Source organism: Streptomyces nidicola, assembly GCF_050106155.1.
In the GTDB taxonomy this organism is placed as follows: Bacteria; Actinomycetota; Actinomycetes; order Streptomycetales; family Streptomycetaceae; genus Streptomyces.
In genome coordinates this window covers 6185438-6297789 of the sequence record NZ_JBNBPI010000001.1, presented here as the reverse complement: position 1 = coordinate 6297789, position 112352 = coordinate 6185438, and the positions used below count along the sequence as shown (strand labels likewise).

General features: G+C 70.5%; 103 protein-coding genes, 4 tRNA genes and 2 pseudogenes (2 of these 109 running past the window's edge). 62 read left to right on the top strand and 47 right to left on the bottom strand.

What is annotated here, in order from left to right:
• Positions 1-1001: the 5' end (the start) of a bifunctional glycosyltransferase 87/phosphatase PAP2 family protein gene (locus tag ACOKM3_RS28425; protein WP_426903860.1), read on the bottom strand. Its footprint begins 1054 nt before the window's first position; only the first 1001 of its 2055 coding nucleotides appear in the window; the start codon lies at positions 999-1001; its stop codon lies off the left edge, out of view.
• Positions 1002-1359: 358 nt separating this feature from the next.
• Between ACOKM3_RS28425 and ACOKM3_RS28420 the strand changes: the two genes are divergently transcribed.
• From ACOKM3_RS28420 to ACOKM3_RS28405, 4 genes and pseudogenes are all read left to right on the top strand, one after another.
• The gene (locus tag ACOKM3_RS28420; protein ID WP_426903859.1) at positions 1360-2745 is read left to right on the top strand and encodes an MFS transporter; all 1386 of its coding nucleotides are present in this window, start codon (positions 1360-1362) and stop codon (positions 2743-2745) included.
• Between the two features lie 125 nt (positions 2746-2870).
• Positions 2871-3095 (top strand): annotated as a pseudogene (locus ACOKM3_RS28415) (methyltransferase); the annotation flags it as partial.
• Positions 3096-3279: 184 nt separating this feature from the next.
• A complete protein-coding gene (locus ACOKM3_RS28410; RefSeq protein ID WP_426903858.1) occupies positions 3280-4503 on the top strand; it encodes an RNA-guided endonuclease InsQ/TnpB family protein in 1224 nt (407 codons plus the stop codon).
• Between the two features lie 61 nt (positions 4504-4564).
• Positions 4565-4790: pseudogene (locus ACOKM3_RS28405) on the top strand (O-methyltransferase); the annotation flags it as partial.
• Here ACOKM3_RS28405 and ACOKM3_RS28400 read toward each other — a convergent pair.
• Positions 4775-5182: a hypothetical protein gene (locus ACOKM3_RS28400; protein ID WP_426903857.1), complete on the bottom strand. Its 408-nt coding sequence runs from the start codon at positions 5180-5182 to the stop codon at positions 4775-4777. The pseudogene ACOKM3_RS28405 and the gene ACOKM3_RS28400 overlap by 16 nt on opposite strands.
• A gap of 85 nt (positions 5183-5267) precedes the next feature.
• Here ACOKM3_RS28400 and ACOKM3_RS28395 point away from each other — a divergent pair, with 85 nt between their 5' ends.
• Together ACOKM3_RS28395 and ACOKM3_RS28390 are read left to right on the top strand one after the other, a co-directional pair.
• The gene (locus tag ACOKM3_RS28395) at positions 5268-5693 is read left to right on the top strand and encodes a DnaJ family domain-containing protein (protein ID WP_426903856.1); all 426 of its coding nucleotides are present in this window, start codon (positions 5268-5270) and stop codon (positions 5691-5693) included.
• A 25-nt stretch (positions 5694-5718) separates the two neighbouring features.
• Positions 5719-6036 carry an antibiotic biosynthesis monooxygenase family protein gene (locus ACOKM3_RS28390; RefSeq protein WP_426903855.1) on the top strand — a complete coding sequence of 106 codons (318 nt, stop codon included), beginning with the start codon at positions 5719-5721 and terminating at the stop codon, positions 6034-6036.
• A gap of 496 nt (positions 6037-6532) precedes the next feature.
• Here ACOKM3_RS28390 and ACOKM3_RS28385 read toward each other — a convergent pair whose 3' ends face one another.
• Both ACOKM3_RS28385 and ACOKM3_RS28380 read right to left on the bottom strand, forming a co-directional pair.
• Positions 6533-7123, bottom strand: a complete 591-nt coding sequence (locus tag ACOKM3_RS28385) for a hypothetical protein (protein ID WP_426903854.1) — start codon at positions 7121-7123, stop codon at positions 6533-6535.
• Positions 7124-7128: 5 nt separating this feature from the next.
• The gene (locus ACOKM3_RS28380; RefSeq protein WP_426903853.1) at positions 7129-7782 is read right to left on the bottom strand and encodes a hypothetical protein; all 654 of its coding nucleotides are present in this window, start codon (positions 7780-7782) and stop codon (positions 7129-7131) included.
• Between the two features lie 126 nt (positions 7783-7908).
• Here ACOKM3_RS28380 and ACOKM3_RS28375 point away from each other — a divergent pair, with 126 nt between their 5' ends.
• Entirely contained in the window at positions 7909-8463 is a 555-nt protein-coding gene (locus tag ACOKM3_RS28375; RefSeq protein WP_426903852.1) for a GNAT family N-acetyltransferase, read from the top strand.
• Here the strand turns inward: ACOKM3_RS28375 and ACOKM3_RS28370 are convergent.
• Positions 8390-10462, bottom strand: a complete 2073-nt coding sequence (locus ACOKM3_RS28370) for a DHA2 family efflux MFS transporter permease subunit (protein WP_426903851.1) — start codon at positions 10460-10462, stop codon at positions 8390-8392. The genes ACOKM3_RS28375 and ACOKM3_RS28370 overlap by 74 nt on opposite strands.
• A gap of 253 nt (positions 10463-10715) precedes the next feature.
• On the opposite strand from ACOKM3_RS28370, the gene ACOKM3_RS28365 reads away from it, so the two are divergent.
• Positions 10716-11552, top strand: coding sequence for a peptidoglycan-binding domain-containing protein (locus tag ACOKM3_RS28365; RefSeq protein WP_426903850.1), 837 nt, complete (start codon positions 10716-10718; stop codon positions 11550-11552).
• Positions 11553-11656: 104 nt separating this feature from the next.
• Here ACOKM3_RS28365 and ACOKM3_RS28360 read toward each other — a convergent pair whose 3' ends face one another.
• The gene (locus ACOKM3_RS28360; protein WP_426903849.1) at positions 11657-12340 is read right to left on the bottom strand and encodes an HAD-IA family hydrolase; all 684 of its coding nucleotides are present in this window, start codon (positions 12338-12340) and stop codon (positions 11657-11659) included.
• Between the two features lie 151 nt (positions 12341-12491).
• Complete coding sequence (locus ACOKM3_RS28355) at positions 12492-13238, bottom strand: DUF4142 domain-containing protein (protein ID WP_426903848.1); 747 nt, start codon at positions 13236-13238, stop codon at positions 12492-12494.
• A gap of 285 nt (positions 13239-13523) precedes the next feature.
• Between ACOKM3_RS28355 and ACOKM3_RS28350 the strand changes: the two genes are divergently transcribed.
• From ACOKM3_RS28350 to ACOKM3_RS28335, 4 genes are all read left to right on the top strand, one after another.
• Entirely contained in the window at positions 13524-14168 is a 645-nt protein-coding gene (locus ACOKM3_RS28350; protein ID WP_426906917.1) for an HNH endonuclease family protein, read from the top strand.
• A gap of 137 nt (positions 14169-14305) precedes the next feature.
• Entirely contained in the window at positions 14306-15943 is a 1638-nt protein-coding gene (locus ACOKM3_RS28345) for an alkaline phosphatase D family protein (RefSeq protein WP_426903847.1), read from the top strand.
• A gap of 359 nt (positions 15944-16302) precedes the next feature.
• Complete coding sequence (locus tag ACOKM3_RS28340; protein ID WP_426903846.1) at positions 16303-18285, top strand: FAD/NAD(P)-binding protein; 1983 nt, start codon at positions 16303-16305, stop codon at positions 18283-18285.
• A gap of 96 nt (positions 18286-18381) precedes the next feature.
• Positions 18382-18831 (top strand): DoxX family protein, encoded by a 450-nt coding sequence (locus tag ACOKM3_RS28335; protein ID WP_426903845.1) that lies wholly within the window; start codon positions 18382-18384, stop codon positions 18829-18831.
• An 87-nt stretch (positions 18832-18918) separates the two neighbouring features.
• Here the strand turns inward: ACOKM3_RS28335 and ACOKM3_RS28330 are convergent, their stop codons facing one another.
• A complete protein-coding gene (locus tag ACOKM3_RS28330; protein WP_426903844.1) occupies positions 18919-19452 on the bottom strand; it encodes a superoxide dismutase family protein in 534 nt (177 codons plus the stop codon).
• Between the two features lie 240 nt (positions 19453-19692).
• Here ACOKM3_RS28330 and ACOKM3_RS28325 point away from each other — a divergent pair, with 240 nt between their 5' ends.
• Positions 19693-20325, top strand: a complete 633-nt coding sequence (locus ACOKM3_RS28325) for a DedA family protein (RefSeq protein WP_426903843.1) — start codon at positions 19693-19695, stop codon at positions 20323-20325.
• 22 nt (positions 20326-20347) lie between these two features.
• Here the strand turns inward: ACOKM3_RS28325 and ACOKM3_RS28320 are convergent, their stop codons facing one another.
• Entirely contained in the window at positions 20348-20599 is a 252-nt protein-coding gene (locus tag ACOKM3_RS28320; RefSeq protein WP_426903842.1) for a DUF2277 domain-containing protein, read from the bottom strand.
• A gap of 146 nt (positions 20600-20745) precedes the next feature.
• Here ACOKM3_RS28320 and ACOKM3_RS28315 point away from each other — a divergent pair, with 146 nt between their 5' ends.
• A complete protein-coding gene (locus tag ACOKM3_RS28315; RefSeq protein ID WP_426903841.1) occupies positions 20746-21144 on the top strand; it encodes a hypothetical protein in 399 nt (132 codons plus the stop codon).
• 34 nt (positions 21145-21178) lie between these two features.
• Here the strand turns inward: ACOKM3_RS28315 and ACOKM3_RS28310 are convergent.
• A tRNA-Val gene (locus tag ACOKM3_RS28310) sits at positions 21179-21250 on the bottom strand.
• A 214-nt stretch (positions 21251-21464) separates the two neighbouring features.
• Between ACOKM3_RS28310 and ACOKM3_RS28305 the strand changes: the two genes are divergently transcribed.
• The 4 genes from ACOKM3_RS28305 (at position 21465) to ACOKM3_RS28290 (ending at position 24575) form a co-directional block, all read left to right on the top strand.
• Positions 21465-22244, top strand: a complete 780-nt coding sequence (locus tag ACOKM3_RS28305; protein ID WP_426903840.1) for a DUF4097 family beta strand repeat-containing protein — start codon at positions 21465-21467, stop codon at positions 22242-22244.
• A 99-nt stretch (positions 22245-22343) separates the two neighbouring features.
• Positions 22344-23729, top strand: a complete 1386-nt coding sequence (locus tag ACOKM3_RS28300) for a hypothetical protein (RefSeq protein ID WP_426903839.1) — start codon at positions 22344-22346, stop codon at positions 23727-23729.
• Between the two features lie 100 nt (positions 23730-23829).
• Positions 23830-24348, top strand: coding sequence for a DUF4383 domain-containing protein (locus ACOKM3_RS28295; protein WP_426903838.1), 519 nt, complete (start codon positions 23830-23832; stop codon positions 24346-24348).
• A gap of 14 nt (positions 24349-24362) precedes the next feature.
• A complete protein-coding gene (locus tag ACOKM3_RS28290; protein ID WP_426903837.1) occupies positions 24363-24575 on the top strand; it encodes an FmdB family zinc ribbon protein in 213 nt (70 codons plus the stop codon).
• Positions 24576-25105: 530 nt separating this feature from the next.
• Here ACOKM3_RS28290 and ACOKM3_RS28285 read toward each other — a convergent pair.
• The 3 genes from ACOKM3_RS28285 to ACOKM3_RS28275 form a co-directional block, all read right to left on the bottom strand.
• Entirely contained in the window at positions 25106-25912 is an 807-nt protein-coding gene (locus ACOKM3_RS28285; RefSeq protein ID WP_426903836.1) for an HAD family hydrolase, read from the bottom strand.
• A complete protein-coding gene (locus ACOKM3_RS28280) occupies positions 25909-28305 on the bottom strand; it encodes a phosphoribosyltransferase (protein WP_426906916.1) in 2397 nt (798 codons plus the stop codon). The genes ACOKM3_RS28285 and ACOKM3_RS28280 overlap by 4 nt, the downstream gene beginning before the upstream one ends.
• An 83-nt stretch (positions 28306-28388) precedes the next feature.
• Positions 28389-29561, bottom strand: a complete 1173-nt coding sequence (locus tag ACOKM3_RS28275) for an HpcH/HpaI aldolase/citrate lyase family protein (protein ID WP_426903835.1) — start codon at positions 29559-29561, stop codon at positions 28389-28391.
• A gap of 220 nt (positions 29562-29781) precedes the next feature.
• On the opposite strand from ACOKM3_RS28275, the gene ACOKM3_RS28270 reads away from it, so the two are divergent.
• Complete coding sequence (locus ACOKM3_RS28270; protein WP_426903834.1) at positions 29782-30639, top strand: TerD family protein; 858 nt, start codon at positions 29782-29784, stop codon at positions 30637-30639.
• On the opposite strand, the gene ACOKM3_RS28265 is transcribed toward ACOKM3_RS28270, so the two are convergent.
• From ACOKM3_RS28265 to ACOKM3_RS28240, 6 genes are all read right to left on the bottom strand, one after another.
• Positions 30626-31369, bottom strand: coding sequence for a TerD family protein (locus tag ACOKM3_RS28265; RefSeq protein WP_426903833.1), 744 nt, complete (start codon positions 31367-31369; stop codon positions 30626-30628). The two genes, ACOKM3_RS28270 and ACOKM3_RS28265, sit on opposite strands and share 14 nt — an antisense overlap.
• A gap of 113 nt (positions 31370-31482) precedes the next feature.
• The gene (locus ACOKM3_RS28260; protein ID WP_426903832.1) at positions 31483-32628 is read right to left on the bottom strand and encodes a DUF475 domain-containing protein; all 1146 of its coding nucleotides are present in this window, start codon (positions 32626-32628) and stop codon (positions 31483-31485) included.
• Positions 32629-32709: 81 nt separating this feature from the next.
• Positions 32710-33285, bottom strand: coding sequence for a TerD family protein (locus ACOKM3_RS28255; protein ID WP_403855435.1), 576 nt, complete (start codon positions 33283-33285; stop codon positions 32710-32712).
• 104 nt (positions 33286-33389) lie between these two features.
• Positions 33390-33965: a TerD family protein gene (locus ACOKM3_RS28250; RefSeq protein ID WP_399233230.1), complete on the bottom strand. Its 576-nt coding sequence runs from the start codon at positions 33963-33965 to the stop codon at positions 33390-33392.
• Between the two features lie 132 nt (positions 33966-34097).
• Positions 34098-34556, bottom strand: a complete 459-nt coding sequence (locus ACOKM3_RS28245; protein WP_426903831.1) for a peroxiredoxin — start codon at positions 34554-34556, stop codon at positions 34098-34100.
• A gap of 171 nt (positions 34557-34727) precedes the next feature.
• Entirely contained in the window at positions 34728-35159 is a 432-nt protein-coding gene (locus ACOKM3_RS28240) for a DUF3052 domain-containing protein (protein ID WP_266720038.1), read from the bottom strand.
• A 443-nt stretch (positions 35160-35602) separates the two neighbouring features.
• Between ACOKM3_RS28240 and aceE the strand changes: the two genes are divergently transcribed.
• A complete protein-coding gene (gene aceE, locus ACOKM3_RS28235; RefSeq protein WP_426903830.1) occupies positions 35603-38350 on the top strand; it encodes a pyruvate dehydrogenase (acetyl-transferring), homodimeric type in 2748 nt (915 codons plus the stop codon).
• A gap of 127 nt (positions 38351-38477) precedes the next feature.
• Here aceE and ACOKM3_RS28230 read toward each other — a convergent pair whose 3' ends face one another.
• The 3 genes from ACOKM3_RS28230 to ACOKM3_RS28220 all read right to left on the bottom strand — a co-directional run bounded on the left by ACOKM3_RS28230 (position 38478) and on the right by ACOKM3_RS28220 (position 41094).
• Positions 38478-38789, bottom strand: coding sequence for a small hydrophobic protein (locus ACOKM3_RS28230; RefSeq protein ID WP_426903829.1), 312 nt, complete (start codon positions 38787-38789; stop codon positions 38478-38480).
• A gap of 102 nt (positions 38790-38891) precedes the next feature.
• Positions 38892-39266: a peptidase inhibitor family I36 protein gene (locus tag ACOKM3_RS28225; protein WP_426903828.1), complete on the bottom strand. Its 375-nt coding sequence runs from the start codon at positions 39264-39266 to the stop codon at positions 38892-38894.
• A 217-nt stretch (positions 39267-39483) separates the two neighbouring features.
• Positions 39484-41094, bottom strand: a complete 1611-nt coding sequence (locus tag ACOKM3_RS28220) for an MFS transporter (RefSeq protein WP_426903827.1) — start codon at positions 41092-41094, stop codon at positions 39484-39486.
• A 110-nt stretch (positions 41095-41204) separates the two neighbouring features.
• Here ACOKM3_RS28220 and ACOKM3_RS28215 point away from each other — a divergent pair, with 110 nt between their 5' ends.
• The 7 genes from ACOKM3_RS28215 (at position 41205) to ACOKM3_RS28185 (ending at position 48790) form a co-directional block, all read left to right on the top strand.
• The gene (locus tag ACOKM3_RS28215) at positions 41205-41846 is read left to right on the top strand and encodes a TetR/AcrR family transcriptional regulator (RefSeq protein WP_426903826.1); all 642 of its coding nucleotides are present in this window, start codon (positions 41205-41207) and stop codon (positions 41844-41846) included.
• A 116-nt stretch (positions 41847-41962) separates the two neighbouring features.
• Complete coding sequence (locus ACOKM3_RS28210) at positions 41963-43174, top strand: alpha/beta hydrolase (protein ID WP_426903825.1); 1212 nt, start codon at positions 41963-41965, stop codon at positions 43172-43174.
• 76 nt (positions 43175-43250) lie between these two features.
• Positions 43251-44129: a DUF4429 domain-containing protein gene (locus ACOKM3_RS28205; protein ID WP_426903824.1), complete on the top strand. Its 879-nt coding sequence runs from the start codon at positions 43251-43253 to the stop codon at positions 44127-44129.
• Between the two features lie 81 nt (positions 44130-44210).
• Complete coding sequence (locus ACOKM3_RS28200) at positions 44211-45587, top strand: sensor histidine kinase (RefSeq protein WP_426903823.1); 1377 nt, start codon at positions 44211-44213, stop codon at positions 45585-45587.
• A 15-nt stretch (positions 45588-45602) separates the two neighbouring features.
• Complete coding sequence (locus tag ACOKM3_RS28195) at positions 45603-46280, top strand: response regulator (RefSeq protein WP_426903822.1); 678 nt, start codon at positions 45603-45605, stop codon at positions 46278-46280.
• A gap of 153 nt (positions 46281-46433) precedes the next feature.
• A complete protein-coding gene (locus tag ACOKM3_RS28190; protein ID WP_426903821.1) occupies positions 46434-47564 on the top strand; it encodes an alpha/beta hydrolase in 1131 nt (376 codons plus the stop codon).
• Positions 47561-48790 (top strand): acyltransferase family protein, encoded by a 1230-nt coding sequence (locus ACOKM3_RS28185; RefSeq protein ID WP_426903820.1) that lies wholly within the window; start codon positions 47561-47563, stop codon positions 48788-48790. Before ACOKM3_RS28190 ends, ACOKM3_RS28185 begins: the two co-directional genes overlap by 4 nt.
• Before the next feature lie 42 nt (positions 48791-48832).
• On the opposite strand, the gene ACOKM3_RS28180 is transcribed toward ACOKM3_RS28185, so the two are convergent.
• Positions 48833-49879 (bottom strand): aldo/keto reductase, encoded by a 1047-nt coding sequence (locus ACOKM3_RS28180; protein ID WP_426903819.1) that lies wholly within the window; start codon positions 49877-49879, stop codon positions 48833-48835.
• 5 nt (positions 49880-49884) lie between these two features.
• Entirely contained in the window at positions 49885-50358 is a 474-nt protein-coding gene (locus tag ACOKM3_RS28175; RefSeq protein WP_426903818.1) for a MerR family transcriptional regulator, read from the bottom strand.
• A 111-nt stretch (positions 50359-50469) separates the two neighbouring features.
• Here ACOKM3_RS28175 and ACOKM3_RS28170 point away from each other — a divergent pair, with 111 nt between their 5' ends.
• Together ACOKM3_RS28170 and ACOKM3_RS28165 are read left to right on the top strand one after the other, a co-directional pair.
• Positions 50470-50937, top strand: a complete 468-nt coding sequence (locus tag ACOKM3_RS28170; RefSeq protein ID WP_426903817.1) for a GNAT family N-acetyltransferase — start codon at positions 50470-50472, stop codon at positions 50935-50937.
• Between the two features lie 30 nt (positions 50938-50967).
• Positions 50968-51777, top strand: coding sequence for a serine hydrolase domain-containing protein (locus tag ACOKM3_RS28165; RefSeq protein ID WP_426903816.1), 810 nt, complete (start codon positions 50968-50970; stop codon positions 51775-51777).
• Positions 51778-51804: 27 nt separating this feature from the next.
• On the opposite strand, the gene ACOKM3_RS28160 is transcribed toward ACOKM3_RS28165, so the two are convergent.
• A complete protein-coding gene (locus ACOKM3_RS28160) occupies positions 51805-52470 on the bottom strand; it encodes a pirin family protein (protein WP_426903815.1) in 666 nt (221 codons plus the stop codon).
• Between the two features lie 85 nt (positions 52471-52555).
• Here ACOKM3_RS28160 and ACOKM3_RS28155 point away from each other — a divergent pair, with 85 nt between their 5' ends.
• The 5 genes from ACOKM3_RS28155 to ACOKM3_RS28135 all read left to right on the top strand — a co-directional run bounded on the left by ACOKM3_RS28155 (position 52556) and on the right by ACOKM3_RS28135 (position 57533).
• Positions 52556-53785 carry a PucR family transcriptional regulator gene (locus ACOKM3_RS28155; RefSeq protein ID WP_426903814.1) on the top strand — a complete coding sequence of 410 codons (1230 nt, stop codon included), beginning with the start codon at positions 52556-52558 and terminating at the stop codon, positions 53783-53785.
• Between the two features lie 89 nt (positions 53786-53874).
• Positions 53875-54801, top strand: coding sequence for an ACP S-malonyltransferase (locus ACOKM3_RS28150; protein ID WP_426903813.1), 927 nt, complete (start codon positions 53875-53877; stop codon positions 54799-54801).
• Positions 54802-54819: 18 nt separating this feature from the next.
• Positions 54820-55851: a ketoacyl-ACP synthase III gene (locus tag ACOKM3_RS28145; protein ID WP_426903812.1), complete on the top strand. Its 1032-nt coding sequence runs from the start codon at positions 54820-54822 to the stop codon at positions 55849-55851.
• Positions 55852-55924: 73 nt separating this feature from the next.
• Positions 55925-56173 (top strand): acyl carrier protein, encoded by a 249-nt coding sequence (locus tag ACOKM3_RS28140; protein ID WP_266720003.1) that lies wholly within the window; start codon positions 55925-55927, stop codon positions 56171-56173.
• Positions 56174-56261: 88 nt separating this feature from the next.
• Positions 56262-57533, top strand: coding sequence for a beta-ketoacyl-[acyl-carrier-protein] synthase family protein (locus ACOKM3_RS28135; RefSeq protein WP_426903811.1), 1272 nt, complete (start codon positions 56262-56264; stop codon positions 57531-57533).
• A 235-nt stretch (positions 57534-57768) separates the two neighbouring features.
• Here ACOKM3_RS28135 and ACOKM3_RS28130 read toward each other — a convergent pair whose 3' ends face one another.
• Positions 57769-58263 carry a DUF3145 domain-containing protein gene (locus ACOKM3_RS28130; RefSeq protein ID WP_426903810.1) on the bottom strand — a complete coding sequence of 165 codons (495 nt, stop codon included), beginning with the start codon at positions 58261-58263 and terminating at the stop codon, positions 57769-57771.
• Positions 58264-58614: 351 nt separating this feature from the next.
• On the opposite strand from ACOKM3_RS28130, the gene ACOKM3_RS28125 reads away from it, so the two are divergent.
• Together ACOKM3_RS28125 and ACOKM3_RS28120 are read left to right on the top strand one after the other, a co-directional pair.
• Complete coding sequence (locus tag ACOKM3_RS28125; protein ID WP_426903809.1) at positions 58615-59538, top strand: SGNH/GDSL hydrolase family protein; 924 nt, start codon at positions 58615-58617, stop codon at positions 59536-59538.
• Between the two features lie 46 nt (positions 59539-59584).
• Positions 59585-60583 (top strand): aldose epimerase family protein, encoded by a 999-nt coding sequence (locus ACOKM3_RS28120; RefSeq protein ID WP_426903808.1) that lies wholly within the window; start codon positions 59585-59587, stop codon positions 60581-60583.
• Positions 60584-60646: 63 nt separating this feature from the next.
• Here ACOKM3_RS28120 and ACOKM3_RS28115 read toward each other — a convergent pair whose 3' ends face one another.
• Positions 60647-63106 carry a beta-glucosidase family protein gene (locus tag ACOKM3_RS28115; protein WP_426903807.1) on the bottom strand — a complete coding sequence of 820 codons (2460 nt, stop codon included), beginning with the start codon at positions 63104-63106 and terminating at the stop codon, positions 60647-60649.
• Between the two features lie 129 nt (positions 63107-63235).
• Here ACOKM3_RS28115 and ACOKM3_RS28110 point away from each other — a divergent pair, with 129 nt between their 5' ends.
• The gene (locus ACOKM3_RS28110; protein ID WP_426903806.1) at positions 63236-63802 is read left to right on the top strand and encodes a TetR/AcrR family transcriptional regulator; all 567 of its coding nucleotides are present in this window, start codon (positions 63236-63238) and stop codon (positions 63800-63802) included.
• A 26-nt stretch (positions 63803-63828) separates the two neighbouring features.
• On the opposite strand, the gene ACOKM3_RS28105 is transcribed toward ACOKM3_RS28110, so the two are convergent.
• The 3 genes from ACOKM3_RS28105 to ACOKM3_RS28095 all read right to left on the bottom strand — a co-directional run bounded on the left by ACOKM3_RS28105 (position 63829) and on the right by ACOKM3_RS28095 (position 66261).
• Positions 63829-64689 carry an EI24 domain-containing protein gene (locus ACOKM3_RS28105; protein WP_426903805.1) on the bottom strand — a complete coding sequence of 287 codons (861 nt, stop codon included), beginning with the start codon at positions 64687-64689 and terminating at the stop codon, positions 63829-63831.
• Positions 64690-64723: 34 nt separating this feature from the next.
• On the bottom strand, positions 64724-65146 hold the full coding sequence (locus tag ACOKM3_RS28100; protein ID WP_385756791.1) for an organic hydroperoxide resistance protein: 423 nt from the start codon (positions 65144-65146) through the stop codon (positions 64724-64726).
• 83 nt (positions 65147-65229) lie between these two features.
• Entirely contained in the window at positions 65230-66261 is a 1032-nt protein-coding gene (locus tag ACOKM3_RS28095) for an NADP-dependent oxidoreductase (RefSeq protein WP_426903804.1), read from the bottom strand.
• Between the two features lie 125 nt (positions 66262-66386).
• Here ACOKM3_RS28095 and ACOKM3_RS28090 point away from each other — a divergent pair, with 125 nt between their 5' ends.
• Positions 66387-66836, top strand: coding sequence for a MarR family winged helix-turn-helix transcriptional regulator (locus ACOKM3_RS28090; protein ID WP_426903803.1), 450 nt, complete (start codon positions 66387-66389; stop codon positions 66834-66836).
• A 33-nt stretch (positions 66837-66869) separates the two neighbouring features.
• On the opposite strand, the gene ACOKM3_RS28085 is transcribed toward ACOKM3_RS28090, so the two are convergent.
• Positions 66870-67529: an SCO2400 family protein gene (locus ACOKM3_RS28085; RefSeq protein WP_426903802.1), complete on the bottom strand. Its 660-nt coding sequence runs from the start codon at positions 67527-67529 to the stop codon at positions 66870-66872.
• Positions 67530-67732: 203 nt separating this feature from the next.
• Between ACOKM3_RS28085 and ACOKM3_RS28080 the strand changes: the two genes are divergently transcribed.
• From ACOKM3_RS28080 to ACOKM3_RS28050, 7 genes are all read left to right on the top strand, one after another.
• The gene (locus tag ACOKM3_RS28080) at positions 67733-68890 is read left to right on the top strand and encodes a mandelate racemase/muconate lactonizing enzyme family protein (RefSeq protein ID WP_426903801.1); all 1158 of its coding nucleotides are present in this window, start codon (positions 67733-67735) and stop codon (positions 68888-68890) included.
• The gene (locus tag ACOKM3_RS28075) at positions 68887-69894 is read left to right on the top strand and encodes a zinc-dependent alcohol dehydrogenase (protein ID WP_426903800.1); all 1008 of its coding nucleotides are present in this window, start codon (positions 68887-68889) and stop codon (positions 69892-69894) included. Before ACOKM3_RS28080 ends, ACOKM3_RS28075 begins: the two co-directional genes overlap by 4 nt.
• Positions 69895-70081: 187 nt before the next feature.
• Entirely contained in the window at positions 70082-71038 is a 957-nt protein-coding gene (locus ACOKM3_RS28070) for a hypothetical protein (RefSeq protein WP_426903799.1), read from the top strand.
• Positions 71039-71174: 136 nt separating this feature from the next.
• Positions 71175-72293, top strand: coding sequence for a multiple monosaccharide ABC transporter substrate-binding protein (gene chvE, locus ACOKM3_RS28065; RefSeq protein ID WP_426903798.1), 1119 nt, complete (start codon positions 71175-71177; stop codon positions 72291-72293).
• A 46-nt stretch (positions 72294-72339) separates the two neighbouring features.
• The gene (gene mmsA / locus ACOKM3_RS28060) at positions 72340-73902 is read left to right on the top strand and encodes a multiple monosaccharide ABC transporter ATP-binding protein (protein ID WP_426903797.1); all 1563 of its coding nucleotides are present in this window, start codon (positions 72340-72342) and stop codon (positions 73900-73902) included.
• On the top strand, positions 73899-75146 hold the full coding sequence (gene mmsB, locus ACOKM3_RS28055) for a multiple monosaccharide ABC transporter permease (RefSeq protein WP_426903796.1): 1248 nt from the start codon (positions 73899-73901) through the stop codon (positions 75144-75146). The genes mmsA and mmsB overlap by 4 nt, the downstream gene beginning before the upstream one ends.
• 36 nt (positions 75147-75182) lie before the next feature.
• Entirely contained in the window at positions 75183-76355 is a 1173-nt protein-coding gene (locus ACOKM3_RS28050; RefSeq protein WP_426903795.1) for an aldose epimerase family protein, read from the top strand.
• Positions 76356-76418: 63 nt separating this feature from the next.
• On the opposite strand, the gene ACOKM3_RS28045 is transcribed toward ACOKM3_RS28050, so the two are convergent.
• Complete coding sequence (locus ACOKM3_RS28045; protein ID WP_426903794.1) at positions 76419-77444, bottom strand: arabinan endo-1,5-alpha-L-arabinosidase; 1026 nt, start codon at positions 77442-77444, stop codon at positions 76419-76421.
• 162 nt (positions 77445-77606) lie between these two features.
• Between ACOKM3_RS28045 and ACOKM3_RS28040 the strand changes: the two genes are divergently transcribed.
• Positions 77607-78827 (top strand): pyridoxal phosphate-dependent aminotransferase, encoded by a 1221-nt coding sequence (locus ACOKM3_RS28040; protein ID WP_426903793.1) that lies wholly within the window; start codon positions 77607-77609, stop codon positions 78825-78827.
• Between the two features lie 9 nt (positions 78828-78836).
• On the opposite strand, the gene ACOKM3_RS28035 is transcribed toward ACOKM3_RS28040, so the two are convergent.
• The gene (locus ACOKM3_RS28035) at positions 78837-79301 is read right to left on the bottom strand and encodes an RrF2 family transcriptional regulator (protein ID WP_426903792.1); all 465 of its coding nucleotides are present in this window, start codon (positions 79299-79301) and stop codon (positions 78837-78839) included.
• Positions 79302-79434: 133 nt separating this feature from the next.
• Between ACOKM3_RS28035 and ACOKM3_RS28030 the strand changes: the two genes are divergently transcribed.
• A complete protein-coding gene (locus ACOKM3_RS28030; protein WP_426903791.1) occupies positions 79435-80379 on the top strand; it encodes a sulfite exporter TauE/SafE family protein in 945 nt (314 codons plus the stop codon).
• A 20-nt stretch (positions 80380-80399) separates the two neighbouring features.
• On the opposite strand, the gene arfA is transcribed toward ACOKM3_RS28030, so the two are convergent.
• From arfA to ACOKM3_RS27985, 9 genes are all read right to left on the bottom strand, one after another.
• Entirely contained in the window at positions 80400-81905 is a 1506-nt protein-coding gene (gene arfA / locus ACOKM3_RS28025) for an arabinosylfuranosidase ArfA (protein ID WP_426903790.1), read from the bottom strand.
• Between the two features lie 45 nt (positions 81906-81950).
• On the bottom strand, positions 81951-82919 hold the full coding sequence (locus ACOKM3_RS28020; RefSeq protein WP_426903789.1) for an arabinan endo-1,5-alpha-L-arabinosidase: 969 nt from the start codon (positions 82917-82919) through the stop codon (positions 81951-81953).
• A complete protein-coding gene (locus ACOKM3_RS28015) occupies positions 82916-83779 on the bottom strand; it encodes a carbohydrate ABC transporter permease (protein ID WP_426903788.1) in 864 nt (287 codons plus the stop codon). Before ACOKM3_RS28015 ends, ACOKM3_RS28020 begins: the two co-directional genes overlap by 4 nt.
• The gene (locus ACOKM3_RS28010) at positions 83776-84717 is read right to left on the bottom strand and encodes a carbohydrate ABC transporter permease (protein WP_426903787.1); all 942 of its coding nucleotides are present in this window, start codon (positions 84715-84717) and stop codon (positions 83776-83778) included. Before ACOKM3_RS28010 ends, ACOKM3_RS28015 begins: the two co-directional genes overlap by 4 nt.
• Positions 84714-86063: an extracellular solute-binding protein gene (locus tag ACOKM3_RS28005; RefSeq protein WP_426903786.1), complete on the bottom strand. Its 1350-nt coding sequence runs from the start codon at positions 86061-86063 to the stop codon at positions 84714-84716. The genes ACOKM3_RS28010 and ACOKM3_RS28005 overlap by 4 nt, the downstream gene beginning before the upstream one ends.
• Before the next feature lie 178 nt (positions 86064-86241).
• Positions 86242-87090 (bottom strand): SMP-30/gluconolactonase/LRE family protein, encoded by an 849-nt coding sequence (locus ACOKM3_RS28000; protein WP_426903785.1) that lies wholly within the window; start codon positions 87088-87090, stop codon positions 86242-86244.
• Entirely contained in the window at positions 87087-87863 is a 777-nt protein-coding gene (locus ACOKM3_RS27995) for an IclR family transcriptional regulator (RefSeq protein WP_426903784.1), read from the bottom strand. Before ACOKM3_RS27995 ends, ACOKM3_RS28000 begins: the two co-directional genes overlap by 4 nt.
• A gap of 134 nt (positions 87864-87997) precedes the next feature.
• Positions 87998-89227 carry a helix-turn-helix domain-containing protein gene (locus tag ACOKM3_RS27990; protein ID WP_426903783.1) on the bottom strand — a complete coding sequence of 410 codons (1230 nt, stop codon included), beginning with the start codon at positions 89225-89227 and terminating at the stop codon, positions 87998-88000.
• Between the two features lie 4 nt (positions 89228-89231).
• A complete protein-coding gene (locus tag ACOKM3_RS27985) occupies positions 89232-89384 on the bottom strand; it encodes a hypothetical protein (protein WP_422407177.1) in 153 nt (50 codons plus the stop codon).
• Between the two features lie 220 nt (positions 89385-89604).
• On the opposite strand from ACOKM3_RS27985, the gene ACOKM3_RS27980 reads away from it, so the two are divergent.
• The 11 genes from ACOKM3_RS27980 (at position 89605) to ACOKM3_RS27930 (ending at position 103075) form a co-directional block, all read left to right on the top strand.
• Positions 89605-90615, top strand: coding sequence for a PorA family protein (locus tag ACOKM3_RS27980; protein ID WP_426903782.1), 1011 nt, complete (start codon positions 89605-89607; stop codon positions 90613-90615).
• 181 nt (positions 90616-90796) lie between these two features.
• Positions 90797-91951, top strand: coding sequence for a glycosyltransferase family 4 protein (locus ACOKM3_RS27975; protein WP_426903781.1), 1155 nt, complete (start codon positions 90797-90799; stop codon positions 91949-91951).
• A complete protein-coding gene (locus ACOKM3_RS27970; protein WP_426903780.1) occupies positions 91948-92703 on the top strand; it encodes a class I SAM-dependent methyltransferase in 756 nt (251 codons plus the stop codon). The genes ACOKM3_RS27975 and ACOKM3_RS27970 overlap by 4 nt, the downstream gene beginning before the upstream one ends.
• On the top strand, positions 92700-96995 hold the full coding sequence (locus ACOKM3_RS27965) for an alpha-(1->3)-arabinofuranosyltransferase (RefSeq protein WP_426903779.1): 4296 nt from the start codon (positions 92700-92702) through the stop codon (positions 96993-96995). The genes ACOKM3_RS27970 and ACOKM3_RS27965 overlap by 4 nt, the downstream gene beginning before the upstream one ends.
• Positions 96992-98290, top strand: a complete 1299-nt coding sequence (locus ACOKM3_RS27960) for a condensation protein (protein ID WP_426903778.1) — start codon at positions 96992-96994, stop codon at positions 98288-98290. Before ACOKM3_RS27965 ends, ACOKM3_RS27960 begins: the two co-directional genes overlap by 4 nt.
• Positions 98287-99033, top strand: coding sequence for a class I SAM-dependent methyltransferase (locus ACOKM3_RS27955; protein ID WP_426903777.1), 747 nt, complete (start codon positions 98287-98289; stop codon positions 99031-99033). The genes ACOKM3_RS27960 and ACOKM3_RS27955 overlap by 4 nt, the downstream gene beginning before the upstream one ends.
• A gap of 6 nt (positions 99034-99039) precedes the next feature.
• The gene (locus ACOKM3_RS27950) at positions 99040-99954 is read left to right on the top strand and encodes a DMT family transporter (RefSeq protein WP_426903776.1); all 915 of its coding nucleotides are present in this window, start codon (positions 99040-99042) and stop codon (positions 99952-99954) included.
• On the top strand, positions 99944-100186 hold the full coding sequence (locus ACOKM3_RS27945; protein WP_426903775.1) for a Trm112 family protein: 243 nt from the start codon (positions 99944-99946) through the stop codon (positions 100184-100186). The genes ACOKM3_RS27950 and ACOKM3_RS27945 overlap by 11 nt, the downstream gene beginning before the upstream one ends.
• A complete protein-coding gene (locus ACOKM3_RS27940; protein WP_426903774.1) occupies positions 100183-101016 on the top strand; it encodes an FkbM family methyltransferase in 834 nt (277 codons plus the stop codon). The genes ACOKM3_RS27945 and ACOKM3_RS27940 overlap by 4 nt, the downstream gene beginning before the upstream one ends.
• Positions 100997-101578, top strand: coding sequence for a hypothetical protein (locus tag ACOKM3_RS27935; protein ID WP_426903773.1), 582 nt, complete (start codon positions 100997-100999; stop codon positions 101576-101578). Before ACOKM3_RS27940 ends, ACOKM3_RS27935 begins: the two co-directional genes overlap by 20 nt.
• Positions 101579-102037: 459 nt before the next feature.
• On the top strand, positions 102038-103075 hold the full coding sequence (locus ACOKM3_RS27930) for a rod shape-determining protein (protein WP_426903772.1): 1038 nt from the start codon (positions 102038-102040) through the stop codon (positions 103073-103075).
• 129 nt (positions 103076-103204) lie between these two features.
• Here ACOKM3_RS27930 and ACOKM3_RS27925 read toward each other — a convergent pair.
• The 3 genes from ACOKM3_RS27925 to ACOKM3_RS27915 form a co-directional block, all read right to left on the bottom strand.
• A tRNA-Ile gene (locus ACOKM3_RS27925) sits at positions 103205-103278 on the bottom strand.
• A gap of 177 nt (positions 103279-103455) precedes the next feature.
• Positions 103456-103528: transfer RNA gene (locus ACOKM3_RS27920), tRNA-Asn, on the bottom strand.
• 5 nt (positions 103529-103533) lie between these two features.
• Positions 103534-103606, bottom strand: a tRNA-Asn gene (locus ACOKM3_RS27915).
• A 180-nt stretch (positions 103607-103786) separates the two neighbouring features.
• On the opposite strand from ACOKM3_RS27915, the gene ACOKM3_RS27910 reads away from it, so the two are divergent.
• From ACOKM3_RS27910 to ACOKM3_RS27895, 4 genes are all read left to right on the top strand, one after another.
• Entirely contained in the window at positions 103787-104098 is a 312-nt protein-coding gene (locus ACOKM3_RS27910) for a YtxH domain-containing protein (RefSeq protein ID WP_426903771.1), read from the top strand.
• A 67-nt stretch (positions 104099-104165) separates the two neighbouring features.
• Positions 104166-105596 (top strand): xylulokinase, encoded by a 1431-nt coding sequence (locus ACOKM3_RS27905; protein ID WP_426903770.1) that lies wholly within the window; start codon positions 104166-104168, stop codon positions 105594-105596.
• Positions 105597-105770: 174 nt separating this feature from the next.
• Positions 105771-107510: an ABC transporter ATP-binding protein gene (locus ACOKM3_RS27900; RefSeq protein ID WP_426903769.1), complete on the top strand. Its 1740-nt coding sequence runs from the start codon at positions 105771-105773 to the stop codon at positions 107508-107510.
• Entirely contained in the window at positions 107510-109435 is a 1926-nt protein-coding gene (locus tag ACOKM3_RS27895; protein WP_426903768.1) for an ABC transporter ATP-binding protein, read from the top strand. The genes ACOKM3_RS27900 and ACOKM3_RS27895 overlap by 1 nt, the downstream gene beginning before the upstream one ends.
• 76 nt (positions 109436-109511) lie before the next feature.
• Here the strand turns inward: ACOKM3_RS27895 and ACOKM3_RS27890 are convergent, their stop codons facing one another.
• On the bottom strand, positions 109512-110798 hold the full coding sequence (locus tag ACOKM3_RS27890; protein WP_426903767.1) for an RNA polymerase sigma factor: 1287 nt from the start codon (positions 110796-110798) through the stop codon (positions 109512-109514).
• A gap of 153 nt (positions 110799-110951) precedes the next feature.
• Positions 110952-112352, bottom strand: partial view of a DNA primase gene (dnaG, locus tag ACOKM3_RS27885; RefSeq protein ID WP_426903766.1) — the 3' portion only. Its footprint extends 507 nt past the window's final position; only the last 1401 of its 1908 coding nucleotides appear in the window; its start codon lies beyond the right edge, outside the window — the gene reads right to left on this strand; it ends in the stop codon at positions 110952-110954.

Genomic DNA, 112352 nt, shown 5'->3' with positions numbered 1-112352 from the left:
TTGGCCCCCACCCGGCCGACGACGGCGAGCAGCACCCACAGGAGCTGGTGCTGCCAGGTCGTCGGGGACACGGCGACCGCGACGCAGCCGGTGACCGCGACGGCGAGCAGCAGCTGCCCGTCGCGCGCGTACGTGATGGAGCGGCGCAGACCGAGCGCGGCCACGGCGGCGCCGAGGGCCAGGAAGAGGGCGATCTCCAGCGGCCCCTGGAGCCCCAGGCGCAGCAGCATGCCGTGCAGTGACTGGTTGGCGGTCGCGGCCGGATCGGTGGCGAGACCGGTGCCCGCCAGGTGATGCACCCAGTACGTCCATGAGTCCTGCGGCATCGCGAGCCAGGCGATGCCGGTGCCCGCGGCGAAGGCGGCGCCCGTCGCGGCGGCGGCCCGCCTGCGCCCGGTGAACCACAGCAGCGGCGCGAACAGCAGCACGGTCGGCTGGAGCGCGGCGGCGACGCCGATCAGGACTCCGGACGCCGTCTGGCCGCGCACCGCGAAGCAGCCGAGCAGCACGAGCAGGACCGGCAGGATGCTGGTCTGGCCGAGCGTGAACGCGTTGCGCACCGGCAGCGACAGCATGAGCAGACTGATCGCGACGGGCGCCGCGAAGAGCGCCGTACGCCGGGACACGGGCGGCGGCAGGGCGCGCGCGGCGACCACGCCGAGCGCGACGACAAGGGCCAGCGAGCCGAACGTCCAGCCCCAGCCGAGCGCCTGCTCGGCCGCGCGCGCGAGCGGCTTGAGGACCAGCCCCGCGAACGGTGGACCGGTGAACCGGTCGGGCGCGTCGTACAGCGAGCCGCTGACGTGCAGCACCCCATCGGGTCCGATCCAGGTCTCCAGATCGGTGAGGCGCTCACCCGGAGGAGCGCTCAGCACCGCGACAAGTTGACGCGCGCCCAGTACGGCCGCGATCAGCCACAGGCCGGCGCGCAGCACGCCGAGCCGCCCCGTCACCGGATCCGTGGATCCCGGCGCCGCCCCTCCATGCTCCGCGTTCGCCACGCCTTTCGGACCTCCCGCTCAACTCGACCGGTTCACCGACATTCACCGCACATCCAGATAAGACGCAGGCAACTGCTCGTTCGCCTGTCTGTCCACCGGGATTTGACGGTTAGGCAGTGTCTTCGGCCACTTTGTCCCGGCCTTCACACGTGCGGTTCCGCGACATAGATCACAAGAATTTGCATCAGCACCGTGCGAAGGCTTTGACGTTTCCCCAGGCCGGAGGGGGTTTCCTCACGGAGGGAAGTTAACCGAACACTACCCGTTGCGGGCGCGGGCGCCCCTATGGTCGATGCGTCGGCCGTTCCGCGTGAACGGCCGTTGTTCATGTCCCCGACGAAAGGAAGGCGAAGGACCCGTGTCCAGCGCCACTTCCATCGCCCCCAGTACCGGCCGGTCCGCCGCCCCCGCGAAGGACCGCACCTCATCCGAGCCCACCACCACCGACCCCGCGCTGGTCAAGCGCGCGGTCAAGGCGGCAGCCCTCGGCAACGCGATGGAGTGGTTCGACTTCGGCGTCTACGGCTACCTGACCGCGACGCTCGGGCACGTCTTCTTCCCCGCGGCATCGAGCACGGCACAGGTCCTGTCCACGCTCGGCACCTTCGCCGCCGCCTTCCTCGTGCGCCCCATCGGCGGCGCCTTCTTCGGCCCGCTCGGCGACCGCATCGGCCGTCAGCGCGTCCTCGCCATCACCATGATCATGATGTCGGCGGGCACCTTCGCGATCGGCCTGATCCCGTCGCACGGCGCCATCGGCATCTGGGCCCCGGTGCTGCTGATCGTGGCCCGCATGGTGCAGGGCTTCTCGGCCGGTGGTGAGTACGGCGGTGCCTGCACGTTCATCGCCGAGTACGCGCCCGACAAGCGCCGCGGCTTCTTCGGCTCGTTCCTTGAGCTCGGCACGAACGCCGGTTACGTCGCCGGCGCCGCGCTCGCGACGGTGCTCACGACGACGATGGCCACCGACGACCTCTACAGCTGGGGCTGGCGCATCCCGTTCCTGGTCGCGGGCCCGATCGGCCTGGTCGGTCTCTACGTCCGGATGAAGCTCGAGGAGACCCCGGCGTTCAAGAAGCTGGCGGACGAGGCCGAGGCGAAGGAGAAGTCCCGCCCGAAGCCGAAGCTGAAGGAGATGTTCGTCGGCAACGCGAAGCCGATGTTCCTGTGCATCGCGCTGGTCCTGGTCTTCAACGTGACCGACTACATGCTGCTCTCCTACATGCCGACGTTCCTCAGCGAGGAGCTCAGCTACGACGCCACGCACGGCACGCTGATCCTGATCGGCGTGATGCTGCTGATGATGGCCGTGCAGCTTCCGATGGGTCTCGCCAACGACCGCTTCGGCCACCGCTGGGTGATCGGCATCGGCTGCGCCGGCTTCCTGGCGCTCTCCATTCCGGCGCTGCTGCTGATCCAGCAGGGCTCGACCTGGGCGATCGCGCTCGGCCTCGCCGCGCTCGGCCTGCTGCTCGTCTCCTTCACCTCGTCGATGCCGTCGACGCTGCCCGCGCTGTTCGACACGAAGGTCCGCTACGGCTCCCTGGCCGTCAGCTTCAACCTGTCCGTCTCGATCTTCGGTGGTACGACGCCGCTGGTCGTGGCCTCCCTCATCGCGGCCACGGGCAACCTGATGATCCCGGCGTACTACATGATGGCCGCGGCCGTCATCGGCGGTATCGCGGTGTGGCGCATGAAGGAGTCCGCGGGCAAGCCGCTGCCGGGCTCGCCGCCGGCGGTGTGACGCACACGTAGTTCTTCAACACGCGCAGTTCTTCGAGCGGGCGGGGCCGAAGCGATATTCACAGCTTCGGCCCCGCCCGCTTTTCCTTTCCCCGTGCCTACGCTCCCCTGCCTACGCTGACGGCCATGACGACTCACCCACACTCCGGTCCGCCCGAGTCCACGGCCGCCGTCGACGCCTACCTCGGCGACCTGCTCGCCCCCGCCGACGAGGCCCTGGCCGCGGCCCTCTCCGACAGCGAGGCGGCGGGCCTGCCCGGCATCAACGTCTCGGCCACCAACGGGAAACTGCTGCACCTGATCGCCCGGATCCAGGGCGCCCGCCGGATCCTGGAGATCGGCACGCTCGGCGTTACCGGGATTCATTCGCAGTGCATCGGGCTTCAGCCCGGTGGTGAAGCGAATCTGGTGACTGCGCTGCGGGGCGTCGCGGTGTCGTTTCGGCGGAGCCGGACAGCGCGGCCGCGGGCGAGGGTGATAGGGGGAACGGGTGTTCCCGGTTACGGAGGGTGTGGTCCGTTCGTACGATCCTCGCATGCAGCTTCGGTACGCCTTCCGGTTGTATCCGGAGCCTGGTCAACGCGCCTCGTTGGCGCGGGCGTTCGGGTGCGCCCGTGTCGTGTTCAACGATGCGGTGCGTGCCCGCGAGGACGCCCGCAGGGCCGGTCGGCCTTCCCCCACGGCCGGGGAGCTGTCCCGCTCTCTGATCACCGAGGCCAAACGGACGGGTGAGCGGTCCTGGCTGGGTGAGGTGTCCGCGGTCGTGCTCCAGCAGTCCCTGCGGGACGCCGAAGCCGCCTACCGCAACTTCTTCGCCTCCCTCAAAGGCGCCCGCAACGGCCCGCGACTTGGCCCGCCCCGCTTCAAGTCCCGCAAGGACGCCCGGCAGTCGGTCCGGTTCACTGCCAACGCCCGCTGGAACATCACCGACCGTGGCCGCCTGAACCTGCCGAAAATCGGCGCGGTGAAAGTGAAGTGGTCCCGCACCCTGCCCACCACCCCCACCTCGGTCACCGTCATCAAGGACGCGGCAGGCCGGTACTTCGCCTCCTTCGTCATCGACACCGACCCTGCCGCCGACCAGGCGCGGATGCCGGCAACCGACCGCACCATCGGCATCGATCTCGGACTCACCCACTTCGCCGTCCTGTCCGACGGCACGAAGATCGACTCCCCGCGCTTTTTGCGGCGCGCGGAGAAGAAGCTGAAGAAGGCCCAGCGGGAGCTGTCCCGCAAACAGAAGGGATCCAAAAACCGGGCCAAGGCCCGCCTCAAAGTCGCCCGCGCACACGCCCAGGTGACCGACGCACGCCGCGAGTTCCACCACCAGCTCTCCACGAAGCTGATCTCCGAGAACCAAGGGATCGCCGTGGAGGACCTGTCGGTGGCGGGACTGGCGCGCACCAGGCTGGCCAAATCCGTGCACGACGCCGGATGGTCAACCTTCGTCGGCATGCTGGCATACAAAGCGGCACGGTACGGCCGCACCCTGGTGAAGATCGGCCGCTTCGAGCCCACCTCCCAGACCTGCTCCACCTGCGGCGTCAAGGACGGCCCCAAACCCCTGAACGTCCGGGAATGGACGTGTACCGCCTGCGGGACGCTCCATGACCGGGACATCAACGCCGCGATCAACATCAAGACGGCCGCCGGACTGGCGGTATCGGCCTGCGGAGCGCCGGTAAGACCGGGAGCAGTCCCGGCACAGCGCACAGAAACAGGAAGCCACGGAATCCCGACCCAAGCCCGTGCCGCGTAGCGGCACAGCATTCGGTCGGGAAGGCCAGAATCCTCGGGCTTCAGCCCGAGGAGCAAGTCAACTGGAGTGGGCGCTGCGCATGACGCATCCGGGCAGCGTGATCGTCGTCGACAACGTGGTGCGCGGCGGCCGTGTGACGAACGCCGACTCCACGGAGGGCGACGTCGTCGGCACGCGCGCCGCGCTCCAACTCCTCGGCGGACCACCCGAAGTTGGACGCGACGGCGATCCAGACGGTGGGCTCGAAGGGGCACGACGGCTTCGCGCTGGCCTACGTGAGTTCGTGACAGAAGCCGATGTGCACGCTGCGCGGCCCGCTCCGGTCGGCCACGAGCACCTCACCGGAGGAGCCGCGCGGCAGCGCCAGCACCCCGCCGTACGCGACGGACTGTCCGAGCCCGTGTCCCTGCGGCCCGAACCGCACCCGTACCTCGGATGCGGGGTCGTCCTGCGAGCCGCGCAGCCAGAACAGGATCCAGTCGCCTTCCGGTCCGCACCGGAACTCCAGATGCACCCGCGACACGAACAGCCAGTCGTCCGGGGTCACGAGTCGGCACACGCTCGCGTCGCGGCCGACGCACAGCACGGATCCCGGCTCGCTCCGGGCCTCGGCCATGGCCATCGCGGCCGTCGCACCCTCGTCGCCACCGGCCATGGTGGCCATGGTCAGTTCGAGCACCGCGCTCCCCCCACCACCGTCGTTGCTTGGTCACCCGTTGTCTCGCAGCCTATGGCGCCACGATCCGCTCTGGGACACTTGCTTCATGACCGAACGCAAACCGCCCGGAGTCAGCTTCGAGTCATTCGTCGACAAGCAGATCCGTGACGCGGAACGACGCGGGGAGTTCTCCTCGCTGCCCGGAGCGGGCAAGCCGCTCGAATCCTCGGCCGACTCCACGTACGACGAGAACTGGTGGATCAAGGGGAAGCTGCGCCGCGAGGGCTTCTCCGTCCTGCCGCCCTCCCTCGCCCTGCGCAAGGAGGCCGAGGACACCCTCGCCGCGCTGCCGAAGGCCCCGTCGGAACGCGTCGTGCGCCGCACGATCACGGAACTCAACGACAAGATCCGCGACATGATGTTCAAACCGCCGCCCGGCCCGCCGCTCGGCCTGAAGCCGTACACGGCGGAGGAGATCGAGGAGCTCGTACGGGAGTGGCGAGAGGCGCGGCCGGGGCGCGAGTCGGCCTGAGAGGGCGCTGAGGCACGATGGACGCATGAGCGTAGTCAAGATCAACGTACTGACCGTTCCCGCCGAGCAGCGGGAAACCCTGGAGAAGCGCTTCGCGTCCCGCGCCGGTGCCGTGGAGAACTCCGACGGCTTCGAATGGTTCGAGCTTCTCCGCCCCATCGAGGGGACTGACGACTACCTGGTGTACACGCGGTGGCGTGACGAGGAGTCGTTCCAGGCCTGGATGGAGGGCCCGATGAAGTCGGCCCACCAGGGCGGCGCCGACCGCCCGAAGCCGGCGTCGAGCAGCGCCGCGGTGTGGTCCTTCGAGGTCGTCCAACAGGCCGCGCCCAAGTCGGCGTAACACCTCCGGCGTCCTGGGCTGACGGGGGCGGGGCTGCCCGGTGTCAGTGGTCCGGGCATGGCCCACTGCTCCGGCGGCGGCGCCGGGGGCTGGCCGCTGTATTGGCCGACGGCACCGGGGCTCCGGGGCCTCCCGTCGGCCACGCCGCCTCGGGCTCGCCCTGCGGATCCCTCGCTCGCTTCTCCCACGCCCACCTCCCACCGCCCGCCCCCTCCGGGGGCTCCCGCCCCGAAGGGGGCGGCCTTGACGGGAGCCGGGGCGGCCCGGCAGCGCCCGGGACCCGGCGCCCCGGAGGCCGGTCGGCCGACCGGGGCTCCTACCGAGAGGTGGGGCCGCCCTGTGGCCGGACTCATCTACCGGCTACCCCGGTCCCGGGCAACCGACCCGGGGCCGGGGCAGCCGGGCCGGGTGTCCCCCGGGCGACCGGGCCGGATGGTCCGTGCAACCGGGCCGCCGGCAGCTCCCGGGCGACCGGTCACCCCCGAGGCGCCACCCCTCAGAGGCTCAGCAGCCGCTCCGCCGTCTCCCGGTAATCCCGGAGGGCCTGCCGGAGTTGCTCCGTGTCGTCCGGGGAGCCCTGCCAGGACGTGCGCAGGGTGCGGCGATGGCCGGCGAGGGTTTCCGTGAGGCGGGCCGTCAGGTCCTCCAGGACGTGGTCGGCCTCCTCCACCGCGGCGCGCGGCTCGTCGACGAAGCCGGTGAGCGCGTGCCGCAGCCGGCCTTCGATTGCATCGCGCTCGCCCGCCGGAACGAGGCCGTAGCGCCGCCCGGCACGTGTCCCGCGCTCGGGGCCGGCCTGGCCACCCGCCACAGGTCCCGCCTCACGGCCCACCATGGGGTCCACCCCACGGCCCACCCGACGATCCACCGCCGGGTCCGCCTCACGCCCCACCGCGGGATCCACCCCACGGCCCACCCCGCGATCCACCGCCGGGTCCGCCTCACGCCCCACCATGGGGTCCACCTCGCGGCGCGCCCCACGGTCCGCCCCGCGATCCACCGCCGGGTCCGTCTCACGCCCCGCCGTCGGATCCACCGCGACCCCCTTGTCCACGCCGTCGGCCTGCGCGCGCTCGATGTCTGTCATGGGTCTCAACTCCCCTTCGCCAGGCGGCCCTTGAAGACGCCGTGGCGTTTGTTCGCGTGGTGGTGTGCGGGGCGGTCCGGGGTGTGGGTGCGGGACGTCGCACGGTCCGGGCCGACCAGTTCGTCGAAGAGCGGCCGCGCCTCGACCATCGCCTCGCGCAGCTCCTCCGTACCGGCCCTGCTCTCCTCCGCGCTGCCCGTGCGGGCGTGCGCCGCGCGGTGCACGCGCCGGTATCCGTGCACGTGCGGACCGTGGTGGACGGAGAGCGCGTCGAGTTGCTCGTCGTAGCGGCCGCCGTCCGGGAAGCCGCGCTCGTGCGCCAGGTCGGCGAGGAGCAGATCCGCCTCGGCGACGGCGACGTCCGGGGATTCGACGAAGCGTTCCTGGGCGTCGGCCCAGCGCGTCAGATACCGCTCACGCGCGGCGGGGTCCAGCGGCTGCTCGCGCAGCGCACCGTGGCGCCGCACACGCTCGGCCAACTCCCGCTCCGCGGCCTTGGTGTCGCCGTCGTGCCGCGCCACGGCCCGCTCGTACTCGGGCCCGAACCGGCGCCGAAGACCGCGCCCGCCTCGGGGTGCGGTGCGCGCGGCGAAGAAACCGGCCGCGACCACGATCACGACCCCCACCACGACCAGAGCGATGATCAAGCCTGTGGACATGACTGCCTTCCCTCAACTGTGGCTGTTCCACGCCGGGTTGCCCCCGCCGGCGCCCTGAAACAGATCGGTACCGGCCACGGCGTATCCCGGTTGCGCCCACCCACCCCACCGGCCTCACCATGTCCCATGAACACCACGTCCTGGACCGTCGCCCCGGAGCCGTACGACTCCCCCGCAGCGGCCGCGCTCTGGCGCGCGTACTACACGGAGGTGAGCGACCGGTGGTATCTGCTGCACGAGGGTCATGTGACGGATCCGGTCGAACTGGAGCGGGCGATCGTCTCCGAGTCGGGAAGTGAACTGGCGCCGCCGCGCGGGCAGTTGCTGCTCGCGCGGTTCGCGGGTGAGCCCGCGGGGACGGCGGGCGTACGAATGGTGGACGCGGTCACGGCCGAGCTCACGCGCGTCTACGTACGCGAGGACCTGCGCGGCAAGGGCGGCGCCGCCCTCCTGGTGGCCGCCGCCGAGGACGCGGCCCGTGCGCTCGGCGCCACCGCGATCCGCCTCGACACCCGCGACGACCTGGTGGAGGCGCGGTCCCTGTACGCGCGGCTCGGCTACGAGGAGACGGCGCCGCACAACGACGACGTCTACGCCGAGCACTGGTTCAGGAAGCCGCTGGCGCCGCCCCCGCGCTCGCGTGCGGCCGCTCCCCGTCCGAGCCGCACATCTCCATGTTGAGGTCGGCCACCAGCTGGACGAGGTCGCGGGGGCGGTCCGGGCCCCACCAGTCGCCGAGCAGCTCGGCGAGGGACTCCTCGCGGGCCCGCGCGAGCCGTTCGGCGACCACGCGGCCCTCGTCGGTGAGGATCAGGTCGGGGCCCTCGCGCACGGCGAGGCGGCGCTCCTCGACCTGACGGGCCGCGTCGAGGATCACCGGCAGCGGGATCGCCGTGTACTCGGCGAGCACGCCCGGCTCGGCCCACCCGTTGCGATGGGTGCGCAGCACCAGCCAACTGGCCGCGGGCAGCAGGTCGTAGCCGGCCTTGGCGGTGATCTTCTCGTACACCTCGCGGCGCCCCTCGCGGCTGCCGAGCGTCGACAGGGCGCGCACCGTCTCGTCGTACGAGGAGCGCTCGACGGGGTTGCTGGCGAGCGTCTCGGTGACGTCGGGCGCGGTGACCGAGCCGCGCAGCGGGTCCTCGTGCAGCAGCAGCGCGAGCGCGAAGGCGAGCAGCGTGACCGGGACCGCGTAGAGGAAGACGTCGGTGATGGACGTGGAGTAGGCGTGGATGACCGGCGCCTGGATGTCCGGCGGGAGGGAGGCGATGCCTCGCGGATCGGCGCCGAGGGAGTCCGGGGTGACGCCCGGCGGCAGCTGCCGTCCGGTGAGCGCGTCGCCGAGCCTGCTGCCGAGCTGGTTCGCGAAGATCGTGCCGAAGATCGCCACACCGAACGAGGCGCCGATGGAGCGGAAGAACGTGGCGCCCGATGTGGCCACGCCCAGATCCTCGTACGGGACGGCGTTCTGCACGATCAGGACCAGGACCTGCATGACGAGGCCGAGGCCCGCGCCGAAGACGAAGAAGTACAGGCTCATGATGCCGGTGGCCGTGTGCTCGTCCATGTTGTGCAGGAGCAGCAGCCCGATCAGGGTGATGGCCGTGCCGGCGACCGGGAACATCTTCCAGCGCCCGGTGCGGCTGACGACCTGCCCGGACACGGTGGTCGACAGCAGGATGCCGAAGACCATCGGGAGCATGTGCACGCCCGACATGGTCGGCGTGACGCCCTGCACGACCTGGAGGAACGTCGGCAGGTACGTCATCGCGCCGAACATCGCGAAGCCGATGACGAAGCTGATGATCGCGGAGAGGGTGAAGGTGCGGACCCGGAACAGTCGCATCGGCAGCACCGGCTCCGACGCCCGGAACTCCACGAACACGAAGGCCGCACCGAGTACGACGCCGAGCGCCGCGAGCCCGATGATCTGCGGCGAGCCCCAGGCCCACGTGGTGCCGCCGAGCGAGGCGACCAGGACGAGGCAGGTGGCGACGGAGGCGACGAGGAACGTGCCGAGGTAGTCGATACGGTGCTTGGTCGAGCGGACCGGGATGTGCAGCGCCGCGGCGATCACGAGGAGTGCGACGACGCCGATCGGCAGATTGACGTAGAAGACCCACCGCCAGCTCAGATGCTCCGTGAACAGTCCGCCGAGCAGCGGCCCGAGCACACTCGTCGCACCGAAGACGGCACCGAACAGCCCCTGGTACTTGCCGCGTTCGCGCGGCGAGACGATGTCACCGACGATCGCCATGGACAGCACCATCAGGCCACCGCCGCCGAGCCCTTGAAGCGCACGGAAGCCGATCAACTGCCCCATGTTCTGCGAGAGTCCGCACAGCGCGGACCCCACCAGGAAGATCAGGATGGCCAGTTGGAAGAGCTTCTTGCGCCCGTACTGGTCACCGAGCTTTCCCCACAGCGGGGTCGCCGCCGTCGCGGCGAGCATGTACGCGGTGACGACCCAGGACAGATGCTCCAGGCCGCCCAGATCGCTGACGATGGTCGGCAGGGCCGTCGAGACGATCGTCTGGTCGAGCGAGGCCAGCAGCATGCCGAGCAGCAGCGCGCCGATCGACACGAGGACGCCACCGGACTTGGCGTTCTCCTTGGGCGCGGCGGGAGCTCCGCGACCACTGTCTCCCGGCCCCACGCTGTCGATGTCCTGGCTGCTCATGGCCACCTCCGAAGCCGGCCCGGCACGGACGCGGCCGGGTGCTTGGTACTTCCCATCCTGGTAGGTGTGACCAGGTTTGGCCTGTTGAGTCATGCGGCGCTCGAAGTTTTACGCGGCGTCGTACGGTCACGGCGTGCACACGGGTGCTGACGAGGGTTTATGGGACCGGCGCTGCGGTCGGGGCCCACGGGTCTGCATAATGCGCTGAAGAGACCCGGCGGGGGGCCGGAGCGCTCGGAGGGGGTTCCCAGCGGTGAGCGAAGAACGTCGCACGTGTCCGGAGTGCGGGACCGAGGAAGGTCCCGACGGCGCGCCGTCCTGCGCCTGCGAGCCGGAAGCCTTCGCTCCGCTCCGCGTCCGCCCCTATGTCTCGCTCTCGGAGCCCTCGCAGCCGACCCCGCCGCGGGCCGCCGACCCGTACGCGTATCCGCCGCCGCCTCCGCACACCGCGGACGATGACACCGACGACGGCCCGGACCCGGACGAGTCGGCCAAACACGGCCGGATGCTGCTGCTCTCCGCGGTCACGGCCGTGCTGAGCGTGGCGACCCTGGTCACGGTGCTGATCACGTCCCCGGGCGACGACGACGCCTCGGCCTCGGACAACACGGCCGCGACGGCGACGGCGATGACACTCGCCCCGTCCCGTCCGGCGACCCCCACCAAACGCTCCGCGTCCCCGTCACCGACGGATCCCACATCCGCCCCGCCCTCCCCCTCACACACCCGGACGGTCACACCGTCCCCCACCCCGACCAGCAAGAAGCCCGAGTCGGACTCGAAGAAGCGCAGCAAGAGCCCGTCCCCCTCGACCTCCCGCACGACGTCGTCGTCGAGGCCGGCGGACACGGCAACCCTGCGCAAGGGGGACAGTGGCCGCGAGGTCGCCGAACTCCAGTGGCGCCTCAAGCAGTTGAACATCTACGTAGGCGAAATCACCGGCGACTTCGACAGCCCCACGGAGTCAGCGGTCGGCACCTACCAACTCTCCCGAGGCATCCAGGACGACAAGCGCGGCGAATACGGCCCACCAACACGAACAGCCTTGGAACGAGAAACCGGCGGCCAACGGGGGCCGGGACACGGGTAGCCAAAAGGGGCGCGGGGCTGTGTCTATTTGCGGCTGCCGCCGCGGGGCGCGCCCAGCCACGCTATGGCGCAATCCGAGGACTACGCCGCCACCTGTGGCCCAGGTCAGACGTCACCCACGTGCAGCGCAACCTCACCACGCCCAAGAACCTCAACCCGCACACCCGAAAGGTCCGGCACACAAACGGTCGCCCCGTGCCCCAGGGCCCTGGGCCCAACCCCCACAACCCGCATCCCCGCGGAGCACCCCGCCGCGATACCCGCCCCCGAGTCCTCGAAGACAACGCAATCGGCCGGATCGACCCCCAGCTCGGCCGCTCCCTTGAGGAACCCCTCGGGATCGGGCTTGCTGGCCCCCACGTTCTCCGCGGTCACCCGCACCGCCGGATACGCGAGCCCCGCCGCCCCCATCCGCGCCGTCGAGAGCGCGAGGTCGGCCGACGTGACGAGGGCGTGCGCGACGCCACCCGCGACGAGTGACTCGAGGAAGCGCGGAGCGCCCGGCACGGCGACGACGCCCTCCACGTCGGAGGTCTCCTCGGCGAGCATCCGCGCGTTGTCCGCGTAGTTCTCCTCCATCGGCCGCTCGGGGAGCAGCTCGGCCAGCGTGGCGTGTGCCTGGCGGCCGTGCGCGACGGAGAGGACGTACTCCGCGTCGAATCCGTGGGCGGCCGCCCAGCGGCGCCAGATCCGCTCGACGACGGCGTCGGAGTTGACGAGCGTGCCGTCCATGTCGAGGAGCAGTGCGCGCGCCTTCAGAACAGTGGGAACAGTGGGCGTGGCCGACATCGGCGGGCTCCAGACTGCGGAGGGCTACGGAGAGCTGCGGAGGCAGAAGGGAAACAAGGCGGCCCCGCCCGCTGGTCAGGGTTTAACGGGCGGGTGCCACTTTGTTTCTCCACGATACAAAAACTCCCCCGAAGATCGCCACCCGCCCCCCTCACCGCGTCGTCGGCGGCGACGACGGGAACGTCTTCGTATACGGATTCGGCAGCCCCGGCGGCGCGATCAGCGCGACCTGGGGCGCCCCGGGCTGCGGCACCGGCGGGGTCATCTGCGCCTTCGGGACCCGCGGCGGCCCGGTCTGCTCGGCGAGGGCCTGGTCCATGTTGACGAGGCCGGTCTTCTCCAGGACCTCCATATGGTCGCGCACGACGTCGTTGGCCTCGTTCGCGAGCCGCCGTATCTCGGCGTTCTGGGTGGTGGCCCGGATATTGCTGATGGCCGGGAAGATCTGCCCGTGCGTCACGCGCATGATGTTCGACGCCGTGGAGTCGAACTCCTTGCCGCGCTTGGACTCCACGGTCGCCACGAACTGCTGCTGCTGCGGCGTGGGTTGGTTGGGCAGGGTGATGCCCAGGTCCTGGGAGATCTTGCGGCAACTGGCGTCCAGCAGCGAGTGCCCGACGACGAGGTGCTGCCCGGCCGTCTTCATCTCCGGCGTCGTCCCCCGCTTCAACACCTCCTGACCCAGGGGGAATTCCCACAGCCCCGCCGACCTGACCTTGACCACGAAGTCCCGGTCGGCCTCGGTGAGCGGCCCCCAGCGGGTGCTGCCGACGACGCGCGCCTGCGTCGTGGTCGTGTTCTGCACACCGAGCATGGCCGGATAGGCCAGGGCCGAGACGGTCACGATCAACGCGCCGATCACGAAGAAGTTTCCGGCCGTGGAGCGCGAGAGTCGCATGGTGCCTCCAGTCACGAACGAGGGATACCGGAGAGTACGGACGCGGACCCCGGACCGATCAGCGCTCGGCGAAAAATCCCCTCGTTCTTTTTCGCGCCCGGCCGCCGCCAACTCCTGTTTTGCCGGGCCTACTTGTGATCGACCTCCGGGCCCGCCACCATATTGACGCGACCCTGCCACACGGGGCGCCCCCACAGCACCCGCGGCACACGGCACGGCAGACCCCACGTAACTCCACCCCACCTCAAGGGAGTTCACATGCACCCCACCTCGACCTCGCACCGCATACGCCCGGTCTACGCGCGTCGATCCTCGTTCGCCGCGGCCGCCACCGGCGTCACCGCCCTCGCCCTGCTGCTCGCCGCCCCGTCCGCCCAGGCCTCCCCTCCCACCCCCATCAGCGGCGCCACCGCCCGTACGTACCTCGGCGAGCTGACGGAGAAGGCGGAAGGTTCCTCCGACGGCTACAGCCGCGAGAAGTTCCCGCACTGGATCACCCAGTCCGGCGCGTGCAACACCCGCGAGGAGGTCCTCAAGCGCGACGGCAAGAACGTCCAGACGGACTCCAACTGCGCAGCCACCTCGGGCAGTTGGTACTCGGAGTACGACGGCGCGACCTGGACGGCATCCGGCGACGTGGACATCGACCACATCGTCCCGCTGTCCGAGGCGTGGAAGTCGGGCGCCAGCTCCTGGACCAACGACGCGCGCCAGGGCTTCGCCAACGACCTCACTCGGCCGCAGCTCATCGCGGTCACCGACAACGTCAACCAGTCCAAGGGCGACCAGGACCCGGCCGAGTGGATGCCCTCGCGCACCGCGTACACCTGCACGTATCTGCGGATGTGGGTCCAGGTGAAGCACTACTACAAGCTCAGCGTCGACCCGGCGGAGAAGTCCGCGATCCAGTCGGGACTCAGCGGCTGCTGAGGGCTCCGCCGAGGACTCTGCTGAGCGCTCCGCCGAGGCCCGTGGAAAACAGGGCCGCCGGAACCACCCCGCCCACCTCCGACGTTCCGTACCGTACGGGGCCGGAACGTCGGAGGACACGAGCGGGAGGCGATCACGTGGCGAGGCTGCGCCTTGGACCACTGCTGCGGTACGTGGACGAGGAGACGGCGACGGTCTGGGTCGAGGCGAGCCGACCCTGCGTCGCCGAGGTGCGCTGCGCGGACGGCGCGTCGGGCAGCGCACCCACGTTCCAGGTCGACGGGCACCACTACGCGCTCATCCCGGTCACCGGCCTCACCCCCGGCACCGAGACCACGTACGAGGTGACCCTCGACGGCGACCGGCCGGTCTGGCCACTGCCCGACTCCCCCTATCCCGCGAGCACCATCCGCACCCCGTCGTACGAGGCCGGGGGCCCCGTCCGCGTCACCTTCGGCTCCTGCCGCTGGGCGGCCCCGCCCGCCGACGAGCACGATCCGGTGGGCCCGGACGCCCTCGACACCCTGGCCGCCCGCATCGCCGCGGACCCGGACGGCGAGCGCCCGGACGTCCTCGTCCTGCTCGGCGACCAGGTCTACGCGGACGAGACCTCACCGGCGACGCAGGCGTGGCTGGCCCGCCGCCGCGACCTGTCGGAGCCACCGGGCACGGAGGTCGCGGACTACCAGGAGTACACCCACCTCTACTACGAGTCGTGGCTCGACCCGGAGGTCCGCTGGCTGCTCTCCACGGTCCCCAGCTGCATGATCTTCGACGATCACGACCTGATCGACGACTGGAACACCAGCGCCTCCTGGCTCGCGGACATGCGCGAGATCCCGTGGTGGCGCGAGCGCCTGCTGAGCGGCCTGATGTCGTACTGGGTGCACCAGCACATCGGCAATCTGTCACCGGCGGCGCTCGCCACCGACCCGGTCTACGCGGCCGTCCGGGCCACCCCCGACGGCACGGACGCGCTCCGCGAGTTCGCCGCCCGCGCCGACACGGACCCCGACTCGGTCCGCTGGAGCTACCGCCGCGACTTCGGCCGCGTACGGCTTCTCATGGTGGACACCCGGGCGGCCCGCGTCCTCGACGAACAACACCGGGCGATGCTCGCGCCCAGCGAAACAAAGTGGCTGCGCGAGCAGACCCTCGCGGACCACGGCACGTACGACCACCTCCTCATCGGCACGTCGCTGCCCTGGCTGCTCCCGCATCTCATCCACGACGCCGAGGGCTGGAACGCGGCGCTGTGCCGGGGCGAACGGGGGCCGCGCTGGGCGCGGTTCGGGGAGGACCTGCGACGCAGGGCGGACCTCGAACACTGGGCAGCGTTCCCCAAGTCCTTCGACGCCCTCGCCGACCTGATCGCCGAGGCCGGCTCGGGGCCCGCCGCGCCCGCGACGATCTCGGTCCTCTCCGGCGACGTCCACCACGCCTACGTCGCCGAACCGACCTGGCCCGCGACCACCGAGGCACCGAGCGCCCGCGTCCTCCAACTCACGTGCTCCCCGGTGCACAACTCCGTCCCCGCCTCGATACGCCTCGGCTTCCGCTTCGGCTGGAGCCGCTTCGGACGCGTCATCGGCCGCCGCTTCGCCCGCCACGCCCGCTCGGGCACCCCCCGCATCGCCTGGCGCCGCACCGGCGGCCCCTGGTTCGGCAACCAACTCATGACCCTGACCCTCCACTCCCGCACCGCCCACCTGACCCTCGACCAGGCGGACGCGGGCCGGGGCCTGGTCCGGGCGGACGAGCGAAGGCTGACGTAATCCAAGCCCCCGTGGCACTTGCGCATTGCGCCCACATCAAGCCCCTGTGGCGCCCACGCTGCGGGGCCCGGGCAAAATCAGCCCCGCCGGCGATTGAGGCGCGGGGTCCGGGGCGGAGCCCCGCGTCCGTAACGCCGGTCCGGCAAAATCAGCCCCGCCGGCGATTGAGGCGCGGGGCCCGGGGCAGAGCCCCGCGACGTAGGCACGGTGGGCCAGCACCGACGGACACCGGCCAACGGCCCCGCCCCAGGTGAGACGGACCACACCCCCACCGCCCCGCCCCACCCCCGGCAGGGAACCGGCATGATGAGGCGGTCCATCCGCTTCCCAGCAGCCCCACATGCCTCGGGAGTCCCACCTTGCCCGTCCCCCACCCCGAGCACCCCACGCACCCCGCGCCCCCCACCTTCGCCATCGCCATCGTCGGCGCGGGCCCCCGCGGCACCAGCGTCCTGGAACGCCTCACCGCATCGGCGGACGAGCTCCTCCCGCCCGGGACCCGGCTCACGGTCCACCTGATCGACCCGCACCCACCGGGCGCAGGCGCCGTCTGGCGCACGGACCAGGCCCCGGAACTCCTCATGAACACGGTCGCCTCGCAGGTCACCCTGTTCACCGACGACAGCGTCGACTGCTCGGGCCCGATCCGCCCGGGCCCGAGCCTGTACGAGTGGGCCCTGCGGCACGACGCGGCACTCGCCCCCGACGCGTACCCGACCCGCGCCCAGTACGGCCGCTACCTGCGCTGGGTGTTCGCCGAAACGGTGGCGTCCGCCCCGACATCGGTAGAGGTCGTCCCACACCCCACCCGCGCCGTCCGCCTCGACGACTCCCCCGGCACCGGCACCGAGGACGGCCTCCAGACCCTCACCCTCGCCGACGGCCACCACCTCACCGGCCTGCACTCGGTCGTCCTCACCCAGGGCCACCTGCCCACCGCCCCCGCCCCGGCCGAGCGCGACCTCACCGAGTACGCCCGCCGGCACGGCCTGCGCCACCTCCCGCCCGCCAACCCGGCCGAGCTCGACCTGACCCCCCTGGCCCCCGGCGAACCCGTCCTCCTGCGCGGCCTCGGCCTCAACTTCTTCGACCACATGGCCCTGTTGACGGAAGGCCGCGGCGGACGCCACATACGCACGGCGGACGGCGCCCTGCGCTATCTCCCCTCGGGCAACGAGCCCCGCCTGTACGCGGGTTCACGCCGCGGCATCCCGCACCAGGCACGCGGCGACAACGCCAAGGGCGCGTACGGCCGCCACCAACCCGCCGTACTCACCCCCGAGTTGATAACCGGATTCCGCAAACGGGCCGACTCCGGCGACGCCCCCGACTTCCTCGCCGACATATGGCCGCTGATCGCGAAGGAGGTCGAGACGATCTACTACGAGACGCTCCTCAGGGCCACCGAAGGCCACCCCGGCACCGACACCTCCTTCCGCGAACGCTTCCTCGCCACACCCCACCGCTCCCCCCAAGAGGCGGAAGTCCTCAGGGAGTTCGGGATTACCGAGGACCTCCAGTGGTCCTGGGACCGCGTCTCCCGCCCCGCCTCGGGCCGCACGTACACCTCTCCCGCCACATGGCGCGCCTGGCTTCTCGGCCATCTTCGCGAGGACGCCGCACACGCCGCGCTCGGCAACGTGGACGGGCCGGTGAAGGCCGCCCTCGACGTGCTGCGCGACCTGCGCAACGAACTGCGGCTCGTCGTCGACCACGGCGGCCTGACCGGCGCCTCGCGCCGCGATCACCTCGACCGCTGGTACACCCCGCTCAACGCGTTCCTGTCGATCGGGCCGCCCCGACGACGTATCGAGGAGCTGACCGCGCTGATCGAGGCCGGCGTGCTGACCGTCATAGGGCCACGCATGGAGGTGTCCATCCAGGGCGGCCACTTTGTCGCGCACTCCCCCGACGTGCCCGGTTCGACCGTGAGGGTCACCACACTCGTCGAGGCCCGACTGCCCGAGCCCGACCTCCGCAGGACCGCCGACGACCTGCTGATACGCCTCCTCAAGACCGGCGGCGCCCGGCCGCACACGGTCGACGGGCACGAGACCGGCGGCCTCGACGTCACGCCCCGCCCGTACCACCTGATCGACCGTCAAGGTCGGCCGCACACAAGGCGGTTCGCCTTCGGGGTGCCCACCGAGGGGGTGCACTGGGTGACCGCCGCGGGGGCCCGCCCGGGGGTCGACTCGGTCACCCTCTCCGACGCCGACGCGGTGGCCCGCGCGGCCCTGCGCAGGGCCGGAGCGGACCCCACGACGCCCGAAGCGGAGGCCGTACCGGAGGGCGATCATGGCCGGATGTTGAACTTGCAAGCACTAATTAGGTTCCCCTAATCTTTGGCGCCCCACACCGGTGGCGGCAGCGGCGACGAAGGCGCTTCTCGCGCCGGTGCTCTCGGTTACGTCCCCACCGACCGAAGGAGCCCCACCATGACTGGACGTCTCAACCGCGCCCAGCCCTACGCTCTCGGCCTCTTCCGCATCGTCATAGGCCTGCTCTTCGCCTGCCACGGCGCCGCTTCGCTCTTCGGCGTCCTCGGCGGGGCGATGGGCGGCGGCAGCGTCGAGACCGGCGCCTGGCCCGCCTGGTACGCGGCCGTGATCCAGCTCGTCGGCGGCGGCCTCGTGCTGCTCGGCCTCGGCACCCGCTTCGCCGCCTTCATCGCGTCGGGCTCGATGGCCTACGCGTACTTCAAGGTCCACCAGCCCGAGTCGCTGTGGCCGCTCCAGAACGGCGGCGAGGCCTCCGTGCTGTTCTGCTGGGCGATGCTGCTGCTCGTCTTCACCGGCTCCGGCGCGCTGGGCCTCGACCGCCTCTTCGCCGGACGCGGCGAGCGGGCCGAGGACGACGCGCCCGCCCGCGAGGCCGTCCCGGCCTGAGGTTCCGTACGCAACGGCGGCGGCCCGCCCTCCACGTGAACTCGTGAAGGGCGGGCCGCCGCCTTACGCGCACCTACCCGTACGGCCTCAGGAGACCGAGGTGAACGGCACCGAGAGGCACGCCACCCGGTCCCCCGACGCGCCCGGCTTGTCGTGGATCACGATGGAGCCCGCGCCGCCGTGCCGCAGCCCCCACGACTTGTGCACCTTCGCGCTGCCGTTGCCCTTCGCGTCGGCGGTGAAGTCGAGCCAGAGCTCGTTCTCCGCGGTCACCCGCTTCGGGTCCACCACGTTCTGGTAGTGCCCGCCCGCCGCCTCGGGGTCGGCGCCGCACGACTTCTGGTGCACGTGCGCGCCGTACTTGTGGCCCGGGACGAGCCCTCTCACCCGCATGCTCACCGTCATGCCGGTCGAGTCGGTCCCGTGCTGCGACACCTCGATCGACGACCCCGGCGGCACGAGGGCCTTGTCGTACGTGAGCGCCGAGGACGCGACGAACGCGTTGGGCGGCGAGAAGTGGCCCGCCATCCGCACCCAGTAACTCGTCGTCGCGCTCGCGGTGCCGGTGGTCACCGCGAGCGCGGCCGCCGCCAGGACACCTGTCACGATTTTCGCCTTCATTTCCGTTTCCTCCGATCACTTGGGGTCACCAGACCCGTCCTGTACCGACTTTTTGGTACGGGACGTGACCGACCCATCACGGCAGGAACACGCGGGAACGTGAGATCGGGAACAACTGTGCCCCTTTCGCCACTTCAGCCACTTCCGGGGCGTACGCTGTAGAGCTGTCATGTCAGCCGCTCCTGTCGGGAGGGAACGGCCGGAAAGCACCGGAACGGTCCGTACGGGAGTAGGCGAACAGTGCTGCAAGGTGTCCTGGGGTCACTGGCCGACAGCTCGTGGATCTACGCGATCGTGGCGCTCTCCGTCGTCTTCGACGTGTTCGTGCCCGTGCTGCCCAGTGGTTTCCTCGTGATCGCCGCCGCCACCGCGACCGCGGGCGGCGCGGCCGCCACCGGCGGCGTGCCGCACCCCAACCTCCCGGACCTGCTCGCCCTCACGCTCTGCGCCGCGACGGCCTCGGTCCTCGGCGACCTGGTCGCCTACCGGATCGCCTGGCGCGGCGGCGAACGCCTGGACCGCGCCCTCGCCCGCTCCCGCCGCCTGAGCACCGCGCAGGAACGTCTCGGCGGGGCGCTCGCGCGCTCCAGCGGCGGACTGCTCGTGATCATCGCCCGGTTCGCGCCCGCGGGCCGCTCGGTCGTCTCCTTCGCGGCCGGCACGGCGCACCGCCGGGTCCGCGAGTTCCTGCCGTGGTCGGCAGCCGCGGGCGTGGCCTGGGCCGCGTACAGCGTGGCGCTCGGTTACTTCGGCGCGCAGTGGCTCGGCGCGAGCTGGCTCTCCACCGTCGTCTCGGTCCTCGCCCTGGTGGGCGCGGGCGCGGTGGCGGCGTATGTGATGCGCAGGCCGGTACCGGCGGCTCAGGAGGCCTGAGCCGCTCCGCTCCGCCTTCGGCTCAAGAGGCCCGAGCCGCCTCCTCCGGCTTCTTCGCGTGCGCGGTCCCGCGCACCTCGAGGCCGTCGAGCAGTTCGGCGGTCGCGCGGGCGATGTCGTCCACCGCCCGTTCGAACACCTCGCGATTGTGCGCGGCCGGCGCCCGGAAGCCGGACACCTTCCGTACGTACTGGAGGGCGGCGGCCCTGATCTCGTCCCCGGTGGCCTCTTCGGGGAGCGCTGGCGGGCGAAGGGTCTTGATGCTGCGGCACATGCCTCCAGTCTGCCGCCGCGGAGCGCCCCGCACCCGGCGATCGTGCAACGGCCGGGCACCCGATCGACCACACGTTCGCGTGAACCACCCGATGAAGTACCCGAAGTTGCTCGCACCCTGAATTCGAACAGACGTACCATTGCCGGGTGGCAGCGACCGATGACTCCGACTTCGACTTTCCCGGCGACCTTCTCGCCGGCCAGGCAGAGCTGCATCAGATCAGGGCCGAGCTCCTGGCCCTGCTCAAGCGGCTCCCCTGGTCGGTCGAGCCCCATGACGCGGTCATAGACACGCAGGGCTGGCGCAAGATGGAGCGCGCGGCCTCGCCCGGCTGGAGCGAGGACGATCAGGCGGAGGTGGAGAAACTCCGCAGGCGCGAGCTGGAACTGGCCGTCTTCGTGACGTGCCATCGGTACTGGTCCGAGCTGACGGGCGGCGACGCGGTACGGGCCCGCGCACGCCTCAAGCACGTGCACGACGAGCCCGCGCGCGAAGACCCCGGGAACGGCCAAGGTTCCAGGAACGACGAAAGCCCCCGGGCTTGATCGCCTGAGGGCCTTCGTTCATCGCGCTTCACGGTGGGCGCGGACGGTTTCGAACCGCCGACATTCTGCTTGTAAGGCAGACGCTCTACCCCTGAGCTACGCGCCCGTGATCCCGGCGCGTGGCCAGGACGAATGGACAGACTACCTTGCCGGTGCCGGTGCTCCGCAATCCCGTGCCGGCCGCGACGCCTGCGGGGGTTAACCCCCCTCGGAATCCGGTGGCCGTCCACATCCCGGAGGCGGCCCTCACCCCCGTACGTTCATGAGTGCCGGCCACCTGGCCGGTGCCCCAACACCGGCTTCCACAGGGGGAGTTCACCATGTCCGTCCGCTCGCCTCGCACCGTCCGCGTCCTGGCCGCCGCCGGAGCCGCGGTCGCCGTCGCGACGATCGCGACCGCGTGCGGGGCCGACTCCTCCGACGACGAGAAGCCCCAGCACCGTTCCTTCGCCCTGCACAGCAGGACGCTCACGGTCGACTCGGACGACTCGAAGCTCGACCTGGTCCCCGGCGACGGCGACCAGGTGAAGGTCACCCGGTGGTTCCAGGGCTCCACCGTGGTCGGCTCCTCGCCGAAGGTGACGTGGAAATGGCAGTCCGACGAGGACCGGCTCACCCTGCGCCTGCACTGCAACGGCCTGATCGCCGACTGCTCGGTCCGGCACCGCGTCGAGGTGCCGCGCGGCATCGCCGTGGCGGTCCGCAACGACGACGGCAGCGTCCACGCCCGTGACTTCAGGAACGGGCTCGACATCACGACGAGCGACGGCTCGGTCCACGTCGAGAACGCCTCGGGCCCGCTGCGCCTGCACAGCAAGGACGGCTCCCTGCGCGCCTCCGGCATCGACGCCCGCCGGGTCACCGTCGACAGCGAGGACGGCAGCGCACGGATCGACCTGCGCACGGCCCCCGCCCGCGTCGAGGCGACCACCCAGGACGGCAGCCTGACCCTCGGGCTGCCCGGCTCCGCCACGTACGACGTCACCACCGACACGCAGGACGGCGCCGTCGATGTCTCCGTCCCGCGCGACACCCACAGTGACCACCGGGTCTCCGCCCGCACCCAGGACGGGAAAGTCACGGTCCGAACCGCGAACTAACCGGCCCGTGTATTCGTTCTCAACCGGTGGGAGAATGGACACCGGTTAAGAACCGTACGGGCAGCACAGGAGAGGTTTGTGACGGCGACGACGACATCCATGCGACAGCATCCGTCGTCCCCCGACCGTGATCCACGCCCTCGCGGGGACCGCCGCCGCTCCGGCCCGCTCCGGGACTTCGCCACCCTCACCCTCCTGCCCCTCCCCCTCCTCGCGGCCACGCTCACGGGCGCGTTCAACGCCGGGGGCACCCGGCGGTGGTTCGGGGGCCGCGCCGAGTCGCAGCGCGCGCAGGCGCAGGCAGCCAAGGACGATGCGGCCGCCGCCTTCTACGAGCTGGACACCGCCCAGCGCGACCTGCGGATCTCGATAGAGACGATCACCGCGGTCGACGACTCGCCGGCGGGCCGCCGCGCCGTCGACGACTTCGCGGCGCTCGGCCGCCGTATCGACGAGGTCAGCGGGCAGTACATCACCGCGGTCGACGCGCACGACCTGGACCGGGACGACCTGGAGGCGTCCGCCGCCTCCCGCGCCCATTCCCAACTGACGCAGGCGAAGCAGCAGTTGACGCAGGTCAAGCAGGATCTGGACCGCTTCGCGCAGGGCATCGGACCGCTGCTCGGCAAGGCGGAGACACAGCTCGCGCGGCTCGCCCCGTCCGTGGAGCGCGCCCGGCAGTCCCTGCTGGCGGCGACGACCGCGCTCGACTCCGTACGGCAGGCGGGCCTGAAGGCCGACGATCTGGCGGCCCGGCTCGCCGCGCTCGGCCCCGAGCTGACCAGGCTGAACCAGGGGGCGGGGCAGCACGGCGTACCGGAGACGCTGGAGCGGGCGGAGCGGGTCGCGCGGGATGCCGAGAGCGTACGGGCGGAGGCCGAGCGGCTGCCCGAGCGGGCGTCCGAGATCGACCGCAGGCTCGTCTCGCTGCGGACCCGCGCGCAGGCGCTCCAGACGCGGGCGGGGCAGGTCGAGCCGGTGCTCAGCGAGCTGCGGCGCCGGTTCACCGTCGCGTGCTGGCAGGACCTGCAGTCCGTGCCGGACACGGCCGCGGAGAACGTGCGGCAGGCCGAGTCCAAGCTCGCCGAGGCGCGTTCGGCCCGCGAGAGCCAGGACTGGCCGAACGCGACGGCGCTGCTGTCCACGGTGCGGGCGTTGCTGAACGCGACGGACGAGTCGGTGTCGGCGGCCTCCGACCGCCTGCAGCGGCTGAACGCGGTGGCGAAGGATCCGCGGGCGGAGATCGACCGCACCCGGTTCGCGATCCGGGACGCGCAGCGCCTCGCGATGGCGGGCCGCTCCACGCCGGACCCGCGGCACGCCCGTCCCCTCGACGAGTCCGTGGCCCGCCTGGACCGCGCCGTCGCGGGCCTCGAGGGCCGCCACCCCGACTACTGGCACTTCCTGACCGAGACGGAGGGCGTGCGGCGGACGGTGGCCCGTGTGGTCACGCAGATCCGGGAGGACCGGGGCGGCGGCGTCTGAGGTTGGCGTTCGCCGGGCGACGGGCGGACCCTTGAGGTACGTACATACGTCACGCGTACGTCAGGCGCACATGTGCCACGTGCCAGGAGGCGAGGCGATCATGTCCACGCACGTACTCCACCCCGGTCCCCGTGCCCGACGCCATGTCACGCTCGACGAGCATCTGCCGCTCGATCACCGGCTCAGCAAGGTGTACCGCACGGGAGCGGGCCTGATGGGGCTGGTTCTGCTGGCCTTCGGGATCCTCGGGCTCATCGACAAGATCGGCTTCTTCGACACCCGCGGGGACACCGTCGCGGGCCTCAGCACGAACGGCGCGCTGAGCGTCCTGTCCATCTGCGTCGGCCTGCTGCTCTTCGTCGGCATGGTGATCGGCGGCAACTTCGCGTCGACGCTCAACATGACGCTGGGCATCCTGTTCATCCTCAGCGGCTTCGTGAACCTGGCCCTGCTGGACACCGGCTTCAACTTCCTGGCGTTCCGCATCCAGAACGTGCTGTTCAGCTTTGTCGTCGGCGTGCTGCTGATGTGCTTCGGCATGTACGGCAGGGTCAGCGGAACGCTCCCCCACGACAACCCGTACTGGCAGGCCAGGCACACCCCAACTGACGGGGCCTGACCTACTCTTGGCGCATGCCACGCTACGAGTACCGGTGCCGCAGCTGCACCACGACATTCGAACTGTCCCGCCCAATGTCCGAGTCCGCGTCCCCGGCCCCCTGCCCGGAGGGCCACGCGGACACGGTCAAGCTCCTCTCGACGGTCTCGGTGGCCGGCACGGCTTCCGCCCCACCCGCCGGGGCGGGCGGGGGCGGCGGATGCTGCGGCGGCGGCTGCTGCGGCTGACCCCGCCTGCGGCCTGAAGTGGCGGCTGCTGCGGCTGACCCCGCCTGCGGCCTGAAAAGGCGATTGCTGCGGCTGACCCCGCCTGCGGCTTGAAAGGCTGGGGCGCTGCCCCATACCCCGCTCCTCAATCGCCGGAGGGGCTTAAATGCCACGGCACCGCCTGCCCCCGCTGCGGTCGCCGCCGCCCCGCCTCAGGCAATCCGCCACCAACCCGACTCCCCACCCGCCGCGGTCGACCGCACCCGCCCTGGGCAATCCGCTGCCCACCACGGCTCCCCACCCTGACGGTCGACGCCGCCCGCCTTGGGCAATCCGCCGCCAACCCCGACTCCCCACCCGCCGCGGTCGGCCGCACGCGCCTTGGGCAATCTGCCGCCTTGGGCGGCAGGGTGGGCAAGGCGGCACCCCGGTGCAGGCCGCGCATCACGAAAGCGCCCACCCCGGCACAGCTCAAAAACCCCGGTGCAGCACACCCATGACGACGGACGCCGACCCCGGCGCAGCCCCGCAAGCCCGGCGCCGCGCGCCCCTCACAGCGCCCCGAGGAACCCCCGCAACACCGCCTCCCCCGCAACAACCCCCCGCTCAGCCAGCACCGTCACCCCGGGCGACACCCAACCCACATCCGCCAGCTCACCGTGCCCAGGCCGCCACCCCCGATCCACCACGCGGAGCAAATCCGCGTCGAGCAATGAATCCCCCGCCCCCAACGTCAACCCCGCCCCAACCCTCCGCGCAACCTCCGCAACCGCCGCCCCCTTGGTCAACGGCTTCGGCACGGCATACACCTTCCGCCCCTGAAGCGACACACCCCACCCGACCCCGTCGGCCCACTCCCCGAGCTCCTTGACCCACCCCTCCGGCAGCGCCGCCCGGTCGACCACCAGGTACGCGAACAGCTCCTCCGCGACCCGCTCCTTCAGCAGCCACGCCGGATCCGCCGCGGCAACCATCCGCTCCCGCACCTCCCCGAGCGGCGCACACTCCGAGTCGAGCCGCTCCCCGACCGCCCGCCGCCACTCCGGGTCCGACACCCCGTCGACCAACAGGTGCCCACCGTTCGCACAGATCGCATACGCCGGCGCCGCCCCCGGCAACCGCACCCGCGCATACTGCTCCCGCGTCCGCGTGGTCGTGGGCACGAACACCGCCCGCCGCCCCAGCTCGACCAGCATCTCGGCGGCGTCCTCAGTGACGTACGACAAGGGTCTGCCCTCGTACACCTCGACGCACAGCAACCGCGGCGCCTCCGCATCGGGCATCGTCAGCCCGAGCGCCCCGGCGGAGTAGATGAGCGTACGGTCGAGGTCACTCGCGACGACAACGGGCGTGGTCACTTGGCCGCCACCGCCTTGCCGTCCGTCCCCGTCGCCCCGCGCGTGAACTTCGGATGGATCAACCCGACGCAGGTGTAAGGGAGTTCGCCGACCACCTCGACCGGAACCCCCCGCTGCTCCGCCAGCAACCGCACATGGTCGAGGTCCGCCCCCGCGTCCGCCCGCGCCAGGATCTTCCACGGCACCCGCCGCAACAGCACCCGCGTCGTCTCGCCGACCCCGGGCTTCACCAGGTTCACATCGTGGATCCCGTACTCCTCGCTGATCCGCTCGACGGCCGCCCACCCTTCCCAGGTGGGGGCCCGGTCCGCCCCCTGCAACTCCTTGACCTGCGCGTCGACCGCGTCGGCGACCTCCGCGAACCGCTCCTCCACCGCGTCGAGGAACCGCCCGGAGACATCCGAACCGGCCAGCTCGGAGTAGAACTTCGCCCCGTGGAAGTCGTCGGGCCCGACCAGGTCGGACCGCAGCACCGTCCGCGAGATCAGCCCGGACACCGTGGAGTTGAGGCAGGCCGAGGGTATGAGGAAGTCCTCCCGCGTCCCGTACGTCCGCACGCACGACCCCGGATCGGCGAGCACGGCGATCTCCGGGTCGAAGCCCTCGAACTCGGCGACCGCCGCCGCGAGTTCCCGCGTGATGGCACCCTTGCCGGTCCACCCGTCCACGAACACCACATCCGCCGGATCGTGGTGCGCGGCGAGCCAGCGCAGCGCGTTCGCGTCGATCCCCCGCCCGCGCACGATCGACACCGCGTAGTGCGGCAGCTCGAGCCCGTGCCGCCGCAGCGCCCAGCGCCGCATCAGCACCCCCACCGGCGTCCCCGCGCGCGCGAGCGACACAAGGACCGGCCGCGGCGAGCGCTCGGCGAGCACCGTCTCGGTGACCACGCCCACCGCGTGCGCTATTCGCCCCGCCGACGCATCCAGGGCGGCGTGGAACAACTCCTGGTACTGCGCGCTGGGTTGGTACTCGACGGGCAGCGACTCCGCGTAGTGCGCGCCCCCGCCCTGAATGGCCTCCTCGCGCTCCTCGGTCGGCGCCTCCAGCTGTACGTCCGACAGGTCCTGGAGCAGCCACCCCACCTCGTCCGGCGCGTACGAGGAGAACGCGGGACCGCGCAGCGGCTCGGGCAACGGCATGGAGGACCTTTCCTGGGGAACGTATGACGGCACCACGGCCACGACCACCCGCGACGCGTGCGCGGCGACCTGCTCCAACAGCCCGCCGGGGCCTTCGAGTTCGGCGGTGTCGCCCACCGAGTCGAGCACGACGACGACCGTGTCGAAGCCGCCCCCCGCGACGTTGTACGCGAACCGCTCCCCCGGCCCGTCGGCCGGCGCGTCGTGCGCCGGGAAGACGAGGCGGCTGCGGATCGCGTAGCCGGGGTCGTCGACGGCGAGGACGGGCGAACGGGTCGTGGTGGAGTACGCGACATCGGCGCCCGCCGCCTCCAGCTCGGTGGCGAGGCGCAGCGGCGCGTACATCAACTCCTCGTTGCCGAGGACGAGTACGCGTCCGTCGCCGAGGTGCGGCGCGAGGCGCGCGGCCATGTCTGGCAGTGCCGCTTCGAGGCGCTCCCGGTGCTCAGGGGTGAACCCGTGCCGTCCGCCGTCCGGCAGGCCCCGCGGCCAGCCGAGGTCGTCGAGGCGCACCAGCTCGGCGCGCTCCCGGCGGGGTGCGGGCAGCTGCCCGCCCTCGTGCGCGGCGACGAGCGCCTGCCCCTTCTCGAGCACCCCGTCCGGCAGCCGCACCGTGCCGCGCGCCGCGACCACCAGGTCGACGCGCGCCCCTATGTCGCGCGCGAACTCCTCGAGCCGCCCCTGGTCGCCCGGCGAGCGCATGTCGACGAGCGCGACGATGACGTAGTGCTCGCGCGCGTGCAGTTCGTGCAGCGCCCGGATGGTGTTCAGGACCGTGTTCCCCGTGGAGAACTCGTCGTCGACGAGGACCAGCGGGCCGTCCCCCGCGAGCAGGTGCGGGTCCTCGGGCAGCAGCAGGTGCGAGGTGGCGTGCGAGTGGGACTCCTCGAAGCCGCCCGCGCGGGGCACGCCCTCGACGGGCCTGCGCGTGGAGTGCAGATAGGTCGCGAGGGCCAGACCGTCGGCGACCGAGTGCCCGAGTCCCGTCGCCGTCTCGGCGTAGCCGAGGACGACCGCGCGCCGCGCCGCCTCGTCGCCCAGCAGTTCCCTTACCCGGACGCCGAGTTCACGCCCCGCGCCCCACACCACCGATGGACGCTGCGGAACGTGCTTGCCCAGCACGTTCGACACCAGGAGGTGTGCGCGCTTGGGGTTGCGCCGCAGCGCGAGCCCGAGGAGTCCGGGCAGCTCCCGGTCACCCGTCAGCTCGACCCCGAGCCGCTCGGCGACCCACTGCCCCGACCACACCACGTTCCCGCTGCCTCTCGCCTCACGCACCCCGAAATCACGCACCTCGAATTCACGCACCCCGAAAGCCCGACTCTCCTCGTCACTCATCCCGGCAACCCGGCCGTCAGCAGCTCCACGAACCCCACGTCCTCCCGCGCCACCCCGAACGCCTCCGCGCGCCGCAGCGTCCGCTCGGCCCACGCGCGGTGCGGCTTCACCTCGTTCATCTTGTTCGTGTACGAGGACCGGAGCACACCGCCACCGCCCCGCTCGGGCCGCAGTATGTCGCGGGCGTCGCTGTACTCCTCGTGGCTGACGACGGAGAGCGCGTGCACGGGCAGCACGTGTGTGGGGTGGATGCAGGTCTTGCCGAGCAGTCCGTTGGCCCGGTCCAGTTCGATCTCGCGCAGCAGCCCGTCGATGTCGTGCTGGATGAGCGCCTGCCGCAGGTCGTCGGCCCGCCCCTCCAGGAAGGGGCTGCGGCGCAGCTGCGGCTTGAACATCCGTTCCTGGTGGCGGAAGTACTCCCAGACGGGCCCGGTCACCGTGAACCCGGTGCCGTCCGCCCGGCCCAGCACATTGACCACGTCTCCGATGACGGAGGCCACGATCTGGACGTCGTACGCCGTCATGTCCGCAGGCCTGCGCAGCCCGTACGCCGAGCAGAAGTCGGTGACGCCGAGGCGCAGCGCGAGGACGCGGTCGCGGTACTTGTCGACGGTGCGGGCGATGCCGGCGAGGGTCTCGCCGCGGGTCTCCAGGTGCAGCAGGTCGGGCGACTCCAGGACCGGCATGGCGAAAAGCCGCCGTCCGGTGGCCGCCTCTGCGGCGGTGACGGCCTCCAGGAACGGGACGCCCCGCTCCTCGGTGAACTTGGGCAGCACGAATCCGGACAGCAGATCCACGGAGCTGCCGAGCCGCGCCACGAGATCGGTGATCTGCTCCGGGGCCCGTACCCGGATGAAGAGCAGGGGCGGCTCGGCCCCCTCGGCGGCCCGGCCCGCGAGCTCGGCGAACTGCCGCACCAGGTTCTCCTCGGCGTCCGGCACCTCACCGTCGTGTATCGAGTCCTCCAGGCACAGCACCATGGAGACGACGCCGCGTCCGGCCTGCTTGAGTACGTCGTCCGCGAGCCGGGGGCGGGTGGCCGGACTGTAGAGCGTCGCTCCGAGTGCCGCCGCGAGCATGCGGGGCGGGGAGCCCGCGGTGAAGTCCCGCGGCTCCTCGTGGAACAGGCGCTCCCGCACCTCAGGGGCGATGTGCCCGAAATGACGCATAAGACTCCCCCGTACTGCCGGTCCACCCGAAATGATGTGGCCGGTAATAGTACGTACAAGGGTGTGTCAAAGGTTCCCGCGCGTAATGAAGTTCTGGTAACTGGCGCATGTCGTGTGCTGTTTTCCGGCCTCGCGCGCGGCGGGCGATGCCTGCGCACAGAGATGTCGATCTTTGCACCCCGCGTTGTCCCGGCCAGGAGCGGGGAGGCAGGATGACCGCATGACGCACGCGATGCTCAAGGGGGCGAACGTCCCGTTCGACGCCACGGCGGTGCGCGCCGTGCTCCACTGGTCCTCGGGGCAGGGCGTGCCGGTCATCGACGCCTCTGCGCTGCTGCTCACCGCGGACGGACGGGTCCGCTCCGACGAGGACTTCGTCTTCTACAACCAGCCCCGCCACCCCTCGGGGAAGGTCTCGCGGCTCGGCCAGAAGCGCGTCGCCGACGGCATGACGGACACCGTCCAGGCGGACCTCTCGGGCGTTCCCGAGGAGATCACCCGGATCCTCGTGACGGCCTCCACGGACCCGGAGGGCACTCCGTTCGAGAACGTGCGGTCGCTGCGGCTGTCCCTCTACGACGCCGGGGCCGAGGGCGCCGAGCCGATCGCGTACTTCGACATCAAGCCAGAGACCGGCGCGGAGACCGCGCTGATCTGTGGCGAGCTGTACCGGCGCGGTGAAGGCTGGCGGCTGCGCGCGGTCGGCGAGGGGTACTCCGACGGCCTGGTGGGCCTCGCCACGGACTTCGGCATCTCGGTCGACGAGTCCGCCGAACCCGATGCCGCTGCCACTGCCACTGCCGCCGACGGGCCCGAACCCGTGCCCGGTCCCGCCGCATCCGCCCCGGCTCCCGAGCCCGCGCCGCCCCTCGCGGCTCCCGGCCCGATGCCGGAGGCGGCGCCGGTCCCGGCGACGTCGTTCCCGCTGCCGCCCCAGCAGCCGCCCGCGTACGGCTATCCGCCCGCGGCCGCCACCCAGCAGCAGGCGCCCGCGTACGGGTACCCGCAGCCGGTGTCGGCGTGGCCCGACCCGGCCTTCAAGCTGCCGCCGCAGGGGCCGCAGTTCATCGCCCAGTGACGGTCTTGTAGCCCCGGCCCCACTGCAGGCCCCACCCGTACAGCCGGTCGAGCTCGGCCTGGAACCCGTACACGAAGCGCACTTCGCGGCGCACGACGAAGTCGCCCTTCACGTTGTCGATGGAGACCACGGCGCACGAACGGGCCTGCGGTGCCCGCTCGTCGAGGCTGATCTCGATCCGGGGGCCGTTGCTCGGGTACAGCGTCACGTGGGCGTGCGTACGGTCGAACGCCGGCGTCTGGTCGTAGATGTAGACGAACAGCAGCAGGCGCTTGATGGAGTCGCGGTGATCGAGATTGACGTAGATCGTCTCACCGGACGCCGAGCCGAACCGGTCGTCACCGCTGAGCTTCACGTACGGCGCCTCGTTGAGCGCCCCGAAGAAACTGCCGAGCGGCTGTACGACACCCTTCGTGCCGTCCTTCAGCTCGTACAGGCAGCCGAGGTCGAGGTCCACATTGACCATCGACTGGGTATGGGCCTGCACCACATCGGGTTTGAACATGCTGAACGGATGCCGCAGCAGGCTGTTCCGCTTGGGACCGCCGATGTCCGAAGTCCGCATCCGCCACGACAGGTTGACCCGCAGGTTGCCGGTGGCCGCGCCCTGTTTGGAGAGCGAGACGACCGGATGTCGTTTGGTGAGTTCGATCGAGTTGGTCGCCGCGCTGCCCGAATCGAACTCGAACTGTGCGGAGTTCCCGCGCCATAGCCTGTCCCAGAAGGACATACCGCCCCCAAGTGCCGCCGTCCATGCCGACGGGGCGGCCGCTGAGGACTTGTCCTCGTACAACCGCCCCGCTCACAGCGTTCCAGGAATGCCCCCGGGGGCAAACCCGCGAGTCAGACTCCGGATGACACCTCGGCCTTGTCCGAACTCCCGGCCTCCCCGCCTTCGGCCGCGATCCGCTTGTTGCGCCGCACCGAGGACAGGAACGACCAGGCGATCAGCACGACACCGATCATGCCCGTGATGAGCTCGCTGATCTGGTACTGGATGGTGACCAGAAGGATCACGGCGAGCGCGCCGATCGCGTAGTGCGCGCCGTGCTCCAGATACACGTAGTCGTCCAGGGTGCCCTGGCGGACCAGGTAGACCGTGAGCGAACGGACGTACATGGCACCGATACCGAGGCCGAGGGCCATCATCACGATGTCGTTGGTGATGGCGAAGGCGCCGACCACGCCGTCGAAGGAGAAGGACGCGTCCAGGACCTCGAGGTAGAGGAACATGAAGAACGCGGCCTTGCCGGCCATCACGACCGCCGACTGCGGCTTGCCCTCGCGCTTGGCCTGCTCCTCGGCCTCGTGCTCACGCTCCTCCTCTTCCTCGAGACGGTGCTCGAAGAAGCCCGACAGACCGTTCACGACGAGGTACGTGATGAGGCCCGCGACACCCGCGAGCAGCACGGTGGCCTGCTTGTCCGCGTGGGCGCCGCCGTGCTGGTGCGCGTTGACCGCGACGGTCATGGAGGCGATGAGCAGCACGATCAGGGCGATGCAGACCGACAGCATGTCGACCTTGCCGAGCTTGGCGAGCGGGCGCTCCAGCCAGCCGAGCCACTTGATGTCGCGCTCCTCGAAGATGAAGTCGAGGAAGATCATGAACAGGAACATGCCACCGAAGGCGGCGATGGACGGGTGCGCGTCCGTGACCAACTGCTGGTAGCGGTCGGGCTGGTTGAACGCGAGGTCGACCGCCTCGACCGGGCCCAGCTTGGCGCTGATGGCGACGATCACGACAGGGAAGACCAGCCGCATACCGAAGACGGCGATGAGCACGCCGATCGTGAGGAAGATCTTCTGCCAGAAGGCGCTCATCTTCTTCAGGATTCCGGCGTTGACCACCGCGTTGTCGAAGGACAGCGAGATCTCCAGGATCGCGAGGATCAGGACGACCCCGAAGGCCTCCCATCCGTCGTAGAAGACCGCGGCGATCAAGCCGAGCACGGTGATCGCGAACGACCAGCCGAAGGTTTTCAGAACCACTGGCTACCCCATCATGTGTACGGGTTTCCCCGTGCTGGTTGTACGGGGCTCCCCCGCTCCGCGCACGGCTTTGAGAACGCTTTAGGAAACGTTGACCCCGAAGTCTAGAGCGATGCCCCGGAGCCCGGACGCGTACCCCTGGCCGACTGCCCGGAACTTCCACTCTCCTCCGTATCGGTACACCTCGCCAAAGATCATGGCAGTTTCGGTGGATGCGTCCTCAGAGAGGTCATAACGGGCGAGCTCCTGGCCGTCCGCCTGGTTCACGACGCGGATGAACGCGTTGCTGACCTGGCCGAAGGTCTGGCTGCGGTTGTCCGCGTCATGGATGGAGACCGGGAAAATGATCTTGTCGCAGCCGGCCGGGACCTTCGAGAGGTCGACCAGGACCGACTCGTCGTCGCCCTCGCCCTCACCGGTGAGGTTGTCTCCCGTGTGCTCGACCGAACCGTCGGGGCTCTTGAGCTGGTTGTAGAAGATGAACCACTCGTCACCCATGACGCGGCCACCGCTGCAGAGCAGGGCGCTCGCGTCGAGATCGAAGTCGGCTCCGGTGGTGGAGCGCGCGTCCCATCCGAGCCCGACCAGGATCTGTGTGAGGTTCGGTGCGGCCTTGGAGAGGGAGACATTGCCTCCCTTGGCGAGTGTGACGCCCATGATCGTGGTCCTCCCCGAGGTGTGGTGGTGCTGTGGTCGAGCGCGTCCGGCGCCGCACTGGAGGTGCGGCGCCGGACGGGATGAACGTGCTGCGGTGCTTCGGCTCAGACGTTGACGCCGAAGTCCTGCGCGATGCCGCGCAGACCCGACGCGTAGCCCTGGCCGACAGCGCGGAACTTCCACTCCGCCCCGTTGCGGTACAGCTCACCGAAGACCATCGCGGTCTCGGTGGAGGCGTCCTCGGAGAGGTCGTAACGGGCGATCTCGGTGCCGCCCGCCTGGTTCACGACGCGGATGAACGCGTTGCGCACCTGGCCGAAGGACTGCTGGCGGTTCTCGGCGTCGTAGATCGACACCGGGAACACGATCTTGTCGACATCGGCCGGAACCGAGGCGAGGTCGACCTTGACCTGCTCGTCGTCGCCCTCGCCCTCACCGGTGGTGTTGTCACCGGTGTGCTCGACCGATCCGTCCGCGCTCTTCAGGTTGTTGAAGAACACGAAGTCCTGGTCGTTGCGAACCTTGCCCTCGGCGTTCGTCAGGATGGCGCTGGCATCGAGGTCGAAGTCCGTACCGGTGGTGGTACGGACGTCCCACCCGAGGCCCACGACCACGGCCGTGAGGCCAGGGGCCTCCTTGCTCAGCGATACGTTGCCGCCCTTGCTGAGGCTGACTCCCACGAATCCTCCCTATGGTCTCTAGGGGCGGGGAGCCCCCGTAGTGCTCTGGTATCGGATCAACGTCTGGATCCTAGTGAGGGGTTCCCGCCCCGGCGAGGGATCCTGCACGGTGTCGTCCGTCGGTGGCTCGCTCTAGAGAGAGTCGATGGCCTTGACGTACTCGTTCAGGTCACGCGCGTCCGGCAGGCCGTTGACGACGGTCCAGCGGACGACGCCCTCCTTGTCGATGATGAACGTGCCGCGCACCGCGCAGCCCTTCTCCTCGTCGAAGACGCCGTACGCGCGCGAGGCCTCGCCGTGCGGCCAGAAGTCGCTCAGGAGCGGGTACTCCAGGCCCTCCTGCTCGGCGAAGACGCGCAGCGAGAACGGGGAGTCGTTCGATACGGCGAGCAGCTGCACGTCGTCGTTGACGAACTTCGGCAACTCGTCACGCAGCGCGCACAGTTCTCCGGTGCACACCCCGGTGAAGGCGAACGGGTAGAAGAGCAGCACCACGTTCTTCTCGCCCCGGTAGTCCGAGAGCTTCACGGTCTCACCGTGCTGGTTCTTGAGCTCGATCTCCGGAGCCTTGGTGCCGGCCTCGATCGCCATGGTGAAGCTTCCCTTCCGTGGGGCTGTTCGGGTGGCTTCAGCCTAGTTGGCCGCGTTCGGGCGCCGCCGCGCAGGTGGGTGCGGGGGCGTCCGGCCATGCGTGAGGGCCCCCGCGGGCGCTGTGGCGCACCTGCGGGGGCCCTCACGAGGTTTCTCGTTCCGCCGCGACTGCTATCGCTTCTTGGCGGCTGCCTTCGGTGTGGCCAGACGGCTTGCGGTCCAGTCCTTACCCGCGCTGACGCTCTTGCTCGCGGTCAGGCCCGCCGTGGTGGCGGCCTCGCCGATCTCACTGGCCTCGACGTAACCGTCGCGGCCGGTCTTCGGCGTCAGAAGCAGGATGGACCCGCCCTCCTCCATGTAAGCGATGGCGTCCACCAGCGCATCAGTAAGGTCCCCGTCGTCATCACGGAACCAGAGCACCACGGCGTCAGCCACGTCGTCGTAGTCCTCGTCGACGAGCTCGGAGCCGATGGCCGCCTCGATGGTCTCTCGGAGCTCCTGATCGACGTCGTCGTCGTAGCCGATCTCCTGGACCACCTGGTCGGTCTGGAAACCAAGCCTTACGGCAAGGTTCGTTTCCGCGTGGTCCGCGGTCGCGCTCACGGATTGCCTCCTGATCGTGTTTACGAAGTTGTCTACAGCCTCGCGTACGCGCGAAGCATTGGCCGTAGTCCACACGTGCGCGACGGATCGCGCAAGTACCCGGCCGTCAAGACCGCCGAAACGGTGACTTTCCAGGCCGTGTCACCGCAACTCCTGTCAAGGATCCCCGCTGGCCAGTGATGTATGCCACAGCGATCTGTCAGCTTTGCCCGTCACTGCCCGAGCACCGAGGGCGACGGGGGCCGATCACGCCTTCACTGAACACCTGAGCGAAATCGGCGTATCGTGACGGTTTGAGCGCGACGGCTGGTGGGACGCGGACCGGACCTCGAATTACCTCTCGGTAGAGATGACGATTCCGAATTCGAGGTACACGATGGACAACGGCGTACCCGGCGTACCCGACAGTGGAACAGTGGCATCACCGACAGTGAAGGAACAGCGTGGTTTCCGGATCCGATCGCAACCCGATCATCATTGGCGGTCTTCCCAGCCAGGTCCCGGACTTCGATCCCGAGGAGACCCAGGAGTGGCTCGACTCTCTTGACGCCGCAATCGACGAGCGCGGCCGCGAGCGGGCCCGGTACCTGATGCTCCGGCTGATCGAGCGGGCCCGCGAGAAGCGCGTGGCCGTGCCCGAGATGCGCAGCACGGACTACATCAACACGATCGCCACCAAGGACGAGCCGTTCTTCCCCGGCAACGAGGACATCGAGCGCAAGGTCCTGAACGCGACGCGGTGGAACGCGGCGGTGATGGTGTCCCGCGCGCAGCGGCCCGGCATCGGCGTGGGCGGTCACATCGCCACCTTCGCCTCCTCCGCGTCCCTGTACGACGTGGGCTTCAACCACTTCTTCCGCGGCAAGGACGAGGGCGACGGCGGTGACCAGGTCTTCTTCCAGGGCCACGCCTCTCCGGGCATCTACGCCCGTGCCTATCTGCTCGACCGGCTCAGCGAGGAGCAGCTCGACGGCTTCCGCCAGGAGAAGTCGAAGTCGCCCAACGGTCTTTCCTCGTACCCGCACCCGCGCCTCATGCCGGACTTCTGGGAGTTCCCCACCGTCTCCATGGGCCTCGGCCCGCTCGGCGCGATCTTCCAGGCCCGGATGAACCGCTACATGGAGGCCCGCGGCATCGCCGACACCTCCAAGTCGCAGGTGTGGGCCTTCCTCGGCGACGGCGAGATGGACGAGCCCGAGTCGCTGGGCCAGCTCTCCATCGCCGCCCGTGAGGGCCTCGACAACCTCACCTTCGTCGTCAACTGCAACCTGCAGCGCCTCGACGGGCCGGTGCGCGGCAACGGCAAGATCATCCAGGAGCTCGAGTCCCAGTTCCGCGGCGCCGGCTGGAACGTCATCAAGCTGGTCTGGGACCGCAGTTGGGACCCGCTGCTCGCGCGGGACCGGGACGGTGTCCTGGTCAACAGGCTCAACACGACGCCCGACGGCCAGTTCCAGACGTACGCCACGGAGACCGGCGACTACATCCGCGAACACTTCTTCGGCGACGACCACCGCCTGCGCGCGATGGTCGAGAACATGACCGACAAGGAGATCCAGCACCTGGGCCGCGGCGGTCACGACCACAAGAAGATCTTCGCCGCGTTCACGGCCGCCAGGGAGCACAAGGGGCAGCCGACGGTCATCCTGGCGCAGACGGTCAAGGGCTGGACCCTCGGCCCGAACTTCGAGGGCCGCAACGCCACGCACCAGATGAAGAAGCTGACGGTCGACGACCTCAAGGGCTTCCGCGACCGGCTGCACATCCCGATCACCGACGCGCAGCTGGAGGGCGGCGCCCCGCCGTACTACCACCCCGGCCGGGACTCCGAGGAGATCCAGTACATGCACGACCGCCGCAGGGCGCTGGACGGGTACGTCCCGACCCGCGTCGTGCGCGCGAAGCCCCTTCAGCTCCCGGACGACAAGGCGTACGCGGGCGTCAAGAAGGGCTCCGGGCAGCAGTCGATCGCCACCACGATGGCCTTCGTCCGGCTGCTCAAGGACCTGATGCGGGACAAGGAGATCGGCAAGCGCTTCGTGCTGATCGCCCCCGACGAGTACCGCACCTTCGGCATGGACTCCTTCTTCCCGAGCGCGAAGATCTACAACCCGCTCGGCCAGCAGTACGAGTCCGTCGACCGTGAACTCCTGCTCGCCTACAAGGAGTCGGCCACCGGCCAGATGCTGCACGACGGCATCTCGGAAGCGGGCTGCACGGCCTCGCTGATCGCCGCCGGATCCGCCTACGCGACCCACGGCGAGCCGCTGATCCCGGTCTATGTCTTCTACTCGATGTTCGGTTTCCAGCGCACCGGCGACCAGTTCTGGCAGATGGGCGACCAGCTGGCGCGCGGCTTCGTGCTCGGTGCGACCGCCGGCCGCACGACGCTGACCGGCGAGGGTCTCCAGCACGCGGACGGGCACTCGCAGCTGCTCGCTTCGACCAACCCCGCATGCGTCGCCTACGACCCGGCGTACGCCTACGAGATCGCGCACATCGTCAAGGACGGCCTGCGCCGGATGTACGGCCCGACCGCCGACGGCAAGCCGGGCGAGGACGTCTTCTACTACCTCACCGTCTACAACGAGCCGATCCAGCACCCCGCCGAACCGGCCGATGTCGACGTCGAGGGCATCCTCAAGGGCATCCACCGCATCAGCACCGGGACTTCGGGCTCGATCCCCGCCCAGATCCTGGCGTCGGGCGTCGGTGTCCCGTGGGCGATCGAGGCGCAGCAGATCCTCGCCCAGGACTGGAACGTACGGGCCGACGTCTGGTCCGCGACGTCGTGGAACGAACTGCGCCGCGAGGCGGTGGAAGTGGAGCGCCACAACCTGCTGCACCCGGAAGAGGAGCAGCGCACGCCCTACGTGACGCAGAAGCTGTCCGGCGCGCAGGGGCCGTTCATCGCGGTCTCCGACTGGATGCGCTCGGTCCCGGACCAGATCGCGCGCTGGGTGCCGGGCACGTACCAGTCGCTGGGTGCGGACGGTTTCGGTTTCGCGGACACCCGGGGCGCCGCGCGTCGCTTCTTCCACATCGACGCCCAATCGGTGGTGGTCGGGGTGCTCACGGAGCTGGCGCGCGAGGGCAAGGTCGACCGCTCGGTCCTGAAGCAGGCGATCGACCGCTACCAGCTGCTGGACGTCTCGGCCGCCGATCCCGGCGCGGCCGGAGGCGACGCCTGAGCGGTGCCTGCCTGAGCGGTGACTGACTGAGCAGTGCCCGACTGAGCGGTGCTTCGGCAAAGGGCGGCGAGAGCTTCGGCCTCGCCGCCCTCCGGCATCTACCGGGTCGTGCTCGGACGGGTCGTGCTCAGAACGCTCCTCCCGCGAGCGGTCCGGCCGCCGAGGCCAGCCAGACGATCGCGAGGAGAGTGTCGATCGCGCCGAGCACGACCGCGACGAGTGCCGGTACCGACTCCGTGCCGGTCCAGCGTCGGCCCATGGCCAGCCAGCCGCAGACGACGGCGACCGGTCCGAGCACGATCCGCAGGGTGAAGAAGCCGGCGATCGCGCAGATGAGGCCGATGATTCCGAGCGACGCGCGGTCCGGCCCGGTCCGTGACCATGCGCGGCCACGTGAGCGGGGGTGCTTGCGCGTGGTGTGTCCGAAGCCCGCCATCATCACTCCCTGAGTTCTTCCGGTTGTTCCGGACTCGGGCGATGCTTCGGGTACCCCACTTACCGCGGTCTATCGCGCGCGTACTCCACTGTCCCTGCCGGGCCCTTATTGCTCCCAGACCTTGAACGCCCGGACCCGGTAAGGGGATTCGGGCTCCCATGTCCCGCTGCCGGGGTACGTCTGGAACTCGCCGGTCTCCGCGCACACCGCGGATTGATAGGTGGTGACGGGACGGCCGGTCCGATTGGCGAGGGACGCCGCGCTGCTCCCCTCCGGCAGCGCGATGCAGCTCTCGATGTCGATATCGGCCAGTTCATAGGCGTGCCGTGACCCCTTGAACCCGCTCTTGCCCCACAGACACAGCTCCCCCGCCGAGCAGTCGCCCAAGGTCGGTGGCGCCGCCGCGGTGGCGAGGCCCGGAGTGAGCGCCACCGCGGCGAGCGCGGTAGCGGCGGCAGCCGTGGTCATGAATGTACGCATGTGCTTCAACCCCCGTGTCGTGTCGACCAGTTGCGTTCGCGACTGATCGTCTGCCAGACACTCTGGCCCGGAAGCTCTGGTTCCGGGAAGGGCTGCCGAGGGACGTCACCCTGATAAGCGAAAGCCCCCGGATCGTTCCCGGGGGCTTCCCTCGTACGAGCGGTTTCGCGCGGCTCAAGAGGGGTTTCGCGCGATCCGTCCGATGGCCGTCCGGCCGTCAGATGTGCGCCGCGCCCGCGCCCGCCTCCGCGTTCTCCCCGCGCTTGGTGAGCAGCGCGACGAGGATGGCGACGACGGCGACACCGGCGGCGACCAGGCAGGCCATGCTCATGCCCGAGATGAAGGTGTCCTGCGCGACGCCCGTGATCTTCTCGGCGAGCGCCGGCGGGGTGCCCGGGGGCACCGGCGCGACACCGACCTGGACCGCCTCCGACGCCTGGCCCAACTGGGCGTGCGTGAGCGGCGGGAGCCCGGCGCCCGTCCAGTTCCCGGCGAGATCGCTGTCGACCTTGGACGCCATGACGGCACCGAGCACGGCGGTGCCGAGGCTTCCGCCGATCTGCATCGCGGCCTGCTGAAGTCCGCCGGCCACGCCGGAGAGCTCCAACGGGGCGTTGCCCACGATGACTTCGGTCGCACCGACCATCACGGGCGCGAGGCCGAGACCCAGCAGGGCGAACCAGAGGGACATGACCCCGCTGCCCGTTCCCGGTTCCAGCGTGGACATCCCGTACATGGCGACGGCGGTGAGCGTCATGCCGCCGGCGAGCGGGACACGAGGACCGAACTTCGTGATCATCGCCCCCGCCAGCGGAGAGCCGACGATCATCATGCCGGTCAGCGGCAGCAGGTGCATTCCGCTCTCGACCGGGCTCATGCCGTGCACGTTCTGGAGGTAGAACGTCACGAAGAACAGTCCGCCCATGAACGCGATGGCCATCAGCACCATCAGCACCACACCGGCCGACAACGGCACGGACCGGAACAGGGCCAGCGGGATGAGCGGTTCGGCGACGCGGGTCTCCCAGAGCGCGAACACCACGAAGCACAGCACCGAACCGGCTATGAACGACCAGGTCATGCCGTCGCCCCAGCCCCAGGTCGGCGCCTTGATGAGCGCCCAGACCAGGCAGAACATCGCGCCGGACAGCAGCACGATGCCGAGGATGTCGAAGGACCGCGGCGCGTTCTCGGCGCGGTGGTCCAGGAGGATGAAAAGCCCCAGGGCGAGGGCGAGAACGCCGATGGGGACGTTGATGAAGAAGACCGACTGCCAGCTGACGTGCTCGACGAGCAGCCCGCCGACGATCGGCCCGCCGGCGGTCGAGGCGCCGATGACCATGCCCCAGATACCGATCGCCATGTTCAGCTTCTCGGCGGGGAACGTGGCGCGCAGCAGGCCGAGCGCGGCAGGCATGAGCAGCGCCCCGAACAGGCCCTGGAGCACGCGGAAGGTGATGACGAAGGCGATGCTGTCGGAGAGGCCGATGGCCCCCGACGCGGCGGCGAAGCCGACGACACCGATGAGGAACGTCTGCCGGTGACCGAATCGGTCACCGAGCTTGCCCGCGGTGATCAGCGCGACCGCGAGGGCGAGGAAGTAGCCGTTGGTGATCCACTGAACGTCGGCGAAGGTCGCGCCGAGGTCCTTCTTAATAGTCGGGTTGGCGATGGCGACGATGGTGCCGTCGAGGGCGACCATCATGACGCCGATCGCGACGGAGAAGAGTGTCAACCAGGGGTGACCGCGCAGCCCCTTGGCCGGTGCCGGGACGTGCTCGGGCTCCGGAACCCGATCCGCCTTGTCGACAGTGGTCTGACTAGTCATGTGTTCGAGGCTAATGACAGCCACTGACACTTGGCGAACCATTTCACAAGTCAGCGACTGTCACGTCGCTCACACTAGGGTGAGCTGCACAAACGGCGAGAAAGAGAACGATGACGGATCGAATCAACCTGCGTGAACTCAAGAAGCAACGCACACGAAACGCCTTGCTGCGCACCGCACTTGAGCTCTTCACGACCCAGGGGTTCGACCGGACGACGGTCGACGAGATCGCCGACGCCTGCGGGGTGTCCCAGCGCACCTTCTTCCGGTATTTCGCGAACAAGGAAGAGGTCGCCCTCGCGGTGCAGCAGACGGTGGAGGCCCGCTTCGTCGCCGCGCTGCGGGAACGCCCCTTGGGGGAAAGCCCGTTCGAGGCACTGCGGCGGACCGTACTCGGCACATGGGACGCGATGAGCCGCGTCGTGGAGGAGCTCATCCCCCTCGAACTCCACATGCGCACCTACCAGATGATCGAGTCGACCCCCTCCCTGCTCGCCGTTCACTTGCGCCGCTCCATCGAACTGGAAGAGGAACTCGCGCGCGTGGTCGCCGAACGCGAAGGCCTCGACGTGAACAGCGATCCACGGCCGCGCGTGGCCGTCGCCGCGTTCGGTGGCGTCATGCGGATGACCGGACGCCTGTGGGGCGCGGGAGAGGACGCGAGCCTCGAGTCGATCCGCGCACTCACCGAGTCGTACCTGGACCATTTGAGGCCTTCACTGGCCGGACAATGGCGCCGCGACCAGGGATGACACAGCGTGAGGCAACAACGCACCCGCGTCCGGTTTTACCCAAATACACCACGGGAAACGTGATCCGCCTCACCTCATTCACGGTGCCGCATGCGCTTCTCCTAGGGTGTCCCGCAGTGACTTCCTTCGATACCTCCCCCCAACTCAACGTCTGGCGCGCACTGCTTGCGCTGGTCGTCGTGTTCGTCATGCTGGCCACCACCGGCTGGACCGCGGTGCGTCATCAGCGAGGCGTCACATCTCCGCTCCAGACCGCGCTCACCTCTTGGGAGCACGGCCGGATAAACGGACATGCCCTGCCCGCGCACGACGGCTCCCCCCACCGCCTCGCGCATTTCTTCGGCTCGCTGAGCGCCCACCAGCGCGGCGAGCTCGCCGCCCGGTATCCGCTCGCGGTCGGCAATATGAACGGTGCACCTGTAGAGCTGCGTTATCGCGCCAACCGCATCGCGCTCGACCAGGCCCGCCAGGTCGAGCACAAGCGCATGTACGACAACCGGTTGTCGTCCGTCGGTCACGCCGACGCGAAGAAGCGCATGAACCGGTTCGCGTCCCTGGCGAAGCCCGATCGCAAGATCCTCTCCTTCGACCCCTTGGGCGCCGGCCGGGTCGCCGAGGTCTTCGGTGACCTCGACAAGGCCCAGCGGGTGTCCGTCGTGGTGCCGGGAGTCGACACGAACGTGCTCACCTTCGAGCGCACGTCCCGCCAGTACTCGGCGCCCGTGGGCATGGCGCGCTCCCTGTACGGCGCCGAGCGCAGCGCCAGTCCGCACACCCGCACCGCGGTCGTCGCGTGGGCCGACTACACCGCGCCGGCCGGCCTGGGCGTGGACGCCGCCACGGCGATGCGTGCCGAGGACGGAGCGGTGCGGCTCAACGCGATGCTGCGCGGTCTGCCGGGCCGGTCCTCCGTCGCCCTGTACTGCCACAGCTACGGCTCGGTGGTGTGCGGTGTCGCGGCGCACCACATGCCGGGGCGGGTCAGCGACATCGCGGTGGCGGGCAGTCCCGGTATGCGCGCCCAGACCGCGGCAGGTCTGGACACGCACGCGCGCGTGTGGGCCATGCGCGACAAGGACGACTGGATCCAGGACATTCCCTACATGGAGGTGGGCGGTCTCGGCCACGGAGCGGACCCCGTCTCCTCCGCGTTCGGCGCGCGCGTCCTCGCGGCCGGCGACTCCAAGGGCCACACCGGCTACTTCGTGCCGGGCACCGAGAGCCTCGCCAACTTCGCCGACATCGGCATCGGCGGGTACAGGACAGTGCACTGTGCCGGCGGAGGTCAGGGCTGTCTGGACGGTTTTTCCGGGAACGTCTCCGCCTGACGCGCGTAGAAAGTGCTGAAACAGCGGTCTGCCACGACAGGCGACGGAGACGCGCGCTCCGCCTACGATGAGCCACATGGGTGACGTACTGGCCGGATTTCATGCCGCCTGGGAGTTCGAGTCCGACTCCGTGCTCATCCGCTTCGAACGGGGGATCCGCACGCCGAAGCTCCTTCAGGCGCTGGGCGAACGCCGCATCCCTCTGGAAGCGGTCGCGGCGGTGTCCCTGACGCCCGGAAAACGCGGGACCGTCGTGCTGCACGCGGTGCCGCGGCCGGGCGCGGACCCCTTGATGGACGCTGCCGCGGGTCAGCTCAAGGAGGGGAGCGACCCGTACCGCCTCGTGCTGCCCGCCGAGCGGGAGACGCTCGGCGAGTACTACGCGGACGAGCTGCGGGCGAAGCTCTCCGACCACGAAGACGTGCGTCCGGAAAAGTATCTTGTGGCGCCTCCCGAGGCGCCCCGGCAGTTCAAGGCCTACGACGGGAAGGCCACCTTCGACGGGGACTCGGTGGCCTTCCGCTGGTTCTGGACCGGGGCCTCTTCCGCGAAGTGGAAAGCCGGGGACAAGACGTTCCCGATCTCGGACCTGAGCGGCGTCGAATGGCGCTCGCCCGAACTCTTCGAGGGCCATCTGCGCCTGCTGCCCCGGGACGCCGCCGCGGAACAGCCCGGTCAGGCGGACCAGGATCCGGCCGCTGTCGTCTTCGGCCTCGGCTACGGTCCGGTGCACGAGTCGCTGCCGTTCGCCGCCTCGGTACTGGCGGCCGTGCGTGCCTCCGGCCCGGCGCCGCCGCAGGGCGGGGCATTGTGTACCGAGTCGGCGGGGGCCGGAAGGCGCGACCCCGCGGACATCGCCGACCGCATCCGGCACCTGGGCGAGCTGCACCAGGCGGGTCTGGTGACCGACGCGGAGTTCACGTCGAAGAAGGCCGAGCTGCTCGCCGAGCTGTGACCTCATACCTGGGTAGGGGGTGCGGTTGAGCACTCCGGTATGACGGCACGACCGGTCCCGGGTGTCTACGCTGATCGGGCCATGAGCACCGCACCGCCATCTCCCGAGAAGACGCCCCGCCCACCGGACGAAGGTTCCGGCCGGACGGGTTCTCGGCGCACGACCGGAGCGGTGCATCGGCTGGGCGACCGGCTTGCCTGGGCCGGTTCGACACTCACCGTGGCCCTGGGCGACAACCGGTCGGAGCCCCTGCTGGCGCATGCGCCCCGCCGTTGGATGCGGCTGTTGCCGTATCTGGTTGCTCTGGGCTTCACCGCGGCGCTGATTCCGGTCACGACCCAGGTGTTGGCGAACGACTACGGGGTCGGCGGCGGACTGGCCGCCGCGATCGGCGTGGCCCAGTCCGCTCCCTTGGTCCTCGCGGTGAGCCGCCCGCTTGCCGCCTGGTACATCATGATCACCGCGGCCGTGCTGGGCACGATCCCGGTGCTTCAGGGGGACGCCCACCACCCCTCGCCATGGACGGCCATGGTGATCGTGGCCTACGTGGTGCTGTGCATCGCGCTGGCTCTGCGGGAGAGCCGTCGCACTCTCGTCAACATCTGGCTGGTCACCGTCGCCGCCAGCATCGTGGTCGGCATCTTCCGCGACAGCACCAGCCAGGACACGGGGGTGCTCCTCATCGTCCTGAGCGGTGGGGTGCTGCTCCTGGGCGCCCTGCTGCGGGAGCGCGGCGAGACCAGACGCAAGCTCGTCGCGCAGGAGACGATCAGTGAGGCCGAGCGGACCCGCAGAACGCTGCTCGAGGAGCGGGCCAGGATCGCGCGCGAGCTGCACGACGTCGTCGCCCACCACATGTCGGTGATCACCGTGCAGGCGGACTCCGCGCCCTACCGGCTGCAGGACCTGCCCGACGAGGCACGCGAGGAGTTCGAGTCGATCGCCACGGGTGCGCGCGCGTCGCTGACCGAGATGCGCCGTCTCCTGGCGGTCCTGCGCAGCGAAGAGGCGCAGGGCGACCTGGTCCCGCAGCCCGGCCTCGCGCACCTGCCGCAGCTGGTCGAGGCGACTGTACGAGGCGGGGTGCCGGCCGAGCTGTCCTATCCGGAGCTGGCTCTCGTCGTCGAGCTGGCCCGGGTGTCTCCGGCGGTGGACCTCTCCGCGTACCGCATCGTGCAGGAGGCACTGTCGAACGTGGTGCGGCACGCTCCGGGTGCACGGACCCAGATCTCCATCAGCCTCGACGGTGACACCCTGCTGGTGGTCGTGGTCAACGGGCCGGCCGCGGACCCGGTATCGCCCGTCGAATCGACCGCCGGTACCGGACACGGGCTGATAGGGATGAACGAGCGCGTACGGTTGGTCGGCGGCACGCTGGACGTGGGACCGCTGCCCGACGGAGGTTTCCGTGTCGCGGCCCAGCTCCCATTGAGCGTGCCCGACTCCCCGACGGCATAAAGGAATTCGGCACGCATGACCATTCGCGTGATCATCGTCGACGATCAGACCATGGTGCGGGCGGGGTTCGCCGCGCTGCTGAACGCACAGAGTGACATCGACGTCGTGGGAGAGGCCCCGGACGGCAAGGAAGGCGTCCAGGTGAGCCGCTCCACGCATCCCGATGTCGTCCTCATGGATGTCCGGATGCCGGAAATGGACGGGCTGGCCGCGACCAAGGAACTGATGGACCCGCCGCCCGGCGTGGTGCACCGGCCGAAGGTCCTGATGCTCACCACGTTCGACGTCGACGACTATGTGTACGCCGCGCTGCGGGCGGGCGCGTCCGGGTTTCTGCTCAAGGACGCGCCACCGGCCGATCTGATCGCCGCGGTGCGCGTGATCGCGGCCGGTGAGGCGCTGCTCGCTCCCACGGTCACCAAGCGTCTCATCGCGGACTTCGCCAAGACCCGCCCCGCGAACCGCAAGAGCCACGATCCGCTGCTGAAGACACTGACACCGCGTGAGACCGAGGTTCTCGAGCTGATCGCGCGCGGACTGTCCAACCAGGAGATCGCGCAGAAGCTGGTGCTGGCCGAGCAGACGGTGAAGACCCATATCGGCCGGGTGCTGGCGAAGTTGGGCCTGCGCGACCGGGCGCAGGCCGTGATCTTCGCGTATGAATCGGGTCTCGTAGAGCCCGGCGGCCGGTGATGCGCCACCCCTGAGGCGCCCCACCCCCTACTGCGGTATCAGTCATCAATACCCAGGTATCAAGGGCTGGTTGGCTCCCCAGTGTGACGCCCCGGCCGCGTCCGTCCTCCTACCTTCCCCTCGTCACACCACTGGACGAAGGGGAGACGGGCGATGGGCCTGAGCTCATGGAAACAACGTGGCCGTCGCGCCGTGGCAGCCGCCGCGCTCACGGCAATCGCCGTGTCCGGCACAGCGGGTTGGGCATCGGGCCAGGAACAGCGCCCGCTCACGGGCCCTCCCCCGGGCACCGCCTCGTGGCGCGCGGACGATTCGCTGGGCCGCGGACTGCCTGACCCCGCGACAGCGAGGCCGCCACAAGTCGCCGCCTTCTTCCGCGGGTTGAGCGGTGCGGAGCAGCGCGCTCTGGTCGCGCGACACCCGTCGGTCGTCGGCAATCTGGACGGGGCCCCGATCGCTCTGCGGTACGAGGCGAACGCGTTGTCGCTGCGGGCCGAGCAGGCAAGGGCCCGCGCCGACGCCAAGGACCGAACGCTTACCGAGCGACAGCGGACCTCGGCGCGGGAACTCGCCGCCCGCTGCTCCCAACTGCTCGCGCAGGGCCGCCGGATACTCGCCTTCGATCCCCGTGGGCGTGGCCAGGTGGCGGAGGTCTATGGGGACCTGGGGACGGCTCGGCATGTCTCCGTGATCGTGCCGGGTTCCGATATCGACCTGGGCTCGTTCGACCGGACCAGGGACGTGTACGGGACACCGGCCGGGATGGCGCGCTCGCTGCATCGGGCGATGGCCGGGCAGTCGGCCGTGGTGGCGTGGGCCGGATACACCACCCCGGTGGGTCTGGGCCCGGATGCGGCCACGGGGCGGCTCGCCGAGGCGGGAGCCCCCAGGCTGGTCCGCTTCGCGCAGGGCCTCACCGCGGCCGGCACCCCGAAGCCGGCCGTCTTCTGCCACAGCTACGGGTCGGTGGTGTGCGGGCTCGCCGCGTCCCGGCTTCCCGCGGCGGATCTTGTGGCCCTCGGTTCGCCCGGACTGCATGCCGACACGGTGGCCGAACTGCACACCCGCGCCAGGGTGTGGGCGGCCCGGGACGACAGCGACTGGATCGGCAAGGTGCCGAACGTCGAGCTGTTCGGCCTGGGACACGGCACCGACCCGACGGACCCCTCCTTCGGAGCCCGGCGGGTGCCTGCCGAGCAGGCCCAGGGCCACACGGGCTACTTCGCGCCGGGCACGGACTCGCTGCGCGCCTTCGCCGACATCGCCACGGGAGCTGCGTCATGACCGCCACTTCTCTCCGCGCCTCCGTGTCCTCGGCAGTCGCCTCGATCGACGCGAAGACCCCGGCCCACCGGGATCGGGCAGTGGACGGGCTGCGGGCGCTGGCCCTGCTCGCCGTGCCCACGGGCCACTGGCTGCTCGCGGGCTTCACGCTGGACCCGCAGGGCGCCCTGCACAATGCGAGCCCGCTGAGCAGCTTCGGCTTCTTCGCGCCCCTCAGTTGGGTGTTGCAGATGCTCGGAGTCTTCTTCCTCGTCGGCGGATACGCGTCGGTCCTGTCGTTCCGGCGGGCCCGGGAGCGGGGCACGTCGACGGCCGGCTGGCTGCGGGGCAGGCTTGCCCGTCTGGGTCGGCCCGTGCTGGGCGTGACCGCGGTGTGGGCCGCGCTTGCCCCCTTGCTGTACGCCCTCGGGGTGCCCCTGCCGACGTTGCGCACGGCTTCCACGCTGGTGATACAGCCCCTGTGGTTCGTCGGCATCTACACCGTGATCACCGCGCTCACACCGTGGTGCATCAAGGCGGCGCACAGGCTCGGCGCCTGGTCCGTGGTTCCACTGATCGGATCGGTCGCCGTCGTCGACTTCCTCCGGTACGGGCCCTTCTCCTCCGCCATGCCGTCGTGGCTGAGCCTGCTCAATCTCCTGCCGGGCTGGCTGTTCGCCTATCAACTCGGCGTCTGCTGGGGCGAGAATAGGCTCGGAAAGCGGGGAGCGTGGGCACTGCTCGTCGGTGGCACGGCACTGTTCGCGGCCTTGCTGCTGCTCTTCCACTACCCGGCGTCGATGGTCGGGGTGCCGGGCGAGGCACGGACGAACTCGCATCCGCCGTCGCTGCTGGTCCTCGCCCTCGCGGCCGCGCAGAGCGGCGCGGCGATCCTGGTGCGGGACCGCCTGGGCAGGCTGCTGCGCCGCCCGGCCCTGTGGGCACCGGTCGTGGTCATCAACCTGTCGGCGATGACCGTCCTGTGCTGGCATCAGACGGCGCTGCTCGCGGCGGCGATACCCGGCTCGTTCGCCGGCGCGATACCGGGCCTCACGACGGCCCCGGACACGCTCGCCTGGATAGCGATCCGCCTCGCGTGGCTACCGCTGTTCGCGGCTCTGCTCGTCCTGATAGGCCGCTATGCGCGGGGCTTCGAGTCACCGTGGAAGCAGGTAAGCCGGGGACGCCGTGCTCTGGCGGGGCTGCTCGCCGCCGGGTTCGCGGTGTTCGCGCTGGGACTGGCGTGAGGCCCCGTGGGCCGCACGGCCGCCCCTCCTCTGGCGGACCGGCTACTCGCGGCCCGCCGACGTGAAGGTCATGTCCGCGTAGCGGTCGCCCGAGACCTTCGCGGCGATGGGCTCCAGGAGCGCCAGTTCCTCATCGGTGAGCACGATGTGGGTCGCCGCGGTGTTCTCCTCGACGCGCGTGCGCTTGCGGGTGCCGGGGATCGGGGCGACGCCGAGGCCGAAGGCCCCAGCCTGTTGCTGCACCCAGGCCAGGGCGACCTGGCCGAGTGAGGCGCCGTGGGCGTCGGCGACCTGGCGGACCGGTTCCAACAGGGCCGCGTTGGCGGCGGCGTTGTCCCCGGTGAACCGGGGCTGTTGGCGTCGGAAGTCGCCGTCGGTGAGTTCCTTGTCGGCGGAGACGAAGGCTCCGGTGAGGAAGCCACGGCCGAGTGGGGAGTACGGGACCAGGGCGACGCCGAGTTCCGCGGCGGCGGGCACGACCGAGCGTTCGATGTCGCGGCTGAACAGCGACCACTCGGACTGGACGGCCGCGATCGGATGGACGGCTTGGGCGGCGCGCAGTTCGGCGGCGGTGACCTCGCTCAGGCCGAGGTGCTTGACCTTGCCGGCGGCGACGAGTTCGGCCATCGCGCCGACCGACTCCTCGATCGGCACCTTCGGGTCGCGGCGGTGCATGTAGTACAGGTCGACCGAGTCGACGTCCAGGCGTTGGAGGCTGGCGTCGATGCAGGTCCTGATGTAGGCGGGGTCGTTGCTGATGACGCGCTTGTACGGGTCGCTCGGATCGGACCCGATGGCGAACTTGGTCGCGAGGACGATCTCGTCCCGATGCGCCTTGACGAAGGGAGAGAGGAACTTCTCGTTCTCACCGGCACCGTAGGCGTCGGCGGTGTCGTACAAGGTGACGCCGAGTTCAAGGGCCCGCTCCAGGGTGGCCCTCGCCTCATCGGCGTCCGTCGGTCCATAGGCCCAGCTCATTCCCATGCAGCCGAGGCCCTGAATGCCCACCACGGGCCCGTTGTTTCCCAACTCAACAGTGGAAATGCGCCGCTGCCCGCCCGTCCGCGGCGTCCGCTCCGTGCTGCTCATGAGGATCAAGCCCTTTCCGGCGCCGGTCGGGCGCCCGCGTAAAAGTCGATCTTGTAGTCCAGTACGGCCAGGGTGTCCTGCAGCTCGGCCACCCGGTTCAGGACGTCGCGGCGGGTCGCTTCAAGCAGTTCCCTGCGCTCGTCGAAGGTCTCCTCGCCCCGGCGCACGAGTTCGGCGTAGCGCACCATGTCGGCCACCGGCATCCCGGTGAGCCGGAGCTTGCCGACGAGCGACAGCCAGTCCAGGTCACGGTTGCTGTAGCGGCGCTGCCCGGTGTGCGAGCGGTCGACGTCGGGCATCAGGCCGATCCGCTCGTACCAGCGCAAGGTGTGGGCGGTCAGTCCGGTGAGAGCGACGACCTCGCTGATGGTGTAGTGGTCCTGGCCCTCGGGTCGGGGGTGTGAGGGGGGCGCCGAGGCACAGTTGTCGGTCTTCCGGGTCGCCGCGCGGGGCCGGGACGTGGTCTCCATCACCGTCATGGCCCCCACGCTAGAACCTTGGAGTGCACTCCAAGCAAGCGCGGCACAGGAAATCGGGCGGCACAGGAAAAGGGAGGACACCTCGAAGACGGCCCGGTTACGGTGCGGCCCATGACTGCCGTACGCCGTGCCACGCCCGCCGACGCCGAAGAACTGGTCCGCCTGCGCAAGATCATGCTGGACTCGATGAGACCGAGCGACGACGTGGAGTGGCAGCCGTACACGGCGCGGGTCCTGCGGTCCCATCTGGCTGACGAGGGTGGCCCGTTGGCGGTTTTCGTGGTCGAGGCACCGGACGCTCCGGGCACGCTCGCGGCCTGTGCGACCGGCACCATCAACCTGAGCCTGGGCGGTCCCGGAAACCCCGAGGGCACTTCGGGACACGTCTTCAATGTCTGCACCGATCCCGCGCACCGGCGCCGCGGCTACTCACGGGGCTGCATGGAGGCGCTGCTTGCCTGGTTCAAGGAGCGCGACGTGCGCCGCATCGATCTGCACGCCTCCACCGAGGGCGAGCCCCTGTACTCCTCCCTCGGCTTCGCCCGCACTCCCGCGCCCGCCATGAGGCTGACTCTCTGACGCCGCCGGCGAGGAATTAGGCTCGTACGCATGCAGAGCCTCGCGTTGATCGAGAACTGGCCGGTACCGACCGCCGCAGCAGCCGTCGTCCGTGCGGACGGCACAGTGCTGGGGACCCGGGGACCCACGGCCCACCGTTTCCCGCTGGCCTCGGTCACCAAGCCGCTCGCGGCCTACGCGGCGCTGGTCGCGTACGAGGAAGGGGCGATCGAGCTGGAGGAGCCGGCAGGACCCGAGGGCTCGACGGTCCGGCACCTGCTCGCGCACACCAGCGGCCTCGCCTTCGACGAGCACAGGACGACGTCCGAGCCGGGCACGCGGCGGCTGTACTCGAACGCGGGCTTCGAGGTGCTCGGGGACCACATCGCGAAGGCGACGGACATTCCGTTCGGCGAGTACCTGCGCCAGGCCGTGCTCGAACCGCTGGGGATGACGGCGACGGCGCTCGACGGGTCGCCCGCCAAGGACGGTGTGTCGACGGTGGACGACCTGGTGCGGTTCGCCGCCGAGGTGCAGGCGCCCCGACTGCTCGACCCGCGGACCGTGGCCGAGGCGATGACCGTGCAGTACCCGGGCACGAAGGGCGTGCTTCCGGGGTACGGGCACCAGAACCCGAACGACTGGGGCCTCGGCTTCGAGATCCGGGACCACAAGTCGCCGCACTGGACGGGCAGTTCGTCGTCGCCGCGGACGTTCGGGCACTTCGGGCAGTCGGGCACGTTCCTGTGGGTGGACCCGGATGCCGGAGTGGCCGCTGTGGCGCTGACGGACCGGGCGTTCGGGCCGTGGGCGGCCGAGGTGTGGCCGCCGTTCACCGACGCGGTGCTCGCGGAGGTCTGACCGCGGGGCCGGGTGGCCCGCCCGGGGTTACCCGCCCATCTCCCAGATCAGCAGCTGGGCCTCCGTCGCCGCCAGCACCTCGAGGTCGGTCTCCGCGGTGATGCGGGCGGCGTCCCCGTCGGCCAACTCCGTGTCTCCGAGCCGCACTTCGCCCCGCACCACGTGGACGTAGACGTGAGGGGCGGCCGGCAGCTCACCCCGCTCGCCCGCCGCCAGGCGCCGGACGTGCAGCATGGCGCCCGCCGCGGGGACGTCGTACGGGGTGGAGTCCGCGATGCCGTGCACCACCTCGTACGCGGGGTCGCCTCCCGGGGCGAGGGGGGCTAGCCACATCTGGACGAAGGTGAGGGGCTCGACGCCGTCGTTGCGTTCGACGTGGCGGACGCCGCCGCCTGAGCTGAGGCGCTGCACATCGCCGGGGCGGACCACGGACTCGTGGCCGGTGGAGTCGCGGTGGGTGAGTTCGCCGGTGACGACCCAGGTGACGATCTCCGTGTGGCTGTGGGGGTGTTCGTCGAAGCCGGCGCCCGGCGCGAGGTGCTCCTCGTTGCAGGCGAGGATGGCACCGAAGCGCAGGTTGTCAGGGTCGTAGTGCGGTCCGAAGGAGAACGCGTGGAGGGATTCGATCCCCGCCTCGGGTTCGCCACCGGGGAAACGGTCGCCGGAGCGGCGTACATCAATCACGCGGTACACGGTAGCCCCCGTTTCCGGCCTTTCGACGGGCTCACCTCGGACCCTCCACTCCGCTGAGGCGTCCCGATAAGGCAGTCTTGTCCCCGTGCCCCAATCGGAATCAGAGCAGCCCTCAGCGAACGAACCAGCGGACCGTCAAGGCGGCCCCGCGGAGCCTCACCCGCACTCGGCGACCCTGAAGCGCCTGGAGAAATCGTCCGGGGCACTCGCCGCGCAGGCGATCACGCGCATGGACGAGACGTTGCCCTGGTACCGGGCGATGCCTCCGGAGAACCGGTCGTGGATCGGTCTGGTGGCACAGGCGGGTATCGCCGCGTTCACCGAGTGGTTCCGGCACCCGGACGCCCCGCAGGCCATCTCGACGGATGTGTTCGGCACCGCGCCCCGGGAGCTGACCCGGGCGATCACGCTGCGCCAGACCGTGGAGATGGTGCGGACGACCATCGAGGTCATGGAGTCCGCCATCGACGAGGTGGCGGCCCCCGGCGACGAGAGCGTGCTGCGGGAGGCGCTGCTCGTGTACGCACGGGAGATCGCGTTCGCGACCGCCCAGGTGTACGCGCAGGCCGCCGAGGCGCGGGGTGCGTGGGACGCGCGGCTCGAGTCGCTCGTGGTGAACGCCGTGCTGTCCGGCGAGGCCGACGAAGGCGCGGTCAGCCGGGCCGCGGCCCTCGGCTGGAACTCCCCCGAGCACGTGTGCGTGGTGCTCGGCACGGCGCCCGACGGGGACAGCGAGCTGACGGTGGAGGCGATCCGGCGGGCCTCCCGGCACGCCAAGCTGCAGGTCCTGACCGGGGTCCTCGGGAACCGGCTCGTCGTGATCGCGGGCGGCAGCGACAATCCGCTGGCCGTGGCGAAGTCGCTGATCGGCCCGTTCGCGGCGGGCGCCGTGGTCGCCGGGCCCGTGGTGCCGGACCTGCTGGCCGCCACGCGGTCCGCCCAGGCCGCCGCCGCCGGGCTCAAGGCGTGCAGCGCCTGGCAGGACGCTCCGCGTCCCGTTCTGGCGGACGATCTGCTTCCGGAGCGCGCGATCGCAGGAGACCCCGCCGCGCGAGAGCAGTTGGTGGAGGAGATCTACAGACCGCTCGAGGAGGCGGGCTCGGCGCTCCTCGAGACGCTCAGCGTCTACCTGGAACAGGCAAGCAGTCTGGAGGGCGCGGCCCGGATGCTCTTCGTGCATCCGAATACCGTCCGCTACCGGCTTCGACGTGTGACCGACGTCACCGGGTGGTCGCCCTCGGATGTCCGCTCGGCCTTCACCTTGCGCATCGCCCTCATCCTGGGGCGTCTGGCCGAGGCCGATCCCCAGTCGTAGGCTTTTGTCGGGGGCCTACAATTCCCCCTTCGGTTCTTCGTCCCTGTCCCCACCGGCGGCCCGACCCGTCCCCAAGAGAGAGTGTGAGAGTGCTCGTACTCGTCGCTCCCGGCCAAGGCGCCCAGACGCCCGGCTTCCTGACTCCCTGGCTCGAACTCCCCGGTGCCGCGGACCGCGTTGCCGCGTGGTCCGACGCCATCGGCCTCGACCTTGCCCACTACGGCACGCAGGCCGACGCGGACGCGATCCGTGACACGGCCGTCGCCCAGCCGCTCCTTGTCGCGGCCGGGCTGCTCTCGGCCTCCGCGCTCGGCGATGTGTCGCCCGGCGCCGTGGCGGGGCACAGCGTCGGTGAGATCACCGCCGCGGCGTTCGCGGGGGTGCTCGACGAGGCCACCGCGCTGAAGCTCGTGCGCACGCGCGGTCTGGCCATGGCGGAGGCCGCGGCGATCACGGAGACCGGGATGTCGGCGCTGCTCGGCGGCGACCCCGAGGTCACCGTCCCGCACCTGGAGAAGCTGGGCCTGACTCCGGCGAATGTGAACGGCGCGGGCCAGATCGTGGCCGCCGGCACGCTGGAGGAGCTGGCCGCCCTCGAGGCCGACAAGCCCGAGGGGGTGCGCCGCGTGGTGCCGCTGAAGGTGGCGGGCGCGTTCCACACCCGGCACATGGCCCCGGCCGTGACGAAGCTGGAGGAGGCCGCCAAGGAGCTGGCCCCGGCCGACCCCACGGTCGCGTATGTCTCGAACAAGGACGGCAAGTCCGTCGCGTCCGGCGCCGAGGTGGTCTCCCGCCTGGTCGGCCAGGTCGCGAACCCGGTCCGCTGGGACCTGTGCATGGAGACGTTCCAGGAGCTCGGTGTCACCGCGCTCATCGAGGTGTGCCCGGGCGGCACCCTCACCGGGATCGCCAAGCGCGCGCTCCCCGGCGTCAAGACCCTCGCCCTGAAGACCCCCGACGACCTCGACGCAGCCCGCGCCCTGATCGCCGAAGTAGCCGCAGCAGCCACGGCCTGACAAGGAGATCCGAGCAGCATGTCGAAGATCAAGCCCAGCAAGGGTGCCCCCTACGCGCGCATCCTCGGCGTCGGCGGCTACCGGCCGACGCGGGTCGTGCCGAACGAGGTGATCCTCGAGAAGATCGACTCGTCCGACGAGTGGATCCGCTCGCGCTCCGGTATCGCCACCCGTCACTGGGCCAGTGACGAGGAGACCGTGGCGATGATGTCGGTCGAGGCGTCCGGCAAGGCCATCGCGAACGCCGGCATCCGGCCGGAGCAGATCGGCTCCGTGGTCGTGTCGACCGTCTCGCACTTCGCGCAGACGCCGGCGATCGCGACGGAGATCGCGGACAAGCTCGGCACGGACAAGGCCGCCGCGTTCGACATCTCCGCGGGCTGCGCCGGCTTCGGCTACGGCCTCACGCTCGCCAAGGGCATGATCGTCGAGGGCAGCGCGGAGTACGTGCTGGTCATCGGCGTGGAGCGGCTGTCCGACCTGACCGACCTTGAGGACCGCGCGACGGCCTTCCTGTTCGGTGACGGCGCCGGCGCCGTGATCGTCGGCCCGTCCCAGGAGCCCGAGATCGGCCCGACCGTGTGGGGCTCCGAGGGCGACAAGGCCGGCACCATCAAGCAGACCGTGCCGTGGGACACGTACCGCATCGGTGATGTCTCGCAGCTGCCGCTGGACTCCCAGGGCAACGTCAAGTTCCCTGCGATCACGCAGGAGGGCCAGGCGGTCTTCCGCTGGGCCGTGTTCGAGATGGCGAAGGTCGCCCAGCAGGCGCTGGACGCGGCCGGGATCAACCCGGACGACCTGGATGTCTTCATTCCCCACCAGGCCAACGAGCGGATCATCGACTCGATGGTGAAGACTCTGAAACTGCCGGAGCACGTCACGGTCGCCCGTGACATCCGCACCACCGGCAACACGTCGGCCGCCTCGATTCCGCTCGCGATGGAGCGGCTTCTGGCGACCGGCGAGGCGAAGAGCGGCGACACCGCGCTCGTCATCGGCTTCGGGGCGGGTCTCGTGTACGCCGCCACGGTCGTTACCCTCCCCTAGGCATCCTGTGCGGATCTTCGATCCGAACCGGATGCCGCCACACCCTCTGGATACACACCGAAGGAGCGCCACAATGGCCGCCACTCAGGAAGAGATCGTCGCCGGTCTCGCCGAGATCGTGAACGAGATCGCCGGGATCCCCACCGAGGACGTCCAGCTGGACAAGTCCTTCACCGATGACCTGGACGTCGACTCGCTGTCCATGGTCGAGGTCGTCGTCGCCGCCGAAGAGCGCTTCGACGTCAAGATCCCGGACGACGACGTCAAGAACCTCAAGACCGTCGGCGACGCCACGAAGTACATCCTCGACCACCAGAACTGAGCCACAAGCCTCAGTCAGTTGGTCAGTCGCTCCGCCACCCGGCGGTGGCGCCGCTGAATCCCTCGGATCCGTTGGAGAAAGAATTCCTGTGAGCTCGACCAATCGCACCGTGGTCGTCACCGGTATCGGCGCAACCACACCGCTGGGTGGCGACGCGACATCCACCTGGGAGGGCCTCGTCGCCGGACGTTCCGGTGTCAAGCCCCTCGAGCAGGAGTGGGCCGCCGACCAGGCGGTCCGCATCGCGGCGCCGGTCGCCGTTGAGCCGGGCGAGGTCATTCCCCGCCCGCAGGCCCGCAAGCTGGACCGTTCCGCGCAGTTCGCGCTGATCGCCGCCAAGGAAGCCTGGGCCGACGCCGGTTTCACCGACAAGGCGGGCGACGACCCGTCCGTCGACCCCGACCGTCTGGGCGCCGTCATCGCGTCCGGCATCGGCGGCGTGACCACGCTTCTCGACCAGTACGACGTGCTGAAGGAGAAGGGCGTACGCCGCGTCTCCCCGCACACCGTGCCGATGCTGATGCCCAACGGCCCCTCGGCCAACGTGGGCCTGGCCGTGAACGCCCGCGCGGGTGTGCACACGCCGGTCTCCGCCTGCGCCTCCGGCGCCGAGGCCATCGGCTACGGCATCGAGATGATCCGCACCGGCCGCGCCGACGTCGTCGTCTGCGGTGGCACGGAGGCGGCCATCCACCCGCTGCCCATCGCCGCGTTCGGCAACATGATGGCGATGTCCAAGAACAACGACGACCCGCAGGGTGCGTCGCGCCCCTACGACACGGCCCGGGACGGCTTCGTCCTCGGTGAGGGCGCCGGCGTCATCATCCTGGAGTCGGCCGAGCACGCCGCGGCGCGCGGCGCCCGCGTCTACGCGGAGGCGGTCGGCCAGGGCATCTCCGCCGACAGCCACGACATCGTGCAGCCGGAGCCGGAGGGCCGCGGCATCGCCCACGCCCTGCAGAACCTGCTGGACAACACCGACCTGGACCCGTCGGAGATCGTGCACGTCAACGCGCACGCGACGTCGACGCCCGCCGGTGACATCGCCGAGCTGAAGGCGCTGCGCAAGGTGTTCGGTGACGACACCGATCACTTCGCCGTCTCCGGCACGAAGTCGATGACCGGGCATCTGCTCGGTGGCGCCGGTGGTGTCGAGTCCGTGGCGTCGGTGCTCGCGCTGTACAACCGCATGGCTCCGCCGACGATCAACGTCGAGAACCTCGACCCGGAGGCGGAGGGCACGGCCGACGTCGTCCGCGGTGAGGCGCGCAAGCTTCCCGTCGAGGGTCGGATCGCCGCGCTGAACGATTCGTTCGGCTTTGGTGGGCACAACGTGGTGTTGGCCTTCCGCACGGTCTAGCTCCGCTGAACGTGGGAGTGGGCCCGCCCCGGGGTTCTGGGGCGGGCCCACTCCGTCTTTCGCGTGCGTATGTGTGTGGCGTGGTTGGTGTTTGCGGGTGCGGATTCGCTGTGGTTTGCGCAGTTCCCCGCGCCCCTGAAAAGCAGATCCCCGTGGCCCGGAAAAGGGGTCGTGTCCCGTGGCACTGAAAAGGGGCCGGGTCCGTGACCCTGGGGCCCCCGGGGAAGGGCCGGAATTACACCACCTGGTGGAGCCAGCGGACGGGGGCGCCTTCGCCGGCGTAGCGGAAGGGCTCCAGTTCGTCGTCCCAGGGCTTGCCGAGGAGGGACCCGAGTTCGGCCTCCAGGTCCGTCTCGCCGGCCTTGGAGCGGGTCAGTGCGGCGCGCAGGCGGTCCTCCGGGATGAGGATGTCGCCGTGGATGCCGGTGATGGCGTGGAAGATGCCGAGTTCGGGGGTGGCGCTGTAGCGCTCGCCCTCGGCGGCGGCACAGGGCTCGGCCGTCACCTCGAAGCGCAGCAGCTGCCAACCGCGCAGCGCGGAGGCCAGCTTGGCCGCGGTGCCCGCCTCGGCCCGCCAGGAGAACTCTGATCTCCAGGTGCCCGGCGCCGCGGGCTGCCTGATCCAGTCGAGGCTGACGCGCGCGCCGAGTACGCCCGCGACCGCCCATTCGACGTGCGGGCACAGCGCGCGCGGAGCGGAGTGCACGTACAGAACTCCACGTGTCGTCACCGGGACCTCCAGTGTGGGTCGAGGTTCGCCTTCCCCAGCGGCCTCGCGCCCGTGCCGAGCCTTCTTCCCTCTTGTCCTGAACGACCTTGTCCGGAACGAAAAGGTCCAGACAAAAAGGGACACATCTGACGTGTAGTAATTTAGCGGAACCGGTACAGCGGGCCCCCAGTGGGTCGACCGGGGATCCCGGGGCGAGGCTATCGCGCAGCAGTGCAAGGAGTGTGACGTACTGTCGGTCCCGGGGCTCACAAACACCGACCTTTCACCCGGCGGGAGGCAACCCGGCCCCCGCTGACGACGTCAGACGGGTCGGGCAGGGGTGGTGAGGGCGAGCGAGAGGCAGGAGGGCCGATGCGGAAGCGTAGCGACCGTGGCGACCGGCCGTTCGCCGTTCGGGCCGCTGTCGCCGCTGTCACGGCCGCCGCGATCGGAGCCGCCTCGCTCGTCGCGTGCGACGCCACGGGTGACAACTCCCCCGGCCCCTCCGGCTCCCCGAGCTCCGCGAAGCCGTCGCCGAAGCCCACTCCCACGTGGGACACGAAGCCCCGGTCGGTTGCCGCGGTGGGTGACTCGATCACGCGCGGTTTCGACGCGTGCTCGGTGCTCTCCGACTGCCCCAAGGTGTCGTGGGCGACGGGTACCGACAAGTCGGTCAAGAGTCTGGCCGTACGGTTGCTCGGTGAGAGCCGCGCCAGGACGCACAGTTGGAACCATGCGCGGACCGGGGCGCGGATGGCCGATCTGCCCGCGCAGATGAACCTGGCGGCGGCCGAGAAGCCGGACCTCGTGACGGTCATGGCCGGCTCGAACGACGCGTGCCGTCCTACAGCCGCCGGAATGACCCCTGTCGCGGACTTCCGGGCCGACTTCGAGGAATCCCTGCGCCAGTTGCGGCGCACGGCGCCCAAGGCGCAGGTGTACGTCCTGAGCGTGCCGGATCTGAAGCGGCTCTGGTCGCAGGGGCGGGCGAATCCGCTGGGCAAGCAGGTGTGGAAGCTCGGCATCTGCGCGTCGATGCTGGCCGATCCGGACGACCTGAAGGCCGCGGCCACCGCGCGGCGGGACTCCGTGCAGGCGCGCGTGCAGGCGTACAACGAGGTGCTGCGCGAGGTCTGCGCGAAGGACAAGAAGTGCCGGTACGACGGCGGGGCCGTGTTCGGGTACAAGTTCGGGCAGGCGCAGTTGAGCGAGTGGGACTGGTTCCACCCGAGCGTGAACGGGCAGGCCCGGCTCGCCGCGCTCGCCTACCGCGGGGTGACGGCCGAGCAGCCGTAGCAACCTCCCGGGCGGGGGCCGAGCGCCCGGGCGTAGGGTCGCGATCATGAGCAGCGAACTCTTCGGCACCCTGCCCGACCCCGACCGCACGCCCGTCCACCGCTGGACCCTGGAGCGGGACGGAGTGCGGGTACGCATCCTGACGTACGGCGGGATCCTGCAGTCGGTGGAGGTGCCCGACCGGGACGGCGCCGTGGCCGACGTGGTGCTCGGGTTCGCCGATCTGGACGGGTATCTGAGGCACCCGGAGCCGTATCTGGGCGCGGTGGTCGGGCGGTACGCGAACCGGATCGCCGGCGGCCGGTTCGCGCTGGACGAGCGGATCTACCACCTCGCGCAGAACAACGGCCCGAATTCGCTGCACGGCGGCGAGCGTGGCTTCGACAAGCGGGTGTGGGACGCGGAGGCCGTCGGGGAGCACGGGGTGCGGCTGAGCCGTGTGTCGCCGCACGGCGAGGAGGGGTTCCCGGGGCGGGTCGAGGTCTCGGTGACGTACGAGTTGGAGGCGGGCGGGGTGCTGCGGATCTCGTACGAGGCCGTCACGGATGCGGCGACGCATGTGAACCTGACCAATCACACGTACTGGAATCTCGGCGGGGCCGCGTCCGGGAGTGCGGGCGGTCATGAGCTGCGGATCGACGGTGGGCGGGTGACGGCCGTCGACGAGGGGCTGATTCCGACCGGGGAGCTGGTCGATGTGGGTGGGACGCGGTTCGACTTCCGGGAGAGCCGGAAGGTCGGGGCCGGGTACGACCACAACTATGTGCTCGACAAGGGGGTTGGCGGCGAGGCCGTGGAGGCGGCCGAGTTGCGGGATCCTGTGTCGGGGCGGGTGCTGGTGGTCGCGACGACCGAGCCGGGGGTGCAGTTGTATACGTCGGACGGGTTCGATGCGGCGTTGCCGTTTGCCCCGGGGGATGGGGTCGCGTTGGAGACGCAGCACTTTCCGGATTCGCCGAACCGGGCGGAGTTTCCGTCGACCGTGCTGCGGCCGGGGGACGTGTACCGGTCGCAGACGGTGTATCGGTTCGGGAACCGGGGTTGACGACTCGGGGCTCTGCCCCGGACCCCGCTGCTCAATCGCCGCAGGGGCTTTAAATTACCCGGCTCACATCCCCGAGGGACTTGAAATGCGGGGGCAGGTAAGGCGAGTGTCGGTCAGGGAGCGGCCTGCCAGGAGTTCGTACGGGCCCGCCCCAAAGGACCACGCATGTGTCGTCTCGTCCCAGGTTTCGAAGGCGCGGCGGGAGAGGTCGATGGTGGTCGAGACGGTTTCGCCGGGGGCCGCGGTGACCGTGGTGAAGCCGGCGAGCCAGCGGGCGGGGCGGGTCTCGTCGTGGTCGACCGGGGACAGGTAGAGCTGGACGACCTCGCGGCCTGGGCGGGAGCCGGTGTTGCGGAGGCGGACCGTGGCCGTGGTGCCGTGGACCTCGAGCGACTCGTACGTCCAGTCGGTGTAGCCGAGGCCGTGGCCGAAGGGGTAGGCGGGGACCGCGCCCGACTTCTCCCAGGCGCGGTAGCCGATGAAGACGTCCTCGGCGTACGAGAGTTGGCCGTCCACCGGCGTCACCTGAGTGACCGGGGCGTCGGCCAGTGAGCCCCACGTGGTGGGGAGGCGGCCGCCCGGTTCCTCGGCTCCGGTGAGGACGTCGGCGAGGGCGGCGCCGCCCTCCTGGCCGGGGAACCACGACAGCAGCACGGCGGCGACGTCCTCGCGCCACGGCATCTCCACCGGGGAGCCGGAGTTGACGACCACGACGGTGTTCGGGTTGGCGGCGGCCACCGCGCGTACCAACTCGTCCTGGCGGCCCGGGAGTCGGAGGTCGGCGCGGTCGAAGCCCTCGGACTCCACGCGGTCCGTCGTAGCGACCACGACGACGGCGACCTCGGCGTCGCGCGCGGCGGCGACGGCCTCGGCGAGCAGGGCCTCCTCGTCCTGGCGCGGGTCGAGATGCACGAGGCTGAACAGCACGGCGGGCAGCGGCATCGCGAGGGACTTGTCGAGGGTGTGGAGCAGGGAGATCTCCACCGGCTGCCCGCCCGTGAGCGTCACCTTGCCGCGTTCCACCGGCGCGCCGAAGAACGCCTCGAAGGGGTCGGACTCGGGGCCCATGGCCTGCACGCCCTCGTACAGGACGGTGCCGTCGACGGTGAGGGTGAAGGCGCCGAGGCCGCGCGTTCCGAAGGCGTGGTCGCCGCTCTCGCGCGGGGTGAAGGTGCCGGTCACCTCGATGCTGTGCAGGGCCTCGTGGGTGACACCGGCGGGCAGGTCGTCGCCCAGCCACTGGACCTGGCCGTTCGGGAGCGTGCCCTCCCCCAGGACCGCGCCTTCGGCGTCGCGGCAGATGGCGCGGAGCGTGAACCCCTTGTCGGCGACGGTGAGTTCGTCGCTCGGGTCGGCGCCGACGCTGTAGGTCAGCGAGGGCAGCGCGGCGGTCAACCCGTCGAGCGGGGAGACGATCCGGGACGGGAAGACGGTGGCGGAGCCGCCGCCGAGGACGCGGGCGTCGCGCGCGGCGGCCCCGATGAGGGCGACCCGCGCGTCCGAACTCAGCGGCAGCACACCGGAGTTGCGGACGAGGACGAAGGAGCGGTGGGCGATCTCGCGGGCCAGGGCCTCGCCGTCGATCCCGGCCGGCGGTTCACCGACGACGGGCTCCACGCCCTCCAGCGCTCCCACCCGCGCGGCGAGCCGCAGCACGTTGCGCACGGCCCCGTCGACCTCGGACTCGTCGACCTCGCCGGAGCGGACGGCCGCCACGAGGGCCGGGCCGTACACCGTCAGCGGGCCGGGCATCGCGGCGTCCAGGCCGCCCTTGATGTCCCCGACGGTCGAGCGGGCGGCCATCCAGTCGGAGACGTTGAAGCCGTCGAAGCCCCACTCGCCGCGCAGGATCTCGTTGACGAGGTAGCGGTGCTCGGTCATCGACGTGCCGTTGACCGAGTTGTAGGCGGTCATGACGCCCCACGGGTGGGCGTTCTTGACGATGGCCTCGAAGGGGGCCAAGTACAGCTCGCGCAGGGCCCGTTCGGAGACCAGGTTGTTCACCGTGAAGCGGTCCGTCTCGGCGTCGTTCGCGACGTAGTGCTTCATGGTGGTGCCGACGCCGCCGGACTGCACGCCCTGGACGTAGCCGGTGCCCATGCGCCCGGCGAGGTACGGGTCCTCGCTGTACGTCTCGAAGTGGCGGCCGCCGAGCGGGGAGCGGTGCAGGTTAACGGTCGGGGCGAGCAGTACGTGGACGCCCTTGCGGCGGGCCTCCTGGGCGAGCAACTCCCCTGCCCGGCACGCCAGTTCGGGGTCCCAGGTGGCGCCGAGCGCGGTCGGGGACGGCAGTGCGATCGACGGGTCGTCGGCGCTCCAGCGCACCCCGCGCACACCGATCGGACCGTCGGACATGACGAGGGACTTCAGACCGATGTCGGGGACCGCGGGCAGCGACCACATGTCCTGGCCGCCGAGCAGCCGGGCCTTGGTGTCGAGATCGAGCTTGCCGAGGGCGGCCTCGACCGCCGCCTCGCGGGCCCGGCCGGCCCGCCCCTTACCGTCGTCCGCCTGCTGCGCCATGCCGGCACCTCCTCGTCGAAGTCTGGGCACCTCCATCCTGCACCCGCTACTTGTAGAGCGGTAGGTTTCGTTATCTTTACGTTATCCATAGGGTCGGGGTGCGTCACGGCCGTGACGTACCGTGACCGCATGAGCAGCACCAGGACCGCCAGGAGCCAGGAACGTCGGGCCGAGATCTTGCGGGCCGCGCTCGACGTCATCGCCGAGCGCGGTTACCGGGGCGCGAGCCTGGCGGCGGTGGCCGAGCGCGTGGGGCTGACCCAGCAGGGGCTGCTGCACCACTTCCCCACCAAGGAGGCGCTGCTGGTCGCCGTCCTCGAGGAGCGCGACCAGTGGGACTCGGTGCCCAGCAGCCAGTGGCGGCTCGATCTGCTCGGCACGCTGGTCGAGTACAACGCGATGCGGCCCGGGATCGTGCAGACCTTCTCGGCGCTGCTCGGCGAGTCGGTGACCGAGGGGCATCCGGCGCGGGAGTTCTTCACGCGGCGCTACGCCGACGTACGGGGGGCGATGGCCGAGGTGCTGCGCGCCGAGTACGGGGAGCGGCTGCCGGGCGGGCTCACACCCGAGCGGGCCGCGCCGCTGCTCGTCGCGGTGCTGGACGGCTTGCAGTACCAGTGGCTGCTCGACCCGGAGGCCGTCGACATGCCCGGCGCGGTGCGCGACTTCCTGGAACTGCTCGCCGTGGAGGGCTAGTTGGAGCCGGTGAGGGCTGGCTGGAGCTAGTTGGTCCACCCCTGGCCGTGCTGCGGGCCCGGCCCCTGGCCCTGGCCATAAGCGGTCGGCCACTGCGCCTCGGAGCCCGGGTTCTGCGCCTGCGCCTGCGCCGGGCCCGGGGCGCCCGATTCGCCCTCCAGTTCGCGGACCATCAGCGTCGCGCCCGCCACCGCCCCGGGCATCAGGAACACCGCGACGAACGGGACCAGGAAGGCGAGGGCCAGCGGCGTACCGAAGCCCCACGCGAGGCCCCGCCGCGAGCGCAACACCGCGAGGCGCTCACGCACTTCGCGATTGCGCCGCTGCCACGCCACCGACGTCAGCTCCTCCGTGAGGAAGTAGCCGGTGACGAAGAAGCCGATGACCGGGATCACGGTCTGGCCGACGAACGGGATGAATCCGAGCGCGAAGAGGAGGATCCCCCACAGGGCGGCGCGCACGAGCAGCCGCAGGCTGTCGCGGGCCGAGATCCACAGTTCCCGCATGAGCGAGAGGCCGGACTCCGGCGCGTGGCCACCGCTCTCGGCCCGGTCGACCTCCTCGGACAGCGACTCGTAGAAGGGCTGGCCGATCAGGAGGGTCACCGCGGTGAAGGTGAGCACCGCGAGGAGCAGGGCGAGGGCGAAGAGGACCGCCGTGAGGAAGCCGCGGAAGACGCCCTGCCACGGGGAGGCCCAGTCGTCGGCGAACGGGGTGGACCAGGCGATGAAGTCGCCGCCCCAGACACCGAGGCAGACCAGCGCCGCCGCGTACAGGACGAGGGTGATAAGACCCGGCAGCAGGCCCCAGCCGTACTGCTTTCCGTGCTGGGCAACCCAACGCTGCCCCTTCATCAAATAGCCGAAGCCCGCCCCGAGATCACGCATGGCGCAAACCCTACGGGACGGGTCCGACAAGGCGTCACACGGACAGCGTGACCGTGATGTTGCCGCGGGTCGCCTTGGAGTACGGGCAGACCTGGTGGGCCTTCTCGACCAGGGACTTGGCGGTGGCCGCGTCCACGTTCGGGATCGCGGCGGAGATCTCGACGATGATGCCGAAGCCGTCGTCGTTCTTGCCGATGCCGACGTTGGCCGTGACGGTCGAGCCGGACACGTCCGCGCCCTCCTGGCGGGCGACGACGGCGAGCGCGCCCTGGAAGCAGGCGCTGTAGCCGGCCGCGAAGAGCTGCTCGGGGTTGGTGCCCTCGCCGGAGCCGCCCTGCTCCTTGGGCGGGTTGACGACGAGGTCGAGCTTGCCGTCGCTGGTGGAGACGCGGCCGTCGCGGCCGTTCTCCGCGGTGGCGGTGGCGGTGTAGACGACGTCGGACTGCGTGATGGCCATGACCGGCTCCCTCGTTCGCGCTGGTTTCTTTCGGTGTGCGGAACGAGGTTACCGAATCATGGAACCACTGGGTGTGGCCGGGGTCACTCCCCCAGCTTCACGACCATCTTTCCGGTGTTGTCGCCGCGCAGTACCCCGAGGAACGCCTCCAGGTTGTTCTCGATGCCCTCGACGAACGTCTCGCGGTACTTCAGCTCGCCGGAGCGGACCCAGGCGCCGACCTCCTGCACGAACTGCGGCTGCAGGTCGTAGTGGTCGCCGACCAGGAAGCCCTCGATGCGGCCACGGGTCTGGATCAGGCGGGAGAGGTTGCGCGGGCCGGGGGCCGGCTCGGTGGCGTTGTAGACGGAGATCGCGCCGCAGATGGCGATGCGGCCGTCGCGGTTCAGGCGCGCGATGGCGGCCTCCAGGTGGTCACCGCCGACGTTGTCGAAGTAGACGTCGACACCGTCGGGAGCGGCCTCCTTCAGGAGCGTGTGGACGTCGCCCGTCTTGTAGTTGAAGGCGGCGTCGAAGCCGTACTCCTCCAGGAGCAGCTTGACCTTCTCGTCCGAGCCGGCCGAGCCGATGACGCGCGAGGCGCCCTTGAGCTTCGCGATCTGGCCGACCTGGCCGCCGACCGCACCGGCCGCGCCGGAGACGAAGACGCTGTCGCCCTCCTTGAAGTCCAGCGTGCGCAGCAGGCCCGCGTAGGCGGTGAGGCCCGTCATGCCGAGCACACCGAGGTACGTGGACAGGGGCGCGGCGTCCGGGTCGACCTTCACGGCCTGCTTCGCGTCGAACGTCGCGTACTCGCGCCAGCCGAAGAAGTGCAGCACGTGGTCACCGACGGACACGCCCTCGTCGTTCGAGGCCAGCACGATGCCGACGGCACCGCCCTGCATGGGCTTGCCCAGCTCGTACGGGGCGACGTACGACTTCGCGGCGCTCATCCGGCCGCGCATGTACGGGTCCACGGATACGTACAGGTTCTTGACCAGGACCTGCCCCGGGCCCGGCTCGGCCACCGGGGCCTCGCGCAGCTCGAAGTCCTCGGGCTTCGGCCAGCCGACGGGGCGGCTGGTCAGGACCCACTCGCGGCCGGTGGCGGGGATCTGGGGGGTGTCGGCGGTCATGCGCTGATCCTTTGTCGAGGGGGCGGAAGCACGTGGGCCGAAGCATGCGAAAAATACTTCAGTACCTGAAACAACAATGCTCCTGAATATTTCATGATGTCAAGCAACTGGGTACGCTGTTGTGCATGGCCGCCACGCGTACCCCCCGCACGGACCCCCTCACGCTCGAGGTCGTCGAGCTGATCGGGGAGATCGTCGCGCGCTACCACCAGGAGTACGAGGAGGCCGCCTCGCGGCACGGGCTCACCGGGGCGCAGGCGCGGGTGCTCGGGCTGCTCTCGCTGGGGCCGCTGCCGATGCGGCAGGTGGCGCAGCGGCTGAAGTGCGAGCCGTCGAACGTGACGGGGATCGTGGACCGGCTGGAGGCCCGCGGCCTCGTGGAGCGGCAGCCCTCGCCGGGCGACCGCCGGGTGAAGGTGGCCGCCGCCACCGCGGAGGGGCGGCGGATCGCGCGGGCCCTGCGCGAGTCGCTCGACTTCGCGCGGGAGCCGCTGGCCGGGCTCTCGCAGGAGGAGCGGGTGGCGTTCCGGGACATGTTGCGGCGGATGCTTGGGACGGACGCCGGGGCGGTCTGACCGCGGCCCGTTACGCGCACCGCCAGGAGCGCCCTACGTGCACCACCACAGGAAGCGCTCGCACGACTCCGAAGGGCTCGGCTCCGCCGGGGGCGTGGCGGACGACGAGCGGGAGGCCGACGGCGTCGGCCGGGAGCTCGCGGAGGAGCGGGGTTCGGACGTGGTCGGGGCGGGGCGCGTCGCCCGGTGCGTCGTCGCATCGGCGTCCACGGGACCGGAGGTCGGCGTGCGCTCCGGTGGCGCCGAGGCGGGGGCCGATGACGTACGCGAGGCGCGGGACGCGGGTGGGGTGGAGCGTTCGGCCGTGGCGGACGGGGACACGGAGTCGGCGTCCCTCGTAGGGGCCGCGGAGATGTCGGGAGCCGCCTGGGCGTGGGAGCCGTCCCCGGAGGGCCCCTCCCCCAGCTGGGCGACGCCGAGGCCGACGCCGCCGGCGACGAGCGCGATACCCGCCGTGGTGAGGAGGACGCGCCCGCGCCGCCGAGAGCGCGCGGAGCGGCGTGTCGAGCGGCGCGAGCGGCGCCGGCCCCGCGCCCGGACCGGCGCGGCCTCCCGGCCCGGCTCCTCCTCCGCCCCTTCGTGCGAGGCGACCCACTCCCCGTAGGCCCGCACGGCCTCTTCGGGCGTGCCGCAGCCCGGGCAGGCCAGGGCCCCGTTGAGATGTCTGCGGCACGGATGGCAGTAGTCGTCCATGACCAACGGAGGCTATGCGCGGGGCCGGTGAGAGAAAAAGCCTGTCCTGTGAAACTTCTGCACGGAACGCGACGTGGATCGACCGGCCCCCGATCGATCGCAGTCCGGTCCGGACCCATTGACAGCCCTGTGAGGCCGACTTACTGTCTCGCCAGCATTTCGAACGTGTGACGAAATTTCGAACAGCACAGGGGGCAACTGCCTTGCGGATCACGGGAATCAGCACGCACGTGGTCGGGACTCCGTGGCGGAACCTGACCTACGTACAGGTGCACACCGACGAAGGACTCACCGGTGTCGGCGAGACCCGGATGCTGGGCCACACCGATGCGCTCATCGGCTACCTGCACGAGGCCCAGGCCAACCACATTGTCGGCTCCGACCCGTTCGCCGTCGAGGACCTCGTACGGCGGATGAAGTACGGCGACTACGGCCGGGCCGGCGAGATCGTCATGTCCGGCATCGCCGTGATCGAGATGGCCTGCTGGGACATCAAGGGCAAGGCCCTCGGCGTGCCGGTGTGGCAGCTGCTCGGCGGCAAGGTGACCGACAAGGTCAAGGCGTACGCGAACGGCTGGTACACGACCGAGCGCACGCCGGAGGCGTACCACAAGGCCGCGCAGGCGGTCATGGAGCGCGGGTACAAGGCGCTGAAGATCGACCCGTTCGGCACCGGGCACTTCGAGCTCGACCACGAACAGTCCCTGTACGCCGTCTCGTTGATCGAGGCCGTGCGCGACGCCATCGGGCCCGACGCCGAGCTGATGCTGGAGATGCACGGGCGGTTCTCCCCCGCCACGGCGATCCGGCTCGCCCGCGACCTGGCGCCGTTCAACCCGGCGTGGCTGGAGGAGCCGGTGCCGCCGGAGAACCTCAAGGCGCTGGAGAAGGTGGCCGCGAAGGTGGAGATGCCGGTGGCGACCGGTGAGCGGATCCACGACCGGATCGAGTTCCGGGAGCTGTTCGAGAGCCAGGCCGTGGACATTCTGCAGCCGGACGTCGGCCACATCGGCGGCATCTGGGAGACGCGGAAGCTGGCCGCAACGGCGGAGACGCACTACATGCTGGTGGCTCCGCACAATGTGGGCGGTCCCGTGCTGACCGCCGCCTCTCTCCAAGTCGGCTTCACCTCGCCCAACTTCAAGATTCTCGAGCACTTCAACGACTTCGCGGACGCCGAGATCAAGAAGGTCGTGAAGGGTGCGCCGCAGGTCGTCGACGGCTACTTCGAGCTGTCCCACGAGCCGGGCCTCGGCGTCGAGCTCGACGTCGACGCGGCGGCCGAATTCCCGCAGCAGCAGGCGCGGTTCGACCTGTGGGCCGAGGGCTGGGAGAAGCGCGACCCGAAGGCGGCGTCGTGAGCTCCGCCGTCGTCGTCGAGGCACCGGGCAGGCACCGGGTCGTGCCGCACGAACCCGCGGCGCCGGGCCCCGGCGAGGCGCGGGTGCGGGTGCACGCCGTGGGGATCTGCGGCAGCGACCGCGAGGTGTACCAGGGCAACAGGCCCGAGGGGTATGTGCGTTACCCGCTGACGCCGGGGCACGAGTGGTCCGGCGTGGTCGACGCGGTGGGCGCCGGGGTGCCGGCGTCCCTGGCCGGGCGGAAGGTCGTCGGCGAGGGGTTCCGCAACTGCCAGGTGTGCGCCCGGTGCCACGCCGGTGAGACGACGCTGTGCACCGACGGGTACGAGGAGACCGGGTTCACCCAACCCGGCGCCATGGCGACGACGTTGACGCTTCCCGCGCGGCTGCTGCACACGCTGCCCGACGACGCCGACCTCACCGCCGCGGCGCTGCTCGAACCCGCCGCGTGCATCGCCGCCGCCGCGATCAAGGCGGAGGCGAGGCCCGGGGAGCGGGTGGGGGTGGTCGGGACCGGCACGCTCGGGATGTTCGCCGTGCAGTTCCTCGCGGCGGCCTCGCCGGCGGAGCTGGTGGTGGTCGGTACGCGGGGCGAACGGGAGGCTCTGTCGCGGAAGTTCGGAGGCACCGACTTCCGGCTGCGTACGGACGAGCTGCCGGACGACCTCGACGTCGTCATCGAGACCGCCGGGTCCGCCTCCGCGGCGCGTACGGCCGCGTCGTTGCTGCGGCGGGGCGGGCGGCTCGTGCTCACCGGGATTCCGGCGGCCGGGGTGGCGGAGGGGCTTGATCCGACGGATCTTGTGGTGCGGCAGTTGGAGGTGCGGACCGTGTTCGGGGCCGCGGCGGATGCGTGGGGGCATGCGGTGCGGATGTTCGGGGCGGGGTTGCTCGATCCGTTGCCGCTGGTGACGCATCAGGTGCCGTTGGAGCGGTTTGCCGAGGCGATCGAGTGGGTGGGGGCGGGGGACCCCGCGGTCGGCAAGGTGTTGTTGCGGCCCTAGCCGTGGGCGGCTGCGCCTGCGGCGGGCCTTCTTCCCCAAGCCCGCCCCTTCCCTAAGTTGCGCTCCGCGCCTCGTGGTTGAGGTCTCGGGGCTCCGCCCCGGACCCCGCGCCTCAAACGCCGGCGGGGCTTGATTTAGCCGAACCTGGTCCGAAATGCCGAACGACTCGTACACGAAAAGGAACACCGTGACCGACACACCCCGCCGACCCGGCGAACCCGCTCTCTCCGCTCTCGGGCTCGGCGCCCCCGCGCACGAGCCCGGCGACGCCTCGCCGCACGCCTTCCCCGACGGTGGTACCTGGCGTACCGAGATTCCGTCGGTCGAAGGGCCCGAGGCCGTCGCCACCGTACTCAAGGAGTCCTCGCGGCTCGACGTGCCCATTCACCGGATCAGCCAGGGCAGCGGCATCTGGATGCTGCGGGACGCCGAGATCCAGGAGATGGTCGAGGCGACCGCCGAACGGGACATCGAGCTCTGCCTGTTCACCGGGCCGCGCGGCAGCTGGGACACCGGCGCCTCCGTGCGGACCGACTCGGGCGGCGCGGGGCTGCGCGCCCGTGGGCACGACGCCGTCGCCGGCTGCGTAGAGGACGCCGTGCGGGCGACGGAGCTGGGCGTGAAGTGCCTGCTCGTCGCCGACGAAGGCGTGCTGTGGACGCTGCACCGGGCGCGTAGCCAGGGGATCATTCCCGCCGACACCACGCTCAAGGTGTCCGCGCTCGTCGGGCCCGTGAACCCGGCCGCGTACGCCGTGTACGAGCGGCTCGGGGCCGACTCGTTGAATGTGCCGAGCGATCTGACGCTCGCGCATCTCACCGAGATCCGGCGGGTCTCCGGCGCGCCCATGGACATGTACGTCGAGGCCCCCGACGACCTCGGCGGCTATGTCCGGATGTACGAGATCGCCGAACTGGTGCGCCGCGGCGCCCCGTTGTACCTGAAGTTCGGCCTCGCCAAGGCGCCGGCCATCTACCCGTACGGCGCCCAGCTGCGCGACGTCACCCTGGACACCGCCCGCGAGCGGGTGCGCCGGGGCCGGCTCGCGCTCGACCTGCTGGAGCGGCACGGGGCCGCCGGCGGGATGTCGCCGCTGGGCTCGCGGCTGCCGGGAGAGCTGAGCCGGTTCGACACGGGCCAATAACGTTCCGGGCACGCAACTTCCCAGAACTGGACAGGGCCGCGCAGAATCCAACGCATCTCCACTCGTTCAACCCACGCTCCGCGCAAGGGACTTCGCACCCCCGCATTTGTGCACTCACACATCAAGGATGATGACCATGCGAAACCGCCGAGCCGTTCTCACCGCGATAGCCGCGTCCGCCTCCCTCGCGCTCACCCTGTCCGCCTGCGGGCAGAACAGTGAGGGCGGCAAGGACGAGGGCAAGGGGGAGGCCAAGGGCTCCACGGTCGGCATCGCGATGCCGACGAAGTCCTCGGAGCGCTGGATCGCCGATGGCAAGAACGTCGTGAAGTCCCTGCAGGCCAAGGGGTACAAGACCAAGCTGGTCTTCGGTGAGGACGACCCGGACCAGCAGGTCTCCCAGATCGAGAACATGATCACGCAGGGTGTGTCCGCGCTGATCGTCGCCTCGATCGACAACAAGTCGCTCGACTCGGTGCTCCAGCAGGCCAAGGACGCCGACATCCCGGTCATCGCCTACGACCGCCTCATCCTCGACACGAAGGACGTCAGCTACTACGCGACGTTCGACAACGAGAAGGTCGGCGAGCTGCAGGCCAGTTCGCTGGTCTCCAACCTGGGCCTCGACAAGGGCAAGAAGGGCCCGTTCAACCTGGAGCTGTTCGCCGGTTCCAACGACGACAACAACACCAAGTACTTCTTCAACGGCGCGATGAAGGTGCTCAAGCCCTACATCGACAAGAAGCAGCTCGTCGTCAAGTCCCGCCAGACGAAGATGAACCAGGTCACGACGCTGCGCTGGGACGGCGCCACCGCCCAGAAGCGCATGGACGACATCCTGACCTCGACGTACAAGGGCAGCGACCGGGTCGACGCGGTGCTCTCCCCGTACGACGGCATCTCCATCGGCATCCTCTCCGCCCTGAAGTCGGACGGCTACGGCTCCAAGGCCAAGCCGCTGCCCGTGGTATCCGGGCAGGACGCCGAGGTGGCCTCGGTGAAGTCGATCATCGCGGGCCAGCAGTACTCGACCGTCTACAAGGACACCCGCCAGCTCGCCAAGGTCTCCGTGGACATGGTCGACGACGTGCTGCACGACAAGAAGCCGAAGGTCAACGACACGGAGACGTACGACAACGGCGCGAAGGTCGTCCCCTCGTACCTGCTCAAGCCGGTCCTGGTCACCAAGGAGAACTACCAGAAGGAACTCGTCGACAGCGGCTACTACACCAAGGCCGAGCTCGGCCAGAAGTGACCGGACTCCCCCGAACCACCAGAACCACTAGCTGAAGGGCACGACCATGGCGGGACCCGTCCTGGAAATGCGCTCGATCGTCAAGACCTTTCCCGGTGTCAAGGCGCTCTCGGACGTCACGCTGACCGTGCGTCAGGGCGAGGTCCACGCCATCTGCGGAGAGAACGGCGCCGGCAAGTCCACCTTGATGAAGGTGCTCTCGGGCGTGCATCCCCACGGAAGTTACGAGGGAGAGATCCTTTTCGAGGGGCAGCCCTGCGCCTTCAAGGACATCAACGCGTCCGAGAAGCGGGGAATCGTCATCATCCACCAGGAGCTGGCACTCGTGCCGTTCCTGTCGATCGCCGAGAACATGTTCCTCGGCAACGAGCACGCCACCCGCGGGATGATCGACTGGCGCGAGACGCTGGGGCACGCCACCCGGCAGTTGCGCCGGGTGGGCCTGGAGGAGAATCCCAACACCCGGATCGCCGACATCGGTGTCGGCAAGCAGCAGCTCGTCGAGATCGCCAAGGCGCTCGCCAAGGACGTGAAGCTGCTGATCCTGGACGAGCCGACCGCGTCGCTGAACGACGAGGACTCCGGCAAACTCCTCGAGCTGATCCTGGAGTTGAAGAGCCAGGGCATCACGTCGATCATCATCTCGCACAAGCTGAACGAGATCCGCAGGGTCGCCGACTCCGTGACGATCCTGCGGGACGGCCGCACCATCGAGACCCTCGACGTGCACGCCCCGGAGACCACCGAGGACCGGATCATCTCCGGGATGGTCGGCCGCGACCTGGAGAACCGCTTCCCCGAGCGCACCCCGCACCACCCGGAGGAGGGCGCGGCACCGGCCCTCGAGATCCGCGACTGGACGGTGCACCACCCGATCGACCGCGAGCGCAAGGTCGTCGACAACGTCTCGCTGCACGTACGGCGCGGGGAGATCGTCGGCGTCGCCGGGCTCATGGGCGCGGGCCGCACCGAGCTGGCGATGAGTGTCTTCGGGCGGGCGTACGGCCGGTACTCGGGCGGCTCCGTCCTCAAGGACGGCCAGGAGATCCGGACGAAGTCGGTCGCGGAGGCCGTCTCGCACGGCATCGCCTACGCGACCGAGGACCGCAAGCACTACGGCCTGAACCTCCTCGACACCATCAACCGCAACATCTCGCTCGCGGCCCTGGACAAGGTCTCCAAGCGGGGCGTGGTCGACGAGCACAGTGAGCGTCAGGTCGCGGAGCGGTTCCGCAAGTCGATGAACATCAAGGCCCCGACGGTCTTCGAGCCGGCGGGCAAGCTGTCGGGCGGCAACCAGCAGAAGGTCGTCCTCAGCAAGTGGATCCAGGCAGGACCAGACGTGCTGATCCTCGACGAGCCGACGCGTGGCATCGATGTCGGCGCCAAGTACGAGATCTACACCGTCATCGACAAGCTCGCGGCCGAGGGCAAGGCGGTGGTGTTCATCTCCTCCGAGCTGCCCGAGCTGCTGGGGATGTGCGACCGCATCTACACGATGAGCGCGGGACGGCTCACGGGTGAGGTCACCCGCGCGGAGGCGACGCAGGAGTCCCTGATGCGCCTGATGACCAAGGACAAGAACGGGACAGAAGAGGTAACACGATGAGCACGGACGTGATGGACAAGTCCCCGGCGCCCGCGCCGCCGGGCAAGGGCGGCTCGGGCACGGCCGGCGGCGGGCTGCTGCATCTCGTGCTCGACGGAATGCGGCGCAACATGCGCCAGTACGGCATGCTGATCGCGCTCGGCCTGCTGGTGGCCGTGTTCGCCATCTGGACGAACGGCGACCTGATCCTGCCGCGCAACGTCTCCAACCTGGTGCTGCAGAACAGCTACATCCTGATCCTCGGCATCGGCATGATGCTGGTCATCATCGCCGGGCACATCGACCTGTCGGTGGGCTCGCTGACCGCGTTCGTCGGCTCGACGGCCGCCGTCCTCATGGTCAGTCACGACATCGCGTGGCCGGTCGCCGCGATCATCTGCCTCGCGATGGGCGGCATCGCCGGCTGCGTACAGGGCTGGCTGATCGCATACGGCGGCATACCGTCGTTCATCGTGACGCTGGCCGGAATGCTGGTGTGGCGCGGTCTCACCGAGATCCTGCTCAAGGGGCAGACCCTCGGCCCGTTCCCGGAGGGCCTCGGCAAGCTCGGCAACGGGTTCCTGCCCGAGGTCGGACCGACCACCAACTACCACAACATCACGCTGCTGCTCGGTGTCGTGCTCGCCGCGGCCGTCGTCATCCAGGAGCTGCGGGACCGGCGCCGCCAGCAGGAGTTCGCGCTCGACGTGCCGCCGTTCAACCTGTTCGTGCTGAAGCTGGTCGCGATCATCGCCGCGATCGCCGTGGTGACGATGCTGCTCGCCAGCTACAAGGGCGCCCCGATCGTGCTGCTCATCCTCGGCGTCCTGGTCGTCGGCTACGGCTACGTGATGCGCAACTCGATCTTCGGCCGGCACATCTACGCCATCGGCGGCAACCTCCCGGCGGCGAAGCTGTCCGGCGTGAAGGACAAGAAGGTCACCTTCTACGTCTTCCTGAACATGGGCGTGCTCGCGGCCCTGGCGGGTCTGGTCGTCGCCGCCCGCCTGAACGCGGCCTCGCCGAAGGCGGGGCTCAACTTCGAACTCGAGGCGATCGCGGCGTCGTTCATCGGCGGCGCGTCGATGAGCGGCGGCGTCGGCACCATCCTCGGCGCGATCATCGGCGGTCTCGTCCTCGGCGTGCTGAACAACGGCATGAACCTGCTCGGCGTCGGCTCCGACTGGCAGTCGGTGATCAAGGGCCTGGCCCTGCTCGCCGCGGTCGGCTTCGACGTGTGGAACAAGCGCAAGTCCGGTTCGTAACTCAGCTTTCGCATCTCACTTTCAGGAGCCGCACAGATGGAACTGAGCAGACGTACGGTCATGGCATCCGCCGCGGCGGCCGGTGTCGCAGCCACCGCGCTCGGCGGCACGGCACACGCGTCGGGAAGCACCTCCGCGAACGCGTCGGGAAGCAGGAAGCCCGTGAAGGAGTCCTTCGGCAAGCTCGCCGACGGCACGAAGATCTACCGCTGGTCGCTGGAGAACGGCGGCACGCGACTGAAGGTCCTGAACTACGGCGGCATCGTCCAGTCGCTCGAACTCCCGGACCGGCACGGCAAGTACGTGAACGTCTCCCTCGGCTACGACACCGTCGAGGAGTACGTCGCGGGCACCACGTTCTTCGGCGCCACCATCGGCCGCTACGGAAACCGCATCGCCAAGGGGAAGTTCACCCTGGACGGCAAGGCGTACCAGGTGTCCGTGAACGACGGCGAGAACTCGCTGCACGGCGGCGCCAAGGGCTTCAACACCCGGGTGTGGGACATCGAGCCCTTCACCTCCGGCTCCGACGTCGGCCTGCACATGCACTACACGTCCGTCGACGGCGAGATGGGCTACCCCGGCACGCTGAAGACGACGGTCACGTACACGCTGACGGCGCGCGGCGACTGGCGCGTGGACTACGAGGCGACGACGGACAAGGCGACCGTCGTGAACCTCACCAACCACACGTACTTCAACCTCGCGGGCGAGGGCAGCGGCACGATCTACGACCACGAGCTGACGCTGGCCGCCTCCCGCTACACGCCCACCGACGCAGGGCTCATCCCGACCGGTGAGCTGGCGAAGGTGCAGGGCACCCCGTTCGACTTCCGCAAGGCGAAGCCGATCGGCCGCGACATCCGCACCAGCCACCCGCAGCTGATCACCGCCAAGGGCTTCGACCACAACTGGGTCATGGACAAGGGCATCACCGCGAAGCCGGTTCTCGTGGCGACGCTGCGCGATCCTGCCTCCGGCCGGTCCCTGAAGATCGCCACGGACCAGCCTGGCCTTCAGTTCTACTCGGGGAACTTCCTCGACGGCACGCTCGTCGGCCAGTCGGGGCGCACCTACCGGCAGGGCGACGGCCTGGCCCTGGAGACCCAGCACTTCCCGGACTCCCCGAACCAGCCGAAGTTCCCTTCGACGGTGCTGCGTCCCGGTGAGACGTACCGGACGACGACGGTGCACTCCTTCGGCGTGTAAGCAGTCTCTGAACACGGCGGCGGCCGGGACCCTTCGGGGCCCCGGCCGTTCGCGTGCCCGGCCTCAGTACGCGACGGGCCAGCCGCTCCCCCAGTTCAGCAGGTTGACGCCCATCTTGGGCGCCCCGCCGTCCGTCCCGTCGTAGTAGTGGTAGACGAGCAGATCGCCGTCGGAGTCGGAGAGCACGGACTGGCCGCCGGGCCCGATGTACTTGTCGTGCGTGGCGAGCACCTCGGTGCCGCCGTTCTCCGTCATCTTCACGCCGTTCTTGTCGACGTAGGGCCCGGTCGGTGAACTCGCCCTGCCCACCTTGATCTTGTACGTGGACGAGGTGCCGGCGCAGCAGGTGTCGTACGAGGCGAAGAGGTAGTAGTAGGAGCCGTGCTTGACGACGGCGGGGCCCTCGACGGCCTTGGTGCCGCTCGGCCGGGCGGCCAGCGAGCGGACGGTCTTGTCGGCGGCGTACTGCTTGCCCGTCGACGGGTCGAGCCTGATCATCTTGAGGCCGGAGGACCAACTCCCGAACGACAGCCACCACTTGCCGTCCCCGTCCACGAAGAGGTTCGGGTCGATGGCGTTGTAACCGGAGGACGTGGTCGTGGCGTGCACGACGCCGTGGTCGGTCCAGGTGCCGGGCTGTCCGCTCGGCGAGGACGCGAAGCCGATCGCCGAGTGCGTCGAACCGAAGGTGGAAACGGCGTAGTACATCAGGTACTTGCCGCCGTGGTACGAGACGTCGGGCGCCCACACGTCCTTGTCGGGGTTGTACGTCGACCACCACGACGGGAGCGTTGTGAAGGCGGCGCCCGCGCGCTTGAACGCCGTGCGGTCGGTGGAGGTGCGGGCCTCGACGCCGTTGTGCGTGGAGTAGACGACGTAGCCGCTCGACGTCTTGACCATCGACGGGTCGTGCACCGACACGTCGCCGGTGAGCAGGCCGGAGCCGGGGTAGGCGGCGTAGGCGCTGCCGGGGACGAGGGCGTAGGCGGTCGCGGCGGCGACGGCGGTGGCGAGCACCGGGAGCAGTCGGCGCTTGCGCAGGGCGTGGTGGCGGACGCGCGCTCTTCGCGTGGGGGTTTCATCCTTCATGCCGGTGAGTCGCCGCGGAGGGCGCGGAGGTTGCCGCGTCACGCGCTCGGCGGGGGTCGCCGTGGTTGCGGCGTCACGCACGTCACATTCGCCCCACGCGCTGAACACCGTCCGCCACACCCCCGTACTGATGCCCGACACCCGGCCGATGGGAGGAATGTGATGAGCGGAAGCGTCGTCTCGCTGTTCCAGGGCTCGACGGCCCACTCCCCGTCCTACGGCCAGCTGACGCGGGCCGGGGCGGGCGGCGGCAGCGGCGGCGGGGTCGTCGACTTCTGCATCCCCTGCAACCCCTACTTCCCCACCCCCACCATGCTCGACGCCCTGCGTGCCCGGCTGCACGAGATCCTGACGTACTACCCGAGCAGCGCCGAGCACATCACCGCCGAGCTGTGCCAGGTCCTCGGCCTCAACCCACAGACGGTGGCGATGGGCAACGGCTCGACCGAACTCATCACCTGGATCGACCACTTGCTGGTCCGCGACTCCCTCGCCGTGCCGGTGCCGACGTTCGGCCGGTGGACGGACCAGCCCATGGAGACGGGCAAGCGGGTCGACATGTTCCCGCTGCCCGAGCGCGACGGGTTCGCGCTCGACCCGGCCGCGTACGCGGAGTTCATCCACGCGCGCGGCTCGCGGGTCGCGGTCGTCTGCAACCCGAACAACCCCGACGGCGGCCTGCTCCCCCGCCGGGCCCTGCTCTCCCTCGTCGACGAGCTGCGGCACCTCGATCTGATCGTGATCGACGAGTCGTTCCTCGACTTCGCCGACGCCGAGGGCGGGCAGGACCCGAGCCTCGTACAGGAGGCGGTTCTCCGCCCGAACGTGATCGTGCTGCGCAGCCTCGGCAAGAACTTCGGCCTGCACGGGGTCCGCTTCGGCTACCTGGTCGCGAACCCCGGTCTGGCCGGCCGGGTCCGCTCGGCCCTGCCCAAATGGAACCTCAACTCCTTCGCGGAGACGGTCGTCTTCATGCTCCGCGAGCACCGCCAGGAGTACGCCGACAGCCTCCGCCAGGTGACCCGCGACCGCCAGGAGATGCGCTGGCACCTGTCACGCCTGCGCCCGCTCACCGTCTACCCCTCGCAGGGCAACTTCCTCTACGTGCGCCTGCCGGACGGCGTCGACGGCGTGGCGGTCCGCGACCGGCTGCTCGCCGAGCACGGCGTCCTGGTGCGTGAGTGCGGCAACAAGATCGGATCGTCCAGCAGCTTCCTGCGCCTCGTGGTGCGACCCCAACCGGACGTCCTGCGCCTGGTGGCCGGCCTGGAGTCGCTCATGGGGAGCGGGAATGGAGCCGCCGTGCCCGAGCTGGGCGGAGGGACCACCTACAGCTCGGGCACGGCGGCGGTGGACCGCCTGATCACGTCAGTGGGGTCCTAGGGCCTGTCTTCAGGGGTTGCGCCAGGCGGCGGGGTCCTCGGCCAGCTCCTTCACCGGTTCCGGCAGCCGGTCGTGCGCGAGGTCGGCGAGCGTGACGCCCTCCAGGATCTTGCGCACGTTGGCCCGCAGCGCCACCCACAGCGGGAGCAGCGGTTCGGCGGGGCCGGTGTAACTGAGCGCGTTCGGCCGCTCACCCCGCACGGAGACGATGGGCCCCTCCACGGCGCGTACGACATCGGCGACGGTGATCTCGGCGGCGGGCCGGGCCAGCAGATAGCCGCCATTGCCGCCCCGCTTGCTCACGACGATGCAGCCGCGCCGCAGATCGCTGAGGATCCCCTCCAGGAACTTGTGCGGAATCTCCTGCGCCGCGGCGACGGCCTCGGCCTTGATCGGGACGCCGTCCCCCTCGGCATGAACGGTGATTTCCAGGCAGGCACGTACGGCGTAGTCGGCGCGGGCGGAGATCCTCATGCGCACATTGTGGTGGACGTTCGCGGCGCACGGTGCGGTGGATCTTGTTCAAGTCGTCCGCGGATCTTCCAGCATCTGGGAAACACAGATCTTCCCTACCTTTCCCATAGGGATGGTGCGTACAGTCGCGACCATGGATTTCTCATGGGCGATAGTCGTCGCGGGTGCGCTCGTCGGTGTGGCAGTGGGCCTCACCGGCATGGGCGGCGGCGCGCTGATGACACCGATCATGGTGATGCTGTTCGGCGTCAACCCGACGGCGGCGATCGGCAGCGACCTCGCCACCTCCGTCTTCATGAAGCCCTTCGGAGCGGCGGTGCACCAGCGCGCGGGGACCGTGCGCTGGGACATCGTGCGCTGGCTGCTGCCGACGGCGATGCCCGCGGCGGTGCTCGGCGCGCTCTGCCTGGGGTTGCTCGGTGACGGAGAGCAACTCCAGGAACGCGTGAAATACGTCATCGGCGGCGCGCTCGTCCTGGCGGTCGTCGGGATGCTGGCCCGCATGTGGCTGGACGCACGGCGCGGCACGGGCTCCGCCGAGGCCGAGGACGCACACGTGCCGGTCCGCCCGCTGGCCACCCTCGCCATCGGCCTGATCGGCGGCTTCATCGTCGGCATGACGTCCGTCGGCTCCGGCTCGCTCATCATCGTCATGCTGATGCTGGCGCACCCGCGCCTGAAGGCGAACCACCTGGTCGGCACGGACCTCGTGCAGGCCATCCCGGTGGTCGCGGCGGCGGCCCTCGGCCACGTCCTCTTCGGCGACGTCGCCTTCGGCATGGCCGGCACGCTGCTGATCGGCGCGATCCCGGGCGTGGTGGCCGGCGCCCTCCTTTCCACCCGCCTCTCGGGCCCGGCCCTGCGCTGGGCCCTGGTCACCCTCCTCGCGGGCTCGGGCCTGGCGATGTGGGGCGTGTCGGGGACGCCGCTCCTGCTGGTGTGCGCGGCGTTCGCGGCGGTGGGCGTGGTCGTCACGCTGCGGGGGCGGCGGCGCTCCCTGGTGGTGGCGGTCTCGTCGACACCGGCACCCGCCGCCGACACGGAGGAGACCGTGCCGGAGGCGGGCTCCCGGGTGTAACCGGCCCTGCCGCCTCAGGGTCAGGCCAGCCGGATCACATTCCACGACAGCGGTTCCAGGTCCGCCTTGAGTGTGCCGTCCGCCAGGACCGTTCCCGTCGCCGCGTGCGGCACCACACGGTTCGGCTCAGAGAGGGTGTTGCGGGCCTCCGGGTCGGTGTCGGAGAGGACCGAGTGTTCGACGACGGACGACAGGTCGAGGCCGTTCAGGGCCACCTCCAGGGGCAGCGTCTCCGTCTGGCTGCGGTTCACCGCGAAGACGGTGAGCGTGCCGTCCCCGGCGCGGACCGCCGTGGCGTGCAGGAGGTCGGCCGTGCCGTGGCGCCGCGTGTCGTAGGTGGGGCCCGAGACGCGGACGTCGAGCACCTCGCCGCGGCCGTACTGCGAGGCCGCCGCGAACGGGTAGAACGTCGTCTGCCGCCAGGCCGGGCCGCCCGGCTCGGTCATGATCGGGGCGATGACGTTGACCAGCTGGGCGAGGCACGCCACCGTCACGCGGTCCGCGTGGCGCAGGAGCGCGATGAGGAGCGAGCCGAAGACGACCGCGTCCGTCACCGTGTAGACGTCCTCCAGGAGGCGCGGGGCCTCCGGCCAGTCGAGGGCGGCGACCTCGGACTGGGTGCGGGACTGGTACCAGACGTTCCACTCGTCGAAGGAGAGGTTGATCTTCTTCGAGGACTTGAGGCGCGCGCCCACGTGGTCACAGGTCGCGACGACGTTCTCGATGAACGACTCCATGTCGACCGCCGAGGCGAGGAAGGAGTCCCGGTCGCCGTCGTGCTCCTCGTAGTAGGCGTGGAGTGATATGTAGTCGACGAGGTCGTACGTCTCGGCGAGGACCTTCGCCTCCCATTCGGCGAACGTCGGCATCGACTGGCCCGAGCTGCCGCACGCGACCAGCTCCACGTCCGGGCCGATCTGGCGCATCGCGCGCGCCGTCTCCGCCGCGATCCGCCCGTACTCCTCGGCCGTCTTGTGGCCGGTCTGCCAGGGGCCGTCCATCTCGTTGCCGAGGCACCACAGGCGGATGCCGAAGGGGTCCTTGTCGCCGTGCTCGACGCGGAGGTCGGAGAGGGCGGTGCCGGCCGGATGGTTGGCGTACTCCTGGAGTTCCATCGCCTCGGCGACGCCGCGCGTGCCCAGGTTGAGGGCCATCATCGGTTCGGCCTGCGGGCCGAGCTTCTTCAGGAACGCGATGTACTCGGACAGGCCGAATCGGTTCGGCTCCGTGGTGCGCCACGCCAGGTCGAGGCGGGCCGGGCGGTCCTCGACGGGGCCGACCGAGTCCTCCCACTTGTAGCCGGAGACGAAGTTGCCGCCGGGGTAGCGGATCGCCGTGACCCCCAACTCCCGTACCAGTTCCAGGACATCGGTGCGCAGGCCCGCCTCGTCCGCGTGCTCGTGGCCCGGCTCGTAGATGCCGCTGTAGACGCAGCGGCCGAGGTGCTCCACGAACGAGCCGAAGAGCCGGGGGTTGACCTGGGCGACGGTGAAGGCGGGGTCGAGGGTGAAGCGTGCGGTGCGCAAGGGGGTCCTTTCGATAGTGGTTGCTCGGCGCGGGACGTCGTCTCGTCAGAGACCCGGCCAGCCGGTCTTGTCCCAACTGAGCTCGTTCAGGCCCAGCTTGGGTGTGCCGTTGTCCTCGGCGTCGTAGTAGTGGTAGGCGAGCACGTCCTTCCCCTTGTCGCGGAAGACCGACTCCCCTCCCGTCCCGACGAACCGTCCGTGTCCGGCCAGGAGCAGGGTGCCGCCGCCCTCCAGGAGCGGCTTGCCGTCCTTGTCGACGTAGGGGCCTGCGACCGAGGTGGATCTCCCCACCCGGATCTTGTACGTGGAGTTCACGCCTTGGCAGCACGCGTCGTACGAGGCGAAGAGGTAGAAGTACCGGCCGTGTCGGACGATCGCCGGGCCCTCGACCGCGTACGGGGCGTCGGGGCGGGTGGCGAGGTGGTGGACCTTCGCGTCCGGCACCGCCTTGCCCGTCCTCGGGTTCAGCTCGACCATGCGGATGCCGGACCAGTACGAGCCGAAGCTCATCCAGAGCTTGCCGTTCGCCCTGATCACGGCCGGGTCGATGGCGTTCCAGGTGTCGCTCGCCTGCGACGAGAACGCCTTGCCGTGGTCGGTCCAGGTGCCGGGAAGGCCGGACTTCGACGTCGCGACGCCGATCGCCGAGTGGTTCGTACCCCAGGACGAGACCGCGTAGTACAGCCAGTACGTGCCGTCCAGGTACGAGATGTCGGGGGCCCACGGGTCGCCCGTGTCGTTGTAGTCGAGCCACCAACTCCGGGGCTCGGCAAAGGCGTTGCCCTCGTCCGTCCAGTTCACCCTGTCCTTCGACAGCCGCGCGCCGATCACCCCGCCCGTCGAGTACGCGACGTAGCGGCCGTCCTTGAGTTTGACGACGGTCGGGTCGTGGATGATCTGTTGGCCGGAGATGGGCTGCGGGTCGGGGTAACTCGCCGCCGCCTGGGCCGCGTTGGGGAGCAGCGCCAGGACGGCCGCGGCCGCCACCGCCACAGTCGCTCTGCGTACGGTCACTGCCCCGCCAATCCCGTATGGGCCACGCCCGCCACGATCTGCCGCTGGAAGAAGACGAAGACGATGATCAGGGGCAGGCCCGCCATCAGGCCGCCGGCCATCAGCTGGGCCCACTGGATGCCGTAGGAGTTCATGACGGTCGCGATGCCGTTCGGCATGGTCATCAGGTCGGGGTTGTTGGTGACCATGTACGGCCACAGGAAGTTGTTCCACGAGCTGATGAAGGTGAAGATGCCGACCGCCGCGAGCGAGGGGCGGGACAGTGGCACGACGATCGTGAAGAAGACCCTCCAGCGGCCCGCGCCGTCGATGAAGGCCGCCTCTTCCAGCTCCCTCGGGATGCCTTGGAAGAACTTGTAGAGGATGTACACCATCGCGGCGGGCGCGCACTGCGGAAGGATCATGCCCCAGTACGTGTCGACCATCCCCATCTGCTGCACCGTGGTGAAGAGGGGGACTCCGAGCACGGCCGGCGAGATCATCAGGCCCGCCATCACCACACCCATGAGGACGGCCTTGCCCCTGAACTCCGTACGCGCGAACCCGTATCCGGCGAGCGCCGCGACGAACAGCACGACGGCCGTCACGCACACGGAGACCACGACCGAGTTCACGAACCAGTTGGTGATGTTGCCGGTTTCGAAGAGGGCCTTCCACGCCTGGCCCGTCCACTCCTTCGGCAGCCAGTGCGTCGGCACCGCGACGGCCTCGGTCTCCGACTTGAGCGAGGTGAACAGGGCCCAGGCGAGCGGGGCGAGGAAGACGGCAGAGACGGCGGCACCGAGCAGGGTGAGCACGATCTGGCTGGGCGTCCAGGAGCTGCGGGGCTTGGTACGAATCGGCGCTGGGGCGGTGGTCATCGCGCGCCCTCCTCACGGTTGCGCAGCAGCCACATCCGCGCGAGGGCGACGGCCGCGATGATCACGAAGAAGATGATGGAGATCGCGGAGGCGTAGCCCACGCGGTAGCTGGTGAAGCCCTCTTCGAGGGTGTATTGCACGAAGGTGCGGGTCGAGTCCTCGGGCCCTGGGCCGAAGTCCATCATGACGACGGCCTGGTCGAAGACCTGGAGCGAGGCGAGGATCTGGAGCGCCACGACGAGGCCGGTGATGTTGCGGAGCATCGGCAGCGTGATGTGGACCATGCGATGCCAGGCGTTCGCGCCGTCCAGCTTGGCGGCCTCATAGAGGTGCCCGGGGATGCCCTGGAGCGCGGCGAGGTAGAGCAGGAAGCTGAAGCCGACCGTCCACCACAGGGTGGTGATGACGACGGCGAGCATCGCGTACGACTTGTCGGACAGCCAGGGCGTGTCGATGCCGAGGACGTAATTGACCATGCCCGTACCGGGGTTGAACAGCCACTGCCACAGGTTGCCCGCGACGGTGGACGGCAGCAGGAACGGCAGGAAGAAGCAGAGCCGCCACAGCCACTTCCCGCGCTCGATGTGGTGGGCGAGCATCGCGAGGAAGAAGGCGAGGACCGTGATGCACGGCACGACCAGGAGCGTGAAGTACGCGCTGTGGCCGAGCGAGTCCCACATCAGCGGGTCCTGGAAGGCCTCGCGGTAGTTGTCGAGGCCGACGAAGCTCGCGGCGTCGCCGGAGATGTTGGCGTCGGTGAAGCTGAGGTAGACGCCGCGCAGCAGCGGCCAGATCACGAACAGGGCGAACAGGGCGAGGAACGGGGCGACGAACCAACCGCCGTGCTGGAAGCCCTGCTTGCGGCGCACGGTCACGGTGTCGGTGGCGGCCTGCGCGCGGCTCGGCGCGACGATGGTCCCTGGGCTGGTCGTCGTCATGCGACCGCACCTCCCTGCGCGGCGGTCTTGCCGTCCATCGGGTTCTTCGAGGCGAGGAGCTGGGTGAGGACGCCCTTGATGCGGCGGGCCGCGGCCTCCGGCTTGCTGGACCCCGCCGACGAGGACATGACGATGGGGCCGGTGCGCTGGGCGAGCAGCCCCGTGGAGCCCGCGAACCACACCTTCGGCTCGGTGGCCTGGTGGTTCATCGCGGACACGTACTCGCTCTGCGGTTTGAGCTTCTTGTACGCCGCCGAGGTCAGGGTCGGCGTGTACGCGGGGATGTGTCCGCCGAGAGCCCAGTTCTGGGCGTGCCGGACGATGTACGCGGCCAGCTCGTGCGCGGCTTCGTTGGCGGCGCCGCCCCGGTCCGCCTGGTGCGGCAGCACGAAGGAGTGCGACTCCGCGTGGGTGGCCTTCTTGCCGAAGACCGGCGGGAGCGGGGTCGCCCCGTAGTCCAGCTTGGCGCCGTCGAAGACCGGCACCGACCAGTTGCCCTCCCAGGTGAACGGGGCGCCGTTGACGAACTGTTCGGCGTCGGCGGCCCCCGAGATGCTGTAGCCGTCGGTGACGTGCCTGCGCAGGAACTCCAGTACCTGGGTGGCCTTGTCCGTGTCGAAGGTGACCTCGGTGTTGGCGCTGTTGAACCAGGTGCCGCCGAGCTGGGTGTAGAAGGCGACGAACATCCACCACTGGACGTTGAGGTCGTTGACGTGCAGGCCGAGGGTCTGCAACCCCTTCTTGGTGGCCTTCTTGGCCTCCTTCAGCATGGCGAACCAGTCGTCGGTCGAGGTGACCTCGACCATCCGCCCTTCGGCATCGAGCAGGCCCGCCTTCTTCAGCACGTCCCTGCGGTAGAAGCAGAGCTGTACGTGGATGTCGAGCGGCAGGGCGTAGAGCTTGCCGTCGATCACGGCGCGCTTCCACAGGTCGGGGTTGAAGTCGGCTTCCTTCACCCCGTACTTGGCCAGCAGCCCGAGGTCCCAGGGGTCGAGGAAGCGGCCCGGCGAGAAGCCGGTGACGCGGCCCAGGTGCATGACGCCGAGGTCGGGGGCGCGATTGCCCGCCGCCGCCATCGCGAGCTTTGTGTAGAAGGGGCTGCCCCACTGGAGGGTCGAGTCCTTCACGTCGATGTCCGGATGCCCCCGACGAAAGTCGTTCAGCATCGAGATCATGTTGTACCCGTCGCCGCCGCTGAAGAGGTTCCAGTAGCGCACGCGGGTGTCCGCGCCAGAGGCGAGCGCGTCGGCGCCCGTGCCCATGGCCGCGAATCCCAGGCTTCCCGCGACCGCCAACCCGCCCGCACCTGCGAGGAGTTGTCTGCGGTTCAGGCCAGGTCGTCCCACAACCGGCCCCTCCCTACGTCCGATATTTCGAATGCCGCTCGTAACTTCGAACGGGACCGTAAAATCGAAGCGCTTCCGCGTCAATGGGTCGCACGGGAATGGAGGTAAAAAAATGCGGGGCGCACGACGCGAACGCCGCACGCCCCGCAGGGAATCACCGGACTGTCCGGCCGAACTCTCAGCCTCCGAAAGCCGCTTGGGCCAAGCCCTGTCCGACCCCCGGCACCACCAGCAGGGACCCCGCCGGCGGCTCCGGCCGGTCGAGGCCGACCCGCGCCGTCGACACATACAGATCCTTGAGGTCCGCGCCCCCAAAGGCGCAGGCCGTGGGGCGGCTCACCGGCAGCGGGAGCACCCGGTCGAGCTTCCCCTCGGGCGTGTAGCGGCGGATCGCCGCCCCGTCCCACAGGGCCACCCACACGCAGCCGTCCGCGTCGACGGTGAGGCCGTCGGGAGAGCCGGCGCCGTCCTCGACCGTCGCCAACTCCCGCCTGTTGCCAATGCGTTCGCCGTCCACGTCGAAGACGTCGATACGTCCCGTGGGCGTGTCCACGTAGTACATGCGCGCTCCGTCGGGACTCCAGCCGGTGCCGTTGGAGATCGTGACGTCGTCGAGGACCTCGGTCACCGCCCCGTCGGGCGCGACGCGGATCAGGTTGCCGCCGCCGGGCGTCTCGTCGTACGGCATGGAACCCGCCCACAGCGCGCCGTCGGGGGCCACCGCCGCGTCGTTGCCGCGCCGCCCGGGGACGGGCTCGCGGTGCAGCCACGCGAAGGCGCCGTCCGGGCCGTAACTCCCCACGCCGTCACGGAGGTTGACCACCAGGCCGCCTCCCGCGCGCGGCTTGGCGGCGCCCACGTGCTGTTCGGTGGCGAGCACGGTGCGGCGGCCGCTGCCCGGCTCGTAGGTGTGCACGCGGGAGTTGAGGATGTCCACCCAGATCACGCGGCCCGTGGCCGGGTCCCAGGTGGGGCCCTCGCCCAGCTCCGCAGAGGCCCGCACGGCCTCCTCGACGCGGATCCTCATCGCGCCACCCCCCGGTGACCGAGGCGCTCGGAGAGGTCGGCGGCGCCCTTCGCGGCGAGCCCCGCCAGCTCGTCCTCGCGCGCGTCGCTCCAGCGGATCATCGGTACGGAGATGGAGAGCGCGGCGACGACCCGGTTGGTGCGGTCGCGCACGGGCGCGGCGACGCACGACACGTCCGTGTTCGACTCGCGGCTCTCCACGGCGATGCCGCGCTCGCGCACCCCGACCAGGTGGGCGCGCAGGGCCGCCGGGTCGGTGATCGAGTTCTCGGTCATGGCGAGGAGGTCCGCGTCGTCCGGGATCCGCGCGGTCAGCTCGGCCTCGGGCAGCGACGCGAGCAGCATCTTGCCGACCGACGTGCAGTGCGCGGGGAGGCGGCGGCCCGCGGCGGACACCATGCGCACGGCGTGCGTGGAGTCGACCTTCGCGATGTAGATGACGTCGGTGCCCTCCAGGATCGCCACGTGGACGGTCTCGTCGCAGGTCTCGGCGACGTCGCGGGCCACGTGCTGCCCCTCGGCGGCGAGGTCGAGCTGCTCGGCGTACCGGCTGCCGAGCTGGTAGGGGCGCACGCCGAGGCGGTAGCGGCCCGGCTGACCGGGGACCTGCACGATGTACTGGCGGGCGGCGAGCGTGGTGACCAGTTCGTGGACCGTGGTCCGCGGGAGCTGTAGTTTGCGGACGATGTCGGGGGCGGACAGCGTGCCGTCCCCGTCCAGGAACAGCTCCAGGATGTCCAGAGCGCGGGTCACGGCTGGTACGAGACGTCCCACAACCGACCCCTCCCTATGTTCGGTATTTCAACAGACGGTCGGTATCGCGAACATAGGCTAAGCACAGGGGCATTGACCGGGCAATGGGTGATCCCATGCTCGGTACACGGACTGCACAGAGTCATCGAGTCCGCTCAGACAGGCCCGAGTTCCCCCCGAAGACGCCGGGCCCGCAGCACCAGTTCCAGCTCGAAGCGGCGGTCCGGGTCGTCGACCTCGTCGCCCCACAGCTCGCGGATCTGGCGCAGCCGGTAGCGGACGGTCTGCGGGTGGACGCCGAGCCGGGCCGCGACCTCGGGGGCGCCGCCGCGGGTCTCCAGCCAGGCGAGCAGGGTCTCGGCGAGCCGGCGCGCGTGCGCGGGGCCGCACCGGGTGAGGGGTTCGAGGGCGCGCCGCGCGAGGTCGTCGACGAGCTCCTCGGGCTGGAGCAGGACGAGGGCCTGGGTGTGCTGGGTGCACTGCACCACTTCGGCGTCGGGCAGCAGTCCGCGCTCCATGAGGCCGACCGCCGCCTCGGCCCAGCGCAGCGACTTCGCCGCGTCGGCGGGCGCGACGGGCGGCCCGATCGCCCCGGTCCAGCCGGACAGGGCGCGGCGCAGCAGATCGGCGCGGCCCGCCGCGTCGGGTTCGGAGAGGACGAGCCGGGGCCGCTCCGGCTCCATGTCGAGGAGGACGTCGGCGCCGACGGCGGGGGCGACCGCGTCGCGGGCCGGCCGCAGCAGTACGCCGACGGCGACGTGCGCGGGTACCGGCCATCCGATGCGCGCCGCCCGTTCGGTGAGCGCCTGCACGGGGTCGCGGGGCGCCGCGGTGCGCCCTTCGAGAAGCAGGTCCATCAGCTTGCGCTGCTGGCGCAGCCGCTCACCGGCCTGCCGGGCGGCCGCCTCCGCGTAGCCGCGGACCGACTGGTCGACGAGGCCGTCGAGGTACTCGTAGCCGGCCTCCGCGAGTTCGTACATCGCCGGGGGCGGGATGTGCAGCCGCTGCCCGATGTCGGCGAGGCGGCGCCAGGCCATCTTCACGCCGAGCCGGTACATCGCCTGGAGCGAGTCGAGGCTACGGCCGTGCAGGGACTGGCCGCGCCCGAACTCCTGGAAGAGGGCCGGGGCCTGGCCCTCCGGAAGGCCGTCCGCGGCCCCGTCGGCGAAGCCGCGCACGAAGTCCTCGACGGCGCGCCGGATGCCGACGAGGGCCACCGCCTCGCCCGACTCGTCGAGCACGACGGGCAGTTGGGGGAACTCCCGGTGGATCTCGTCGAGGATGTCCCGGGCGAGCCGGGGCGCCTCGTCGAGGGCGAGCGCCACGAACTGCTTGGCCTGGAGGCGCGGCACGTCGCACCATGCGGAGCGAGCGGTGGCCGGCACCGGCTCAGCCCCCTTGGCCGGGCGTCTCGTAGGTCACCAGGGGCGTATTGGGCTGGTCCGGCGTCGCGTTGATCAGCGCGAGCACGCCGAAGGCGGCCGCGAGGGCGAGCGCGGCTCCCGTGGCCGCGGACAGCGCGGCGGCGAGCAGTCGGTTCATCGCAGGGTCAGCCTCTCGTCCGTGCCCGATCCGGAGTTCACCGATCGGGGTATCGAGGTCGTTCCCCACCCGTGCGATTGCGACGTACGGCAAGCCGTCCGCCTCAAGTGCCAAGTCTCCACACGACATTGACACTTCGTCAAGAGTAAGTCTACGGTTCCCGGCCCATAACCGGCCGCCCGCGAACAGAGCGCGGATGCCCTTCCACCAGGAGTGCCGGATGCGCCGTACAGCCTCACCGTTCTCGCTGGTCGCAACAGGTCTCGGCACGTTCCTGCTCGTCCTGGCGGGGCTGCTCGCCTGGTACGTGGAGCCGCGCGCCGAGCGCACCAGCATCGACATCGACGCGACGACCGTGTTCACCGGAACCGGCAGCTACTTCGACACCGAGAAGATCAAGACCGTACGCGATCGCAAGCTCACCATCACCCGGCAGGCCCGCGGCGACGTGGCCGCGAGCGAGCGCAGCGGCCGGGCGGTCTGGGACGTGACGACGTCCGTCGACACCGCGAAGACCCTCCCGGCGGCCGACCCGCACGACGCGCTGCAATGGACCCTGGAGCGCTGGGTCACCGACCGGAAGACCAACGCCGCCGTGCACTGCTGCGGCGAGCAGCCCGCCTTCAGCGGCGAGGCCTACCTGAAGTTCCCCTTCAACGTGGAGAAGCGCACCTACACCTGGTGGGACAACACGCTCGGCGCGACGGTCCCGCTCCGCTTCAGCGGCGTGACCAAGGTGCAGGGCTACGAGGGCTACCGGTTCACCGGCACCGTCTCCCCCGCCAGGACCGGCTCCCGGCTCGTGCCGGGCCGGATCGTGGGGCAGCCGAGCAAGAGCCAGGTGCTGGCCGAGGAGTGGTACGCCAACCATGGCGTCGAGCTCGTCGTCGACCAGCTCACGGGCCGGGTCCTGTACGCCGCCATCGGCCCGCGCAAGACGCTGCGCGCACCCGGCACGGACAAGGACGCGGCGGTGCTCCTGGACAGCCGGAAGATCGCCTTCACCCCGGACACGCAGCGCGACCAGGTGGCGCTCGCGCAGGACGACAACGACCGGCTCACGCTGATCGGCACGACGTTGCCGCTGCTGGCGGGCGGTCTCGGCGTGCTGCTCGTGGCGGCAGGTCTTGTACTCGTCGTACGGGGCAGGGGTGGCAGGCCGGAGCAGGAAAGGCCGGAGCGTCCGGATCCCGATACGTCCCCGACGACCCTGGAAACGTCCACGATGTGACGGTACGTCAGTCAAATACCGACCGAAACTTGTCACGCGGGTGAGTAGCCGCATCGAACAGCGGGGCGAAAACTGTCCCTCCCCACCCCGTGCACAGGCTCCGCACAGCCTCGGCACCGTACCTCCCAGTACACCCAAGTACGCCCGAACACCCGCGTACGCCCGACGAGTTGGAGCACCAATGCCCCAGCACGTGCCCCTCCCGCTGCGCGCCACGTCGGCCCCACCCGGCGCGCGGCATCCGCAACACGACCCCCCACACCCGCGCCGCATCGTGTTCCTCGCCCACCGCGACCTCGGCAATCCGGCCGCGGGCGGCTCCGAGCTCCTCGTCGACCGGCTCGCCGACGGCCTTACCCGCCAGGGCCACCAGGTGACGCTGCTGTGCGGCGGCCCGGCCGCCTTCCGCGACTACCGGGTCGTCTCCGCCGGCGGGGAGCACGCCCACTATCTGCGGGCGCGCTCGGCCTTCGCCCGCCAGGTCGGCGACTGCGATCTGCTCGTCGAGGTCTGCAACGGGATGCCGTACCTGGCCCCGCTGTGGCACCGCGGCCCCACGCTCTGCCTGGTCAACCACGTCCACACGGACCTGTGGCGGATGCGGCTGCGCGGACCACTCGCGCCCGCGGCCCACCTCGGCCGAAGACTTGAGCACTGGGCGCTGTCCGGGGCCCAGCGCCGCAATCTGCTCGTGGCCGTCTCGCCGTCGACGGCGCACGCGCTGCACTCCATCGGCGTGGACCGGGACCGGATCCGCCTCGTGCCGAACGGCGTCGAGGAGCCGGGCCCTGCCGCGGACCGCTCCCCGGACCCGCTGTTCCTGGCGATGGGCCGGCTCGTCGAGTACAAGCGGATCGATCTGCTGCTGCGCCTGTGGGAACGGGTGCGTCCGGTGACGGGCGGCCGGCTCGTGATCGTCGGGGACGGCCCCGAGGCGCCGCGCCTGCGCCAACTGGCAGGCGAGGGCGTCGAGTTCACCGGTCACGTCTCCGAGGCCGAGAAGCACCGGCTGCTCTGCGAGGCCTGGCTGCTGCTCCACCCCTCGGCCGTCGAGGGCTGGGGCCTGGTCATCACCGAGGCGGCGGCGCGCGGAACTCCCGCGGTCGGCTTCGACGTGCCGGGCGTGCGCGACTCCGTCGAGGACGGGGCCACCGGTCTTCTCGCGCACGGCGAGTCGGCCTTCGCGGCGGCCTGGTGCACGCTCGCCCTGTCCGGGCACCGCCGCGAACTGATGGGCAAGGCGGCCCAGGAGCGGGCCGCGGGCTACCGATGGGCCCACACCGTGCGGCAGTTCGGCGCGGTGGCGGCGGAAGCGGTGCGGGGCTGGACGCCATGACGGCGGCCACGGGGGTCAATGGGCGCGCCGGCTTCAGAGATCCGTCGCCGGCCCGCTCGCTCGCGCTCTTCCGGGCGTTCCTGCGCGAGCAGCGCGATCCCGAGACGTGCTACGCGCTGCTCGCCCGGGACGCCGCCGACCAGGTCGAGGCGTACGGGAAGGTGGCCGGGAAGGTCGTCGTGGACGTGGGCGGCGGCAGCGGGCACTTCACGCGCGAGTTCCGCTCGCGCGGCGCGCAGGCCCTCCTCTTCGAACCGGACACCGGGGAGCTGGGCGCCGACCCGCCGGCCGGCACGGTGGTCGCGGACGGCTATCTGCTGCCGCTGCCCGACGCGTCGGCGGACGTCACGTTCTCCTCGAACGTCCTGGAGCACGTCGCCGACCGCGACACGTTCGTGAGCGAGCTGATCCGGGTCACCCGGCCCGGCGGCCTGATCTACGTCGCGTTCACCAACTGGCTGTCCCCGTGGGGCGGTCACGAGTGGGCGCCCTGGCACTACCTGGGCGCCGACCGCGCGCGGGCCCGCTATCTGCGGCGTACCGGCCGGGCGCCCAAGCACACCCTCGGCGAGAACCTCTTCGCCCATCACATCGGCCCCACCCTGCGCCATGTGCGCGCCCGCGACGACGTGTCGGTCGTCGCGGCGCGCTCCCGCTACTGGCCGTTCCTCGCGGAGGCGGTCACGCGGGTCCCCGGCGTGCGCGAGTTCGCCACCTGGAACCTTCTCCTCATCCTCAGGCGGTGTCCATGACGACCGTGGTCCAGGCCCCACCCGCCGCGGCGACGCACCCGGAACCCGAACCGGGTCCGCGTGCGCGCCGCTGGCTGTTCGCGTTCTGGGCCGTGCTGTTCGTCGCGTTCTGCGCGGTGCAGCCGGGGCGTGCCACGTTCGAGACGAAGCTCGGCGTCTCGCAGGACCCCTGGAAGTTCCTCGGTGACCTCGGGGAGCTGTGGCACGACAGAGCCGGCTTCGGCGGGATCGCCGACCAGTACATCGGCTATGCGTTCCCGATGCTGCCGTACTACGGCCTGACCGATCTGCTCCAGATCCCGGTGTGGCTGGCCGAGCGGCTGTGGATGTCGATCATCGTGACCGTCGCCTTCTGGGGCGCCCTGCGCCTGGCCGAACGCCTCGGCGTCGGCGCTCCGGGCAGCCGGCTGCTCGGCGCGGTGGCGTACGCGCTGTGGCCGACATTCACGATCGTCATCGGCTCGACGTCGGCGGCGGCGCTGCCGGGCGCGTTCCTGCCGTGGGTACTGCTCCCGCTCACCAACCCCCGCACGACGGCCCGTATTTCGGCGACCCGCTCGGCGCTCCTGATCCCGTTCATGGGCGGCGTGAACGCGTCCTCGACACTCGCGTCCCTCCTTCCCGTGGGCCTGTATCTGCTCTCCAGACCACCGTCCGCCCGCAAGCGCCGCCAGATCATGTGGTGGCTCCCCTCGGTGGTCCTGGCGACGGCCTGGTGGACGATCCCGCTCGTCCTGCTCGGCATCCACGGCGAGAACTTCCTTCCGTACGTGGAGAGTTCGCAGACCACGACCGAGGCCATGTCCGCGACGGAGGCGCTGCGCGGGGCCGGGAACTGGGTCGCGTATCTGCATCTGGGCGACGCCTGGCTGCCCGCGGGCTGGGCCGTGGCGACGTCGGTGGTCGTCATCGTCTGCTCGGCGCTCGCCGCCGCGATCGGGCTCGCGGGCCTGGCGCGCCGCGACATCCCGGAGCGCCGCTGGCTGCTGCTCACGGTCATGGCGGCGGCCCTCATCCTCCTTGCGGGATACGGGGGTTCGCTCGGCGCACCCTTCCACGACACGGTGCAGTCGTGGCTGGACGGGGGCCTCGCCCCGTTCCGCAACATCTACAAGTTCCAGACGGGGATCGCGCTCGCCCTCGCGCTCGGCATCGCCCACCTCGTGGGCGTGGCCGCCAATCCGCGCGGCGCCCGTCCGGTGCGCGCCCGCCGCTACGCCACGCTGATCGCCGCGATCCTCATCGTGCCGGGCCTCGCCTGGCCGTACCTCAACGGCTCGATCCTGCAACCGGGCGCGTTCCAGAAGCTCCCCACGTACTGGCAGACGACGGCCCACTGGCTGGAGAAGTACTCGCCCGACTCCCGCGCCCTGGTCGTCCCCGCGACCGCCCACGGCATCTACACCTGGGGCTCCCCCATCGACCAGCCGCTCGACGTGCTCGCCGAGTCACGCTGGGCGCAGCGCGACTACGTCCCGTTCGGTACGCGCGGCAACCGGCGCGCCATGGACGCCGTCGAGCAGGCCCTGATGAGCGGTACCCAAGTGCCGGGTCTCCAGGACTACTTGAGCCGGGCGGGCCTGCACTACGTGGTGGTCCGCGGCGACCTCGACCCCGACCAGTTCGGCTACGTCCCCACGGCCACGGTCAAGCGCACGCTGGCCGAGTCCGGCTATGAGCGCGTCACCGGCTTCGGCCCGCTCACCACGGGCGGCCGCATCGCCGAGAAGACACCGATCCAGATCGAGGGCCTGTACCCGCGCAGCCGCGCCGTCGAGATCTACGCGCCGCGGGACGACTCCGACCGACCGGGCCAGGCGGGCCTGCTCCCGGTCGGGAACACGGCGGAGGTCAGCGGCGGCCCCGAGGCCCTGCTCCGGCTCTCCGCCGACCCGTCCTTCCTGAACCGCCCCGCCGTCCTGACCGGCGACAACCACCCGGGCATCGGCAACCCCGCCCTGCGGATCGCCGCCGACGGCCTGCGCCGCGCGGACACCCGCTTCGGCCTGGTCAACACCAACACCTCGTACCCGTACACACCGAAGGAACGCAACAGCCCGAACTCCTCCGAGAACCCGGACGAGCCGCCGAAGCAGATCCTGCCGACCGACGGCATCACCCATCAGACGACGGCGGACATCCAGGGCGCCCGCTCGGTCACGGCGTCCTCCAGCGGCAACTGGCTGCTGCACCTGCCCCAGTTCGACCCGGTGAACGCCTTCGACAAGGACCCCGACACGGCGTGGGTCGAGGGCGCCCCCGACTCCGCCAAGGGCGAATGGGCGCGCATCGACTTCTCCGCGCCGACACGGATCCCGGCCACCATCCATCTGACACCGCTGCCGCAGGACAACGTGCGGGCGGCCCCGACCCGCGTACGGATCGAGACGGACAAGGGCTCAACGACAGCCAACATCCAGCCGAACGGCAAACGCCAAGCGATCAAGTCCCCTTCCGGCACCGCCAATTGGCTCCGCGTGACGATCCTCGACACACAGCGCGCCCGCCCCGCGCTCACCGGCGCCGGATTCACGTCCATCGACATCCCCGGCGTCAGGGCGACCCGCGCGCTGCGCCTCCCGTCCGACTCCGAGCAGGCCGACCAGTACTCCTTCCACCGCGCCACGAGCGACGGCGGCCTCACCCTCACCGACACCGAGCGCTCCCTGAACCGCGAGTTCACGACGACGGGCGAGTCCACGTACGAGTTCGAGGCGAAGGCCGCCCCGACCCCCGGCCCCGCACTCGACAAACTCCTCTACGACCTGGCCCCCGACCAGCGCCGCAAGATGACGGCGACCGCGGACTCCACGGCCGAGCTGGGCCTGAACACCACGCCCCGCAACCTCACCGACGGCGATCTGACGACGGCCTGGATCGCGGGCGACGACCCCACGATCCACCTGCGCTGGCCGGACAAGCAGCCCGTCTCCACGCTCGTTCTCGCCGGGGCCGGCGGCCTCACCACGCGCCCCGAGAAGATCGAGATCAGCAGCCCGGACGGGGCGGCGGTGGCCGGCGTCGACGAGAACGGAGTGGCCCGCTTCGACCCCATCACCACGGACCGCCTGGACATCACCATCACCGAGTCGGCCCCGCTCAAGGTCCACAACCCGGTCGCCGACAAGGACCTGCAACTCCCGGTGGGCCTGACCGAGGCCTACATCCCGACCCTCGACGCCTACCGCGTCGCACAGCCCACGCCCGACCGCAGGTTCAGCCTCCCCTGCGGCAAGGGCCCGACGATCACGATCGACGGCACCCGCCACCGCACCTCGGCGAGCGGCACCCTGCGCGCCCTGACGGAACGCCGCCCGATCACGGTGAAACCGTGCGGCGACGCGCTGGACCTCCCCGCGGGCCCCCACACCCTGAAGACCTCGCCCGCCGGCCCCCTCTCCCTCACGGACATCACCCTCACCAACACGACGGCCACCACGGAGGCGGCGCCCACCGTCCGCGGCCTCACGGTCCGCGACTGGCTCGGCGACCGCCGCGAAGTAAAGGTCGACGCGGGCGAGGCGACGTACCTGACCACGTACGAGAACGCCAACGACGGCTGGGAGGCGACCCTCGACGGCAAGAAGCTGACCTCGCTGCGCCTCGACGGCTGGCAGCAGGCATGGCTGATCCCCGGCGGATCGAGCGGCACGGTCAAGCTCTCCTACGCCCCGGCCCGCACGTACGAGATCGGCCTGTTCGCATCCGGCGCGGCGATCCTGATCCTCGGCGCACTGTGCCTGTGGCGCAGGCGGGACACGGAACAGGAGCCCCCGGCCGCACCACCACCCCCCGGCTGGATCATCGGCACGGCCCTGCTCACGGCCATCGGCATCGTGATCGCGGGCCCCTGGGCGGCCCTGGTCCCGGCCCTCGCCCTCCTCGCCTGGAAACGCCACACACTCCTGATCCCGATCGCTTTCGTGGCGATGACGGCAGCGGGCGCGGTGGCGGCGACAGGCGCAGGCGAACCGGTCCGCGAGGGCGCGGGCGCGTACAGCACGGCGGCGCAACTCCTGGCGCTGGTGGCCCTGTTCGCAGCGCTGGCGACGTTCACGCCGTCAGCTGCGGTGCATGAAGCGCGGGGCCCGGCCAATCAAGGCCCACCAAATCAAGCCCCGCCGGCGTTTGAGGCGCGGGGTCCGGGGCAGAGCCCCGCGTCCGCAACCCCCGGGGGCGCAGCCCCAACGACGGGGCGGGAAGGGGCGGAAGGGGCGACTCCCCCGGACCCGACTCCGGACCGCACCCCCACACCCCCGCAGAAACCCACAACCCCGGGGAGCGCCCCATGACCACCTTGGACCGCCCCGCCCGGGGCAACGGCAACCCGCCCACCCGCATCCCCTTCCCGACCGTCGACGAGGTCTCCCGCCACTGCCTCCAGGACCGCGAACCGGAAACCGTCCACATCGAGATCCACCTCACCGCCCGCCTCGACCCCACCCGCCTCACCCACGCCTTCACGGACGCCCTCCACCACCACCCCCGCATCCTCATGCGCGAGGCCCCCCGCCACTGGTACAGCAGCCGCTACGAGTGGGAACTGACCGAGGCCCCGGACGTACCCCCCGTCTCCTTCCCGGCCCCCACCCCGAACGCCCTGCACGAGGCCCGCACCCGCTCCCTCGCCGACGCCCCACCCCTCACCGCCTCCCCACCCATCCGCCTGGAGGCGGTGGAGGACCCGGGGACCGGCAACACCGTCCTGTTCGTCACGATCAACCACACGGCCCTCGACGGCCCCGCCTGCCTCCGCGTCATCGCCACGGCAGCGGAGCTGTACGCGGGCCGCGACAACTCCCCGCCCCCCACCGCTCCCCCGCTCCTGAGCCCACGCCCCCCGCAGCCCCCGCCCTCCCCCTGGTCCCGCCCGGCCCGCGTCTGCGCCGGCACCCCCGACCCCCGCCCCGGCAACGGCCTCGTGGTCACCGAACTGCCGGTGCCCCGCCGCCCCAAGGGCGCCCCGTACACGGTCAACGACCAGCTGATGGTGGCCACGGCCCGCACGATCGCCGACTGGAACGAGGAGCACGGCACCCACCACACCCGCCGCCCCCTGCGCGTCACCATGCCGGTGGACGACCGCCCGCGCGACACGACGATGCCCATCGGCAACGGCACACGCCTGGTGGAAGTGGCCCTCACACCAGCCGAGTTGGAGAAGGACACGCCCACACTCCTCCGCCTCACAGCCACCCGCACCGCGACCCTAAAGTCGCAGCCCAGACCCCAACTCGGCCACGGCGCGGCGCTGTTGACCAGCCCGTACGCCCCGGTGGCCTGGCGCGCCGCCGCCACCCGCGCCCTGCGCACGGCGGCGGCACCATGGACGTCGACCACCCTGCTCAGCAACATCGGCCGCGTCCCCTACCCGCTGGACTTCGGCGACGGCGGCAGGGCCCGCGCCGTCTGGTTCTCGGCCCCGGCCCGCATGCCGCGCGGCCTCACCTTCACGACGGCGTCCACGGCGGGCCGGCTGCACCTGGCCCTGCGCTGGTCGCGCACCCTGCTCGGACCCGGCGACGGGGCCCGCCTGCGCGACCTGTTCGAGCAACACCTCCACGCGACGCAGGAGGAGGCACCATGACCACGCACACCGAACTCGCAGCCCCGCCCCAGGACTTGAGGGACTTCTACGAGAACCCGGACGTTCCGGTGGCCTCCGGCACCCCCCGCACCCGCCGCCAGGCCCGCATCCTCGCCACCGCCCTGTCGGGCACCCGCCGCGCCACCGTCCTGGACATCGGCTGCGGCGACGGCACGGCCGCCGCCACCACCGCCCGCCTCCTGTCCCGACCCGACGAGCACCACCTCATCGGCATCGACTGGTCGCAGGACGCGCTGCGCCGCGCGGCCCGCCGCGTCCCCCGCGTCGTACGCGGCGAACTCACGGGCCACGGACTGCCGTTCGCGGACGCGTCCGCCGACGTGGTCCTCCTCTCCGAGGTCGTCGAGCACCTGGTCGACCCCGACGCGGCGCTCGACGAGATCCGCCGCGTCCTGCGCCCGGGCGGCCATCTGATGCTGTCCACCCCGAACCTGGCCGCCTGGTACAACCGGGCCCTGTTGCTCGCCGGTGTACAGCCCGTCTTCTCCGAGGTGAGCCTGCGCGCGATCCACGGCAGGCCGGGCACCGAAGTGGTCGGTCACCTGCGCCTCTACACCGCCCGCGCCCTGCGGGAGTTCGTCGCCGCGTCGGGCTTCGAAGTCGTACGCCTCGCGGGGGCGCCGTTCCACGGAGTGCCCCGCCCGCTGCGCCCCCTCGACCGGCTCGCCTGCGCGGCGCCGTCCCTCGCCTCGATCCTTCTCCTGCACGCGCGAAGGACGTGAGCGGCGATGCCCGCCGTGGCATGGGGAGTCGGCGCGGCACTGCTCGCCAACACGCTCTACAGCGTGGGCTTCGTCCTGGAGAAGCGGGCTCTCACCCGGCTGCCCGAAGTGAGCGTGCGGCGCCCCGCCCACCTCCTGCGGCAGGTGGTGACGAGCCCGCTGTGGCTGGCCGGATCCATCGCCCTGGCCTCCGGCTTCGGCGCCCAGCTCGCCGTCTACCGGACGCTTCCCATCGCGGCGGCCCAGGGAATCTTCGTCTCCGGCCTGGTCATCCTCCTGCTCCTGTCGGCCCGGCTCCTCGGCGAACAGACCTCCGGCCGCGAGCGCTACGCCATCGCCGCGATCCTGGCGGCTCTGCTCATGGTGGTGCTCTCGCTCGAGCAGGACGCGGACACGGTGGGGCACCGCTCCCCCGCGCCCCTCATCCTCCTGGTGTGCGTGCCCTCGCTGGCGGCGGGTCTGTCCCTGTACGCCGCCGCGGAACGCCGCGCGCGGCACCGCCACCGGCTCCCGACCACGGGCGTCGAGTACGGGGTCGCGGTGGGCCTGCTCTACGGGGTCAGCTCGCTCGCCATCAAGGGCGTGTCGGGCGTACTCCCGGACATCCCGGCCCTGTTCGCGTCCCCGTACCCGTATCTGCTGATGTGCACGGGCGCGTTCGGGCTCGTCATGTCGCAGGCGGCCCTGCAACGCTGCCGCGCCTCGCTGATCGTCCCGGTGTGCACCACGGTGACCTGCCTGTTCACGGCGGTCCTCGGCACGCTCGCGTTCGGCGAGTCGCTCCCCCACGAGCCGGTGCGCCTGACGCTGCGCCTGACGGGCACGGCCCTCGCGGTCGCCGTGCTCCTCCTGATGCCGAAACACGACGCCCCCACACAACCGGACCAAGAACCAAGGGAGTTGCTCCCGCATGAACCCTGACGACCCGCTGCTCAAGATCCTCGCCTGCCCACTCGACAAGGGGCCCCTGCTCCTGCTGCCCGCCCCGGGAGGGAACACGGGCGACAGCCTCTACAACCCCCGGCTGCACCGCCGCTACCCCATCGTCGACGGCATCCCACAGCTCCTCCCGTCGTCCGGCGAACAGGTCCCGGAAGGCGAGCACGAACAGCTCCTGCAACGGGCCGAGCAGGCGAAACGGGCCCTGCCATGACGACACTCGCCGCCCGGATCGCCCCCTGGCTGCCCGCCCGGCTGACCGCGGCGACGGCCCGCGCCCTCTACCCGCGCTTCGAGCCCGAGCTGACCCGGCTCGCCGACATGCTGCCCGCCGCCGGAGCCTGCGGCACGGCGGTCGACGTCGGCGGCTGGTACGGCCCGTGGACCCACCGCCTCGCAGGCCGGGCCCGCCGCGTGATCACCCTCGAACCGGTCCCGCACCTGGCGCGGGTGCTCGCCGCCTCCGCGCCGGCGAACGTGCGGGTCGTCCGGGCGGCCGCCAGCGACTGCCCCGGCACGGCCCCGCTGTGGCAGCCGCCGCACGACGAGCGCGGCGAACGCGGGGTCTCCTCGCTCGTCCGCCGCGACGACCTGCACGCGCCGACCGGCCGCGAGGTGACCTGCGTGACCCTGGACGAACTCGCCCTGCGCGACGTCGACTTCATCAAGATCGACGTGGACGGGGCGGAGCTGCGGGTGCTGCGCGGCGCCCGGGCCCTGCTCGCCCACGACCGGCCCGCCCTCTTCATCGAGCTGGAGACCCGCATCCAGCCGATCTCCCCGGTCGTCGCCCACCTGCGCGCCCAGGGCTACGAAGGCTGGGTCCTGCCGGACACGGACACCGACTGGCTGCCCCTGCCGTCCTACGATCTGGCGGCCCATCAGCGCGGCACCTCCCACATCGCCTCGCAGGGCCTGCTGCGCCGCGCCCTCACCCCGGCCGGACGCCGCCCGCGGTACGTGAACTCGGTGCTGTTCCTGCCGGACGGGCGGTCCCCCGGCGACGTACGCCACCATGGAGCGCATGTCCGGACGCCCCGCTGAGCCCTTCACCCCGCTGGACTTCCAACTGGTCCTGCTGCGCCGCATGGCCGACCACAACCCGGACCTTGTGGAGACCGCCCGCGCCGACCTCGGGGTCTCCGTCGCCGAGATGCGGGAGGCGAACCGCCGCTGGCAGGCGAAGCTGCACTCCCGCCACCCGCAGGCAGCGGTCTCCCGCTACCGGTCCGTGCTCGGCGCCCCGGAGCGCACCCTGCTCCGCAAGGTCGGCGACCTGGAGTGCGAGGCGCTGCTGTGGCCGGTGCCGCTCTGGCCCGACCTGCGCTTCGAGGTGCTGCTCGCCCCCACGGGCGGGATCTGGAACGAGTGGCTGATCCGCACCGCCGGCACCCCGGGCCCGCCCTTGCGCACCCTCGCCGATCTGACGCCCTGGTCCTGCACGGTGGACGAGGCGGCCCGCGCCTTCGCCCCGGCCCGCCCCCTCGAAGGCTCGGCGCCCACCCGCTGGGGCCTTGCCTTCCGCGCCCCGGACGAGTCGGGGACGCCCCGCGAGGTGCGGGCGGAGTTCACGTGGGGGCTGCTCCAGCGCTGGTACGAGGCGTAACGGCGGAACCGAATATACGAACAGACGAGCAGTTGTTCCCTTGAACAGGTGGTCGTAGCCGAAGAGTTTGCATGGGGCGTACGTGAACAACGATGCTTACGGTGCGCAAGCAACGGGCTGCAGACCGTAGCGACCGCATCGCGATGCACATCTCAAGTCCCAAGTCCCATATGCACTTTGCATCACCGATGCACATTGCATCATCGCTAGGAGAACGCGTCACATGAACGTCATCACCGACATCGTCGCCGGCCTCGCCCACTTCCTCGGCTGGCTGGTGTAACACCGTCGGACACCGAAGCGGCGCCGTCTCCCTCGTCCCACGGGAGGCGGCGCCCCGGCGTTCGTGGACCCGCCCGGCCTACTCCAACGAGCGCCCTCCCGCGCGCGACCGCAGGATGCCAGAAGGGTCGCCGCCCGGCGAGCCCACCACGGTCCGCGCTCTCGGGAGGATCTGCCATGACCGCCAGTCTGGAGCAGTTGCGCCGCTGCCACTTCGCCGTCGATCTCGGTGCCGCGCGCACCCGCGTGTACGTGAAGGGCGCGGGCCTCGTCGTCGATGAGCCCAGCGCGGCTGCGGTCAACACCCGCACCGGCGCGCTCATCGCGGTCGGCGAGTTCGCCGAGAAGATGACAGGCCGCACCCCGCACTACATCCGCGTCGTACGCCCGGTCTCCGGCGGCACGGTCGTCGACATCGAGATGGCCCAGCGGATGCTGCGCCACCTGCTCGGCGACAAGCTCCGCCGCACCCTTCGCCGCAAGCCCCGCCTCCGCGCGGCGGCCGCCATCCCGCACGACGCGGACCCGCTGGCCCAGCGCGCGGCCATGGAGACCCTCATCGGCCTCGGCGCCCGCCGCGTCGAGCTGGTCGACACCCTGATCGCGGCCGCGGTCGGCTGCGGCCTCCCGGTGGAACAGCCCGAGGCCACGATGATCATCGTCTGCGGCGCGGCCACCACCCAGATCGCGGTCCTCTCGCTCGGCTCGATCGTGACGGCCGCCCGCATCCCCGTCGGCGGCGACGCCATCGACCACGCGGTCGTCCAGCACCTGCGCCAGCACCACGCGCTGATGCTGCCTTCCCAGTCCGTACGCCCCCTGCAGCTCGCCCTGAGCGGCAACGGCCTCACCCCGCAGGGCCCGGAGCAGACCGAGATCCACGGCCGCGACGTGGCGACGGGCCTGGCCCGCTCCGTACATGTGGACACCGCCGCCGTGCGCAGCGCGATCCACACCCCGCTGACCGCCGTCCTCGACGGCATCGGCAGGGTGCTGCGCGACTGCCCGCCCGACCTGGTCGCCGACCTCACGGAGCGCGGCATCATGATGGTCGGCGGCTCCGCCCTGCTGCCCGGCCTCGACCAGATGCTGCGGTCCGCGACGGGCGTCCCGGTGCACATCGCCGAGCGCCCCGACGTGTGCGCGGTGCGGGGGCTCGGCGAGATGCTGGAGGGCCGGATCCAGCCGATGGCCCTGACCCCGCTGACCGACTGACCCGGCGCCGCGCGCGCCCCGGGGGCCGCGCCCGCCCTTCGGATGACAGATGGCCCGTCACGGTTTCCGTGACGGGCCATCAGGTTACGTACGAGCTGGTCGCATCGTTTCTGCGCCGCGTACTTACGGTGGGGCGGGTGGGACTCGAACCCACGGCCGACGGATTATGAGTCCGCTGCTCTAACCGGCTGAGCTACCGCCCCGTCTCGGCGTGGCGCGTACAAGTGTGCGCGCCGTCTGCCGCAGCATAGCCGCTCATACGATCTCCTGCCTCGGATGGTCCGGCTCTGCACGACCATGAGGACTCCCCGCGCGCGCGGACGGTTCCACCAGGCAAGAAAAGTCCCTCCGGAGTGGACTCCGGAGGGACTTGTTCACAGCTCTCCCGACTGGACTCGAACCAGTAACCTGCCGGTTAACAGCCGGCTGCTCTGCCAATTGAGCTACAGGAGATCGAGCTCCCCCGACTGGACTCGAACCAGTAACCTGCCGGTTAACAGCCGACTGCTCTGCCAATTGAGCTACAGGGGAATGACCTCGTTGCTTCGAACGAACCCACCTGGGTACTTGCCAGGCGGCGTGCGCTCGCTGCGACACATACATTAGCGCAAGGTGGGGGGTGCTCCGCCAATCGGTATCCCTCAGGTGATCGACAAGCTCCACGATGACCGCACTGACCACGACGCCTCACTACGGAAAGGGTGGCCGACCATGCGCTATCGGCTCACATTCATCGCAGGTCTGGCCCTGGGCTACGTGCTGGGCACGAGGGCAGGTCGCGAGCGCTACGAGAAGCTGAAGAAGTCCGCGCGCGAGATCGCCCAGAACCCGGCCGTGCGCAATACGGCGGAGACGGCGGCGCAGCAGACGCGGACCGTCGCGGGCAAGGCCTTCCACTCGGTGAGCGAGAAGGTCGAGAGCAAGGTGCCGGACTCGGTCGCCGACCGGGTGCGCACGCTGCGCGAGCGCGGCGGCCCCGCCGATGACGGGACGACCGACGACTGGGGCACCAGCAACACCTGACGCCCGGCATCCCACCGCGCGGGCCTGACGGCACAGAAACATCCGGCGGTACGGCAGAATTTCAGTCATGGGGATAGTCGCCGGGCTGGACAGTTCGCCCGAATTTACGCGCATAGTCGTTTGTGACGCCGACACCGGGGCCGTGCTGCGGCAGGGGTACGCCCCGCACCCGCTGGAGGCACCGGAAGGCGGCGGACGGCCGTCCGACGTGGATCCCCAGGCGTGGCTCCTCTCACTCGGCGAGGCCGCCGGCGGGGGGCTGCTGGAAGGCGTGCAGGCCATCGGGGTCTCCGCGCAGCAGAACACCGTGGTGCCGCTGGACGCGCAGGGCAACACCGTGCGCCCGGCCCTGGTCGGCGGCGACAAGCGGGCGCAGGTCGCGGCCGCGGACCTGGTCGACCGGCTCGGCTCGCGCGAGGCGTGGGCCGAGGCCGTCGGGAGCGTGCCGCAGGCGGCGCTGCCGGTGACGAAGCTGCGCTGGCTGGCGCGGACCGAGCCGGAGAACGCCGAGCAGGTGGCCGCCCTGATGCAGGCGCACGACTGGCTGGTGTGGCAGCTCCTCGGCAGGCCCGCGCGCCGGACCACCGACCGCGGCGGGGCCTCCAGCACCGGGTACTGGTCGGCGGCGAGCGCCACGTGGCGGCCCGATCTGGTGGAGCTGGCGCTCGGGCACCAGGTGGCGCTGCCGGAGGTGATCGGCCCCGGTGAGGCGGCCGGGCGGACCCCGGAGGGCCTGGTCATCTCGGCCGGGACCGGGGAGACGATGGCCGCCGCGTTCGGCCTCGGCGTGCAGTCCGGGGACGCCGTGGTCTCGCTCGGGGCCTCGGGCTCGGTGATGGCCGTGCACCACGAGGCGCTCGTGGACTCCAGCGGCTCCATCACCTCGCTCGCCGACGCGACCGGAATGCACCTTCCCGTCGTGCATACGTCGAACGCCGTACGGGCGCTGCGGGGCACGGTCGAGATGCTGGGGCTCGACGGAGGCCTGGAGGAGCTGTCCGAGCTGGCCATGAAGTCGACGCCGGGAGCCCACGGACTCGTACTCCTGCCCTATCTGGAGGGCGAGAAGACGCCGAATCTGCCGCACACCGCGGGGACGCTGAGCGGGCTGCGAAGAGAGTCCATGAAGCCCGAGCACCTGGCGCGGGCCGCCTTCGAGGGCATGCTGTGCGGGCTCGCCGACGCGATGGACGTGCTGCGCGGGCGTGGCGTGGAGATCCGGCGGGTGTTCCTGCTGGGCGCCGCCTCCGAGCTGCACGCCGTGCAGAGCGTGGCGCCGGCCGTGTTCGGGGCGCAGGTCGTGGTGCCGCAGCCCGCGGACTACGCGGCGATCGGCGCGGCGCGACAGGCCGCGTGGGCGCTGAACGGGCAGTTGCCGCAGTGGCAGGGCGCGGCGGCGCAGGTCTTCGAGGCGGGCGACGAGCTGCCGGTGGGGCAGGCGGTGCGGCAGCAGTACCGGGCCGTGCGGGACCAGATCCACCCCGGGGCGTTCGCCTGACACCGGCGCGGCGGCCGGACTTTGAGCACTCTTGGATAAATCGGTTGAGGTAACGCGGGTGGAGTGTCGGACGATAGGGCTCCATGCGTCGCCGTAGTGACAGACGGCGCGCGCGGCGATCCCCCTCCCCGCTCACCGCTCCTGCCCTGCCCGCCGACCACCGAGAGACCGAGCGTGCTCATAAAACTTCTGCGGACCCATCTCGGTCCGTACAAGAAACCCATCGGGCTGCTGGTGCTGCTGCAGTTCCTGCAGACCTGCGCCTCGCTGTATCTGCCCACCCTGAACGCCGACATCATTGACAACGGTGTCGTGAACGGCGACACCGGCTACATCCTGGAGTTCGGCGCCCTGATGCTGGGCGTCACCGTCGTCCAGGTCGTCTGCAACACCGGCGCCGTCTACTTCGGCGCCCGGACCGCCGCGGCGGTCGGCCGGGACCTGCGGGCGGGGATCTTCGACCGCGTGCAGTCCTTCTCGGCCCGCGAGGTCGGCCAGTTCGGCGCCCCTTCGCTGATCACCCGCACCACGAACGACGTGCAGCAGGTCCAGATGCTGGCCCTGATGACGTTCACGCTGGTGGCCTCGGCGCCGATCATGTGCGTCGGCGGCGTCGTCATGGCGCTCGGCCTGGACGTGCCGCTGTCGGGCGTGCTGCTCGCGGTGCTGCCCGTCATGGCGATCGTCCTGTCGCTGATCATCCGTAAGATGCGGCCGTTGTTCCGGTCCATGCAGGTCAAGCTGGACACGGTGAACCGGGTGCTGCGCGAGCAGATCACCGGCAACCGCGTCATCCGCGCCTTCGTACGCGACGACTTCGAGAAGGACCGGTTCGGAGCCGCGAACCGGGACCTGACCGATGTGTCGGTCGCCACCGGCCGGATCATGGCACTGATGTTCCCGTTCGTGATGACGATCGTGAACGTCGCGTCCATCGCCGTCGTCTGGTTCGGCGCGCACCGCATCGACAGCGGCGGCATGCAGATCGGTGACCTGACCGCGTTCCTCGCGTATCTGATGCAGATCGTGATGAGCGTGATGATGGCCACGTTCATGTTCATGATGATGCCGCGCGCCGAGGTGTGCGCCGAGCGCATCCAGGAAGTGCTCGGCACCGATTCGAGTGTGGTGCCGCCGGCGCCCGAGGCGTCGGTGCGCGAGCTGCGCCGCCACGGCCATCTGGAGCTGCGGGGCGCCGACTTCGGCTACCCGGGCGCCGAGGAACCCATCCTGCGCGGCATCGACATCACGGCCCGCCCCGGCGAGACCACGGCGATCATCGGGTCGACCGGCAGCGGCAAGTCGACGCTGCTCGGCCTCGTACCGCGGCTCTACGACACCACGGCCGGCACGGTCTACGTGGACGGCGAGGACGTCCGCGGGATCGACCCGGCGCTGATGGCGAAGACGGTCGGGCTCGTGCCGCAGAAGCCGTACCTGTTCTCCGGCACCGTCGCCACGAACCTGCGCTACGGAAATCCGGACGCCACCGACGACGAGCTGTGGCACGCGCTGGAAGTGGCGCAGGCCAAGGGGTTCGTCAGCAAGCTGGAGGGCGGGCTCGACGCGCCCATCACGCAGGGCGGCACCAATGTCTCCGGCGGTCAGCGCCAGCGCCTCGCCATCGCGCGCACGCTGGTGCAGCGGCCGGAGATCTACCTCTTCGACGACTCGTTCTCCGCGCTCGACTACGCGACCGACGCGGCGCTGCGCCGGGCGCTCGGCGAGGAGACCGCCGAGGCGACCGTGGTGATCGTGGCCCAGCGGGTCTCGACGATCCGCGACGCCGACACGATCATCGTGCTCGACGAGGGCCGCGTCGTCGGCACCGGACGCCATCACGAACTGATGGCCGACAACGAGACGTACCGGGAGATCGTTCTCTCCCAGCTGACGGAAGCGGAGGCCGCCTGATGAGTGGGCCCATGGGGCGGATGGCGGCCGGTGCGCCCGGTTCGCGTTCGATGGACTTCAAGGGGTCCGGCAAGCGGCTCCTGAAGCGGCTCGCCGCGCACCGCACGGCGGTGGTCGGCGTGCTCGTCTCCGTCGTGATCAGCGTCGGCCTGTCGGTGGTCGGGCCGAAGATCCTCGGCCACGCCACCGATCTGCTGTTCGGCGGGATCATCGGCGGGCAGATGCCGGCCGGGCAGACCAAGGAGCAGGTCCTCGAGGGCCTGCGCGCCAAGGGTGACGGCGGCATGGCCGACATGCTCGGCGGCGTCGACTTCACGCCCGGCCAGGGCGTCGACTTCGGCGCGATCGGGGAGGTCCTGCTGCTCGGCCTCGCCGTGTTCGCGGTCGCGGGCCTGACGATGATGATCGGCACCCGGCTCGCCAACCGGACGATCAACCTGGCCGTCGGGCAGCTCCGTGCCGAGCTCCAGGCCAAGCTGTCGCGGCTTCCGCTGTCGTACTACGACCAGCAGAAGCGCGGCGAGGTGCTGAGCCGGGCGACCAACGACATGGACAACCTCGGGCAGACGCTCCAGCAGACGATGGGGCAGATGCTCAACTCGCTGCTCACCGTCATCGGCGTGCTCGCGATGATGTTCTGGATCTCCTGGCTGCTCGCGCTGGTCGCACTGATCACGGTGCCGCTGTCGGTGTTCGTCGCGGCGAAGGTCGGCAAGCGGTCGCAGCCGCAGTTCGTGCAGCAGTGGCGGGCGACCGGCGCGCTCAACGCGCACATCGAGGAGATGTACACCGGCCACAACCTGGTGAAGGTGTTCGGGCGGCAGGACGAGTCGGCGGAGCTGTTCGCCGAACAGAACGACGCGCTGTACGAAGCGGCGTTCAAGGCGCAGTTCAACAGCGGCATCATGCAGCCGCTGATGTTCTTCATCTCGAACCTGAACTATGTGCTGGTCGCCGTCGTGGGCGGGTTGAGGGTGGCCAGCGGCTCGCTGTCCATCGGTGACGTGCAGGCGTTCATCCAGTACTCGCGCCAGTTCTCGATGCCGCTGACGCAGGTCGCGTCGATGGCGAACCTGGTGCAGTCGGGTGTCGCGACGGCCGAGCGGGTCTTCGAACTGCTCGACGCGGAGGAGCAGTCGGCGGAGCCGGTGCCCGGCGAGAAGCCGGACAACCTGCGCGGGCACGTCGAGTTCGAGCACGTGGCCTTCCGCTACGAGAAGGACAAGCCGCTCATCGAGGACCTGTCGCTGACGGCGGACCCCGGGCACACGGTGGCGATCGTCGGTCCCACGGGCGCGGGCAAGACGACCCTCGTCAATCTGCTGCTGCGGTTCTACGAGGTCACGGGCGGGCGCATCACGCTCGACGGCGTCGACATCGCGAAGATGTCGCGGGAGGAGCTGCGCGCCGGGATCGGCATGGTGCTCCAGGACACCTGGCTGTTCGGCGGGACCATCGCGGAGAACATCGCGTACGGGGCCCCGAAGGACGTCACCCGCGAGGAGGTCGAGGAGGCGGCGAAGGCCGCGCACGCCGACCGGTTCATCCGGACGCTGCCCGACGGGTACGACACGGTGCTCGACGACGAGGGCACGGGGGTCAGCGCCGGTGAGAAGCAGCTGATCACCATCGCGCGGGCGTTCCTGTCCGACCCGGTGATCCTCGTGCTCGACGAGGCGACCTCCTCCGTCGACACCCGGACCGAGGTGCTGATCCAGAAGGCGATGGCGCGGTTGGCCTCCGGCCGGACGTCGTTCGTGATCGCGCACCGTCTTTCGACGATCCGTGATGCGGACACGATTCTCGTGATGGAGAACGGGGCGATCGTGGAGCAGGGCTCGCACGAGGCGCTGGTCGCTGCGGACGGGGCGTATCAGCGGTTGTACGAGGCGCAGTTCGCGCAGGCGGTCGCCGAGGTCGACTGAATCTCTTGCCCCGTCGGGGTTGCGGTCGCGGGGCTCTGCCCCGGACCCCGCGCCTCAATCGCCGGCGGGGCTCCAATTAGTCCAGGTAACCCCTCAGCTGATCCGCGAACGCGTGGTCGCGGAGTTTGTTGAGGGTTTTTGACTCGATCTGGCGGATGCGCTCGCGCGTGACGCCGAAGATGCGGCCGATCTCCTCCAGCGTGCGGGGGCGGCCGTCGGCGAGGCCGTAGCGGAGCTGGACGACCTTGCGTTCGCGCTCGCCGAGCGTGGAGAGCACGGCCTCCAGGTGTTCGCGCAGGAGCAGGAACGCCGCCGATTCCACGGGGCTCGTGGCGTCGCCGTCCTCGATGAGGTCGCCGAGCGCCACGTCGTCCTCCTCGCCGACGGGGGCGTGGAGGGACACCGGCTCCTGGGCGAGGCGCAGCACTTCGCTGACCCGCTCGTGCGTCAGGTCGAGGTGGACGGCGACCTCCTGGGGGGTCGGCTCGTACCCGCGCTCCTGAAGCATGCGGCGCTGCACGCGGACGACCCGGTTGATCAACTCGACGACGTGGACCGGGACCCGGATGGTGCGCGCCTGGTCGGCGAGGGCGCGACTCATCGCCTGGCGGATCCACCAGGTCGCGTACGTCGAGAACTTGTAGCCGCGGGCGTAGTCGAACTTCTCGACCGCGCGGATCAGGCCGAGATTGCCCTCCTGGACCAGGTCGAGCATGGTCAGTCCGCGGCCCACGTACCGCTTGGCGACGGAGACGACCAGGCGCAGGTTCGCCTCGATGAGGCGGCGCTTGGCCATCCGGCCCATGACCACCAATTTGTCGAGATCCAGGGCGAGTTGGGAGTCCAGGTCGGGGGCGTGGGCGAGCTTCTCCTCGGCGAACAGGCCCGCCTCGACGCGCCGCGCGAGGTCCACTTCCTCGGCCGCGGTGAGCAGCGGGATCCGGCCGATCTCGCGCAGATACTGGCGGAACAGGTCGGAGGACGGACTGGCACTCTCGGTACGGGCGCCGCGCACCGGTTCGGGCGGGTCCACGGACTCCTGGGGGCCGGCCGGTTCCTCCGGCTCGGCCTCGGGATGGTGCTCGACGCGGCTCTGCGAGGGCACAGAGGCCAGTACGTCGCCCTGCGGCACGGCACCCTTGGGCGCGGCTTCGGGTTCGGCGAGGGCCTGCGCTGTGCTGTCGCTCTGGGTGAGGGTCTGGGTCTGCACGGGGGCGACCTCCAAAGTGATCGCATCTGAGGCGTGCGGCAGGGGGGCGGGAACGACGGCCTCGCCGCTGTCCGTCCCGTACGCGATGAGCGGAACCGCGGGGGTGTCGGACCCGTTGTCCGGGCTCCGGCCGCGCTCCGAGGACTCAGGCACCGCAACCCAGTGTGGAGTACGACACAGTGCCGCCACGAGGGGCGTGCGTTGACTTTTTGAGTCCGGTGCGTGACCGCGTGGTTACCGTGCTGGACGGTTACCCGCCTTTCCCGGATCCGAACGGCCGCAAACGGCGCATCGGAGTGCGGGCACCTACAGGGCGTCCGCGCCCCGCTCGCGCAGCGCCTGGCCGTACTGCTGGAGGACCCACAACTCGTTCTGCACCGCGGCCAGTTGGTGGGGATCGCCGCCCGCGCCGAGGCGGGTGAGCGTGCCCTGGACGTCCCGGATGCGGCGGTCGACGGCCCGCTTGCGCACGGTCACCAGCTGCTCCCCCGCGTACGCCTCGTCGACGGTCTTGCGGCGGATGGCCTCGACGGCGAGCTCGGTCACCATCGCCCGCACCGCGTCGTCGGGCGCCGCCTCGCGCACCGCGATCAGGTACTGCTGCGGGTCGTGGACGCCCTGCTCGGCGCCGCCCGCGTCCATGATGGCCTGGCGGACGGCGGCGTAGGGGTCGGCCGTGAACTCGTCGACGCCGTACGCGTCGAAGGCCGGGGACACCAACTGCGGGTACTGCAAAGCGAGTTTGAGCAGTTCGCGTTCGGTCGTGAACACCGGGTTGCGCAGGGTGAGCGCCGGTCCGCCGAAGGGCCGGGCCGTGGCGGTGGCGGGGTCGGCCCCCGGACCGCCGCGCCCGGCGGCGGGCGCGGGCCCGCGGCCACCGCGCTCGCGGGCCCAGCGGGCAAGCTGCCCCACCCGCTTGACCACGAACTGGGTGTCGAGGATGCCGAGCATCCCGGCGAGCTGGACCGCGACCTCGTGCTGCGAGGCGCTGTTCTTGATGCGGGCGACGACGGGCGCCGCCTCGTCGAGCGCGGCGGCTCGGCCCGCCGGGGTCTCCAGGTCGTACCGGCCGACGATCTGGCGGAGCGCGAACTCGAAGAGCGGCGTGCGGGGTTCGACCAGTTCGGCGACCGCGTCGTCGCCCTTGGCGAGGCGCAGGTCGCACGGGTCCATGTTGTCCGGCGCGATCGCGATGTACGTCTCGGCGGCGAACTTCTGGTCGTCCTCGAAGGCGCGCAGGGCGGCCTTCTGGCCCGCCGCGTCGCCGTCGAAGGTGAAGATCACGCGCGCCGAGCCGTTGTCCATCAGGAGCCGGCGGAGGATCTTGATGTGGTCGCCGCCGAACGCCGTGCCGCAGGTGGCGATGGCGGTGGTGACGCCGGCCAGGTGGCAGGCCATCACGTCCGTGTACCCCTCGACGACGACGGCGCGGGAGGACTTGGCGATGTCCTTCTTGGCGAGGTCGATGCCGTACAGGACCTGCGACTTGCGGTAGATCGGCGTCTCGGGCGTGTTCAGGTACTTCGGCCCGTTGTCGTCCTCGCGCAGGCGGCGGGCACCGAAGCCGACGACCTCGCCGCCGATGTCGCGGATCGGCCACATCAGGCGGCCGCGGAACCGGTCGATGGGGCCGCGGCGGCCCTCCTGGGAGAGCCCGGAGAGCAGGATCTCCTTGTCGCTGAAGCCCTTGCCGCGCAGGAAGCGGGT

Excerpts from the sequence above, each read along its gene's own strand:
- ACOKM3_RS28410 (WP_426903858.1), top strand. The coding sequence starts at position 3,280 with ATGCAGCTTCGGTACGCCTTCCGGTTGTATCCGGAGCCTGGTCAACGC.
- ACOKM3_RS28395 (WP_426903856.1), top strand. The coding sequence starts at position 5,268 with ATGACCGAACGCAAACCGCCCGGAGTCAGCTTCGAGTCATTCGTCGAC.
- ACOKM3_RS28390 (WP_426903855.1), top strand. The coding sequence starts at position 5,719 with ATGAGCGTAGTCAAGATCAACGTACTGACCGTTCCCGCCGAGCAGCGG.
- ACOKM3_RS28385 (WP_426903854.1), bottom strand. The coding sequence starts at position 7,123 with ATGACAGACATCGAGCGCGCGCAGGCCGACGGCGTGGACAAGGGGGTC.
- ACOKM3_RS28380 (WP_426903853.1), bottom strand. The coding sequence starts at position 7,782 with ATGTCCACAGGCTTGATCATCGCTCTGGTCGTGGTGGGGGTCGTGATC.
- ACOKM3_RS28375 (WP_426903852.1), top strand. The coding sequence starts at position 7,909 with ATGAACACCACGTCCTGGACCGTCGCCCCGGAGCCGTACGACTCCCCC.
- ACOKM3_RS28370 (WP_426903851.1), bottom strand. The coding sequence starts at position 10,462 with ATGAGCAGCCAGGACATCGACAGCGTGGGGCCGGGAGACAGTGGTCGC.
- ACOKM3_RS28360 (WP_426903849.1), bottom strand. The coding sequence starts at position 12,340 with ATGTCGGCCACGCCCACTGTTCCCACTGTTCTGAAGGCGCGCGCACTG.
- ACOKM3_RS28355 (WP_426903848.1), bottom strand. The coding sequence starts at position 13,238 with ATGCGACTCTCGCGCTCCACGGCCGGAAACTTCTTCGTGATCGGCGCG.
- ACOKM3_RS28335 (WP_426903845.1), top strand. The coding sequence starts at position 18,382 with ATGACTGGACGTCTCAACCGCGCCCAGCCCTACGCTCTCGGCCTCTTC.
- ACOKM3_RS28330 (WP_426903844.1), bottom strand. The coding sequence starts at position 19,452 with ATGAAGGCGAAAATCGTGACAGGTGTCCTGGCGGCGGCCGCGCTCGCG.
- ACOKM3_RS28320 (WP_426903842.1), bottom strand. The coding sequence starts at position 20,599 with ATGTGCCGCAGCATCAAGACCCTTCGCCCGCCAGCGCTCCCCGAAGAG.
- ACOKM3_RS28305 (WP_426903840.1), top strand. The coding sequence starts at position 21,465 with ATGTCCGTCCGCTCGCCTCGCACCGTCCGCGTCCTGGCCGCCGCCGGA.
- ACOKM3_RS28300 (WP_426903839.1), top strand. The coding sequence starts at position 22,344 with ATGCGACAGCATCCGTCGTCCCCCGACCGTGATCCACGCCCTCGCGGG.
- ACOKM3_RS28295 (WP_426903838.1), top strand. The coding sequence starts at position 23,830 with ATGTCCACGCACGTACTCCACCCCGGTCCCCGTGCCCGACGCCATGTC.
- ACOKM3_RS28290 (WP_426903837.1), top strand. The coding sequence starts at position 24,363 with ATGCCACGCTACGAGTACCGGTGCCGCAGCTGCACCACGACATTCGAA.
- ACOKM3_RS28275 (WP_426903835.1), bottom strand. The coding sequence starts at position 29,561 with ATGCGTCATTTCGGGCACATCGCCCCTGAGGTGCGGGAGCGCCTGTTC.
- ACOKM3_RS28270 (WP_426903834.1), top strand. The coding sequence starts at position 29,782 with ATGACGCACGCGATGCTCAAGGGGGCGAACGTCCCGTTCGACGCCACG.
- ACOKM3_RS28265 (WP_426903833.1), bottom strand. The coding sequence starts at position 31,369 with ATGTCCTTCTGGGACAGGCTATGGCGCGGGAACTCCGCACAGTTCGAG.
- ACOKM3_RS28255 (WP_403855435.1), bottom strand. The coding sequence starts at position 33,285 with ATGGGCGTCACACTCGCCAAGGGAGGCAATGTCTCCCTCTCCAAGGCC.
- ACOKM3_RS28245 (WP_426903831.1), bottom strand. The coding sequence starts at position 34,556 with ATGGCGATCGAGGCCGGCACCAAGGCTCCGGAGATCGAGCTCAAGAAC.
- ACOKM3_RS28230 (WP_426903829.1), bottom strand. The coding sequence starts at position 38,789 with ATGATGGCGGGCTTCGGACACACCACGCGCAAGCACCCCCGCTCACGT.
- ACOKM3_RS28225 (WP_426903828.1), bottom strand. The coding sequence starts at position 39,266 with ATGCGTACATTCATGACCACGGCTGCCGCCGCTACCGCGCTCGCCGCG.
- ACOKM3_RS28220 (WP_426903827.1), bottom strand. The coding sequence starts at position 41,094 with ATGACTAGTCAGACCACTGTCGACAAGGCGGATCGGGTTCCGGAGCCC.
- ACOKM3_RS28215 (WP_426903826.1), top strand. The coding sequence starts at position 41,205 with ATGACGGATCGAATCAACCTGCGTGAACTCAAGAAGCAACGCACACGA.
- ACOKM3_RS28205 (WP_426903824.1), top strand. The coding sequence starts at position 43,251 with ATGGGTGACGTACTGGCCGGATTTCATGCCGCCTGGGAGTTCGAGTCC.
- ACOKM3_RS28200 (WP_426903823.1), top strand. The coding sequence starts at position 44,211 with ATGAGCACCGCACCGCCATCTCCCGAGAAGACGCCCCGCCCACCGGAC.
- ACOKM3_RS28195 (WP_426903822.1), top strand. The coding sequence starts at position 45,603 with ATGACCATTCGCGTGATCATCGTCGACGATCAGACCATGGTGCGGGCG.
- ACOKM3_RS28190 (WP_426903821.1), top strand. The coding sequence starts at position 46,434 with ATGGGCCTGAGCTCATGGAAACAACGTGGCCGTCGCGCCGTGGCAGCC.
- ACOKM3_RS28185 (WP_426903820.1), top strand. The coding sequence starts at position 47,561 with ATGACCGCCACTTCTCTCCGCGCCTCCGTGTCCTCGGCAGTCGCCTCG.
- ACOKM3_RS28180 (WP_426903819.1), bottom strand. The coding sequence starts at position 49,879 with ATGAGCAGCACGGAGCGGACGCCGCGGACGGGCGGGCAGCGGCGCATT.
- ACOKM3_RS28175 (WP_426903818.1), bottom strand. The coding sequence starts at position 50,358 with ATGACGGTGATGGAGACCACGTCCCGGCCCCGCGCGGCGACCCGGAAG.
- ACOKM3_RS28170 (WP_426903817.1), top strand. The coding sequence starts at position 50,470 with ATGACTGCCGTACGCCGTGCCACGCCCGCCGACGCCGAAGAACTGGTC.
- ACOKM3_RS28165 (WP_426903816.1), top strand. The coding sequence starts at position 50,968 with ATGCAGAGCCTCGCGTTGATCGAGAACTGGCCGGTACCGACCGCCGCA.
- ACOKM3_RS28145 (WP_426903812.1), top strand. The coding sequence starts at position 54,820 with ATGTCGAAGATCAAGCCCAGCAAGGGTGCCCCCTACGCGCGCATCCTC.
- ACOKM3_RS28140 (WP_266720003.1), top strand. The coding sequence starts at position 55,925 with ATGGCCGCCACTCAGGAAGAGATCGTCGCCGGTCTCGCCGAGATCGTG.
- ACOKM3_RS28125 (WP_426903809.1), top strand. The coding sequence starts at position 58,615 with ATGCGGAAGCGTAGCGACCGTGGCGACCGGCCGTTCGCCGTTCGGGCC.
- ACOKM3_RS28120 (WP_426903808.1), top strand. The coding sequence starts at position 59,585 with ATGAGCAGCGAACTCTTCGGCACCCTGCCCGACCCCGACCGCACGCCC.
- ACOKM3_RS28115 (WP_426903807.1), bottom strand. The coding sequence starts at position 63,106 with ATGGCGCAGCAGGCGGACGACGGTAAGGGGCGGGCCGGCCGGGCCCGC.
- ACOKM3_RS28110 (WP_426903806.1), top strand. The coding sequence starts at position 63,236 with ATGAGCAGCACCAGGACCGCCAGGAGCCAGGAACGTCGGGCCGAGATC.
- ACOKM3_RS28105 (WP_426903805.1), bottom strand. The coding sequence starts at position 64,689 with ATGCGTGATCTCGGGGCGGGCTTCGGCTATTTGATGAAGGGGCAGCGT.
- ACOKM3_RS28100 (WP_385756791.1), bottom strand. The coding sequence starts at position 65,146 with ATGGCCATCACGCAGTCCGACGTCGTCTACACCGCCACCGCCACCGCG.
- ACOKM3_RS28095 (WP_426903804.1), bottom strand. The coding sequence starts at position 66,261 with ATGACCGCCGACACCCCCCAGATCCCCGCCACCGGCCGCGAGTGGGTC.
- ACOKM3_RS28090 (WP_426903803.1), top strand. The coding sequence starts at position 66,387 with ATGGCCGCCACGCGTACCCCCCGCACGGACCCCCTCACGCTCGAGGTC.
- ACOKM3_RS28085 (WP_426903802.1), bottom strand. The coding sequence starts at position 67,529 with ATGGACGACTACTGCCATCCGTGCCGCAGACATCTCAACGGGGCCCTG.
- chvE (WP_426903798.1), top strand. The coding sequence starts at position 71,175 with ATGCGAAACCGCCGAGCCGTTCTCACCGCGATAGCCGCGTCCGCCTCC.
- mmsA (WP_426903797.1), top strand. The coding sequence starts at position 72,340 with ATGGCGGGACCCGTCCTGGAAATGCGCTCGATCGTCAAGACCTTTCCC.
- mmsB (WP_426903796.1), top strand. The coding sequence starts at position 73,899 with ATGAGCACGGACGTGATGGACAAGTCCCCGGCGCCCGCGCCGCCGGGC.
- ACOKM3_RS28050 (WP_426903795.1), top strand. The coding sequence starts at position 75,183 with ATGGAACTGAGCAGACGTACGGTCATGGCATCCGCCGCGGCGGCCGGT.
- ACOKM3_RS28045 (WP_426903794.1), bottom strand. The coding sequence starts at position 77,444 with ATGAAGGATGAAACCCCCACGCGAAGAGCGCGCGTCCGCCACCACGCC.
- ACOKM3_RS28040 (WP_426903793.1), top strand. The coding sequence starts at position 77,607 with ATGAGCGGAAGCGTCGTCTCGCTGTTCCAGGGCTCGACGGCCCACTCC.
- ACOKM3_RS28035 (WP_426903792.1), bottom strand. The coding sequence starts at position 79,301 with ATGAGGATCTCCGCCCGCGCCGACTACGCCGTACGTGCCTGCCTGGAA.
- ACOKM3_RS28030 (WP_426903791.1), top strand. The coding sequence starts at position 79,435 with ATGGATTTCTCATGGGCGATAGTCGTCGCGGGTGCGCTCGTCGGTGTG.
- ACOKM3_RS28015 (WP_426903788.1), bottom strand. The coding sequence starts at position 83,779 with ATGACCACCGCCCCAGCGCCGATTCGTACCAAGCCCCGCAGCTCCTGG.
- ACOKM3_RS28010 (WP_426903787.1), bottom strand. The coding sequence starts at position 84,717 with ATGACGACGACCAGCCCAGGGACCATCGTCGCGCCGAGCCGCGCGCAG.
- ACOKM3_RS28000 (WP_426903785.1), bottom strand. The coding sequence starts at position 87,090 with ATGAGGATCCGCGTCGAGGAGGCCGTGCGGGCCTCTGCGGAGCTGGGC.
- ACOKM3_RS27985 (WP_422407177.1), bottom strand. The coding sequence starts at position 89,384 with ATGAACCGACTGCTCGCCGCCGCGCTGTCCGCGGCCACGGGAGCCGCG.
- ACOKM3_RS27980 (WP_426903782.1), top strand. The coding sequence starts at position 89,605 with ATGCGCCGTACAGCCTCACCGTTCTCGCTGGTCGCAACAGGTCTCGGC.
- ACOKM3_RS27975 (WP_426903781.1), top strand. The coding sequence starts at position 90,797 with ATGCCCCAGCACGTGCCCCTCCCGCTGCGCGCCACGTCGGCCCCACCC.
- ACOKM3_RS27970 (WP_426903780.1), top strand. The coding sequence starts at position 91,948 with ATGACGGCGGCCACGGGGGTCAATGGGCGCGCCGGCTTCAGAGATCCG.
- ACOKM3_RS27965 (WP_426903779.1), top strand. The coding sequence starts at position 92,700 with ATGACGACCGTGGTCCAGGCCCCACCCGCCGCGGCGACGCACCCGGAA.
- ACOKM3_RS27960 (WP_426903778.1), top strand. The coding sequence starts at position 96,992 with ATGACCACCTTGGACCGCCCCGCCCGGGGCAACGGCAACCCGCCCACC.
- ACOKM3_RS27955 (WP_426903777.1), top strand. The coding sequence starts at position 98,287 with ATGACCACGCACACCGAACTCGCAGCCCCGCCCCAGGACTTGAGGGAC.
- ACOKM3_RS27950 (WP_426903776.1), top strand. The coding sequence starts at position 99,040 with ATGCCCGCCGTGGCATGGGGAGTCGGCGCGGCACTGCTCGCCAACACG.
- ACOKM3_RS27945 (WP_426903775.1), top strand. The coding sequence starts at position 99,944 with ATGAACCCTGACGACCCGCTGCTCAAGATCCTCGCCTGCCCACTCGAC.
- ACOKM3_RS27940 (WP_426903774.1), top strand. The coding sequence starts at position 100,183 with ATGACGACACTCGCCGCCCGGATCGCCCCCTGGCTGCCCGCCCGGCTG.
- ACOKM3_RS27935 (WP_426903773.1), top strand. The coding sequence starts at position 100,997 with ATGTCCGGACGCCCCGCTGAGCCCTTCACCCCGCTGGACTTCCAACTG.
- ACOKM3_RS27930 (WP_426903772.1), top strand. The coding sequence starts at position 102,038 with ATGACCGCCAGTCTGGAGCAGTTGCGCCGCTGCCACTTCGCCGTCGAT.
- ACOKM3_RS27910 (WP_426903771.1), top strand. The coding sequence starts at position 103,787 with ATGCGCTATCGGCTCACATTCATCGCAGGTCTGGCCCTGGGCTACGTG.
- ACOKM3_RS27905 (WP_426903770.1), top strand. The coding sequence starts at position 104,166 with ATGGGGATAGTCGCCGGGCTGGACAGTTCGCCCGAATTTACGCGCATA.
- ACOKM3_RS27895 (WP_426903768.1), top strand. The coding sequence starts at position 107,510 with ATGAGTGGGCCCATGGGGCGGATGGCGGCCGGTGCGCCCGGTTCGCGT.